Genomic DNA, 96,125 nt, shown 5'->3' on the forward strand with positions numbered 1-96,125 from the left:
ACCGGCCTCATGCGCGGCATCCGGATAGGTGCCTTCGGGAAAAGAAACGATCATGTGGCGGGTGTAACCGTAGTTGGTTTTCCCGTTGAAATCCTCGGCCCAGGTCTCGATCAGATCACTGACCTGATCCGCATCGAGCGGGGTCACGCCATTGTCCCGGATGTCCAACACGCCCTCTGCTCGGACGGTCAGATAGTTGATCTGGCGGCGCAGCTCATGGGCGTTTTTCACCCCGCCTTTGCGGACGTGCTTCACAACCGCCTCGGGCTTTCCAACCACGGCACCCAGCCGTGCCTTGATGGATGAGGCCCGGGAGATCATGAACTTCATACGCTTGGCGGTTTGCAGCTGCTGGCTGATCTGCTTGGACCGATCGACACCCTTTTGCGCTTCGCGGAAGGCAAGCTCAAGGAAATCCCCTGCTGTCAGATTGCGGGCTGCGGCGTTCATTCTTCAGGTGTCCAATCGTCGTCGCGCAAGATCCGGCGAATGGCGGATTCAGGCTCTCGGTTTCGGCGAGCAGCAGTGATGATCGCCTTCAAGTCTTGCCGGTGCTGGATGATCGCACGATGGAGATTTTCGACGTCGCACCGGTCGTCATCCGTCCAGATCACCGAGCCGCGCTTGGCCGATTTCGCCAGTTGATTGAGGTTGGTGTATCCACCCTGGACCTGGCGCAGATGCTGCTGCCAGAGATCTACAACAGCGGGGTCAGGATCGAGATAGCCGATCAGACGATAGATTAGTCGCTGGATGATCTGGTTGCGGCTCTTAGCACCAAGCGCACCCACGGCCTCCTCCAATCGCTCCAACGCATCTGACGGCAATCGAACAGAGAAGACTGTGGTGTCGGAGGGCTTGCTCAATCTATACCTCTGGTTGTATTTTGATTTTGTAACACAACTACCTTATCCTGTCATACACTCCAAGAGGAAACCGGGGGTGATTTTGGAAATCCGTATTTTCTCAAATTGCTCCCGGAACAGTTTTGCTCTTGGAGGCAATCTCCACGCCGGGAAAAGGGTCCCGCCCCTTTTCCAGCCAGCAGGCGTGGGTGCCGGTGGACCGGCGCAGGGCAATCATGTTTTGCATGAGCTGCCCGAACAGCGCCCGTCACATTCCGGCACGTTCAAGGTCAGTATGGCATTTTCCGCGCGCCTCAGCGCGCTCAATGTTCCGCCGCTTTCGCGGCGGGTGTGGCAGGGTTGTCTGCTGCCGCATTGGGGCAGGTCGACACCCCTGCCCGGTCTTAGAACCGCGCGCCATCTGTGGCGCATATGTGGTCCGGCCTGCGGCCGGAGCAGAAGAAAGGGCGGCTTGCGCCGCCCTGCCCTCCTGTCATTCGGTGACGGGATCGTCATCGATCCGCTTCGGGAAAGCCACCATCTCGACGCCGGGAAACATGCTGTGCTTGACCTGGATCGAGGTGATATTGCCACCCTCATCGGTATGGACGAAGAGCACCCCGCATCGGTCCCAGAATGTCTTGCCTTCTTTTTCACCGGTCTTGACGTTCAGTTTCAGAGTTTGAGTTGCCATTGTTTGATCCTCGCTATGGCGTGTTTCGATGAACATGGCTGAAGCTGGCTCAAAGGGGATGTCAGCAGGTAATTTGGCCCGCGCGGAATGCGCCGCAGGCGCAGGGGAAATTCCCTGTTGAAGCGCGGCGCCCGGTCCGGGCACCGCGCGTCTTTCCCGACTGCCCGCTTATGTTCATCCCTTCAGAAACACGGGCCAGTGAGGATCTTCTCCGGCAACGGGTTTGAAACTGTCAGGCCAAATGAAAGGCAAGGCATTCTAGGATCGCTGCACGCGAGGCATCTGAACGAAGCGATCAGACAAGTGACGGCAAAATCACCTCGGTCCATCACAGGCGCAATGCGCAATTCGGAGTGCGAGTGGCCTTTCCGGATCGGTATGACCTCCATGGCATAGAAGGTAGGATCACCTGAGGCAAAAGTTGCGCTTTCCAACAGGCGGAGGCCAAAGACCGGACGGTCCGGCCCTGGACCGCGCTTGCGCGGATCAGGTGATCAGTCGGACTCAATTTGGCGAGGTGGAATCTGACCAAATAACCGCCGCTAAATCTCTAAGTTGAACTTTGCTGCCCGAGCCATACCAAAGGTCAGGTAGTTGGGCGCAATGGTTGTTCACTCATCCAAACATAAGATCAGACTGTATTTCGAATCCCCGCTCCAATCAGAACAGGCATGACTTGCTCATCAGATTTGAACTCGAATATCCGTTCGACGCGAAGTGAACCAAGCCTTGCCGCCTCCAACGCGGCCTTCATTTGATTCAGCGTCAATCCGAAACCGCCATCATCTGACGCTTGCCAATCCCACTGAACGAAATGCCCGCCTTTGTTGAGCAAACCCGCCAGCACTGCCACAGCTCCACTGTAATCTGGGAGAAAGGCGCAAACGGAAGACGCGCAGATCAAATCGAAACCTGAAAACCCATTCTCTACTTCCGGAACATCTCCAGCCAGAATATCTCCATGAACTGCTCTAACATTGTGCAGCTGCTTTTCCTGCAGGACCGCAATCATATTCTCCGAAGTATCAACCGCGACAACTTCTTCCACATGCGATGCAATCTGCTCCGTCAGCAATCCGGTGCCACATCCAAAGTCGAGCACGCGTTTTGATCGCCAATCCTTCCCACGGAAACTCAAGTGGTCGTCGAGCGAGGCAAAAGCGCGACGCGCATAGCGTCTGACGTCGCCATTGTCATCCCAACCATCGGCATAGTCGTTCCAGTCATCAGTCATGTTGCTTGCGTTTCCTTGTGGGTTTGCATCGACCCCAACACATCTGCGCTGACGCAGACGCATCGATACGAACGCGCGACATTGGCTAGGTTGGCGACAACAGTCAACATGGGATTGGAACGGCATATGGAGGGAATAGAGGCGACCTCGGCAAGCCTCTGCCGACGATCTTGCACACAAGAAAGAGGCCCACCGAAGCGGGCCACAAGTTTAACCGAAGGAAAGTCTTGAGGTATGAATCTCAGGCTAACGCTTGCGCGCGCGATCGACAACACCGTCGGCTGTGATCGTGGCAATCCGGTCCTCGGTGCGCCGGGTCATTTCCACCCCGTCACCTGTCATATGCGCCTCGGCAAATTCGATGAACTTGAAGATGCTGCCATCGGCCTCAACATGCGTTTCATCCTCTGCCGAGCGGCGTTTCACCGACCCGTCATGCCGGATTTCGATGATGGTGTTGTCCGCCATTCGAACTGTCACGGTTTGCTCATCCACGGCCACACCTTGCCACCAGATATCCGCATCGCGGCGCACAACAATACGGTTTGGGTGTAGCTTGATCTGTACGTCCTGCGCGGCTTCCGGATCAGCCGCTTTGACAACAACAATGGCCTCTTGCGCGCTGGGGTCGCTATGAATCGACGCACTCCCGTTCTTTGGCGGCCAAAGCTTCGGCTGTTCGCGCGGCTTGCCTTTCTGATCCGTATGAAACCCGACAAACATCTGCGCGGATTTCCAAACGCGGCGGGCGGCTTTTTCGAGCTTGTTCGATGCGGTGTCCATGGGTCTATCTAAATCCGTTTCTGCGAAGTTCTTGCCTTTGAAAATGTGCTAGGCGACCGGCCTTTGATGGATAGTCTCGACGGGTTGTTCGCGCAATGCCACTTTGAGTTTTCATCACTGAGGCTGACACAGCCAGAGATTGATAGGCAGGGCGCTATGCGCCCTGCCCTGCTGGTTCAGAAGCACTCAGGCACCCATGCGTCGATCCGGGCTTTCTGGTCGGTGGTCACGCCCAATGCCTGCTGGTGTTCAGGGTCGTTGAACAGCTTGTGCAGCGCCTCGTTCTTCGCGCCTTTCTTGGATTTCGCGAAGGCTTTGAACATGTCGGTGTCACCATGCAGGTCCAGCAGGTCCTTGTAGAGATCATCCAGCTGCCAGCCCTTCAGGCGTTTGAAGCAATTCTCAGCCGAAGGCGTCCAGATCGCACGGATGTCAGCCCCGATCTCAGTCTCTATCTCCGCCATGAACTGCGGGCGTTGGGTCAGGAACCGCCGGGCCAGAAAAGCTGTGATCTCTCCATTGCGGGTCTTCTTGCCCAGATCGCGAAACGCTTTGAACGCCTCCACGCTGCCTTGTGCGGCCATCTCCTGGAACTGGTCATAGGCTGCCTCTGCCGCCGCATCCTGTTCCCCGCCAAGGCGGGGGTCGAGGATGAACTGGTCATCGACCTCGGGCGTATTCCGTTCAGCGCCACCATAGCCAAACCCAAACAGGTTGCAGGTCAGACCGGAGGCCGGGGTGGCATAGAAGGCAAACAGGCTCAACAGATAGTCAGGCTTGTCCAGCAGGGCCGTTTGCACTGCTGCCAGCCGGATCGCCACCATGTCGTCGATGAACTTCTGTGAATAGGCCGGCTTTGGTGTCTCCTTAATCTCGGGCTCTTTGACCGGAGCCAGAACACCGGCCTCGATGGCGGCCTGCACATGTTCCGCCGCGACATAGGCCGAGGATGTTTTGATGGCGCCATTGTTGCCGACATAGACAAACACGCCGGACAGCTTGCGTTGCTCGTCAGAATAAAACGGCGCGGCATAGTTCTCGAGCGCTGCAAGCTCCTTTTCACCCGCCGCGTCCAGAGCCTCAGCCTCATAGAGTTCGGCAAGTTCGTCATACCGCTCGGCCTGTTCTTCGGTGAACTCCCGGCTCACCATCTCAAGACGGTGCATGCCATCGGTCCCCGAGAACCCATAGGGAATGTAGCTTTCATCATGGGTGTCCACCCAGTCCCAGCCTTCCGCTTCACGCAGCTTTGCTGCTTCCGACGTCAGTTTCTCGGCAAACAGACGATCCAGTATCTCTCCTTCGTTGAACAGGGTTTCATCGGCAAAGAGATCGGCGGTGACGGTGCCGCCCGCTTTGACATAAGCTTCCTGTCCCACAAACACTGCCTTTCGATTGGTGCTGTTGACCGCTTCGGACGTGAGGGCCTGTTTGACATCGTGCTCACTGAACCACCGACAGTCTTTGGCCCGTTCCAGAACTTCCAGGATTTTCTCTTCCTCGGTGCTGACGGTCATGGCCTTGGCCAGTCCCATGCTGATCTCACCGGCTTTGAGCGCGTCCAGAACGGCGGCGGGCAGACTGGCAAGCGCGAGGCGGCGGCGCACATGGGCTTCGGTCACGCCAAACGCATTGCTGATCTTGGCAACAGACAGGGATTTTGCAGCCATTTTCCCATAGGCGCGGACCTCGTCCACCGGGTCCAGTTCCTCACGCGCGGTGTTTTCTGCATTGGCCCATTGCTCAGCCACAAACGGGTTGTCGGTGATCTTCACGGGAACCTGAACCAGATCAGCGCGTTCGGTCACGGCGATATTCAAAGCCCGCAGACGACGGCCACCGGCAACGATAGCAACCTTTCCATCCGCATCACGCAACCCGCTCAGGTTCTGGATCAGGCCGCACATGACCAGACTGTCGGCGAGCAGGGCGATGCCCTCTTCGGCAACATCCTGTCGTGGGTTCAAGTCGGACAGGTAGAGATCGGACAGCGGGATGGTTTCGATGGTTTCCGGTGCGGTGAATGTTTCAAGTTTGCTCATGGGGCAAATCCTTGTTTCAGAGTTTGAGATCGTGGTAAGGGTGCCCTACCCCTTCCGGGGTAGAGCGGAGCCGTTTAGATGGCTGCGTGTTGGATCAGGAAGCGGCGCGCGATGTGGAAATTGTCGCCCTTCCTGATTAGCGCCCACGCTTCTGCGATACGTTGCTGCAAGATTTCATTGCTCATGGTGTTCACCTCCTTTCTGGTTGGCAATTGAGATCAGTATTCGCTGGGGCACATGATGGTCAGGACGCGGCGCGTCACTGCCGGATCAAACGGGCAGTCAGACCCGTATGTGTAATCCGCGTCATAGAGATCGATCTTCCAGAACAGCTTCTGGTCACGGACCGTCACCGTTCCAAAAGCGTGATCGCCAAAGGGGTCATTGCCCTCGTCAAACTGGTCATCCGACGCAACCGCCACCAATGCCGCGGTCTGAAATTCCGACCCCTCACCCGACACGCCGGGCGTGACAAAAACCTGACCCTGAATGCCTTTGGACTGCATCTCAATGGCCGCAGTCGGATCGATCAGAGCTTTCCGAAACAGGTCATTCTGGGCTGCAATCTCTGCCGCCTGAAGGCTCGTGTCATTCTCGATGTCTTTTGTCGTCTCAAGGTTCAAAACCGTCTTTCCTTTCATGGTGCGCCCTCTGGGGTTGATCCCCGTTTGGTGCTGGTTTTGAGCAAAGCCCTGAAAGGGCGTCGTCTCTAAAACCTGCCCCGTGGCGAACGCGGAGAGGGGCGAGACAGGACAAATCGACAAGAGTGGTGCGGCCCGCAGCGCAGGCGCGCGAGGACACGGTCTTGTCTATTTGTCTTGTCCGAGGGGGGAGGCTGCGCCTTCCCCCTGACGTCGGGTGGCGTTTGGCTTGTCCAAATCCCGCCTGACCCACAAAAGAAGCCAAAGGATCTTCGATCCTGCGGGAGCGCAAAAGGGATCGTCACCCGAACGGGCAGATCACCACGGCATGAACCGACCATGACCCAAAGCCCCTGCCCCGGCTCGCAAAAGACGGTTCAGGGGCTATTGCGTCAGGGAGATCATGCTGGGGTGTTCTGGGTGGAAGCCGGCATGCCGGCTGGAACCTAGAGCCCGGTCACGAGACGACAGGCTCGGGATTTGCAACAGAAACTGATTGCAACCTGAAGTCACTCACCGACCGGAACATACCCTCGCCGGCGTTTTTGCTTTTCGAGATTTTGGAGCGCTTCATTGGCCTGGGCTTCGTCATCATACGTCACCATCATGGCTTGCCCGTTTGTTCCAATACGTCCCCAGGTACGAAGGACGGAAACGTCCCCAAATAGCGTCGGCTGCAACTCGATGCCATAGAACCGCGCCATGTTGACGTCTGGGTCAACATGGATCAGGTGGACAGGTGTGGTGTCTGTCAGCTCCATGTTCCGATTGTCGGTCAATTCAGACCGTCTGTCCAATGACATTGCTGGATCAATCAATTGGCAAGGATTCGGAACCGTGATGAAAACATTCGACAACTCAATCTGTCTGATGCTTGCCTCGTACCCATCCAGGTACAGGGGCTCATATTGGCACCATTCCACATTCCGCTGCTGGAACCGTTGTGACCACTGCCCAGAGTAGGTACGGTTTTCTCATAACTTGCAAAACGAAATAGAAGGATGAAAGGAACGTGGCTGAGATCTTGGAAGGCGGGTGCTTTTGCGGTGAAGTCCGATACCAGGTTACCGGCGAAGCGGTGATGCAACTCATGTGTTTTTGCAGAGATTGCCTATCGATGACCGGTACAGATGGCTACGCCGGGTATATGGTAAAGTCGGGAAATCTGCAGCTACTGAAAGGCAAACCACGGACCTTTGAAAAGACCTCAAAGGAAGGTCGACCTGTTATCAAGCATTTCTGCGGTACCTGCGGGTCAGGCTTGTGGGGTGTGACAGCCTTCGGATTAACGAGCATTGCAGCTGGGACATTGGATGAACCAAACAACTTCAGCCCAACGAACAAGGTTTTTGTGAAAGATGCACCCAACTGGGCCAGGATCCCCGAACATCTAGAAGAAATATAGCGTTTGAAGCTTTGGTATCACCTACATTTCTGTCTTGGAGTTGTTCCTCTTGGTGATCCGAGTTGCTACGATTGTCGTTGAGGCAATAAGCAGGACATCGCGATGCGCAATGCAATCTTTTTACCCCTAATGGCTTTGTTCCTGGGGGTCGTCGTGGACGTTAAACCGGCGGCGGCCGCGTCACTCGGAACATATGAGGTTTTTGGCGTCGAAGACGGTGACATGCTAAAAATGCGCAGTGGGCCTGGAACAGGGTTCAATGTGATCGTTGGTCTTCCAAATGGAACCGCACTACGAGTTCACAGCTGCGAGCAGACCGGTGGCACCCGTTGGTGCCGCGTCTCTTTGGAGCGTGCGCGTAAACTAAAGGGGTATGTCTCTTGGGCATACTTGCGGAAAATCTAATACGACGATGATCAGCGCTGCCATCTTACAGTAATTATAGAATGCCGGCAGAAAAGGCGTAGCGAAGCTTTCTTGTTGCCGGTGATGGGATCAAGCGGGAATCCACGATCGGGTTTCCGGACCACAAGAGACATTCGCCGGGTCACCTCACGCTGCGATGCGGCTTCACCGAAGCAGACATTGACCCTCAAGTTCAGCATTTCAGGTTTGGAAATGGTATGGTCGTGGACAAGCCTGCCTCTTGCTCGTGTGTCGCAAAAACCGGATTGGACCCGAGCACCTGCAGCGCGCAGCTCCCCGCAACTCAACAGATTAGCCGGAGCGGTCGTTCAGCTTGGCATATCGCGACGATCCGGAAATTGCGTTCGCTGCGGTCGGGCTGGGCGAGCTAAATGCAGGACCTTTTTACCATTCGGCTTTCACACTTGACCGGCTGGATTCTTCTCGGTCCCGTCTCACCGGGTTTGGGACCTCAGATTGCACCTCTCGGGGGATATCACCGGCTTATTCCGGGGGCCTCGCCCAATCCTCGGGCAAGCAGGTCGAACACGATCCTGATCCGCGGGCTGGTTTGCAGTTCTCGGTGAGTCACCAACCAGATCGGAAACTCCAGCGACGGGAAGTTCTCAAGAACTTTCTCAACACCCGCCTCGGCCTCTCCCAAGATTTCAGGTTGCATCGAAACACCATAGCCGGCCTTCATAAGTTCCCAGGCCACTATGCCATTCTCGGACGACATCACGAAGCTCTCGGCGCGAACCGGGATTCCCATATTGTGCAAAGGAGCCATGAGACGAACTGGGTCCGCATTTCCCACGAATAGATGATCAGCTACATCGCGTGGTGTGTTTGGCCGGCCCGCCTGGTCGAGATACTTGCTTGACGCGTACAGGCTCGCGCGGAAGTCCCCGACATGGCGCGCGATCAGGTCTGGCTGTTCAGGGCGGGCGTGCCGGATGGCGATATCGGCCTCACGCTGCATCAGGTTTTGTAAATCGTTCGAGGCTACGATGCGCACCCGGATGCCTGGCGCGCTCTCGCGCAACGGCCTGAGCAATTCCGGCAAGTGCATGGCAGACAAAAGGTCTGTCGCCGTGATCTTGACTTCGCCCGTCACCTCCTGCGACTGGCGGTCGGCGGTCATCGAGATCAGCGTTGCCGCGTCACCCATCATGCGCACATGGTCCAAAAGGTCGTGGCCGGCCTGTGTGAGCGTCTGACCCTTCACACTGCGTTCGACGAGCGTGACCCCCAGCGAGACCTCAAGCGCTGCAATTTGCCGCCCGATTGTAGGTTGGGTTGAATTCAGCGCCCGCGCCGCGCCGCTATACGACCCTTCCTCGGCCGTCGCCAGAAACGCCCGCACCTGGTTCCAATCGAAGGACATTGCCTGCCAGTTCATGCGTAGGCGTATAGCAGTTGCACGAATTTCGGCAATCGATCCTTTATTCGTGCATGGCGATATCTCTCCCCGAAACGAACCATCGCGACGTCGATCCCTAAACCAGACCAGCGATGGAATGCGGTTGTGCAATGGCACCGCAATGTGCTTCGGCGCGGGCCTAGCGAGCGAAAACTGGAGAAGATGATGCTTAGGAAGGTCGATCAACCCACCCTCGTGATCTGTCTGATCGCCATGCTGAACGCGATGGGTCTTGGTCTCATCATACCGGTCATGCCCGAATTGCTGTCGGGATTCGGGGACGGCTCGATGGCGAACGCGGCGGCCGTGGGCGGCTATCTGTCCTTGGTCTTCGCCGCGATGCAGTTCGTCTTCAGCCCGATCCTTGGCGCACTTTCCGACCGGTACGGCCGCCGTCCTGTCCTAATCGGGTCACTCGCGCTCGCCGCCGCCGATTACCTCCTGATGGCACTGGCGCCGCACCTCTGGATGATCTTCGTCGGCCGAATGCTCTCAGGCGCCAGTTCCGCCACCTTCTCGGTCGCGAACGCCTATCTCGCCGACCGCTCGTCCGGGCAAGACCGCAGCAAGGTCTTCGGGATCGTTGGGGCAGCCGCGGGTATCGGTTTTGTAACGGGTCCGTTCGTCGGTGGGTTGCTGGGCGCATTGGGTCCGCGAGCACCGTTCTTCGCTGCCTCGGCCCTGTCCTTCGTGGCACTGGTAGGTACGTTGATCGTCGTGAAAGAGTCACTGTCCCCGGATAATCGGCGTCCGATCTCGTGGCGAATTGTCAATCCGCTCTCACCTCTGCTGCGGCGCGTAGCAGGAACATCGACACTTCTTTTCGCCGTTTTCTTCCTCGACGCGTTGGCCGGCTTCGTCTTCCCGGCGGTCTGGGCCTATTTCGGAGCCGTTCGGTTTGGCTGGGACAGCACGATGATCGGCACGTCCTTCGGGGTGATGGGGGCTTGTTTTGCCCTGTCTCAGGCGGTCGTACTGGGTCCTGTTACGCGCCGGATTGGCAATCTCAACGCCGCCAGGCTCGCGGTCTTCGCTGGCACGATTGGGTTTCTCGCGCTGGTCTGGCTGCAATCCGGTTGGCTCGCCCTAGCCCTGTTGCCGATATTCGCCTTCCGGTCGCTCGCGGGCACGGCCATCATCGGCGAGAGTTCGATGCATGTCGACCAGGCACATCGGGGCGAATTGCAGGGCACGTTCTCTAGCCTCATGGCACTCGCTTCCATGGTCTCTTACCCGGTCATGACGCAGCTCTTCGCTGTCCAGCTTTCCGGCGCCCCGGCTGAGACTTGGCGTTCCGGGGCGCCGTTCCTGCTTGCCGCGTCCCTTTCGGCGCTGGCCCTGGTGCTATTGGTGCTTGGTGTTTTGAAACGAAAGCGTTCACCGAACCCAGCCGGCGCACTGGCCGTCGCGGTCCGAAGATAGCCGAAGCCCTGGGCGATCTCGGCCAGGGCTCATACGACCCAACACCCCTCCGCCGCCTTACAGCCCATGCATGGGCGTATAGCAGGTGGACGCATTTGGGCAATCGAATGTCTGTCGCTGTTTGGCGATATCACCTGAGCAACAAGAAAGGCACATCATGCGAACCACAGTTGACACCCAGCCCGCACAATCGTTCTGGGACAAGATCGCCCCGAAATACGCCGCCAAGCCCGTCGCTGATCCGTCAGCATACGAGGCTAAGCTGACACGGCTGCGCGCCCTTCTGCGCACCACCGACCATGTTCTGGAAATCGGCTGCGGCACCGACAGCACGGCGCTCCACCTCGCACCCAGTGTCACCCATTACACCGCAACAGACGTGTCAAGCGGCATGATCGAGATCGCAAACGCCAAGCTCAAGGCCGATGCCCCGGCGAATGTGGCGTTTTGCCAGGCAGAAGCAGGCGACCTGGGCGAGGGTCATCCTTTCGAGGCCATCTTCGCTTTCAGCCTGCTGCATCTCGTCGAGGACGTGCCGCAGGTCATCGACCGGGCCTATGATCACCTCAAGCCGGGCGGACTGTTCGTCTCAAAGACGGTGTGCTTGAAGGAAGCGTCAATGCCGATCCGCTTTTTGGTCCGTGTACTCACGGCGCTGAAGATCGCCCCTCAGGTTAAGGTTCTGAGCCGGGCCGCTCTCGTTCGGCACATGAAGCGCGCGGGCTTTGAGATCGAGCACATCACCTACTTCGGCAAAAAGCGCATGAACCCATTCATCGTGGCGCGCAAGCCCGCCTGAAGCAAACCGAGACGTTTCCCCGAAAGTACGAACCATGCAGTTTATCAGCCGTCGAGAATGGGCGTTCCTTGTCCTCGTGTTCTTCTACTCCTTCATCCCGGCTGTGATCGGGCTGATCCGGATTCCGGAGCTTCTTGGTGGCCCGATGATCGTACCGCCAAACCCGCGTGCGGTGATCGATCCCCTGCCGATCACCCTGCACATCCTCGGTAGTTCGGTGTTCTGCCTATTGGGGGCCGTTCAGTTTCTGCCAAATCTGAGGGCCTATCGCCCGGCCCTGCACCGGACTCTCGGGCGAGTGGTGGCGGCAGCAGGATGCGTCAGCGCGCTCACAGGGCTCTGGATGACCGTGTCGTACGCATTTCCGGAAGCCCTACAGGGACCACTACTTTATGGGGCAAGAGTCACGCTCAGCCTTTCGATGGCCGCCCTCATCTGCTGGGCCATCGTTGCGATCCGGTCGCGAGATGTCACCGGACACCGCGCCGCAATGATCCGCGCCTATGCCATCGGCCAAGGAGCCTCGACGCAGACCGCGCTCTTTTTGGTCGCGATGGCCGTCTTTGACACCGAGCCGTTGGGGCTTTCCCGTGATCTCCTGATGGTCGGGGCTTGGGTGATCAACCTCTCGGTTGCGGAACTCATAATCCGCCGCGCCATTGCTGCGCGCGCATCCGGTGTCGTGATCTGATCCCGCCCTGATGTCTGCAAACTCCCGAAATGAAGAAAGAAGACACTGAAATGAGACGGCTCGCCCCCCCACTTACATGGAAGACGCCTACCACCTCGTCATCGAGCCCGCGGCCATTGCTGAGGTTCTTTGAACGACATGGATGTGGCCCGATGAGCAATGCGCCGTCGCGTACGCGGGCGATCACCCTTTGTGTTGTGCAAGACTAGGACCAACCCAATGTTTGCGCAGATGCCCATTCGCGATGGTGTCGATCGATACGACCGGCTTGCACCGCATTATGACAAACTTCATCACCGCTGGCTGCGTCATGCAGGCGGCGAGGCGCAGGCCGCCTTGGAAGGTTTGGTGCGCGCGCTTGCCACGCCAGGTTCGAAGTTTTTGGATGCTGGCTGCGGCACCGGCAATCTGGCACGTGCATTGATCGGCGAGGGCATGTCGCCAGCCCTGATGACTTTACTTGATCCCTCTGCAGCCATGCTTGGGCGCTGCGCTGACATTCCTGTCCCAAAGATAAATGGACGATTGGAGTCGTTGCCGTTCGAGGACGGCGAATTTGATCTCGTCACTTGCGTTTGGGCATTGGAAACCGTCCCCGATCCTTTTCTTGCTCTGAATGAACTTTGCAGGGTCGTTCGACCCGGCGGCGCACTCTGTCTCGCGTTTTGCGCGGATGCGCCTGCTCGTGGATTGGCCGACCGTTTGATGCGCCAGGCGCTTTTGTATCGCGGAACCGGACGCTTCTTGTCTCGCTCACGATTGATGCAAGCAATTGAGAACTTCGAAGACTTTGAGGTGCGTGCAATTCCGAGCCACGGTCCGGCCTCGACCTTGCTTGCAAGGCGGTCTGGCTCAGCACCACAGGCGTCTTGGTAGCCGAGCGTCGAGTTGAAAATAACAACGACCGCAACATGGAGAACAAGCATGATCGGATATGTTACCCTCGGAACAAACAACTTCGAGGCAGCGCTGAAATTCTACGACGCCTTGTTTTCAAGCGTGAGCGCAAAGCGCCTTTGGAAACACGACAAGATGGCCGCATGGGGCCACTCAAGGGCCGAGCCTGCGTTATGCCTTGCTTGTCCATTCAATGAGGAACCGCCAAGCGTTGAAAATGGAACGATGATCGCTCTGAAGATGACTGACAAAATGAGTGTAGATGCGATGCACGCCAAGTGCCTCAAACTTGGCGGGTCAGATGAGGGACGTCCCGGCCCACGCGGAGGCCATGGTTTCTACGGGGGGTATCTCCGGGATCTAGATGGCAACAAATTGAATGCGTATATCCCAGCGTGACTGTAAGCAAAGAACTGGCTTGGAAGACGCGGTCCGCGAACGAAGAGCGACGAAAACATCGAAAGACGCCACAATGAAATCTGAAATAGAATTTGTGCGATTGTCGGAAGTCGACCCGGCCAAGATATTGGCTCACATGTCCGACCCGCGTGTGGCGGAGCATATGCCGCTTTTGAGAATGGCCTGGGATGCCTCGACCGTGGCGCGGTTTGTCGCCAAGAAGGAAGAATGCTGGGTACGTGACGGACTTGGACACTGGGCATTTTTGTCCGATGACCGATATGTCGGCTGGGGTGGCTTTCAAAAAGAAGGCGCCGAGTGGGACTTTGGACTGGTCTTGCGGCCTGACACGTTTGGCCTCGGACCGCGCATCTCGCGGAAGGCGATCGATTTTGCGATTTCCGATGAACGCATCCCGTATGTGACCTTCCTCTTGCCACCCTCTCGAACGCATTTGCGGGCACTCGAAAGACTTGGTGCGCGGCAGGTCGGCGAAGTCGATTATGATGGCGCGACCTTCCTCAAATTTCGACTTATGACCGACTGACAGAATTGCCCAATATGCGGCTAGCCGACTACTTCAGAGTGCGCCGTAGCTCGCGGCCCACAGTCGTCATCCATCGATTGGTTTGGTTGCTGCGGATGCAGCCCGCTTAGCGGTCATTCGCGGCGCTGCCAAAACATTAGTTAGCTCTGACTCATAGTCTGCCGCGGGTCCAGGTTTTTCCGACCTAGTGTTTACAAAACAGTTCAATGCTGCCGCTAATACCTCTGATTGTCTGGTTCGGAAACGCTGTGGTGTCGCGCAGCAATGCGTGGTCAACTCCGGACTCAGCAATGACCTGCTGGCGAACGGCATCCGTAAACAGAATCTGTGCCTCTAATTCCCGGGTCTTGGCCTCGACGCGACTGGCGATGTTGACGGTTTCGCCAACAACTGCAAATTCGAGTTGTTCGGCTGTTCCAATGTCACCGAGCATACAAATACCGTAGTGAACACCAATTCCGATTTTGATTTCCTCATCGCCCCGCGCAATCCGAGCGTGGTTCCACTTCCGGATTGACTCGACCATGGCACAGGCGCAGGCCAGAGCATTTGTCGCGTCTTTTGGTGATGTGGTCGGCGTTCCGAATGTCGCCATCAAACCGTCTCCAAGCAGCTTGTCCAACGTTCCGCGGTAGTTAAATATCTCAGTCGCCATATGCCTGTGGAAAGCGCGTAAAAGATCTAGGGTTTCAGCAGGGTCTTTTCTGTTGGCATAGGTCGTGAAACCAACGATGTCGACAAAGAGTACCGCAACATTCTGTTGCCTGCTTTCCTTGAAAGGTTCGTCGTTCTTAGACAGCTCTTCGACGATGCTCGGCGAGAAATAGCGCGACAGATTGATGCGTTCACGTTCCACAGATGTGTGCGTGAGCAATAGATCACTATACCGCCTGACCGTGATTGACAGGATGAATGTAACAAGGGAAAAGACGACAATTTCCTGCAACCGCATATCCGGCCGCAATGAGCCCGGATCAATGGCGCTTAGAACGTAGGGATAATCGACAAGAGCATACTGGACGAGCGCCGCACTGGGATGGTCTGCAGACAGAAGCCAGACGAGAAAGGCGCCGCCCGCCCAAATCATCGCCGCCAGACCCGCATAGGCGCGCAAGGACCGCCAGGAATAGGCGAGCGTGCCCAAAGCCAGAAAGATGAACAAAGTCGTGTGACCACCGAACCGATACTGCAGCTCGACCGGGATATCCGGATTTATCAGCGGGTTGGGAACGACAATCAGCCACGTCAGCAGCACCAGTTCGGCGGCCATCAATGATAGTTCCCGCAGTTTCCGATCTGGGCCAATAAACTTCAGTTGCGCCAGGCCGATCAGGGCGAATGCGACACCAAATGCCATCCAGTAAACGACCTCGGGACGGGGGTAGAGAACTGGCATCAGAACGAGCATGACTCCGATTGCGATGAACCTTGCGCGCACGGCGAGGTGTTTGCCGCGCTGCACATGCGCGTCGAGCGCGGCTTGTGTCGTTGATGTGAGAGAGGGCTGCGACCTTCCATGCCGCAGTACGTCCGATGTCATTAGTGCCAATGCAAAATCCTTCGGCGATGCACAGCTACGTGTTTTCGATGACTAGTCTTTGGTAGGTCATTGATATCTCTGAACGCGACAAACGAGCCGGCGCTTATTGAACTGACCCGCCTATGAACAGAGGCCGTTGGAAAAGCTTAGTTCAAGATCCTTGAATGCAATGAGTGGACCAACCATAACCCTATTCAGACCGTCAATCATGTATTTACGACAAACGAGCCTTGCTGGAGAACGAAACGTGTTTACCAAGCGGAAGCTCGCGGATGCGTTGCCCGGTCGCTGCAAAGATCGCATTGGCTAATGCGGCAGCTACGGGGGGTGTGCCGGGTTCGCCCGCGCCGCCGATCTGGTGGCCGCTGTTGATAATGTGCGTTTCGATCAACGGCGCAGCGGATATGCGCAGCGCCTCGTAGTCGTGGAAGTTGCTCTGTTCGGTTGCACCGTTGACAATCGTGATTTCGCCATACATCGCAGCGGTCAGACCATAGATGATGCCGGACTCGATCTGCGCCGTAACGCCGTCGGGTGTAACCGCAAGGCCAGGGTCAATGGCGGCGACGAAGCGGTCTACCGAAACTTCGCCATCCAAGGCAGATACCTCGACGACTTGCGCCACGATGGAACCGAAAGACTCTTTCAAGGCGATCCCTCGCGCGCGGCCCGCCCCCATCGGGCTACCCCACCCGACCTCCCGCGCTGCCTTCTTGAGCACTGCAAGGTGACGCGGGTTATCGGCCAGAAGCGCGGCGCGATAGGCAAACGGATCGGCCCCCGCGGCGGCGGCGCATTCGTCAATGAAGCTTTCTATGAAGAACCCGTGTTGCGATTCATCGACGCTCCGCCAGGCACCGGTCGGTACATGGCTAGGGCTGCGAAGGTAGCCGATGTTTTGGGCGGGTACACTATACGGGATCAAGGCCGCTTCAGGGGGTTCTAGCTTTTCGACGTACGTGTTCTGCCACCCCAGCAAAGAGCCGTCATTCCCAAGTGCCGCGCGGAACCTGCTGGTGGCTGCCGGTCTGTAGAAATCCTGGCGGACGTCTTCTTCGCGTGACCAGATCAACTGGACAGGCTTGCCAACCGCTTGCGCGACACGAACGGTCTGCAATGCCCAATCGGCCCGCGACTTTCGCCCAAAACCGCCACCCATGAACTGGTTGTGCAGCGTGACATTTTCTTCGTCTAAATCGAGCGCCTCTGCCACCGCGCGCCGGAATCCAAGCGGGTTCTGGCAACCAATCCAGATATCGCATTGACCGTCCCTGACATGCGCAGTAGCGTTCATCGGCTCCATGCAGGTGTGCGCCAGGAAGGGAACGCGGTAATCCGCGCCTATCACCTGTTCCGCTTCTGCAAGAGTGGCATCGATATCACCGGTTTCACGATCGCTCTCTCGACCATCACCGTTCGAGATTGCCCTGTCTTGCTGGGCATAAATGCTCTCCATGTTGACGTCGTCGTTTCCTCGGTTGTCCCAATCAATGTCCAGAACGCCGAGCGCTTGTTTCGCGGTCCAGTAACTGTCGGCGACCACCGCGACGGATTCGCCTGTTTCGGGATACCCGCCAATCCTTGCGTCATTTTCGCTTGGCGGCAGTCTGATGACATCTATAACGCCGTCCATGGCACGCGCTGCTTTGTCGTCAATCTGGGCGATACGTCCGCCAAAGACGGGCGACCTCTGAGTTGTCGCGTAGACCATATCGGGCAAGCGGACATCCAGCGCGAATTTGGCGGTGCCGTCGATCTTGGAGGGGATGTCGCGACGCGGAACCGAGCGGCCGATGATCTTGAAATCCTTGGGGTCCTTTAGCTCTGGCGTATAGGACGGCGTCATCTCTGCCGCGGCTGCTGCGAATTTCGAATAGGGCTCGCTCCGCGCACTTGCGCGGTGGTGGAGCATACTGTTTTCGGTCTCAATCTCCGAAACCGGAACACCCCATGCATCAGCCGCGGCGCGCTTAAGCATCTCTTTCGTCGCCGCACCGGCCACGCGCATGCCAAATTGACCGGTGGCCCGAATACTCAGGCTGCCGCCGGTGATCTGCATGTTCATGGAATTCGCCACGCGCATCATAACGCCGTCAAAGCTTGGCACCACAAAAGCCGGCAGGTCGATCCCACTCAGAATAAGGCCGCGGCCCAGTGTATATGTGCTGTATTCCGCCAAAGCAGGCGCTTCTTCAAAGTGAACGCGCTCCCAGTTGGCATCTAGTTCTTCGGCCAGCATTTGTGCCAATGCGGTATGCGCGCCCTGGCCCATTTCGCCATGCGGAACAATGGCGGTGACGACGTTGTCCTTGTCGATCTTGACGAAGGTATGCACCAATGTTTCGCCATCGCCTGCCACAATATCCTGTAGGTCATCTGCGAGGTTTCCCGGCCGCACAGCGAAACCAACCAGAATACCCCCGCCCGCAACGACACCTGCGGAAATGAAAGCACGTCGGGTCCACTTTTTCATTGTCTTATCCCTCCTGAGTAGCGGCGGATTTGATGGCTGCGCGGATGCGCCCATACATGCCGCACCGGCAGATGTTGCCCTCCATCGCGTCATTGATGTCGGCATCGGTGGGATTTGGATTGTCCTGAAGAAGGGCCGCGGCGGACATCAGTTGACCGGACTGGCAGTAGCCGCATTGCGGCACCTGATGCTCGATCCACGCCTCTTGCAGCGGGTGCAGAGTATCTTCGGTCGGCGCCAGCCCCTCGATGGTGAGGATCTCTGCACCCTCAGCCACGTCCACGGGGGTGACGCAGGACCGCGTGGCAACCCCGTCGATCATGACCGTGCAGGCCCCGCATTGCGCGATACCACAGCCAAACTTGGTGCCCGTCAGTTCCAATTGTTCGCGGATTACCCAGAGAAGTGGTTTTGCGGGGTCGACGTCCAGGGTGTGTCGAACGCCGTTTACGGTCAGTGTTGTCGTCACTTTGACGGTCCTCCAGTTTTTCGAGCCGGTGTGGCTTGGGTTTGAAAGGGTTGCGTGACCTCATCGCACAAGTCGTACAGCCGCTTGGCATCTTCCATGTTTTCAGCGGCCTTCGCGGGTTGGGTCACTTGGCAGTCGGCGTAGTAGGCGCCGTTTTCCAGGTCGGTGCCCGGTATGACTGCGCAGAGCGTTTGGGTACGCGCGCCTTCATCAGGCGTTACAATGCGCTGTCCACGTCCGGTCAGCATTGCCCCCAAGTACCTGACCATCAACCATTTCGACATGTGCCGCGACAGATTGGTGCGTACAACGCCGGGATGGACAGCACAGGTCTTTACGTGCGGATGCTCGATGGCGAACTGTTTGGCCAACAGGATAGCACCCAGTTTCGACTGTTGATAGCGGCGCCAGCTGTTGTAGGTGTCGGGATCCACGACCTTGACTGCATCAATATCGATACGCGGTGCTCTTGCAGGGTCATGGTTGCCGGGTGGATCGCCAATCAAAGAATGCCCACTGGACGACAACCAAACCTGCCGTTCGGTCCGATCCACCAGCAAACGGGCGAGCAGATGATGTCCGATGACGTTGGTGCCGAACTGGATTTCAAAGCCGTCCCCGGTTCTGCCCGGCGGCGTGTTCATGATGCCGGCATTGTTGATGAGGCAGTCGATCCGATTGTAGCGTGAGCGAAGGCTGCGGGCGAAAGTCGCAACCGATGCCAGATCAGCAAGATCGACGACCTCTTCTGCATCCACCAAAGCGCTCGGCCACGCCTCCTCAACTTCAACTGCAATACTTGTTTGGCTCTCCTTGTTCCGACCGGCCACAACGACGGTTGCTCCCGTGGCGGCCAGCGCCTTGCTGGTGGCTGCCCCAAGACCCGAATACCCGCCCGTAACTACAAAGACCTTGCCAGCAAGGTCTAGGCCCGCGGCAGCTTCGGTCGCAGTGGCGGGCAGCGTTTGCTTCGGCGAGGGTTTCATCGAGTACCTCTTGATCAGATATCAGAATCAAAATTCTGATTATGTTTTGACATGAAGGGCTGACTGTGTCAACAAACCGAATATGAATTCTGGTTCGGGAGACTTAAGTGACCAAAGACCGGTGGATATCCGAACTGCACTGGCGCCGCGACAGCAAACAGACCCGAAGCGAGAAGACTCAGGCGGCACTCTTGGATGCGGCTGAAGAACTGATCGTTGAAAAGGGAGTGGACGGCGCTTCGGTTACCGAGATTGCGAAACGCGCCGGCGCTTCTGTTGGGGCCGTCTATCACCATTTTAAAGACAAGACGGCACTTCGCAACGCCGTTTTTCATCGGATGACATCGCAAATTGCCGACATGAACAAACAGGCTGCGGACCCGGCCCGCTGGGAAGACGCAAGCGTACGCGAGATGATTGAGGCGTTTATCACTTTTCGGCTGCATCAAACTAAAGCAGGCGGCATGTCAAAACGTGCCACCGCCCTGGTGATGGCGGACGATCCTGATCTTAAAGCACATATGGCCGAGATCAAAAGCGAAGGAAATTTGCGTCTCTTACAACTCCTCCTTTCACGGAGAGAAGAAATCACACACCCTGATCCTGAATTCGCAGCCGCGTTTGTGATTGATCAACTGAGCGCCATGTTCTACGCCCGGACTGACCCCTACCAAAAAGCCTCGGCCTTGGCAGAATGCAGTGATGATGTGTTCAAGGCCGAAGCGCTCAGGTGGGCGACAGTTGTTCTCGGTTTGAAAGAATAACTGCCATAGTGGCTTGGCTCATGTCACCGACACCGGCCAAGATAGAGATTGCACTGTCTTATGAGCAACCCTGGTGCTGAAGTCGTAAAATTCGTGGCAGCCGGTCCGTCTTCTCAGGCGCCTGATAGTTGAAATCGGAGGGGGCGTTGTTTCACCATCCCACCTGCAGGTGAACTTTGGCAAGGACGGCCCATACCTGCCTTTGGCCGATAGATAGTTATGATGCGGTGCGGCCCGCCGAACCAGCCATTCGCTGCACGTGCAAAAGTAGTGGCCAATCAAATTCACACTATGCGGACAAAACCCGCCTTTTGCTCACGCGGCTATTGCTGATGCAGCATCCGCTTGCAAGCGCCGCACTTTGATCATTGCGATTCAGCACAAGTCAGCAGTAATTGGACGGCGCTGAGAATGCCGGTCACCCAATCGGCAAACAAAAATGAGCGCCTCTGCCAATCAATCAAAAGCCGCTTATGCGTTCAATTAGCCAGTACATCGACACTGAACCGATGCCATATGCGGCAATCACTGTTGCACGTTGGCCGATCGGGCGTGCCATCAGCCGCCAGATTGCAGGGAACAGAGCCAATGCACCAATAAAACTCAATTGTCCGGCTTCAACGCCAAGGTTAAATGCAAGCAAAGCAGCTGGAATATCGTTCGCGGGCAGGCCAATGTCAGCCAAGGCTCCTGCGAAGCCAAGGCCATGCAATAGCCCAAATCCAAAACAAACGATCCAAGGCTTTTGATTTGATAGCCGGTTCCGACCTTCTTCACCCTTTACAATCTCCATGGCCAGAAAAACGATGGACAATGCGATGACGGCCTCGACCGGCGGGCCGGGAACACTCAAGATACCAAAAGTTGCCAGCGCCAGAGTGATGGAGTGCGCGAGTGTGAAGGCCGTCACAGCACCGACCAATCTCCAGGGCTCGCGGACCAGAATGAACAGCGCAAAAACGAACAGAAGGTGATCCCAGCCTTCCAGTATGTGCTCAAAACCCAATAGGGCATAAGCGGTAAAAACTGACCATGTCGTCTGCTCAGAAGGTATGGTTTGGTCGGCTGTCTCAGGCGTTAAACGCAGCGTGGTCGGCTCAGTCTCGAGAGGGTGTAGACGGACCAATACGTCATTCTTTTGAGCCTCTAGCCCGTCGATCGCGATCGGCCGCCCTGCGATATCCGTGTGGCACTCAACGACCCAAGATGAAACCCATGCTCGACCGTCGTAGATTGGAGAGGGGCCGCGCATGGGCGTACATCCTTCCGGCAACACAGCGTCAATCGCCATTGGCTGGCCATTCACATCAGGCTTTCGCCAGTGGACGCTCCAGGTATCAGAGGAGATTTGACGTACCTCCAGATATCCAGGATCAAGTGCGTGGGCATTGGCCTTGGCTGCGGGCCACGCGCAAAGCACAAAAACCAAAAGGCAGATCAGCCATCTCATTCGGCTGAACCTGAGAGATCGGGGCCTACGATCTCGTAATTTTGAACCAAGCTATCGTATTGCGCCTGGGCCAGATCTTCGCTCGCGGCGCGACGCCAGTCGCGCAAAACATCACTGTGAATTTCGGACAAGGGCGGTGTACGGCTAGGTTCAAATGCGTGCACTTTAACAAGATGCACACCGTAGCCCGACTGGACCGGTCCTTCCCAAGGACCTATTTCAACCTCTATGAGTCTTTTTGAAAAGCCAGTGCCAAAGACCGAGTCAATTACTCTGGTCGCGGTTAACGGCATTGAAGCAGGTAACAGTGTTGAAGCGCCAGAAACGAGAGGCTCTTGCCCTCCTCTCAGTGCCGACAGGGCTACCGCAATCTGTACCTCGCTTGGTGCTTCACCCAAAAATATCTGACTAAACGCCACCCTGTCAGGCGTTGCGTACCGTGCGGGGTTTTGATTGAGAAACGCCTCTAGCTCTTCGTCCTCCGGAACCACTGACGCGGCTATTGCTTCTGTCAGAAAGTCCATCTTCTGGCTTAACCGAGACCTGATCACGGTATCTCCGCGATCCAGGCCAAGTTTTCTTGCTTCTCTGACCAGAACCTCTTCACGAATTGACGCGTCGACCAAGGCTATTAGTTCGGCATCGCTTGGTCGACGGTTCCACCTGGCTTCAAACTGATCTGCCAAACGAGCGACGTCGTCCTCGTCTATCGTTATGACTTCCAAATTCTCGACCGTCTCGGTCGTCGGCGCAACAATATGGAACCAAATGAAAATAGCCGCCCCAATCAAAAAGAAATGGAACAGAGGTTCTTTCAATATTCCCATTGGAGCTCCTGCAAGACCCGAGCTTGAGCTCTCATTTCAATTGTTTTTGCAAAGGATCCCACGCCACGCAAGCTTCATGCCTAAGGTGAATACGCCAAGGGGCGTTAACCGTCTCGCTGTCTAAATCCATGTCTAAATCATGCTACTCCGCCGGGGTGTACCAAATCGGTGAGGAATACGCACGCTCCTGGTGAGTTAAAACTGCATCTTGGGGCAACTCTGCACCGAACCTCAGCTTGTCATAGAGAATCCAACGAGGAGTTGGGATTTCGATTGCCCGAACGTAATAAAACGCCCTTGCATTGGGGTCGAAATCCGGGTCGGACCAAACCTTCACCAACTCGGCGGTACCGATTGTGTTGGTCCAACTTGCTGTCTCCAAGTCTACGGTGTTTCCTACAGCTGGAAGCTTACCATTTTCGTCAGCCACGCGGTCATCTGACCACGCGACATCGTAAACTTTTTCTTGCAAGCTACCGTCCGAGTCGAGCCATCCCTTTACAACCTGAACGCGGTCAAGATTTGCACCAACCGGGTCGCGCAGGGCAGCTATCAGGAAGGACGGTGCCCCATCACCTTCGCGGGGGCGCAAATCCGACCCCATGGGAACACCTTTGGTATAGCCAACATCTGCAAGGAACCGGGTCTCTACGTCAGCATCGCTAAAGTCCCATCCGCCAAAGAATCTTAACCCGATCCGAGGTCCGGTTGTGGCGTAGGTTTCGCGCCGCTTGAATGCGTCGAAGATCGCCGCGCGAGTGTTCTCGGTCGCCCAAACAGCTGTATAACCTGACGCAACCAGAAGATCACCGGGTATTTCACCTAGATCGTTGGCGATGAATGGGTGATTGATACGAGAAGCCGATGGCTCAACGCTGACCGACTTGCCAAAGAAGTTGTCCTCTTCAGCCGTCGCTAACGATGTATGGCTGTCCGTAGCGCCACCCATGCCGAACTTGTAGGGATTAACGCCGAATTTCTCTTCCAACATCAAACCGCGCTTCAGCGCTTCTCGAGCGTATTCTCCGGCCAGCATATCTTCTGTCTTAAGTTCGGTGATATCGAGATTGCCGACGTCCCAGTTTTCATAGTCTGCAAATTCATCATCCGGGCTCAGGAATGGGTGCGCTTCTCCGTCGCCCTTTATCTGCGTAACTTCATAGTGCGGTTCCCATTTAGCGCGCGCAGCTACGTATTCTTCGTCTACCTTACCGCCGTGGTATGTGTCTTCGGTCGGAAACAGCCATCCATTTGACAAGTTTCCGTTATGGGCAAAGGCAACAGCACGCCCCCCGGTCTTTTCCTGATATTCTTCCAGCCAGGCATACAGCGATTTTGGGTCTGTGTCGCCGTAAGGCGGTTGCGTGACTGGGGGAACCATCTGGAGCGCTCTGATCGGCCCGTCCCGCAACATTACGTTCCGGTGAAGGTTGAATCCTTTCGGGACAGAGGTCCATTCGAACCCAATAAAAGCTGTAAAATTCCCGGGGTCGTTGTGCCGTTCGGCTGCGAGAACAATGTGTTCCCAGGTAAACGCAAAGGCGTCCGCACCAGGGCTGTAGGACTCAAGCAGGATTTCCGGCAAGGTCATTTGAGAGAAATTTGTAATGATATCAAAGGCGGTTTTCCCGGCCTCTTCACCGCCAGCTTTATACCCTTCGTACCACTCAAGACCTTTTGGGTCGGAAATAACGCCCGGCTTGCCTGCTTGCAGATCCGGAGCGAACCCCATCAGATCAGTGTGATCCGTCAAGACCATCCAGTCCAATGGTCGCCCCAGTCTGACGGGTTGGCCTGTCGAGGAGATGACCTGTTCACCCTTGGCAAAGCGCCAAGCATCGTCTGGCAGCAGCGTGTTTCCAAAAGCGCCCGCGTCCAGAGAAAGCCCTGTGTGAAGATGGGTATCACCCCATAACGGCCGCTCTGGGAAACTACGTTGTGCATAAGGGGAGTAGGGTTGTTTCAGGAACAAGCCTTCAGCGGCCTCTTCGCTTGGAACAGCGTCAGAGACAGCGGAAGCTGGCGACAGCACCAGCGCTAAGACAAAAGCGGAAACCCGGTACATATTGACCTCCCAAATCAACAACACGGTTCGAAACAGGGCTCTTGTTGGCCCGCTAATATTCGATTTTGTTTATATCATAAGGTGTCAATTTCAGTTAAATAATTTTCTCCCACGATGTTCATTGAGCCATCATAGGATGCAATTCCTTTCCACACGAGCTTTTCAGCGGCCAATTCCAGGCCTCGGCACAATCATGGCCGATGACTAATCGTATGGGCGAGAGGTCGCAAAACAAGGCCTGCCAATTGGAAAGTGCCCTTGCAAAACATGTTCAAACTCGACTTATTCGGGTGCGATTTCGTCCTGTAGAACCATGTTTAGAAAAAACTGCGTAGCGGGGTCCGTTTCTTCATGCACAACCAAGGCCTCAAACTTTTGGTGCAGCGCAGTTTCGCCCCAATTTCGGGTTGCAACAGCGATCTGCAGGATCAATTCTGGATCTCTATCCAGAACAACTGCAAAAATCCGTATGATCTCATCCTGAAACTGCGTTTGCGAGGAACCAGCTTCGGACAATGCCCGAACCAGAGCCTTCTTGTCATCCCGCGTCTTTCTGCGGTCCTTGAGCGCGAGACCAATTGCGTTGATCGCAAGTAGCCTGTCTGCCTCTATGCCAGCCAGCGCCCAGCCATGAGAATGCAAACCACCGGATCTCAAAGATTTGGCAAAGCGCGAGCGGACAATCGAACGCGCCTGTGGATCGGTTTGTAGTCCCAATAGCCGAATTGCAACGGGCCAGTAGGCCAAGCGGTTCAAGTCATTCAACTCTTCCATAATCTGGACGGTTGAAACCCTGCCGCCAACCGGGCGCAAAATTGCATAATCTACCCGTCCGATTTCCACCATGGCCATGTTGTGCAGAACTTGATCTCGGTGCCACAAATAGTCAAAAAAGAATGAAACGCGTGCAGCGTCGTTGGTCTCTCCTAAACGCCAAAGCCCACCATTGGCTTTAAGTTTTTCAAGAAACTCGCTTCTTTCTGAATTCATCACAAAGATGCGTCGCCAAGCCCGCGAAAAATTGCGCCCAGCCCTGTCGTTGAATTCTGGTCCATAGGTCAGCAGAACCGTTGTCGTTGGATCAGCCCGGAATGCCCGCCGTGTAACGCTGTCTATGAGAAATGGAATATTGGGCGCGTTACTAAGCTTTTCGTCGCTCCCCTTAAAGACGCGTCGAATCGAATACTGGAATGGATTTTCTGGTGCTGGACCTGCAAATACAACTACTTCTGCAGCCAGTATTTGATCAGAAATTGATGCCTCCGGCAGTTCAGCACAAACCACGCAAGCATGCACAGTAAGCGGTGCCGTAAACCCGAGTATACATATGAAAGCTGCAAAAGTCCTTCGCATCGTTGGCTCACAGACCCAAAATTCAATTCGTAAGCGTTACAGGAGCCTTATAAGTACCAAAAATACACCGCTTTGCGAAACCGCGTTGATACTTGAAGGTCTCTCTTCGATCCTAAGGCTTTGAACGACAGCCTGAAAATGAGAAGAACACTCAATGTACACGCTACCAATTCTTTACACCTTATGGCTTGAAGAATGAAGAAGGTAATGCGACGCACTCGTCGCTTATCGACCAGTTGCAAACTCGATTGAACGTCCACCGTGCCCGCGACCTGTGAATTGCCCAGCCCAGCTTCGCTGTGCCAAACATCTATGAACAGTTTGCCCGTCGTACAGCAGCGCCCGCAACTTCGCAAATGCAGCATCTTTCATGCGGCGAGCGCGCGCAGCGAAATATAGCAATGACCGCCTTGGGCTCAGATCAGACCTCTGAGCCAATGCAGCATCGAGCAAATCAACTGTCCTTTCTTACACACGGCGGCCCAAACCGGTCACTCAACTATAGTCTGGAATGCTGCAGTCGCAGCCTGCTTTCCGGACATTCGCTGTACCAACAAAATCGTCGGAACAGTGAACCAACCGTGTGCGGACAACTCAGCCGCAAAAATGGGTGAGCGAAAGACGGTCGTTGTGAAAGCAGACAACGACACCTAAGCGCGACGATAAATCGACATCGATACTCCGTTCTTCAGTGCTGCGGATCTAACCAACGTCACTTCTAGTTGCTTGTTATTGTTCTCGACCAGCCGTTTCCCGGACCCCAGAATTACAGGAAACGTCCAAAGGCGGTACTCATCAATGAGATCGTGCGCCAGAAGGGATTGGACAAGATCGGCGCTCCCGTGAACTTGAAGCAATGGACCCTCTTCTTCCTTTAGAGCAGCTATCTCAGACGCGATGTCGCCCGAAAGTTGTTTCGAGTTTGCCCATTCCAGCTTTGGCGTGCCTCTGGAAGCCACATACTTGCGGGCGGTATTCATCATGTCCGCAGCAGGGTCGCCTTGCACATTGGGCCAATGCGCCGCGAAGGCATCATAGGTCTTACGACCAAAGACGATGTCATAAGGCTGGGACATCGCTTCACGTCCGACGTGATTTATCGCCCCTGACCAGTATGGGGCGGCCCATCCACCATGTTGGAATCCGCCGGACGGGTCTTCGTCTGGCATCATCGGTGATTGAACGATACCATCGATGGACTGAAACATAAGAATTGCGAGCTCTCTCATAAGCTTCCTTTCAATGCGACTGACAGACCCGGTCCAGGGCTTTCCAGTGGGCGAATCGTATGTTACTAATTAGTAAAGTAACCGATAGGTAAATTACTTTGTCAACTGACCAACTGAGCGTTACCTTGTCCGCGTTAGCCCACCCGGTAAGGCGAGATATCTTGGCGAACCTGATGTCGGGTGAGCGCACCGTGACCGAGCTGGCAGACCCGTTTGACATGACGGGTCCGGCCATAACCAAGCATCTGAAGGTGCTTGAACGCGCGGGCCTCATTGAACGCTCGCGCGACGCTCAGCGGCGCCCGTGCAAGTTACGCGCGGATCCACTCAAGGAAATTCAGTCACTGCTGAAAGTATATCAACCGTTCTGGGACGAGAGTTTTGATCGGTTGGACATCTTTCTCGCCGAAGAGGGCCAACGAGTTGAAGAGTGACATTCCACGTGTTGGTGCCAGTACGACGCCGGAATTGGTATTCGAGCGCTTATTCAACGCGCCCGCCAAGCCGTGTTTCGGGCATGGACCGATCCAACGCGTCTGGTCCAGTGGTGGGGACCGCACGGGTTTCACATGACGATCGAAAGCATGGACGTTCGCGTTGGCGGGACCTGGTCCTATGTCTTACACGGGCCTGACGGGGTCCAGTATCCTAACACGGCAGTCTTTGAAGTCTTTGAGCCGCCGCATCGGCTCGTTTTCCGCAACACGGGAGGGCACGTCGACGACAAGCATCTTACATGCCGGATGGTCGTGACATTTGCGGAGACGCACGGGCAAACGCAAGTCACGTTGCGTATGCAGTTCCAGTCCTCAGACAAACTGCGACGCGCCAAGAAGCGAGGTGCAGTTGAGGGTGGTGAACAGTCGTTTGAAAAGCTCGAAACTGTGCTGCTGGAGTCCCAAGGTTCCTAGCCTATCCAGGGAGCATCGTTCTGTTTCTGCGATCGTAGCCAGCTTTCCGGACATTCGTTTCGACAACGAGCCTGGCGGGTGATCGAAGTAATCAGGTCGCGGTCTTTGCTACCAAGCGCAACCTTGTGATAGCTACTGCGCATGAGCCTTCTGCACCTATCTATCAGCGCCGACGCTCCAGAGGATGTGGCGGTTTTTCTCGCTCATGTCATGGGTGGCGAAGCCCTGCCCTTTCCGCCATTTCCTAACTGCTGGATCGCCTTCTCAAAGCAGGACGACGGCACTGCGATTGAAGTCTACCCCACAACACATGTTCTGAAGGCGGGTCCAGAATCAGTATTCTGTGAAATAGAAGCGCGGGACACGAAACCGACGTTTGCACACATAGCATTATGCGCAACACTCAATCGTTCGGAGATCATCTCTTCCGCCGAAGAACGCGGGTGGTGCGCACGTATCTGCAATCGCGGTCCGTTCGAATGCGTGGAGGTCTGGCTCGAAAACAGACTGTTAGTCGAACTGCTCGACACCGAAATGCAGCAGGACTATCGCAATGGAATGACCCTTGAGAATTGGACGGCAATGTTTGGTTTGGCTCAGAAATCTTAGTCGAACCTTCATCTAGTCAGTACAGGCTAATATCTTGCTGCGGACGGCTCCAAGCAGACATCCAGCATTTGCTTCCATTGCCGCAGCAAAAACCTAAGTCGCAGGCGCACCGATCCAATTTCGCGCGCAATCGTGCTTCTCAATAGACCATCCCGATCACAAATGCGGGGCGCATAACACGCCCCGCACCAGTCTCTAACGCCCCTTGGCTTTGCCGGGAATGTCCATTCGTTTAGCCGCACGCGGTGGTGACTTCATACGCAGATCGTGCGGTGGTTTGGCTTTGCCTCTCACTAATTTGGCGGATTTTGGGGTGTCCTCCACAGCAGGAAGGGTCCGACCGAAGGTGGTTTTTGGTGGTTTGAAGGGCATGGTGCACCTCATGACAAGAGAAAGCTGAAGTCGCGCAGATGCACGACTGCGAACGCCCGCTAGGGGCTAGCGTCGTTTGTCCATTGTCAGAATCCTCCGCAGGAGTGTTTCAGTGCGCATTCTGTCAATCGAGGGCAGAGCGCGGCGGGATCAGAAAGTATACTGGTCCATTGTTAGATCCTCCTTTGCGAATGGCAGGAAGGTCTCAAACTACGGAGCATCTGTCAAACGTGCTCAAAGAACGGGTTCAACAATTTATCAGACAATCGGCTGCCGACCGAGGCTGTGTGAATACTCTGAAAGGTCGGCGAAATACGCCGAAAACACCCTTTACGTGCATTCTCTCGTGCTTCTGAGAGAGCTCGTAGGCCGGAGTTTTCACACAGCCTCAGCCCTTGCCGTCCATCTTGTCCGGCCCATAGCTGCCGTCGAAACCTTTTCCTGAAGCTGCAGTCGCAGGCCGCAATCCGGACATTCACGATGAGCGAAGAATTCATTGCCAGGCGGTGATCAGGAGCGCGGACAAATCCGCAATTCGCCCAGCAATCGCACCAATCTCGAATCCTCACATGTTGAGGCGCTCTAAGATTCCGTTGGTTTCAGGTGCCCGTCCTCAGTGAGGTCACTTTCCCTGTAGCCCACCTCCAGCATCATGCGCCGCCGCGCCTTTGGTAGAATATCTCCGTTCGGCATCAGGTCTTCGGGGTCATACCCTAAGTCGACGACCATCTTGCGCCGCGCCGTCGGTAGGGGCATGCCGTCGGGCGTCCAATGAGGACCGGGGCCGTCCAGCTTAGCGTCGATACAGGCCCGGTGTGGGGTCGCACCCAACACACCACCGCCATCATCATACTCAAAAGCCAGGCCATCGCGCTCTGTCACCGCCTCGTAGCAAACATAGCAATGCCCAATATAGTCGTCGGGCCTTTCCGGGTTCGACTCGGGTGGCGTGTAGGGCGCCGAAGGGGTCAGACGTATCAACAGTGCGTCCAGCGCCTCGTGCCACTCCTCCGCATCATCGTCCCACAACTCTGCCAACTCCGACTCGGTGCGCACATGCTTTACCAAGGCAGTGGCCTGGTCCAGCGTATCCTGTGACACTGCGTGCAACCTGATACCCGGCAACTCTGGCAAGTCGGCAGGCGCTCGCCCCAATCCAGCCGCTAACAGGTCGCAGGCCGCTAGCGCCACGCAGGCGTCCCCGGCCTCCAGCCCGGCCGGCTTGGCCGAGAAGGCAGCAACCGTCTCAATCACGGCATCGAAACTCGAGAGGCCATTCACATAATCAAGGGCGTCGTCGTTGCCAAAGCTGCCCGCGCTCCAAGCTCCCATCCGCTTCCTCACCGCATTGTCTCGCCACAGACTGCCCAAGAATTCCGGCGCTTTTATGTCTCCTTGCGGCTGGCCAGCATCGGTGAATGCGGCGGTCGCGCCCGTATTGCTGCCATTCGCTGCGAGAGTAAAATCAAGGTTCTAGCGAACTCACAGATCGCGGAAAAAGCCGTCGTTAGTACATGCGTTTGCTCGGGAATTTCTTGTCAAGAAAGCCTGTTGCTAATCTCAACAAGATTACCGTCTGGATCCCGGAAATAGACCGACATCAGGTCGCCGACAGCACCAAGCTTTTTAGTAGGCCCTTCGACAGTTTCGACATCGTTTGCGCGGAGTGCCCGTACAACTTCCTCAATCGGCGTTTCGGTCACGACGCAGAAGTTTCCACTACCCGGCACCGTTTTTTTGGCAAGAGCAGGCGCGGTCCTGGCATCCTGAAGGCTGATTTTGTTCGAGCCGAAGTGGAGCGACCATTTACCCGCCCGCTCTTCACGTGCCGTCATTCCTAGAACGCGCTGATAGAATTCCAGAGTGAGATCGACGTCGCCGACACAGAGGACAATGTGATCGAAACCGTAGATTTTCATGCCCAGACCATACAGGTGTTGGCCTCGAAGGGCAAAGCTGTAGGGCCACGCCTATTGGTGCTTCACACAGGCGGCGAAATGGTGCGGCAATTGTAAATTTGTGCTCTTAGCGGCCATCGGAGAGAATGCAGCATCTCGGGCGGGTAAACGCCACGTGCTCCTGGGGACGGCCCTCAGCTAACATCCAACTCGCCGGCACGATGCTACGACCGAAGCCCGTATTGCCGCCATTCACTGCAGGCGCAAGTTCTTTGCTCGAGCAAACACTCCAACTGCGTTGCATTCGCACCAGACTTACATACCTTGGTTAGAATTTTGATAGGTTTTTGGGAGAATTGAATGCCGAGACCATTTCGTATTGGCACGTATAACGTAGAGAATCTTTTTGACCGTTTTGACGATCCCTACTCAATTGGGGATGATCTCTACGGGCAATTCCGAACGAGCCCAAAATCTCGCGCGCATTCGTTTGATGTTGCAGAGCGCATTAGGGAAAGTGGTGTCGGCAACAATTCGATCGACATTGTCGGTTTGCAGGAGATCGAGAATTTTGGTGCGCTACTCGACTTCGTGCAGGGAAGCGTCGGACCAGACTACGGCCCCAAGACCGGTGTGGTCTCGATCCCGTCCAATGATCCACGAGGCATCGATCTTGGACTGATTTGTACCAAGAATTTCAAAATCGGACGAATAGTCAGCCATCGCTACAAGAAGTTCAGACGCTCCGATGGCAAACTCTATCAGTTTGGCCGCGATTGCTTGCAGGTCGAAATCATGGACAAGGACCAAGGCGGCGTCATTCTCACAGTGTTCGTCTGCCATCTGAAATCGAAGTACACGGGTATTGACCAGTTCGAAGAGTCTGATCGCTACGCTGAGGCCCAAGCTCTCAACACGATCAAGCGCAAGGCCGAAGCGGAACAAATCGTCCGCATCGTCACCGAGGAGGTCGATATTGAAAACGATCTCTTCGTTGTCCTTGGTGACTTGAACGACACGCCAGACAGCGAAGCCCTTGCGCCTCTTTTGGCCGAAGGAAATCCCCTTGGTCTAACCAATGCGATGACGCTGATCGAACAAGATGACCATGCACCGCATTCGGAAACGCGGCGCCCCAGAGACACCCACGTCTGGAACAGGCCTTTAGAAGATGGCAGCCGCCAACCGGAATGGGCGCAAATTGATTTCATCTTGCCGTCGAAAACCCTCTGGTCGCTTCGGACTGGGACTGCCGATGTTATCAACTCGCCAAAGGATCAGGGATCTGATCATTTTCTTTCCTTTGTCGAGTTCAATTTGCCTGATTGAGTGCATTGAAACAATAAAATGTTCGAGCAAGCGAAGGGGCAAATCATGTCCGAAGACGTAGACCTTATCCTATCGGAATGCCTACGACTTGAGTCGCATGATCACGTCGACCCAAGTGATGATGACGGCTGTATAGTGGTTCACCTTCATCAAAATAGTGATGGGCGGTATTTCCGATAAATCGAAGCCAGTGGTTTTAACACGGGTCACGGAGGTGCTGGCCACTTCATTGAGTGGCTGGGAGACACTAACGACGATAGTTGGAAGGAGCCTTAGGTACCAGTTGACCCAGCACAATGTTCAAATCCCTACAAAGCAGACATTCGCAATTATTTCTCACAAGTGAGCCAGCGCTACTTTTTGAAGCGCTTCAAACCATTTAAGGCCCGGAGTAGGAACGTCCTGCGTCGTCAATAGATTATTTGGCCGCATTCTCTGATGATACGAAATCGTCCCGGACGCCTAGTTTACTCCAAACACAGTCATGATCCGATAGCGGAATCCCGGAAGCCGAGATTGAGGTCAAAATGCCTGACTCGACTGGCTCTAGACCACGACCCGCCAGCCAATCCAGTTTCATATTTCTCTTCGGATGAGGCGTTATCAGACTGGGGCGCGTGGTATGGCCCTCAGGAGTGAAATCCCAAGAATACCTTTGTTCTTTGGCCAGATCGAACAGGGTTTCGTGGCGCCAGTCGAAATCTGGCGGGATGTGGTTGCCCGTATTGAGGTCGCCGCCGATCAGAACCGGCATGTCGGGAGCAAAATCGTCGATGGCTTTTAGCAACAGGTCGAACTGTGCGTGCCGGTGTGCAGCATCCGCGTTGCTTTCCAGATGGGTGGAAACGACGCAGACCGGCCCCTTGGCAGTTGGTGTCACGGCGGCGATTGCCATCCGACCACCAACGCGGGGTTGACCGGGATCTGTCGCACCGGCCTCGGGCACAAACCAATGGCCGTGGTCGTCCAGACGGATCAGGGCGGTACGCTCGAACGGGGCCGAGGACAGGATGGCGTTTCCATGCCAGCCAAATGCGTTGAAATCATCGGTGCAAAAGGCGCGCTCGGTTTCACCACCCAGATCAAGTTCGTGGAATTCAACACCAAATGCATAGGCCATGCCCAACGCGTACGCCATGTCCTGTGTCGTGTGGCGTTGCGCAGTGCGGGCCATGCCATGATCAACCTCGGACAGCAGAACGACGTCCGGGGCGATCTGGCTCAGATGGGCGGCGGTGTCCAGGGGAAACAAGCAGCGTTCCACGTTCCATGCGGCCACAGTGAATTGGGCAGGCAGTTGAGTGGCCGAGGGCGCTCCCCCAAGTTGCAGGGCGTTCATCGCCGGAAGCATGGCAAGGAGGCCTCGATGCGCCTCGGCCGTGCGCGGGGCGGACAGGATCGCCTTTCGCTGCTCCGGTGTGACAGCGGGCAAGGTGTTCAAGACATCAGTGATCACAGGGTTCTTCCTGTTTCCGCATCGAACAGCCGCAGGGCCTCGGGCCTGAGGGTTACGCGGGTTTCACCGGTCTGGACGTGCTGATCCTTGCCGACCATCACCGTAAAGGCTTGATCCGCGATTGCCCCGTGCAGCAGGCGGTGCGCCCCCAGTTCTTCCAGAATGTCGATGCGGAAGGGGATTTTGCCCTGCTCGTCCAGCGCGACATCTTCCGGGCGGATGCCCATGGTTACCGGACCAATGTACGAACCGGGCGCGGGCATCAGCCCTTCATAACCGTTGATCCGAACCTGCGCGTCGTCCACCTGTGCCTCGATCAGGTTCATCGGCGGTGCCCCCATGAACGAGGCGACAAAGGTCGAAGCCGGATTGTGGTAGATCTCGGACGGTGTGCCAATCTGCTCAATCCGGCCTGCGTTCAGAACGATAATGCGGTCGGCCATTGTCATCGCCTCGACCTGATCATGCGTGACGTAGACGGCGGTGGTGCCAAGGCGGCGTTGCAGAGCCTTGATCTCAATCCGCATCTGGTTGCGCAGCTTGGCGTCAAGGTTCGACAGCGGTTCGTCAAAAAGGAACAGCGCCGGGTCACGCACAACCGCGCGGCCCATGGCAACGCGCTGTCGCTGACCGCCGGACAGTTGCGCCGGTTTGCGGTCCAGATACTCGGTCAGGTTCAGCATTCTGGCCGCGTCCTGAACCTTAGCGTCAATCTCGGAAACAGGCGTGCCGCGGTTCTTCAGCCCGTAACCGATATTCTTGCGAACGGTCATGTGCGGATAGAGCGCGTAGTTCTGAAACACCATCGCGATGTCCCGATCGGCCGGGTCCACGTCATTGACGACCCGGTCACCGATATTCAGCGCACCTTCGGTAATGTCCTCCAGCCCTGCAATCATTCGCAGCAACGTGGATTTGCCGCAGCCGGACGGGCCGACCAGCACGACAAACTCTCCGTCCTGAATGACAAAACTGGTGGCCTCAACGGCCCGAAACCCGTTGGGATAGACTTTGCGGATGCCGTCTAAAGAGACCTGAGCCATGCGCGTGTTCCTTATTTGTCGGATTCTGTAAGGCCCTTGACGAACCAATTCTGGAAAAAGATGACAATGGCCACCGGGGGGATCATCGCAACGATGGCTAGCGCCAGGGCCTGCCCGTGTTCGGGGATCTGACTGTCGGTATAGGTCAGCACGATCTGCTTGATGCCCCGGACCAGCGTGAAAAAGCTTTCATCCGTGGTGATCAGCGTCGGCCACAGATACTGGTTCCAACCGAAGACGAACATAATGATGAAGATTGCCGCAATCATCGTCCGGCTGAGCGGAACGAGAATATCGACGAAGAACTTCCACGGTCCGGCGCCGTCGATCCGCGCAGCTTCGGCCAGTTCTTCCGGCACGGACATAAAGAACTGGCGGAAAAAGAAGGTGCCCGTGGCCGAGGCGATCAGCGGCACAATCAGCCCGGTATAGGTGTTGGTCAGGCCAAGCTTCTGGATCGCTTCGTAGGAGGGCAGGATACGCACCTCTAGCGGCAGCAACAGCGTTGTAAATATGACCCAGAAGGCCAAAGTGGCAAATCGCAGCCGGAAATACACGATGGCATAGGCCGCCATCATCGAGATGATGATCTTGCCGACAGCAAACCCGATGCCCAGAATGAACGAGTTGATCAGCATCAGCGTGCCATCGACCGTCTGGGTAAACCCGCCTTTTTCAAACATCGCGGCGTGGAAGTTCTTGCCCAGATCATCCCCGAGCGTGAGTTGCAGACCTTCGCGGTGAATGGTCACCGCGTCGTGGCTGGCCGTGGTCAGCGCCAGCAGCGGCGGCAGGATCATCAATAATGAACCCAGAAGCAGGACAGCGTGATCCCCGATTGCCTCCCACCGGATTCTGCGGGGGCGTTTGGTCAGTGCAGGTGTTTCAAGGGTTGTTTCTGCCATTATTCTGCCCCTTCACGTATAGTGGATCCGGCGTTCAACCAGCCGGAACTGAAAGACTGTCAGGATCAAAACCAGCACCATCAGGATAACAGACTGCGCCGACGATCCGCCCAGATCATTGCCGCGGAAGCCGTCCAGATAGACCTTGTAAACCAGCGTCATCGGGTTGTTGCCTGGCTCACCCTTCATCAGCGCGTCGATGATGCCGAACGTGTCGAACAGTGCGTAGGTAATATTGATGATCAGCAGAAAGAACGCGGTCGGCGCCAGCAGGGGGAAGGTCACTTGCCAGAACCGCCCTGTGGCCGAGCGGTTATCGATCATCGCCGCCTCGCGTACGGAACGCGGGATGGATTGCAAGCCCGAGAGGAAAAAGATGAAGTTCACCGGGATTTGCTTCCAGACCGCCACGATGATCATCGCGGTGGCCGTGGCGTTGTAGTCAACGCCCAGCTTGAAATCCCATCCGAATGCCTGAAAGAATTTCGTCATTGGTCCGGTACTCTGATCGAAAAACAGGATGCCCAGAAAGCCCGCGACGGGCGGTGCAATTGCATAGACCCACATCAACAGGGTGCGATAGGTCCGGGCGCCCCGGATGACCTTGTCGGCCTTCACGGCCAGCAACAGCGCGATGGCCAGCGAAAAGAAGGTGACCAGAACCGAGTAGATGATGGTGAACCCGGCGACGCGTTTGTACTGATCATTGCCCAACAGAGACGTGTAATTTTCGGTCCCGACGAAAGTCGAACCGAAGCCGAACGGATCCTGCAAAAAGAAAGATGACTGCAGCGCCCATCCTGCGGGCCAATAGAAGAAAATGGCGATGATCATTAATTGTGGCAGCAGCAGCGCCACCGGCAGCCAGGTGTTGTCGAAGCCCGCGCGTTTCATGGTCCGTCCAGTGCGAAAACAGTGGAATGGCCGCGCCATTGCGGCGCGACCAACCTGGGGGTGATCCCGGGGCTTAGCCCTGGGTCTTGGCGAAGCGGGCCAGCAGTTCGTTGGCTTCCGCTTCGATGGTTTGGAACGCGGTCTCCACGTCGGTCTCACCGGTCAGGATACGCCCGTATTCGCGGTTCATGATGTCGCGGATCTGGACATAGAAGCCCATGCGATAGCCCTTGGTGTTGTCACCTGCCTTGTCGGTCAGCTGGCTGATACCAACTTCAGCCGCGGGAAAGCGGTCATAGTGGCCGTCTTTCTTGGCAACTTCATAAGCGGCTTCGGTGATCGGGACGTAACCGGTTTCCTGATGCCAGAAATACTGAGTTTCAGGTGCGGTCAGGAAGTTGAAGAATTCGGCGGTTGCCTTGTTTTCCTCTTCCGACTGACCCGCCATTGCGAACAGGGCGGCACCGCCGATGAAGGTTTGGGTCGGCTCGGCAGCAACGGCTTCCCAATAGGGCAGTTCCACGGCGCTGAACTCGAACGGCAGGTCTTTCTGCAAGAGGCCGCCGAACGAGCCCGACGAACCCAGCCACATCGCAACCTTGCCTTCTTCAAAAGGCTTGGCATTGTCACCCCAGCCAGTGCCGTACCATTCGAACAGGCCGTCGTTTTTCCATTCGGTCAGAGCAGTGAAATGCGCCTTGATCGCGTCATTGTTGACCAGAATCTGGGTGTCGTTGCCGTCGTAGCCGTTGTTGTTGGTCGCAAACGGCAGGTTGTGGCGCGACATGAAATTCTCGGTGAAGATCCAGGGCAGGTGCGACTGGCTCAGCGGGATATAGCCTGCCTCTTTCAGCGCCGGAGCGGTGGTCGACTGGAATTCTTCCCAGGTTGCCGGCGGTGTGACGCCGGCTGCTTCCAGCGCATTGACGTTGAAATACATGATGGGGGTAGACGAGTTGAACGGCATGCCGATCATTTTGCCGTCGCTGTCGGCATAGAAGTAGCGCACGCCAGCGATGTAGTCGTTGATGTCAAAGTCGACGCCATTGTCGGCCAGCAGGTCCTGAACCGGAATGGTCGCGCCCTTGGCACCGATAACGGTGGCGGCACCGGCGTCGAATACCTGCATGATGTTGGGTTGCTCGCCCGCGCGGAAGGCGGCGATACCGGCGGTCAGGGTCTCTTCATAGCTGCCTTTATAGACCGGAGTGATCTTGTATTCGTCCTGCGAGGCATTGAAGTCCTCGGCGATCTGGTTGACGGTTTCTCCCAGCTGGCCGCCCATCGCGTGCCACCATGTGATTTCGGTTTCGGCAAAAGCTGCGGTCGCAGAAAAGGCGACGGCTGCAGCGGTTGCGCAGAACTTCAGATTGGTCATTTCTAAACTCCGGTTCGGCAGCGGCCCTGTTGGCAGGCAGGTGCGTCAGGTTGCGGGGCACAGGCCCCTTGCAGCAATAAAATCGGCGCATACAGGTTTGATCCCGGATGCGATGCACGGGATGTGCACACGTGCCCACCTACGCGGATCGTGTGACAGTTCGGTGAAAGATTTTTATCAATATTGACAAATTAATCGGAAACAGAGGACAGCTTGAGGGTGGTTGATGACAGTAGAATATCTGCCGAAAGGCCCCGCCGTGTCACGGCGCAAGCCGTAGCCGACGCGGCCGGCGTATCGCGGTCCGCCGTGTCGCGCGCTTTTACGTCAGGCGCCTATCTGGACGCAGAAAAACGCAAAAAGATAGAAGAGGTGGCCGCGCGCATGGGGTACCAACCCAATGCCTTGGCAGCGGGATTGAAAGGTGGCCGCTCGCACCTGGTTGCGGTTTTCGTGGGAAATATGCGGAGCACTTACGATTCCGAATTTGTAAACCGGTTGGTGGGTCAGTTGAATGCGCTGAACAAGTGGCCGATTCTGATTGATGGAGGCGATGAAGGTGCCGAAACGGCCTTGGACCATGTGCTGCGCTACCCGTTGGATGCATTGGTTCTCCGCGGGGGCAGCATGCCCGAGGCGCTAGTGGAGCAGTGCAGCAAGTTCGGTGTTCCAATGATATCGTCTGGTCGCATCGTGGATGCGCCGAGAGTGGACAACGTGTGCTGTAAGAATGCCAAAGGTACGCGGATAGCCACTGAAATTCTACTTAGTAACGGTCGCAAACGGTTCGGCTTTGTCTCGGGCGCACCGAGTTTCGCGTCCTCTGCTGATCGCAGGTCGGGAATGTTCGACACGTTAAAAAGGGCCGGCCTTTCTTTGATCGCAGAAGCGGCTGGAGAGTTCACAGTCGACGCAGGGTATCGGGCGTCGGTGAAACTGTTGGGCGAGCACAGGCTGGACGCGCTTGTTTGCGCCAATGACGCCAGCGCGATCGGCGCGTTGACGGCGGCGCGCGATCTGGGTGTGGATGTCCCGGGCGAGATGTCGATTATCGGTTTTGATGATATAGAAATGGCCAGGTGGCCAACATTCAATCTAAGCACTGTCAATAACCCGATAGATCTATCGGTCGAGCATGTTATCAATCTGCTCGAACGACGTTTGGCTGAACCAAACAAGGACGGCGAAACTCATTTGATTGACCCGTTTTTTGTACCGCGCGGCACGCATTGATACCAAATTTGCCCTGCGAAATTGGACTGAGTAATTCCTTCGACTTGCGATGAACTGCTATTATGATCCCACAGTTTCAGGTCAACTTGTCACATAGAAGGTTTAAACGGTGGTGAGCAGCATCTATTGATTTGACTTGCGCTGAATTTGTCCTCGGCTTCAATCTCGAACTTCAATGTACTTTGAGGCGGTCCGCAAAATTAACATCAGACGCTCTGCCATGTCTGAATTGGACCATGAACTCATACCGATAGAGGATTTTTTTATATCCCTGACCAAGATTTCATCAGCTGGCGTGGCAAGTTAGATAGAAAGTTAGCTAAATTTGCTGCCGAACACTGCAAGGCTCGCGTTGCCTAGCTTGGCAGCCGTCGCTAAGGCCCCGTATTACAAATGTGCTGAACGGCAGCTCTGAAGGAACTGAGAAACAGCAGTGGAACTAAATGGCCGACGGCGGGGCTGGGTCATACTTAAATCAACCAACGGCTGCTGCACACAGTTCGGACTCGTTCATGCATCGCGCAGCATTGATCGAACTGGGCTCAACTCGGTCATCGGATGCAACGCAGCATACGCTTAGCTGTGCGATTGCGCCATCTTCGAGGACGGCCCTTAGCGGACACCGGAAGTGTTCGACCTATGACAAACCATTTCCGCTCAAGTCGGACATTCACCGCGCATGGAGAACAGGGTAGCTGTTTTCGTGCCTGCCATTTCTCCTCAGCCAGAAAAATGGCGGGTCTAGTGTCAGAACCAGTTTGAAACCGAAACTCAGAGACCGGTAGACGGTTCAAAGCTGTGCAGCTCGAAAGTTCTCTTTCCGTCGGCACTGAACTTCTGGACCGAGTCCCCGACACGTAGAACTGTCATACAGCGATAGCGCCCCTTGTCGGCCGCCATGGAAACGCAAACCTTATCTGTATCGGTGATGGCAAATGCGCCGACACCGTTCCATCCACCGTTCGTAAGTTCTCCGCTCACGATATTGTTGGGGTCATAGAAAAAGCGAAATCTCTTCTCTCCGGAGGTGGCTGTGACAGTATTTCCGATCAGAAGCTCTGCGATCTGATCGGCATTGAGGCGCTCGGCACCGTTATCCAACGCCGCCTCAAGATCCGTTTCAGCCAATGCAGTGCTCCCCGCCAGAGCGACCGCAGCCGCGATGCAAAGTGTTTTCAGTTGGGCCATATCCAATCTCCTTTTTATTTTGAGTAATGCTACGGAACGCTAACCCCCGGACACGTTACTCTGGGCGAATACGCCGGGCTTGATCGGAATCTGATTTTTTCTGACATTCATCTAACAATCCGCAAACTTCGTTGAGCCAAGGACATGGCGGAGTGTAGGTTTCAGTATGTACCGTTTTTTAGAGTTCCAACTTGATCCGACACAGGGATTGAAACGCTGTGGCGAACAGGTTGCTCTGGAACCTCAGGCCCTGCAATTGCTGGAGTTTCTCGTCAGGAACCGAGACAGGATTGTCAGCAAGCAAGAGATCATTGACGAGATTTGGGGCGGCTCGGCGATCACGGACGCGGCGCTGAACACGCGCATCCGGTCCGTTCGCAAGGCCTTGGGCGACACTGCGGCAAGCTCAGACTACATCAAAACCTTTCCAAAGCGCGGGTTCCAATTTGTGGCCCCGGTTGCATCGGATGAACCGCCTGGGCGCGTTGCCCAAGCGCCCAAACGCGGCGTTCTTGTTGCGGGTGTTCTGTCGGCCTTGGCAATCGCCATGCTGTCGTTCTCCATATTTGCCGACCGGCAACGATTGCCGGACACCGGAAAACCCTCTTTGGCCGTTGTGCAGTTTGACAATATTGGGGACGAAAGAACGGGTCAGTATTTCGTCGATGGTCTCACCGACGACCTGATCGCGCATTTGTCGCGCAACCGGGAACTGTTCGTTGTGTCCAGCGCAACGATGTTCTCTTACGCGAAGGATCAGGTAACCCCGATCGAAATAGCTCGCGACCTCGGGGTTGGCTATGTTGTCCGCGGCAGCGTCCGCCGCGCCGATGGTCAGATGCGCATCAGCGGAGAACTTATTGATGTCGACAGCGCCGAAACCATCTGGGCCGAGGTATTTGATCGTCAGGTAACGGATGTCTTTGATGTTCAAGACGAGATCAGCCGGGCCATCGCCGGCCAGTTGTTGCCTGAGATATATCAGTCCGGCGAAGCACGGTTGCAGGAAAAACCGACCGAAGACATGGGTGCATGGGATCTGTATTTGCGCGGCCGGGCGCGGCAGGCAGTATTTTCACAAGAGGCCCAGCAGGACGCGGTGACTTTTGCACAGTACGCCATCGCAGCCGATCCGGAATTCGCGGCAGCACACAGCCTATTGGCCCGCGCGCTGGGAACGACATTCTTCTTTCAGTGGTCGGATACCCCTCAGGACACGTTGATTGCCGCGACTGAGGCCGCCAAGCGAGCAATTGAACTGGACGATCAGGACGCGCAAGCACATGCGGCCCTTGGCTATATCTACCGCTTTACCGGAAAGGCCGATCCAGCCATCGCAAATCTCGAACGCGCTGTCGTCCTCAACCCCAATGATGCGCGTATACGGCTGGAATTGGCGCATACCTATGACTGGTTCCGCATGCAGGACCTCGCCCTGCCCGAGATAGAGATGGCAATCAGGCTAAGTCCACGCGATCCGATGTTGCAAAACATGTACTTCTACCAGGGTCATATCCTTTTTCACCTGGAGCGCTACGAAGAGGCGTTGGACGCTGCCCGGCAGTTGGGCACGGTGGCAACAAGCAATACTTGGCGGCTGTTTCATCACTTGTTGAGCGCAGCCACTCTTGCCGAGATGGGTAGGGAAGACGATGCCCAAGAGGCCGTCAAAGATGCGCTTGAGATCAACCCCAAACTGTCAATCTCAGCGATGCGGAGGCAATTTGCAGGATCGAAGAACCACCCCGAAAACCGACGGATCTGGCTGGCAAGCCTGCAAAGAGCGGGCGTGCCCGAATAAGAACCGGTGCCAGACTTGGCACCACACTATGCCTTACCGCCCCCTTGTCAGTTAACCTGCGCTATCCCCCTTAAGCGGGGCAAACCGTCCCTCGGGCATGTCCACTGCTCTGTATGCTTCCACGAAAGGCAGTATGTGTTCATCCGGGCGTGCAAAGCGCCGATACATCCAGACAATGTCAGCAATTTTTATCCCCGGACGAATTTTGTTCAGCCTGTCCCGCGCGGAAATGGCGGCCTCGTGCGGACCCAGTTCAGCCAGAATTGCAACCTCGATGGACACCGACCACCAAATATCCGGCTGTGCCCCCTTGCGATAGGTGCTCAGCGCCGTTTCATAATCTCCGTTCAGGAAATGATACTCGGCGAGCGCCTGATACCAGTTCGGGTCTGCCGCATTTGGGTCAAGCGCAATTGCATTCTCAACAAGAGCGGCGCCCAATTCCAGACGCCCGGACCAAATGAACTCATAGCCGATCTGCCCTTGCAGATACCGATCTGTCCCCAATGCAAGCGCTGTTTCGGCGGATGAGAAGAACCCGTCGAGATCGCGCTGAATCTGAAGCACCAGCGCCAGAAGGAAATGAGCGCGCGCAGAATACGGGTTCAGCGACACCGCGTTCCGCGCCGCCTCTTCCGCGCGTTGGATTTTCTCATCCTGCGTCCCCGGATACAGCCCGGTAAATAGCTTCACATCCGTCAGCAGTGCCTCGGCCAATTGCGCCCACCCGCGCCAATACTCGGGTTCGTCTTCGACAACCCGCAGGATACAGCCGCGGACACGCTCTTGCATATCCCGTCGGTTCAGAAAACCAACGCGCAGCAGGGAACATTCATAAGAAGAGAGATGTTCCGGCGGTTTCGCACGCGCATGACCTGCGTGAATGCGTTTTATCGCCCCACCCGCGTCACCCACAGCCGAGGCAACTTTTTCAGTAATGTTCAGTTGAACGTCCAGAATATTTAAAGTCGTGAGGCTTTCGTCATACGCCCCCGACCAGACTTGAAGCTCCGAAGCTGTGTCTATCAGTCGTGCTGTCACACGCAGCCGATCTGCAACCTGCCGGACTGAGCCCTCCAGCACATAGTCCGCGCCGAATTTCTGCCGGATACTGCGCGGGTCACTTTCGTTTGGTCCAACGGAATGGGTGGATTGGCGGGACAGTACATTGAGGTCCTGGTAGCTCCCCAGCTCAACAATGATGTCTTCGCCAATACCAACAGCCAATAAATCGCGGACGTCCGTATTGCTAAGGCTCTGAAACGGCAGAACCGCAACGGTCGGACCTCTTGGCTCTGTCAACAGAGCGGCTTCATCAAAGGTCATGGCCTCGGGCGGCTCGTGATCATAGCCGATCCACCACGTCAACAAGCTTACAACGCCCAGACCAACCAGCACCGATGCACCGGTCATCAGTCGCAGCTTGTTTGATCGCTGTTCAGAAGCGGGCACTCTGTCAAGCAGGACGCGGAAAACCCGAACCGGTTCAGCGATGTTCTTCAGGTTTTTCAAACCGAGATCGTCAAATTCGGCATCTACCTTGCCCATTGCCTGCTGCGCGACACTGTCAGACACCGCGACACCACCTGGGTCCGCCAGACCTTCAATGCGGGAGGCAACATTCACCCCGTCACCATAGAGGTCCCCATCAGCGATCATGACATCACCGAGGTTTATCCCAATCCGAAGTTGTAGCCGCGACCCGTTGGCAAGGGCTGGAGCAGCCTCAGCCATTGCCCGCTGGATCTCGACGCCACAGGTAACGGCATCGACAACCGAAGCGAATTCGACAAGAGCACCATCCCCCATCAACTTGACGAGGCGCCCGTGATGTCTTGCGATTGCGGGATCAAAAATCTCAGAACGCAGCGTTTTGAGGGCGGACAATACCCCTGCCTCGTCGCTGCCCATCAACGACGAATACCCAACGACATCGGCAGCCATGATTGCGGCGAGTCGGCGCTGCATAGGACCCTCCTGTTCACAGTCTAACGGATGTCACGAAATCTCGACAATGCATGCCCTTCTGGTAATCCAACTAATTTGGCTGTCATGACACAGACTAAATGTCGGCTTCGCCACGACGACTCATACTATTTGCAGATGCAGGGAAAGTCTGCTTTCCGCCCCCCTGCAGAGAGATGGCTGTTTGGCGTAAGCTCTAGAGTCTTGGCAGTCGCGACGTATATATGTTAGAAAACCTCGGACTGAATGCGAAGTTGTCCGAGGTTACCCATCAGTGCCACGCGATCCGACACAGAGGCAGCGCCTCCTTGAATATCTGGAGTCCCATGCGCCGGCGCGCGCAAGGGATCTTGAGGGTGTGGGCGTCTCAGCGGCGACGATCTCTCGAGCGGTGCGTTCAGGCGAGATCCTTCGTCTTGGCCGGGGGCTTTATGGCCTGCCCGACAGCACCCCTGATACGCATGAAACTCTCATCGAAGTCGCCAAGCGCAGCCCCAAGGCCGTCATCTGCCTCACATCGGTACTGGCATTCCACGGCCTGACCGATCAACTTCCGCGTCGTGTCTGGATCGCCATTGGTGCCAAGGACTGGGAACCAAAGATCACCTATCCGAAGATCCGAACCGTCCGGTTCCGCGAACCCTATTTCTCCAGCGGTGTCGAGGAGCACCAGATGGGCGGGGCGACGATCAGAATGTACTCGATACCCAAGACGCTGGCCGACACGTTCCGGAACCGACGTCTCGTGGATCGATCGGTCGCTATCGAGGCGCTCAAGGCCGTGGTCGAGCAGCGCAAGGCGACGCCGTCAGCTATTGCCGAGGCAGCCCAGACCTACGGTGCCTGGAACCAGATGCGTCCCTACCTTGAGGCCGTGACGTCAGATGGCTGACATGCCCAAGAACATCGCTGCATCCGTGCGAGCGAGACTGCTGAACCTCGCGCGGACGGAGGAACAAGCCTTTGACGTCGTCCTGGTCGCGTTCGGACTGGAACGGCTCATCTACCGACTTTCGGTGTCGGCGCACCGCGATCGCTTCGTCTTGAAGGGAGGCATGCTCGTGACTCTCTGGACGAAGGACAGAGGCCGGTTTACCCGAGACATCGACTTCCTGTCGTTCGGCGCAGAGGATAAGGCGATCCTGAAGAAGACCATCGCGGAAATCCTCGAAATCGACGCTGGCGACGGACTGGTTTTTGATGGTGCCAGTCTCACGGCGGCCCCGATCCGAGAAGATCAGGTCTACGGCGGCATGCGCCTCAAGACAGTCGCCTACCTCGAAAAGACGCGGATCCCGATCACGATCGATGTCGGATTCGGAGACGCGCTTGGAAACCCCGACTACACGCTCGACTACGGTTCTCTGCTCGACTTTCCCTCGGCATCGGTGCGGGCCTACTCCCCGGAGACCGTCATTGCGGAGAAGTTCCAGGCGGTCGTCGCGCTTGGTGTCATCAATGGTCGGATGAAGGATTACTACGACCTTTGGGCGCTGCCGAGGGCTGTCAATCTCGATCTAGAGGACTTGCTGGCCAGCATCGAGAAAACCTTTGAGCGGCGTAAGTCAGAAGTCCCGAAGGAGCGACCGCCAGGACTTTCCGAGGAGTTCGCTACCGATCCAGCAAAGTCCGCGCAGTGGCGCGCCTATTCCGAGGCAACCGAGATCGAAGGTATGAGCCTTGCGCAGGTCGTCGAAGACATCTGGGCGATGCTTGAGCCTGTCTGCGCGCACGCCGGCACCGCGAAATAGTGTAGGCGGCCCGCAGGGAACGAACGCAGAGAGGGCCCGAGGACACGGGAGTGGCTGGAGCAGCGCAGCTGTTAAGTGATTTTACCGAATGAGGTTCTCTGCCACGTCCCATCCCTCAAGAAACACGTGCAGCCAAGGAGAGGGCCTTGATCAGGCGCTACAATTTCTCAATCTGCTTTTCAGCATCGGCTTCGTAGAAACGTGACCTGAGTCTGGCAGATGAGACGGCCGTGAAGGAATGACGTTGTCACGGAAGATACGATCAATGAAGCCCGGAACGCACCCTCGGATAGAAGTGTTCATACCTGGAAAGGTTGCTTTGACACGGATTGGACAAGGCGCGAGCAAAAATCCTAAATGTCAGCATAGTACTTGCAAGGCGAATACCGCGTAAGCCCCGTCTTTTACACAAAAGGACTTTGTAATGGATCACATTGAAGCATCAGAGGACAGTTTCGCGCGGGCCAACAATTACTACATTCTCATGTGGGTGGTCACAGCGCTGGTCGTGGTCACGGCCTTCCTGGATTTTCGCACGCACAGAATTGAAGAAACCACCAATCAGCAGATCATCGATTTCTATGGTCCCATGGAAGGAGATGCAGCGCGGTTGGCGCAAGAGTTGCGCTCGTTTGCCTATTTGGCTCCGGGGTTTGAAACCGAACGCGAGGCCATCGACACGATCCGCCGGCAACGAAGCCAGTTGCTTGCCAAGATCAGGGGAATTTCGGATCTCATGCTTTCGAAACGAGAGCTCTCCGCCGATCAACGTGTTGCCATAAATACCCCGATGAATCAGATAGGCGCCTTATTGCTGCTCAATGACGGGACCGATCAAACAGGTGAATTTCCGCATATTACCGATACCGAGCAATTGCTTCTGGCCGAACATTCGGCCGGATCATATTTGTTGGCAGATACGATTCCTGCCCTGAGGGTTGAGGATGCTGTGCGCTATCACTGGCTTGCAACATTGGGTTTACCTTCCTGGTTGGAGGCTTTTGATGAACTTGAAACAGCCTTGCAGGCGGACGACGATCTGACGGATCATGTTGCTGCTCTGAACGCGCTGCAGTCCAGAACCATGAGCAAGGATTTCCGAGATGTTAGAGCGTTTTCCGAAAAGGTCTGGACGGCGTGGATTACGTCGCCCCAAGACGCAAACACCGAGGAAGAAGAGCGTCGTCGTAAGCGCCTGACATTGCTGCAAACGAGCCAATTTCTGGAGCAGGCTCAGGAGAAAAAGGTACAATTGGCGCTCCGCGCAACCGGTCAGACCAGCACGGTGACGATCCCGGTGATTGCGATCCCGCTTCAACTGCGGGACGCCATCCTAGCAGCGCCATTGATCCTCATGTTTTGCGCCCTGGCGATTGCGACCTACACGCTGCGCGCCTTGCGTTACGCCCCAGAGAATAAGGTTTCCGATAAGGTGATCGGTAATCTGCCGGGATATTACGCTTTTTATGGCATGAATCCCTACATCGGCGTTGGCGTGGCCGTTTTACTGCTGCTCGCTCCCTTGGGTATTTTGAGCTTCGTCTTGCCAGCTTTCATCCCGGTCATCCTGGATGGGTGGGATTGGAAGGCTGTGGTCTATTTCATGAGTTGCTGTATTGCGCTCATTTTTCTCGCTGTCCCGCTATATCAGATCCCGCGCGTGATCGATCTTATGAAAAGAGGCATCGCGATCAAGGCGCGTCCCGCGTTAAACTTCCCGCATTTCGACATCCAACAAGGACAAGCGGGCCTTCGGGGCTTTGCGACAAAAAGCGCAACGGCGATCGTTCCTCCGCAGTTTGTTGGGTGCTGGAAAATCCAGACAACTGACCCAAGGAAATACTATCTGCGCATTGAGGCAGATGGGCGGTACTTCATCTCAGATGGGAAGCGCCCCTTTGCGGTCACTGCCAATGGCGCAACGCTCGACTGGGATAGCTCGATCTGGACGCGCGTTCAGGGCACCGGACTGACGATTGAGGGGGTTTGGGATCAGTCACCTGACACATTGACCGTCGGTTCTGATCTATCCACGAACATGACGATACCGGGGTTCACATTGCCAGGATTGATGGACACATATGGCAACAACGCCGGCGGCGATCTTTTATACTTTGAGCAGCGCGCATCGATCGTTTCGGTTGCGGATTTTGGAGACGGAACCTATGAGGCGACGATCCAGGCCATTTTCGGTGGCGTCACTACCTTTGAGATGGAGCACAAAAACGGTGTGATGACCTTTACCATGCCAAGTGGAGAGGACTTCAAATTTGACGACGTCAACTGCAATACGTTGACCTAAGACGTCAAAGATCCAGCCAAACGCATCGTCTTTCTTTTTTGGCGTTCGCCTTACAAATCGTGACAGATCAACCCTTCGATCTTTGCAACCAACGCCACCATCGAGGCGGCCACCACCAGGGTTTGGAGAACCAGCGTGTCGGATTTTCGTCAAGCAGTAGGAAGCCACCGCCCCGGCCCTTTACGAACCAGGCGATGCCGAAAAGTGCAAGTCCTGCCCATTCGCCAAAAAAGGTTAGGTTGTTTCTGTCCCAGAACGCAGGATCACAGCTGTCGGAAAATTTGAAGATGCCAAGGTCTTTGCTGAACGCATCGCAATTGGTGCCGCCGAGAGTCAGCCCGAAGGCCAGGGTCGCGATGGTGACAATCATCAACCAGCCACAGACCTTATAGATTGTGTTGCGCCGGCGCTTGTTCGGATTGTCCTGCTTCGTTTGATACTCGTTCGTCTTGTCTGTGGCTGTGAAGATAAACAGGTTGAAAATAGCCAGCACAATGAAGAGCGCCACGGCGAACCCGAGATGAAACCTCCCTCGAGGGGTGTCCACCGGAAAGGCCGTCTTTAGTAGATCGTCCTCGTGGGTGTCCAAAAGGATCCGCGATTGGGCAAACATGTCGTCACAACCCGACCCGTTTGTGGGGTTCATGGCCACCATGATGGCGCAAAGACCACCAAAAACGGCGAGGTATCGCTCGGGTCTGCTCTGGCCACGATAGAACATCAAAAAGAGGCCGACAGAGCAGGTTGTGGCCACGAACACATCACCCCAAAACGGCAAGTAGTACGAGTGCGAAATCGAGTCCCGGAAACACTCCGCTCTCATGTGTCCGTAGAAGAGAACAAGCGGCAACAGGAAGGCCAGGATGCCGATCCAGAGCGCCTGGATCTGGCGCTGTCGCTTGAACTGGATAAGATCCTTGAGCGGCCAGTCCTCCTGCGGCTCAAAGAAGTCCTGAATCGTCTTCCAAACTGCCATGATCCCGCTCCCGATCAGGCCACGAGCTGATGGTCATAGGCATACCATGGCGTGGGATTGAGGACGTCGCCGGGGGTCATGGGATCGCCGATCATCGAGAACATCGAACTGTTGATACGGTGGCCCGCAGGGCCTCGATTGGCGCGGGGCGCGTAAGTCCGGCCGTGCTCTCCCATCCAGCGCTCCCAGAGACGGTCCACATTGACGTGGTTGAGAAAGAAGACCGGATCATTGGGCGAGGTCCCGGGCGCCATGTCACCACCTACCCAGACATGGACGCGGTTATGGAGCTGCGGGGCTGCGACCCATCCCTCAAGAATGTTACGGTGGGATCGAACATCGAAATCCCAGTCCGCGACGTCATATTCGGTCTGATCGAGCGCGATCTGTTCTTGGGCTTTGGTAGGCAGGTTCGGAGCGGCGGTGTCCATGCCGGCAAACCGCTCGATCGGGCGGGGATCGAGCGATTGAAGCACACCCGTGATCGGATGCTGATGGATGCGAACACGCATTTCAGAGAGCCGCCCGGTACGGAGCCTGCCACGGGCTTCCCCCAGATAATTGGGCGACCAGAGATCGGTGCGCCATTGATCGCTATCATCAAGTTCACCGTCCTCGGCCCAATCCCAATAAGGCAGTCCGAAATCCGGTTTTCCAAGAACCTGTTGGCACATCTGTTCGAGCCGGATCATGTACATGCGGTGCCAAGGCAAAAAGATCGGACCGCTATGGGCTGCGTTGCCGGGCGGCAGGTCCATCGCCATTGCGACGACGTGCCAGAAGACGAAGATGTCGTAGCGCGAGACCTCCTGATTGCGACCTGCCATGCGCAAGGGGAGGTTATTGGAACGGATGTAGTTCAGAAGATCGGCGGTGGTGATGCCGGTATTGACTTCATCGAGCGCAGTCATCGCATCGAAGAAATCGTCCCGAACCTGGGGGCTGACGAGGATGTTTTCACGAATACCGGCCATCAGTGATGCTCCCCATGTCCATCATGATCGTTACCGTGGCCACCGTGATCGTGGTCGCTATGGCCATCATGATCACCGAGCTCGTCTTCAACAATTGGGATATGTCGCGCGGCATCAATGATGGCTTTGGCCATATCGATCGCTGACGAGAAGGCGTAGTTTGGCAGGCCGTGGTAGTGCACCTTGCCATCGTCTGTGACGACGGTATGGAGGGAGAGTGGCTCGCCATCGATTTCGATACGGTAGGTGGTTTTGATCTTGATTTTGCGGCCGTGGTACTCGGCTGTGCGGGTCGACGTGAAGCTCTTTTGATGTCCATGATGACCAGAACCCGGTTTGTATCCCGTCGGCGGCGTAAAGCTTTTTGGGTCGAGGGTGATTGTAAGATCGGAGTCTGTCGATTTGGCCATAAGGTCCTCCCTTTGAATAATTTGGATGCGACCGGGCCGCGGATGAGACGGTGGCAGCTAATATTCGAGTGTATATCATAAGTTGTGTCTTCGATCCTGCCTCAAGGGCTTTCAGTCAAAAGGCATTTGAGGGTGCGCAGGCCCGACTGTGCAAGGAATCGTGTCCTTTTGGGGCGAGCCACCGAACCGACGGCAGCTTGACTGGCAGAGTCTTGTGCAAGAACACGACATGGATCGCTGGCGTGAAGTATGGTTTACTATAACAATAAGTTGGAGAATTTCATCTGATAATTGAAAGAAGAGAATAGTTATGCTGCGTGTTCTTTTACCATTTCTGGGTGCTGTGCTTGTTTCGGCATCTGCCGCCGCCGAAGACTATATCAAGGTCGCAAGTTGGAATATCGAAAATCTGGGCAGCAGCGGATCCCGGCAGTCGCCGGCTGCTCTGGCACAACACATTCAGCTGCTCGCGCCGGATGTGATCGCCTTGCAGGAGATTTATGACACGGACGAAAACTCCGCAACGCGGACCAACGAACAATTGGATCGCGCCTTTGCGTTGGTGTCTGAATTGACAGGGCAAGACTGGACGTATGTTCTGTTTGAAAAGAAGGACCCGACCGAGACGCATCAACACACGGGTGTCGCCTGGAATATGGAACGTCTCAGCCAAATCGGCGATGTCTACCGGATTGATATTGTCGATAACCCGGCTGATGACTTCGATACATGGAAGCGTCATCCCCACGCCATCAAGCTGTCGGCGGGCGTAGGGAAAACCGATCTTGTTCTGGTCTCTCTCCATATGAAGGCCAACACGGATTGTCGCGCAAATGATAACTGCGACGAGTGGCGGCAAGCGGAGGCCGACATGCTTGTCGATCAACTTCCGGCAATTCGCACAGCATTTTCGGGCGAAGAAGACATCGTCCTCATCGGCGATTCAAACATGCGTGGAACCTGGGAGGCCGGGCATCAGCTCTTCGAAGCCGCGGGTTTCAACGATCTCAATAGCGAAGACTCCCCGACCTATGCGGGGAGCAGAGCCCCATTTGATCGCATCTTCGTGCCGCGCGGCCAATCTGAGTTTCGCTGGTCTCGTCAATACATCCTGTCTTCCGGTCGACCGGGTAACCATGAGAACGCGCTCTCCGATCATCACATGATCGCAGCCATGGTCAGAATTCTGGATGACGACGACTAATGCGGCAGATCTCGCCTGGAGGCAACATGATGGGATACAACCCGGACTTCATTGAAGGATTTAAGGTGCCGCTGCCGACACCCAGCTCGCGTGTTCTGGCATCGTCCTTCGACAATAGGTTTATTCATCACACGCGCCACTCGCTGCTGTTCAACCGCGATCGCGGATTGGCGGCAGTGACGGCTCACAATATCGACGGAACAACGCTGCCCGGAGAGCAATATACGAGGAGAGACTTTGACTTCGACCCTGAGATCGACGATGCGCTTCAGATCGGAAACGAGCAGGGGTACGCCGACAGTCCTGATCACTATCAGCGCGGGCACCTGACACGCCGCGCCAGCATGTCCTGGGGCAGTTCCAAGGAAGAGATCGAGGCGGCAAAACGGTCCGAGCTGGAGAGCGATTTCTACTCGAACATTGCCCCTCAGGAACGTCGCATGCATGTTGCTTGGGGCCGTGTCGAGGACTGGATGCTGGAGTTAACGGAATCCGGATCCACAGCCCGGCGGGCCTGCGTGTTTCAGGGGCCGGTGTTTACCGACGAAGATCCAGAAGTGACAATTACAGAAGGGTACGATCCGGTAACAATACCGGCCGGCTATTGGAAGGTCATGGCGATTAAGCGTGATGGCGAATTGCGCGCTGCAGGGTTTCTCATCTGGCAGAGGGACTATGCCACGCCGGAGCCTTTGAAGTTTGCGCCCGTTTTGGAACAGGTTCGACTGACAACAATTGAGGTTCTGACCGGGTTGGCCTTTCCGGACCTCCGAAACACGGATGCGATGATATTTGCCATAGAACGTGAAGGATTGGCCGAGTTCCAGCCGATGGCGCGTCGTGCCCCCACAGACATTCTGGGTCGGGTCAGGGACACGACCATGGTCACAATCCCAAGCTGGACGAAGTCGCTTTTCCGTGGAGCGCCCGCCCCTAAACCGAACATCGTGTCCGGTCCGCAGGACATTATCATCTAGCACCTCCCGTATTTCGCTTCTTGCTGAAATTGGGTCTGCACACGCGGGCGAAGCAGGATTAGCAGCAGCGAATATGATATCTCATAGATTGTTCAATTCCGACATCAAACAGCGTTAAAACCTAAACTGTGAACGACGCCAGAAGCCAAAACAGCGCCACTTTGAGTTGCCATCATCAGAGGCTTGAGGACTCTTTAGACTTGGTGGTGGTCTGCGGTCTTCGCCCGGGATCTACGGGTGCTTTTTTGCCTCGCCAACGGACAAGCGCTCCACGAAGCTCTTACGGCAATACACGCGCATCCAAGATGTCGGCTGCCGGCTTCCGATGTCAGGAGGATTATAACGGCGCTACTAGAGTAGAAACAGAAACACATACGAGGAGGCTGCTATGTCAAATTTACGAAAATTCACATTCTCATATGACAAAGGCAAAGATGACTGGGCTCTTACTGAGCAGGGAGCCAGCCGCGCGACAAAGCGCTTCAAGACAAAGACGGAAGCGACCAAAAGGGGAGTACTTAGCGACGCACCGGGCAAAAAGGGTGGTTCGGTTCGTATCAAGAAGCAGGACGGCAAGATCCAGGAGGAGCGGACCTTTCCTCGAAGCCGTGATCCGAAGAAGACACCCGGATAACCTTATGCAGTAGGAACTCTTCTAAGATAGATGCTAAAATCTGCACGCCAAATATCTCTCACCATCATTGTGCTAACGGGGATTGCCGTTCAGCTAGGGTGGTTCGAACGCGAACGGATCGAGCGTCACGCGGTCTATTCCTACATCGAAAAAGTCCTTGCCCTCTCTGAGACGTTCCAATCGGGACTAAACTCTGCCGAGATCGGGCGGGTTTCGCTGACAGCGCAAACTCCGCCGATACTCAATCTGACGGCGGGGACAGACAATCCTGCGGCCATCTTTGTTCGCTCCATGTCCGATGAGAACTTTTCTGAAGTCTCATTTGGTGCCAATTTTGACCAACTGAAGACACTCGGCGATCCAGGTGGCGATTGCACGGTTCGCGTTTTTCGGGGCAATGGGAGCGGTGTCCATGGCATCGAGAAGATCAATGCGTTGAGCACTCAGCAACGGTTCAGCGAGGTCAAGACACCCCGCAACGCAAATACCTATCTCGTTTTGTTTGGACGCGCCTGCCTTTATGTGATGGGCGATGTGGAGCCGGTCGTTCTCATCTACGATCCAAACGACCCCGAGCTAGCAGTTCCAAGCATGATTTTTTCCGAACGCGTCGCGAGATCGGCAGGTCTTCCCCTCGACAACGACTCTGACTTCGAGAACGAACGGTTCTTGTTTGCAGACACATACCCGAAAGAGGTTTTGGCCGAGTTAGAAGATATCGTAGAATTAACCCGGCCCGCCTATACGGAATCTGTTTTGCGCGCCGCGGTCGCCCGCGAGGCCATGAGCATTGGCGGATCACCCTTCAAACTCGAGGATTGGCGCGATGCGATCTCCAAGATCTATGAACGTTCGGCCCGGGCTCCGAGCATATTTGGCTTTAACTTGCCGTCTGAAGTTGCGGCTTTCTTCCTTCCACTCATTTTAACGGCCGTGGTCTTCTCTTTCATTTTTCGCGCCCGCCGGATTGAGAACCTGGACGGCGATGAAGTCTGGATTTTGACGCACTCGAATAGCTATTTCGAACATCTTGGCGCCGGTGCTTGGTATGTTGTTCTTCTCACTGCGCCTGCGGCGACGATGTGGGGGCTGTCGGCCTACGCGCCCGACCAGGTCGCCCAGATGTTCTCATCGCTTAAAGTGGCGGCATTTCTGCTCGATCCAGCTGGAACCGAGACCCGGTGGGATCAAGCAGTTTCGGTCTTCGTCGCGCCCGCTTTCTGGGCTTTCATCGCCACAATTTTCTCAACAGCGATGATGATTTGGTCGATCGTTATGTTGCTGAACCTGCGCCGCGTCGCGGCACGCCGATCTGCACTGACCCAGCGTCGCCGCGTATCGATCTATTCGGTGCGGCGTCGAAAGAAGAAGCGGTGACGCAACGTGTTTGATTGAACGCTATGCCCACCCCGTTGCTCGTTTGGTCGTCACTACCAGCGGAAACCGAGCATTGGAGATTTGCGCTGCGATTGCCCGTTCCGAGCCCTCAAGTGACAACGAAAGGTTGGACCGTCCGCAACTTGCCAGTCTGGCGACGCCAAGAATGGTAAGCCGAAAACCAGCGCTCCTAGGTATCTCACCTGCAGATTTCGTGTGATTTCTTCTATCCTGAAGGTCTGCTTTTCGTGCGACAGACTAAACCGTTCGCAGGTGCAGCTAATGTCTCCTTGCCGCCCGATTCTATGAAAAAACAGTATGTTGCAAACGCAGAAAGAAGCTCAAATCGGATTAGCTTCAGCGTACTTCCGGAAATATGCGAGAAATGCACGGTCGGGGTCTTTGGGTGGTTCCATTTTCGCTGACCATTCACGCCATTGGCCTTCAATATAATAGATATCATATCCTGGATGGCGCAGACGTGCGGTCTCATAGGTTTCGGTCTTTAAAGCATCACCACTCTTTTCTAGCCAGGCCGGACGGGGCTTGATGGTGGGAGCAGCAGGCACTTGAACAATTTCTTCCTGCCCTTGAGCCTTAGCCTTACGTCCTACGGACGAAAACTTTAGAGCACGTTCCGCAGCCCCCTGCCCTTCGCCGTCCTTTTTCCACCATCGCAATTCGACGTGGGTTACTCGGCGCCCGGTCTTAATTGGATCAATCGCTACCATGTAATCCGAAAGCGCATTGACCTCAGCAATTGCTGGCTCTATCGCGCGCAATTTCAAGTTGCTCCAATTGGTCAGTTTGCCTTTTGGTACACCAAGAATTCCACGCAGATCATCGACGGAGAACTTTTCGGAAGAGCGCCAGCGCAGATTGCCGCGTTTCTGCACGATCTCATACAGGGTCAGCGCATATTTCGAACTCAGCGCAAACATAATCTCGCGCTGTAAACGAGCAAAAACTGTGGAATTAGAGATAATTTTGCGCAACCGAGCTGGGATCTCATATTCGATAAGGCCGTCGCTACGCATTGTCTCAATATTGCCGCCCAACAACTGAACCCGCTCGACCGCGGGTTCGCCATCCCATACGACTTCCACTTTCACAATGGCGGACATCAGGCGCTCAATCAACTCCCCTACCCGGTCGTTCGAGTTATGCGACCCACGCAGCATGGATTTTTGGATCACATGACTGACAGGTTTGTCGATCGCATCCCAAGCGTTTTCCAGCAATTGATTGTAAATTCGTCGGTCGTTCAGCGTCAGCGGAGTGACTTCAATCACATCTACCAGTTCACCAGGTTTAACCAGGCTGTCTGAGTTTGGCCGAGCGTCCAAAGTACGATATGGTTTTTTTGACATGTTCTGCCCAACACCTAATTCTTACTTTTGTATGGCGTATGATGTAAGTATATCCATCGCTCCTATTCCGGTCCAGCACCCAATATGTATTTTTACGAATCGGCGTCGAGTCTTGAGTGATTCGAAGGAGCTCTCAAAAACCCCAATAAAACAAGGGTTTTTCGATTCACCTCTCCCGTCCCCAAAAGTAGGATTTAGACCCGTCCCGAAATGTAAGCTTTAGCCATCCGATATGTAAGGCAAAGCACCCCAATCCGTAAGGTTTTGCGCCCGATATGTAAGAGATACAACGCGCAACTTATTGATTTTATTCAGTATACACCCGTATGAACACTTGAATCCCAGAATCCTGAACAAGTCTGTTTTTTATATTTGGATTTTGGGAGATAAGCACCTGTTGGCAACGTCAGACATCAATTTCATCCGTATTTCCCATTCTGTGCTAGATTAATGACAACAACAGCTTTTGTTCGACCCAGATTTCCACTCCTGTAGCCCTCAACTTCAAATTTCCCATTTTTTTTGCAATCGGCCTCAAAAACCGCACTTGAGCCGATTCACCAATCCGGGCATGATTCAGAGAAGGCAGATTTCTACAGGACAAAAACCATGACCACCTCCCCTTTGCCCGCTGTTGGGTTGGATGAGATTGAGCAGCTATCTGATCGTGCCAGTACCGTGATGGAGCGACTGCGTGACCGAGTATTCTCCCCTGACACTGAAAAGACGCTAAACTTGAATTTCAATGTTCGCTCGGCCGCCGAAATGGTAGGCCGATCGGAAAAATTGATCCGGGATGCTGAAGCGGACGGCCGCTTGCCCGAACCAGAAAAAGACCCCGTGACAGGGAGAAGAACTGGGTACTCCCTATCTGACATAAATCGTATGCGGGAAGTATTCGGTACCCTACCCTATCGCGCGACAGATGACCCGACACTGGTTTTATCAGTTCAGTCATTCAAAGGCGGCGTTGGAAAGTCGACAGTAACAACCCATCTTGCCCAATTCCTTGCCCTCAAAGGCTACAGAGTTTGCGTTATCGATTGTGACAGCCAGGCTTCAACGACTTCGATCTTTGGCCTTAACCCTGACATTGACGTGGATGAGACCGAAGATACGCTTTACCCATTCTTTCAGCATGGCGGCCCGCAGACACTTCACTATGCACTGCGCGCTACTTATTGGCCTGGTATCGCGCTGATCCCTGCAAACCTTGGCCTCTACGACGCTGAGTATGAGTTTGCAGCGCGGATGGCCAGGGATCAGGTTTTCGTGCTGGATCGATTGCGCGATGGCATCAACACCATTGCCGATCAATTTGACGTTATTCTTCTGGACCCGCCACCAGCGCTGGGGATGATTTCGCTTTCAGTGCTTCGGGCAGCGAATGCGATGGTGATCCCTGCCCCGCCGAACAACATCGACTTCGGATCTACAGCCCATTTTCTTAAGATGATGGGCGCCACGTTGAGCGAGTTGGCTCAACATGGCGGAGCTCGTGACTATGCTTTCGTCAAAATTCTCGCCACCAAGATGAATGACAATAAGTCTGCCCATGCAGCGATCAAACGAATGATGGATGCGGTGTTTCCACAGGACATGTTGGCAAGTGTTCTAAAGGACAGCGCCGAGATTGATAACGCTACGGCGAACTTAGGCACGGTGTACGAGATCACGGGACCTGCGGCGCGCACGGAAACTCACAAACGCTGCCGGGCATATCTTGACGCGGTGGGACGCGAGGTTGAAATCTTAATGCGCAAGACTTGGCCCAGCCACCATGCAGCGCTGCGCAAGGAGGGCGTGCTATGAGCAAAAAACATGACGCAATTTTTGATGACGTGCTAAACGGCCTCGATAGCGGTCCTGCTCCCAAAGCAGAACGCGCCGGTGCTCGATTTCTAAACCGTTCAAACAGGGTGGCCGAACGGATGTCGGGAGATGTCGAGGAGAAGTCTCTGAGATGGGTCGATCCCGAAGAATGCCGTATGTGGAAACGACATAACCGCGCCTATGAGTTGCTGACCGAGGATAATTGCCGGGATTTAATCGACGGTATCCGTAGCCAGGGCCGACAAGAGTTTCCAGCTATCGTACGCAAGACAGGCGATCCGGATCAGCCGTACGAGGTAATCTGCGGTGCTCGGCGGCATTTCGCGATCAAATGGCTACGTGCCAATAACTATCCCCAGTTTCGATATCTGGTAGATGTAAGAGAACTGACGGATGAAGAAGCTTTCCGGCTTGGTGATATAGAAAACCGGGATCGGGAGGATATCTCTGACTATGAACGTGCCAGAGACTATTCGGACGCTGTGACTCGATATTATGGCGGCAAGCAAAAAGCGATGGCAGCAAGACTGGAGGTCAGTGAAACCTGGCTCTCACGTTATCTGCAATTGGCAAAACTACCAGACGAAATCGTTGCAGCATTCCCATCAATCCGAGAGATCAAGGAATTGCACGCCCGTACCCTAAAACCTTTTCTGGGTCGGCCCGAAGACCGCGAGAAGTTGTTGGAAACAGCAAAGCAGATGGCAGCGGATGGGGTCAGCCGCGATGGCGTGCAGGTCATGAATGTGTTCAAGGCAGCATTGAAGCCCCCGGTTCCGAAGAAAGAGGGCCCGGTGGTTTTCCGATCGTCTCCCGAAAAGCCTGGGCTGACCTGTAAGAAAAAAGGAAAAAAGATCGTGCTTGAGTTTCCGGCGGACGCTAGCCATGACGATCTGCATGAGGCTTTTTCTGCCTTCATGCTGAGTCATTTTGCTTTGAAAAACGACTGATTTTCGCGGATGACTCTGGAAATTGCCAATTGGCAATTTCCGGCCAAAGTTGACCAGGTTGAAAAATTGCCAATTGGCAATTTTTTTGAAACTGGTGACCAAGGTGCCGCTTCAAACACCTGTGCTGGTTCTATCTCTTCGATCCATCCGGTACGAATTTCTGTTGCCAACATAGGTTTATGAGCCTCGGTTGTCGGAAAGTCCTTTATCCGCCATTGACCGTACAATCGTCCGTATCGATCTAAACCATGCCTTGCGCACTCTTTCAGATTGATAGGGCCCTCAATCGTTGAACAGGTTCCCTCGTTGGCATATATTGCTAATCAGGAGGCTTATGCCATGGTAACCCGCAATGTTGTACTTACAGAATTGCAGGATCAGCTGGTGCAGGATCTGATTGCATCCGGTCGCTATCAGAACGCCAGTGAAGCGTTGCGCGCCGGCCTTCGGCTTTTGGAGCGGGAAGAAGCGGGGCTGGAGTCTCTCAAACAAGGCCTGCAGGAAGGTGTGGCGCAGGCTCAGGCCGGAGATTTGGCAGAAGGCAGCGGTTCGGATGCGATCCGTCGTGCCTTTGCAAGGGCACGAGCCAAGGCGTGACCAGACCCTTTCGACTGACACGCCGCGCTGAAGCCAGCCTGGTGGAAATTGCGCGATGGACCATCGAAAAATTTGGGCCGCATCAAGCCGATCTTTATGAACATGAGCTGATAGCGCGCTGCCAGGCCATCACAGAGGGCAGGGTGGCCAGCCGCAGTTGTTCTATATTGGTTGAGGAGGCGGCGGATCTCAGATATGTGCGCGCAGGAGAGCATTTTCTAGTCTACCTAGATCAGCCGGACGTGGTGATCATTGTTGATATCCTGCATTCCCGTTGTGATCTGCCGCGACATGTTTCCGCGCTGGCCACGTTAACAGATGCGACAGGAAACAAGACATAGGCACAGCAGCCGGAGTTTCCCTCAAGCGGGGATTATCAAACAGTCAGTAACTACTCACCCCAGTAGATCAGTCGCCGGGTTATCCGCGATGTCCACATCGTCGTAATATTTCTGCGCCTGAGCCATGGATCGGTGCAGCGACAGGCGCATGGCGGCCTGGATTGGCGCACCATCCAGCGCGGCCTGGGTTAGAAAACCCGAGCGCAGCCCGTGGGGGGAGGCAAAATCCTCCGGCAATCCGGCCAGCCTCAGTCGGTGTTTGACGATCTGATACACCGCATCCGGGCTGAGGCGTCGCCTAAGAACGCGATCGGCTTTGGAGACGGGACGGAATAGCGGCCCATCCTTGATCTGCCCAACCTCGATCCAATGCACCAGCGCTTGAGCTGCGCGGCCCTTCAGCACCAGCCGCGGGGTCTCGCCCTTGCCTGTGGTCTTGGTCTCCAGCATCGACAGCCAGGCGACGCCGGATGTGTCGAACTCCTTCAGCGAGACATCCTCGCGCATCAACGCGGTGATCTCGGAGCGTCTTCGCCCACCGCTGGCCCAGCCCAGCATCAGGATTGCCCGGTCGCGGCAATCCCGGCGCGATCCGCGGCAGGTGGCCAGCAGCTGCTCCAGCACATCGCGGGTGATCGGGTGTTGCGATTTCGGGGCAGGGGGGCGGGCGGCGGCGCGGCGGGCTTTCGACCGAGCCTGTTCGACTTGCGGTGTACCAAACGGGCTGGCGAGGTTCTTCATGCGGTGGAAGGCGAGCCAGGAGGCGATGCGCCGGTCCAGAGTGGAAGGGGCAGGGCAGGCCAGCGACTTGCGGAGCCCCTGCGCGATGAGTGCGTCAGCGGTCTGACGGGCGCTGTCTTCGGGCGGGGCGTCTCCGAGATTGCGGGCGTGATCCAGGATGAAGGCTAGCACGGTGGCCTCGGCCTCAGGCCAGTCCAGAGCGGCGTCGAACCGCGCCGCTTTCCACGCCGTCACATAGAGCAGATCGCGCTGATAGGCCCTGAGCGTATTGGCGGGCGTACCGCGGACATAGAGATCGGTCAGCGCCGCCTGGTCTTTAGCGGAAAGGGCAGGTGAGGGGACAGGAAGATAGGGCGCAGGAGGTTTCATGAGCATTATATTGTGCCGGATTACCGGAGAAATCAATTATACATGATAAGGGATACTTATCAAGTGTGATAGTGAATCTAGGGTAACGTGAAAGTAACGATCAAAAAGCCCCAATTATGCGCGTAAATCAGTTGGAGGGTTAGCTATATAACAGAAATCACGCAGGCAGGGGAGCCAGTCGACGCGAAAATTGCAACCGAGCCCGGGAGATCGAAGCATTTCACCTCGTTAAGTTAGCCTCGGCGTTAAAACATCTGGACAAACTAAACATCAGATGTTTAGTATCGCCTCATGAGTGAACTTCTGTACTACGATCTGAAAGATTCCGCGGGCGTGGCGCCCGGTCTTGCAACGCAGGTATGCCGCGAGGTTGGGCGGCGTATCGTAGCCGGGCATTTCCCGGAAGGCAGTTTGATCGATGACGAAAACAAGCTGTGTACCCGTTTCGGAGTCAGCAAATCCGTTGTGCGCGAGGCAATCAAGCTGCTGGTTGGCAAGGGGCTGCTTGAAGTGCGCCGCGGCAGTGGAACACGGGTGCGGCGGCGCGCAAGCTGGAACCTTCTGGATGATGATGTGCTGGCTTGGCATCAGGGCATCGAGCCAAAGCCCGAGTTTCTGCGCCAATTGATGGATGTCAGGCAAATGGTGGAGCCCAATGCTGCGGGTTGGGCGGCTGAAACGGCAACGCCAGAACAGATCGAAGACATACGCAAAGCACAGCACGACATGGAGCAGGCGACCTCGATCCAGGATTTTGTGGTTGCCGATGCACTGTTTCACCGCTCTGTCCTGCGCGCCGCGAATAATGAAGTGCTTATTGCTTTGGAGGGCGTGATCTTTTCGGCGCTGCTGAGCTCAATCAAAGTGACAAACAGTGATCCCCGCGAAAACAAAAGCTCATTGCCATTGCACCGGCAAGTTTTGAAGGCAATCGAAGCTCACGACAGTGAGGCGGCCTCATCTGCAATGCGAGAGCATCTAGCCGATACTTGTGAACGCCTTTCGGGGGCTCTGCCGGATTTCAGCGCAAAACGTGGTGCAAAAGAACAAAAGGGATGAGATGTCCACTGTCCGGGAAGGTGGCCGGGCTAGTGGTGACGACACGAGACATGCTTCTACCCAGCCTCGCGTCGTCAGGTTGGCCCGATAACTCGGGAGAACTCCACCAGATAATCCGGCGCAATGCGCCCGAAACATCGACGAGGAGGATATGATGTTTTCAAAGCTTTCGAAAGGCCTGCTGGCCGGATCTGTTGCGACGTCTGCGTTGCTGGCAGCCGGAACGGCATCGGCGGAAGACATGGTTGCACTGTTGCTGCCAGAAAACGTGAATCCGCGCTGGGAACAGCAGGATGCAGCGGCATTTGTGCGCACCATGGGTGAGCTTGCGCCCGACGTGAAAGTTGAGGTGTTCAATGCCAATAACGATACAGCCACGCAGCAGAGACAGGCGGAACAGGCGCTGACACAAGGGGCAAAGGTTCTTGTTGTCATTCCCATCGATGGGGAAAGCTCGGCCATCATTGCAGATACGGCGGCAGAAGAAGGCATTCCAACAATCGCATATGACCGGATGATCAACTCGTCCAACACCACGTTCTGGGTGCAGGCCGATCTGGAAGGCATGGGGTTCGATCAGGCGACCCACGTGATCGAGAACACCAAGGATGGCGATACACTTGTAATGCTCAAGGGCTCGCCGACCGATCCGAATGCGGCCGTCATCCACAATGGTCAGCTGCGTGCGTTGACGCCGCTGTTTGAAAGCGGCGCACGGGTCATGGGCTATGAAAACTGGACGCAGGGCTGGGATCCCGCCATCGCGCGTCGTTCGATGGATCAGGCGCTGACACAGCTGGATAACAACGTTCAGGGTGTCGTGTCTTCTAACGACGGGAACGCTGGTGCCGCCATCGCAGCGATGGAAGAACAGGGGATGGCCGGAACCGTCCCGGTATCCGGTTTGGACTGCACGGTGCAGGCGCAACAATTGATGCTGCTGGGCAAGCAGACCCAATGTGGATGGCGTCCGCTTGAAGATATGGCCGCAGCGGCTGCTCAGGTCACAGTGCGCTTGGTCAATGGCGAAGACTTCTCGGATCTCGCACCACAATCCGTCACCAACGGTGTCGGAGCAGAAGTGGCTTATGTGCCGGTTGGGTCTTACTCGGCCATCGGTGCCGAAGGTGTTGCCTATGTGATCGAAAACGATGCCTCGATCACCAAGGACATGGTCTGCCAGGGCGAAGCCGCCGCAACCGATTTCTGCAAGTAACAAGGTCCGGCTATGACGTCTGAAAACAAAATGGAGGGGCAAGCTGCCCCTCCAGCGCACCTCGCTGTGCGTGGAATCCAGAAACGGTTTGGTGGCGTGCATGCCCTGCGCGGCGTTGATTTTGAGGTCGCGCGCGGCGAGGTGATGGCTCTTGTCGGCGACAACGGCGCAGGCAAATCCACACTGATGAAAGTACTCGCTGGTGCACATCTCGCGGATGACGGCGCGTTTATGCTGGACGGTAAGCCGGTCGAAGTGACCTCACCCAACGATGCAACCGAGCTGGGCATTCAGATCGTCTATCAGGACCTCGCTTTGTGCGAAAACCTGGACGTTGCAGCTAATCTGTCTTTGGGGGCAGAACCCATTAAGCCAGGCTGGAGTTTTCTGCCGCGTCTCCTGCGCCCGCTGGACGACCTGGAAATGGAAGTGAAGGCCAAGAAGGCCATCGACCGGCTAGAGGTCCGCACCCTGCAATCGGTTCGCGCCAAGGTGGGCGGCCTTTCAGGCGGTCAACGTCAAGCCATCGCGATTGCCCGCGCCGTCGGAACTGAAAGCTCGGTTGTTATGCTGGATGAACCCACTGCGGCACTGGGTGTCGCACAGACCCGTCAGGTGCTGGAGGTTGTCAAACGCCTGCGCGAAACGAACCATGCGGTCGTCTATATCTCGCATAACATGCGCGACATTTTTGAAGTATCCGACCGGATCACGGTCCTGCGCCACGGCACCAATGTCGCGACCTATGAAACCACAGACACAAACCCGGACGAAATCGTTGTTGCAATGACCCGCGGCCTGGACACGGAGAGCGGTAATGCAGCCTGAGGCTAAGATGACGTTTCTCGACCGGTTCAGCGCTCTGCGTGAAACGCAATTCGGGGCTTTTGTTCCCGTCCTCCTGGCACTGGCTGCAATCTGGGGATATTTCGGGCTTGTATTACCTCTGTTTGACTTGATGAGCGGCGAAGCAGACAGCTTTCGCGCGATCTTTCTAAGCCCGCGCAACATCTACAACCTGTTTATGCAATCTGCGGTGATTGCGACGTTGGCGGTTGGGATAACAATCGTATTGCTGCTGGGCGACATTGACCTGTCCGCAGCCGCGACCGCAGGCGTATGCGCCGCCCTTCTGGGTGTGCTGGTGCTGAGCGGTGTGCCTGGCTGGCTGGCCTGTATCATCGTGATTTTCGTGGGCATCATCATGGGCGCCGCACAAGGCCTGCTGGTTGCTTATGTCGGCATCCCCTCATTTGTCGTCACGCTGGCCGGGCTTTTGGGGTACCAAGGCCTGATGCAGAAGATCCTGCCGACGGGAAACCTGAACGTCGGTGACCCGTTTGTGCGCGGAATAGCCCGGGTTCTGATCCCGGACCTGTGGGGGATGGTGTTGGGACTGGCTGTTGTCGGCCTGTTTGCATACGCCAACCTGCGTAAGCAGAGCCGGCGCAAGGCGCTTGGTCTGGAACAGGACAGCGCGTTGGCCCTTTGGGGTCAGGTAATCGCCTTTGCCGTTATCGTCGTGGCCGTGGTGTTGACGCTGAACGCTTACCGGTCCCTGCCTTTGTTGTTGGTGCTGCTTGTCGCGATCACCGCACTGTTGGGCTGGATCACAACCAGCACGCCCTATGGTCGATCCCTGTTTGCTGTTGGCGGCAATGCCGAAAGCGCGCGGCGCGTGGGGATGAAGGTCAAACGCATTCGGGTGTCCGCTTTCGCGCTGGTCGGGCTCATGGCTGCCATCGGCGGAATATTCGGAGCATCCCGCTACGGGTCAGTATCTTATACGGCCTTTGCCGGTGGCTCGCTGCTGCTTGAGGCGATCGGGGCGGCAGTGATTGGCGGCACCTCGCTTTTTGGTGGGCGCGGGTCGGTCTGGAATGCGATCCTAGGCGCTTTGGTCATCGGATCGCTTGGAAACGGGCTGGACCTGACCGGGGCAAGTGCGGCGGACAAGCTGATGGTGTCGGGTGCAATCCTGCTGTTGGCCGTGGCGATTGATGCCTTGTCGCGCCCGGGCAACGGAAGTGGAAGATAGGAGGCGGCGATGTCAGAGCATAGAAACACCAATCCGCAGTCGCCACTCGACGAGATCCTCGATGTCCTCATTCCGGCCAACCGCGACCGCGGCATCCCGGCGGCGGGTGAGCTGGGCGTGGCGGCATTTGTCACCGAGGCGGCTGCGCGGGATCGCGCTTTCAACAGCGCGCTTGACGCCTTGCTGTCCCGCGCCGGCGACCTGGCGGACGGTATTACTCCCCATACCGTTCGCCAGCTGGAAACTGAGCTGCCCGAGGCATTCGAGATGCTTTTGGTGGAAACCTACAAAGGCTATTACAGCGGCCCGGACATCCGCGCCAAGGTTGGGGTCGGGGCGCATCCTGTGCATCCGACAGGGTATGAGGTCGAACGTGAAAGCCCCGCGCTTTTGGACGAGCTGACCGCGCCTGTGCGCGCCCGTGGCCCGGTGTTTCGCGATCCGACCGGAGGTCAGGCATGAGCACCGATCCCGTTGACGTTCTGATCATTGGCGCCGGGGCATCGGGCGCGGCCATCGCCTGGTCTCTGTTGGAAACACGGATGCGTATCCTGTGCCTGGAACAGGGTGACCATCTGTCGGATAAGGATTTCCCGTCGCGTCGCGAGGATTATGAACTTGCCCGTTATGGAGAATTCTCCTGTGATCCGAATGTGCGGGGGTTAAAGCAGGATTACCCGATCAACGCCGATGACAGCTGCATCACCCCAGTGAACTGGAACGGTGTTGGCGGATCCACGATCAACTTCCTCGGCCACTGGCCACGTATGCGTCCGTCGGATTTTAGGACAAAATCTCTGGATGGCGTGGGCGCGGATTGGCCGGTCGACTATCACGACCTCGCGCCGTTCTATGACATGAATGACCGCAACATCGGGGCCTCGGGTCTGGGCGGAAACCCGGCCTATCCCGACTATACGCCGCCGCACCCGCCGATTCCGATGGGCAAGCTGGGGCAAACGCTGGCGCGTGGGTTCAACGAAAAGGGTTGGCATTGGTGGCCCTCGGACGTTGCGATCCTCAGCGAAGATGACGAAGGTCGCCAGAAATGCGTGAATGCCGGGACCTGCGATCTGGGCTGCGCAGCAGGAGCCAAAGGCGGCACCAATTTCACCTACTGGCCGATGCTGGAAAACGCAGGTGTCGAGCTGCGCACCAATGCGCGTGTCCGTGAGATTTTAGTGGACGAGGCCACGGGTTTTGCCACCGGAGTGCTCTATCATGGGGTCGACGGGCAGGTGCATGAACAAAAGGCCGAAATGGTGATCGTGGCCTGCAACGGGGTCGGCACACCGCGTCTGCTGCTGAATTCCAATTCCAAACTCTTCCCCGAAGGCCTGGCCAACCGGTCCGGCAAGGTCGGGAAGAACCTGATGTTCCATCCACTCACGGGGGTTGCGGGCGTTTTCGAAGAACCGATGAAAGGGCACGAGGGGCCGATGGCCTGTTCGATCCTGTCTCAGGAGTTCTATGAAAATGACCCCACCCGTGGTTTTAAGCGCGGCTATGGGCTGCATTCGGGGCGGTCGACGACGCCGATGACCTATGCGTTGGGCGGATACGGGATCGACAGTCCCATCCCGTGGGGCGCAGAACACCGTGAGATCATGGATAACGTCTATCCCTATCTCGCCGGCCTGACCGTGGTGACCGAGGACCTGCCGGAAGAACACAATTGCGTCACGCTCGATCCGTATCTGACCGACAGTGATGGCATCCCGGCGCCCAAGATCACCTATCGGCTGGGCGAAAACACTCGGGCGATGCTGAAACATGGCGAGGCCCGCGCCGAGGAGGTTCTTCTGGCCGCCGGGGCCAAGCGTATCTTGCCCAAGGGCGACAAGGTCTGGTGGCGGGCGGGCTGGCACCAGATGGGCACCTGCCGGATGGGCCATGACCCCGAGACGTCTGTGGTGAACGGATGGGGGCGCAGCCATGACGTTAAAAACCTGTTCATCGTAGATGGGTCGATCTTTGTGACGGCTGGGGCGGTCAACCCGACCTCAACCATCCAGGCGCTGGCGCTCTATATCGGCGACCAGATCAAAACCAACATCGCAACGCTGTTTGATTGAGGTGGCCATGGAGTTTCCAACGCAGATCTACATTGATGGCGCATTGACAGATGGCAGCGGGCACAAAGAGGTCATCAATCCCGCTACTGAAAATCACATCGTTACGGTCACCACGGCCGGATTCGAAGATGCCGAGCGCGCGCTACAGGCCGCGAAATCTGCGTTTCCCCGGTGGGCTGCGACATCCATCGCAGATAGGCAAGTGTGGATGCGACGGCTGCGCGATGAAGTGATTGCCCACGAGGAATTCCTACGCGACTGCGTGCATCAGGAAATGGGCAAACCATGGGCTCAAACCCATGAGGATTGGGACAGGCTAGTAGTTTCTCTGGATTTCTATGCCGAGGAAATTGCCCGCGTTCAGGACTATGGCCTTACCGACCGGGCTGGAACCCATTCACATCGAATGACCTATGAACCCGCCGGTGTCGCAGTGGCCTATCTTGCGTGGAACTTCCCTTTGCTAAACCTGGCGTTCAAAATTGGCCCGGCCATGGCGGCGGGGTGCCCGATCATCATTCGCCCGTCCGAGGCGACGCCAATTTCGGCTTACGCAGTGGGATCGCTTTGCGAAAAAATCGGCTTGCCGAAAGGCGTGGTGCAAATTCTGTGTACGGATGGGTATGACGTCGCCGATACTTTGACCGCCTCGACCATCCCACAAGTCGTGACCCTCATCGGCTCGACCCGGACCGGGCAGCATATCATGCGCACCGGTGCCACATCGATCAAACGCTATTCGATGGAACTGGGCGGCAACGCTCCGGTTATCGTGTTTGATGATGCCGACCTTGACTTGGCCGCTGATATCGTGACCGGGGTAAAGTTCTCCAATGCCGGGCAGATTTGCGTCTCACCCAACCGTGTCTTTGTGGCCGAGGCCGTGCGTGAGGCGTTTGCCGAAAAGGTGGTCGCCCGGGCACAGGCGGCGACAGTGGGGTTTGACAAGACGGTCGACATTACAACCGGGCCAGTGATTGACGATCGCGCAAGGGCGCGCATCAAGGGTTTGATTAACGATGCAATTGCAGATGGCGCAACGCTGCTTGCGGGTGGGGATCGACCCCCGCACCTGAACAAGGGTCATTACATCGCGCCAACCGTTTTGGGCAACGTGACCGAAACGATGGGGGTTTACCGGCAGGAAACCTTTGGCCCCATCGTCAGCCTGATCCCCTTCGCGGAGGAAGTCAGGCTGCTGGAAAGGGCCAATGATTGCGAGGAAGGTGGGTTAACGGCCTATTTGTTTACGCGTGATCTAGGTCGGGCCGAATATTATGCCGCGCATCTGCGCTATGGCGAAATTCAAATCAACGGGGTGAAGTACGATATCGACCTGCCGCATGGCGGGATCGGTCAGTCGGGGATCGGGCATGATTGCTCAAGCCTCGCTCTGCACGATTATCTTGTACAAAAGCGGATTACGCGCGCCCTCGATACCACTGGATTTGGAGGGTTGAACCCATGAAAATCACCCGTGTCTCCAGCCATGTTCTCAGCTACGATCTGCCCGAGCCGCTAGGGTATTCTCAGCAATATTATCACAAACGCTCGGCCCATCTGGTTGAGGTGGAAACCGACGAAGGTATCACGGGCTGGGGTGAATGTTTCGGGGCGGGCAATATCGCCCTGGCCAACAAGGGGATCGTCGAGCAGGTGATCCAGCCCATGGTTCTGGGTATGGACCCGCTGGATCGCGATGTGATCTGGCACAAGGTCTATAATTTGATGCGCGATCACGGCCAGAAAGGAATGCCACTGCAGTCGCTTTCCGGGGTCGACATCGCACTATGGGATATCGCAGGAAAAGTGGCAGGCTTACCTCTGCATAAACTCATCGGGGGCACCCATCGCGACCGCATTCAGGTCTACGGCTACGGCATGATGCTCCGCCCGGAGAGTGTGAACAATCTGGTCGCCCGCTTCGCAGACGAAGCCGCGGCTATCAAGGATATGGGATTCAGCGCGACAAAGATGAAAGTGGGGCTTGGTCCGAAAGACGACGTGCGCCTGATCGAAGCAGTGCGTAAGGGCGTCGGCGATGACTATCGCTTTATGATCGATGCGAACCACGGCTACACGACGCATGACGCATTTTACGTCGGTCGCGCGATGGAAGAGTTCGCCCCCTACTGGTTCGAAGAACCCGTCGCCCCGGAAGATCTGGATGGATATCGCGAACTACGTACCGGATTGAACGTCAACATTTCCGGGGGTGAGGCTGAATTCAACCGATGGGGCTGGCGCGCCTTGTTGGAAAGCCGGGGTTTGGATATCGCGCAGCCGGAGGTCTGTGCACTCGGAGGTATCACCGAATACCTGCGCGTTCTGGCTCTGTGCCATGCGCACTTTACCCCGGTTGTGAATCACGTATGGGGGTCAGCCGTCGCTGTAGTCACCAACATGCACCTTCTCGCGGCTATGCCGCCCCTGCCGGGCGGTTTATTCCCGTGGGAACCGATGCTCGAATTTGATACCACCGACAATAAGTTCCGGGATGAACTGCTTGAGGACCCGCTGAATATTCAACCCCAAGTCGCATCGACCGGTGGCTTTGTCGATGTTCCAAACGGGCCTGGACTGGGTGTGAAACCAGACCGGGACTTCATCAACCGATACGATATTTTCAGTTGAAGCGCGCTATGTCTGACCCTTCATTGATTGCTGTCGACTGGGGAACATCTGGTTTTCGGCTATGGGTGCTGGACTCTTGCGGAAACACCCTCGCCTCGATCGATGGCCCTTTTGGCATGTCAAATCTTGAACCCAGTGACTTTGGTCGCGTACTTGAAGAATGCTTGAATGAACTGGGCATAGGTCAGGATGTTCCAGCCATTATCTGTGGCATGGCGGGCGCCGCGCAAGGTTGGTGCGAGGCCCCATACCTATCGGCGCCAACGCGTCTTGATGAGCTTGGGGCGGGCGCAATCAGAGTCAGTCACGCTTCGCGTGAGGTACGCATACTTCCAGGGGTAAAACAGCAGTCACCAGCCAATGTCATGCGCGGGGAAGAAACTCAGATTGCCGGTTTGCTTCATCTTGTACCGGATTTCCACGGCATTGTTTGCTTGCCAGGAACTCACACAAAATGGGTCCGGGCCACGGATGGCGCCATAATCGAATTCGAAACTTGTATGACCGGCGAGCAGTTCGCGTTCTTTTCCAGAACATCCGTCTTGTCACACTCGATGGCTGATGATGGGTGGAGCGATCGCGCCTTTAAGGCCGCGATTCTCTTGGCAGCAGATGATCCTGCCGCTGTGCCACGTCGCCTTTTTGCAATTCGCGCGGATATGCTGGTTGGACAGCAAACCAGCGGGCAAGCCCGTGCCACTCTTTCGGGGCTACTGATCGGCCAGGAATTGATGGCAGTAAGGCAGTACTGGCGGGATCAAACGGTGACTTTGATTGGTGCGTCAACGCTGTGCGAACTTTATCTGACTGCTTTGGGTTTCATGGGCGCCAGTGGGAGGGTCACGGAGGTCTCAGAAATGACTTTGAGAGGGCTCACGGCAGCTTATCAGCACCGAAGAAAGTGTGTAAGTTTTTAGTAACCACGCTCTGGAGCAAACCCTCTGCTTTCGGAGGGTATTCGAGAAGTGCACAAAATCCTTAATCGGTTCTATTGCCCGGCAAAAATTCAGACAGTAGGTCGAAGTATCTGAATAACTTGATCGAGCAGGATCATCGGTTTATCAAGCGTCGCGTGCGGCACATATGCGGGTTCAAATCGTTCAGTTCCGCATCGGCTACTCTGGACGGCATTGAGGCTGCTAACATGATCCGAATGCAGCAATTCCCCAGCATTGCGACATCTGGCTTTCACCTGCTTGCCGAGATCGCAGGGTGAGTGGTCCGGCAAGTCGCTAGTTGGCCATTCCAAAAGTTTGCGACAGAACTAGTCAACGCTAATCATTCTCTGACGTTTCTCCATTGAACATGTGTTCCGCGCGGCTTGTTGCCTGGTTTATGTGCGAGATCATAAGCGATACCGATAATTCAACATCACGTGCAGTTACTGCATCAAGTAGCGCACGATGCTCCTCGGAATGTGCGTATGCCAACTCTGGGTTTCGTGCGAGATAGTTCACAAGACGATAATGAACGATACGAGCCATGCCAGTGTATTGCTTCGTAATGAAGTGGATCGTTCTTTGGAACCTAGATGGACCTAGTAGCGCGAGGTGGAACCTCTTGTTCAGCTCAGCTTTGGCCCACAGTTCTGTGCATCTAGCGTCCTCAGCCAGAATGTCTTCGCAATTTGAAAGTGTTTCGCTGGTATGTCGGGGAATTGAATCGCGTAGCACTTCGCATTCTAGCGCCTGTCTGATCATGTTTATTTCGTAGAGATCGTTCTGATCGATACCAGCGATAATTGGGCTGCGACGCGGACGTAATTCGATCAGGTCTTCTGCTGCCAACATTCGTATGGCTTCGCGAACGGACACACTGCTGACACCCAATTCCTCCGCCAGCGGCATGATTTTGAGCTCGGATTCCGCTTCGAGCTCGCCCGAAAGTATCCGGAGTTTGAGTGTTTCGAAAATCGCGGTAGGTCCGTCACCGTAGTTAATAAGTGTTTGTTCCATATGAATTATCCTCCGCGAGAATTTGACATCTTGCTCCGTCGATGGGTGTCGCAAGAGCCAGACCCTGACTTCTTAGACAGTATACTAATAAAAAAAGCGAGTTGCCATAAAATAAATAATTTATTATTGTGACCCAAGACTCAGTAAATGGCCGCGTGCCGCTCAAGGGAGGACAATATGTCATTGAACAAACTCAGCAGGCGTAGTCTGCTAAAATCTACCGGCGCGGCAGGTCTGGTGCTGGCAGCACCAAGCTTTGCTCGCGCGCAGGCCGGTAAAGAGTTGAACATTATTCTCATTACTAACCCGTTTTCCTTCACTATCCGCGACACGCTCGCGCCGATGTTCGAAGATAAGACCGGGATAAAAGTAAATGTAGAAATCACCGACTACGGGACACTTCACCAAAAGGCGATGCTCGACGCGACAACCGGGACTAAGCTCTATGACATCTACGGTCTCGACATCACATTCATCGGTCGGTTTGCCGTGGCTGGTGCGCTACATCAGATCAATGATCCGGATGACAACTGGCTCGCGCACGACGGGGCCGAGTTTGGCGCTGATGGCATGATACAGGCAGGAATTTACAACATTTGTGGTGTGAACGACAAAGTGTACGGGCTGCCATCATCGGCATATAACATCCTGGCGCATTACCGTCGTGACCTATTCGAAAAGGAAGGCATAGCCTATCCGACAAACTGGGATGACCATAAGGAAGTCATCAAGCATTTCAGCCGTGCGCATAACCCCGGTTCACCGACCGAGCATGGTGTGGCATTTATGGGCAAGCGTGGTACGCCAATCATTCACGAGGAAATGGCCTATCACTGGGGCTTTGGCGGTTCGATCTTCGGCAACGACCCGATGATGTTCCCGAACTTTGACAGTGAAGAGGGCATTGCCGCCGCGCGTTACTATGCATCGATGAAGGAATTTGCGCCCGCTGGTGTGGAATCCTATGAATGGGGCGACAAGACCAACTCCTTCATGCAAGGCGTCGTCCCTGTCATGATGGCCTGGTCAGCTTGGGGTCCTGACCTCGAAGATCCGGAAAAAAGTCAGGGAGCAGGCAACATTGAGTACCTGCCGGTGCCAACGCAGGACGGGATCAGTTTCACACCGTTCGGTGGATGGGCTCAGTGCATTAGCGCAAAAACCGACAACAAGGCAGAAGCCTGGGAATGGCTAAAGTGGCTGAATAGCTTTGATACGCAGATGGTCTTTGCAAACGAAGGTACCGGCGGCCCAACGCGTTGGGACGTTCTCGAAGACGGTGATCTTCAGACTAAATACCCTTGGTTCAAGGCGTTGGCAAAAAATGCCAAGACAGCTGAACAGGCGCCTGATTGGTACATCGAGGACTACTGGCACTTCCGAACCAGAGATGAGTACTACCCGGACTTCGAAGACATCGTTGGTCTTGCATTGAACCAAATCGTGACCGGAGATGTGGATGCTGAAGAGGGCCTGAAGCAAGCCAAGGTAGACTACTACAAGAAGCTTGTGCGCGGTGGCTTCTACGAAGCACGTGGTCTTGAGGTTCCGGTAGATCCGGCGAGCCTCTGACGCTCCCATCAGTGGCTCTTGCAAATCTGGTACGCGCCGTTGTGCGCGTGCCAGACAAATTAATCGCTGGAGATCTCTATGGCTGACTCTTCAAGCCGATCCAGAATTGCTGGTTTGCCGTTCATAGCACCAGCTTTTTTGTACTTACTGGCCATTACAATAATTCCGACTGTCATGCTGGCGCGCTATGCCTTCAGCGATTGGCAGATCGGAGATTTTGGCGGAATTCAATTTGTTGGCTTTGAGACCTTTGGACTGGTTCTGGAAAACCCAATAACGGCAGACAATTTTCGAGCAACAGTTGTCTATGTCGTGTCCGCGGTCGTCGTCGAGCTTGTGTTGGGTCTGCTCATTGCCCTCGTCCTGGTGCGCAGCTTTCGAGGAGCCGGATTGATCCGCACGCTGTTGATCGCACCGGTGATCATGGTGCCGATCGGGGCAGGCTTTGTGTGGCGCTATATTCTCAGCCCGGACCTTGGTGTGGTGAATTGGGCGATGGAAGAGTTGGGGTTGCCCTATGTTCAATGGTTCGGGTCAAAACCCTGGGCCATGTGGAGTATCGTCATCGCAGATGTCTGGCAGTGGACACCATTCGTGATGTTGATCCTTCTGGCCGGACTCGTGGCGATCCCGCAATCCCTTTACGAAGCCGCTGAGATGGATGGCGCTACGTCAGTGCAGAAGTTCTTTCATGTCACACTGCCTCTCTTGTGGCCCACCATCGCAGTCGCAACGGTCCTTCGGTTCATTTGGGCGATGAAAAGTTTTGACACGATTTTTGCCATGACCCGAGGTGGACCAGGCACCTATACGTCAATCCTCAATTTCGAGATCTACAAAGAGGCGTTCCAGAAATTCAATACCTCCTATGCCGCTGCCATGGGCGTATTGCTTTTGATCTTCACCATCGTGATCACCCGCCTGATCCTGAGATTTGTGAAGGATTGAGCCATTGACCCGGACATTCGGACGCATCGGGATCTTAGGCTTCATGGCTCTTGTCTTATTTTTCTTCCTGTTCCCGCTCTTCTGGATGACCCTCATGGGATTCAAGAACCAGGCTCAGGCATTCTCGGATCCTCCCTTGTTCCTTTTCAAACCCACGATGGAGAATTTCATTTTCGGGTTTGAGACTCTGGGTTGGGGCAGGAACGTCATAAACAGCTTGATCGTGGCCACGCTGGCGACCGCCATCTCTCTCGTTCTAGGTATTCCCTGCGCCTACGGATTTGCGCGGTTCACCATTGTCGGTGACAAGCACCTCAGGTTCTGGATTCTCTCTATTGTCATGATGCCGCCTGTGGTGGCCGCGATCCCGATTTTTGCAATCTGGGCCAAATTAGGGTTGATCGACACCCATCTGGGGCTGGCTTTGGCGCACACTATTTTCAACCTGCCGCTGGTGATCTGGCTGATGATTGGGTTCTTCCGGGACGTGCCCAAGGAAATTGAAGAAGCTGCCGAAATCGACGGCTGCAATGCATTGCAGACAATGCTGCTGGTGACAATCCCGGTTGCGAAATCCGGTTTGGCGACTGTGACGACGCTTTCGTTCATCCTGAGCTGGAACGAATTGCTGTTCGCCAACATTCTGACGCAGCGAAATGCTCAAACTTTACCGCCTGCAATCGGCGCGCTCTGGAAAGATTTTGGTCTGCTTTGGGGGCAGATCGGCGCGATTACGATTGTGGCAACGCTGCCGGTTCTGATCATCGGCTTCTTTTTGCAGAAACATCTGGTGCGTGGCCTGACGCTGGGCGCCGTCAAGGAATGAACGGAAAATCGGAATGGCGACGGTTCAACTCAAACAAATAAGGAAAAGCTATGGCGCCGTTCAGGTTGTCCACGGGGTCGACTTAGATGTTGGCGACGGAGAATTCATTGTGTTGTTGGGACCATCGGGCTGCGGGAAATCCACGACGCTTCGAATGGTTGCAGGTCTTGAGGATGTCACCGAAGGCACGATTGAGATCGGCGCCCGCGACGTTACGCATATCCGCGCGAAGGACCGCGGTGTTGCGATGGTTTTTCAGAATTACGCCCTTTATCCACACAAGACCGTGCGCCAGAATATGGCATTCGGTCTAAAGCTGGCCAAGACCCCCAAGTTTGAAATTGAACGCAAAGTTGCCGAAGTTGCCGAAGTTCTGGAACTCGGGCCGTTGCTCGACCGCAAGCCTGGACAGCTTTCGGGAGGACAGCGTCAACGCGTTGCCATGGGCCGTGCCATGGTGCGGACCCCTGATGTGTTCCTGTTCGATGAACCCCTGTCAAATTTAGATGCCAAACTGCGCGCGCATATGCGCCTGGAACTGCGTCAGCTCCACCAACAGTTGCGCACGACGACCATATACGTAACTCATGATCAGGTAGAGGCAATGACGCTCGCCGACCGGATCGTCATCATGAAAGACGGTTTGATTGAACAGGTGGGTGCGCCACGCGATGTTTTTGCGCGGCCGAACAGCGTCTTTGTTGCAGGCTTCATAGGAAGCCCTTCGATGAACCTGATCCGAACCACGGCCATATCTGAAGGCGCGCGCGTTGGTGGATTCTCCTTGCCGATTGCCCAAGATACAGGGGTTGCTTCCGGTCAGGATCTTGTGGTCGGCATACGTCCCAGCGATCTCGTGTTGGATGATGATGGCCCAATTTCTGCAGAAATTCAGGTCGTAGAACTTCTGGGCACCAATGCCATCGTCGCGTTGAAAGCGGGTGATCAGGAACTGATCGCCGAAGTGGACGGCGCAATGCCGTTGGAGGCAGGCCAGATCGTCCGCCTTTCTGTGAATCCGGCGGCACTGCACCTGTTCGACGCTAAAACAGAACGGAGGATCAATTGACCCCCGAAAGCTTCCGAGTCGTGCTGAACACCCTCGTACCGCCCAACCCCGTGCGCGGCATCCCCGGCGCTGGAGATGCTGGCACCGCTGGCTACATTGCCGAGCAACTTGCAAAGGATGAGGCGTTGCAGAAGGTTTTCGACAACGGACTGGGTCAGCTCTCGGAACTTGCCCACGATCCATTCGAAACCCTGCCTGAAAGCGCGCGGATTGCAGCTTTGCGGGACATAGAAACCAGGTCACCTGCCTTCTTTGGCCAGCTGATCCGCTTGACTTACATGGGCTATTACAGTCGTCCCGACATTCGCGGTTTACTCGGGCTCTCGCCCGAGCCTGTTCACCCAGCAGGCTATGACGTGAAGTCTGAGAGCCCCGATCTGATGTCGGAAATGACTGCACCAGTGGTCAATCGGGGAAAGGTGTATCGCGATGACAAATGACTCTGTCGACGTTCTGATCATCGGAGCCGGCGCATCGGGAGCGGCAATCGCCTGGTCTCTTTTGGAAACCCGAATGCACATCCTGTGCCTTGAACAGGGTGACCATCTTTCTGACAAGGATTTTCCGTCCAGACGGGCGGACTACGAGCTCGCACGCTATAGCGAATTCTCGTGCGACCCCAATGTGCGGCGGCTGGAACAAGATTACCCGATCAACTCCGAAGATAGCTGCATCACGCCGACCAACTGGAACGGTGTGGGTGGCTCGACAATTAATTTCACAGGCCACTGGCCGCGCATGAAGCCTGGCGATTTCCGCACCAGAACACTGGACGGCGTCGCGGAAGACTGGCCCATCGACTACCACACTCTAGCACCATTCTATGACATGAATGACCGCAATACCGGCGTATCCGGGCTTGGTGGCAACCCAGCATACCCCGATTACAGCCCCGAGTTACCGCCGATTCCAATTGGCAAGCTTGGCCAGACTTTGGCAAAGGGCTTTAACAACAAGGGCTGGCATTGGTGGCCCTCAGATGTCGCAATTTTGAGCCAGGATCACGATGGGCGTCAGAAATGCGTCAATGCAGGCACATGTGATCTAGGGTGCGCTGCGGGTGCGAAGGGTGGCACCAATTTCACCTACTGGCCGATTTTGGAGAATGCTGGCGTCGAGCTTCGCACCAATTCTCGAGTGCGGGAAATCCTGGTCGATGAAGAAAGTGGTTTTGCAACCGGGGTTCTCTACCATGGCCCAGATGGGCAGGTGCATGAACAAAAGGCTGAACTTGTTATCATGGCCTGCAACGGGATTGGCACACCGCGTATGCTGCTCCACTCAAAATCGAAACTGTTCCCCGATGGCCTGGCAAACCGGTCTGGGCTGGTTGGCAAGAACCTGATGTTTCACCCTCTCACCGGGGTTTCAGGCGTGTTCGACGAGCCGATGAAAGGGCATGAAGGGCCGATGGCCTGCTCGATCCTCAGCCACGAATTTTATGAGACCGATCCTGAACGCGATTTCGTTCGCGGCTATGGGCTTTATTCCGGGCGCGGGACCACGCCGATGACATATGCGCTTGGCGGTTTCGGTATCGACAATCCAATCCCCTGGGGGGCCGAACACCGTGACATGATCGATAATGTCTACCCTTACTTGGCCGGTCTGACGGTGGTCACTGAGGACCTGCCAGAAGAGGTGAACTGCGTCACGCTCGATTCAGAGCTGACCGACAGCGATGGGATACCGGCCCCAAAAATCAGCTATCGTCTGGGCGAGAACACCAGACACATGCTCAAGCATGGCGAGGATCGTGCCGCGGAACTGCTGAATGCTGCCGGTGCAAAAAAGGTATTGCGCAAAGGCGATGGCAAAGTCTGGTGGCGTGCGGGCTGGCACCAGATGGGCACTTGCCGGATGGGTGATGATCCCGCCACTTCGGTGGTGAACGGGTGGGGTCGCAGCCATGATGTAAAGAACCTGTTCATCGTTGACGGGTCGATTTTCGTTACCGCGGGCGCTGTGAACCCGACTTCGACCATTCAGGCGCTGGCGCTCTATATCGGCGACCAGATCAAGAACAACATCGAAACATTGTTTGATTGAGGTGATCATGGAATTTCCAAGTAAAATCTACGTTAATGGCCAGTTGATTGACGGTGAATCCAGTATCGACGTTTTCAATCCGGCGACCGAAGAACTGGTCGCAACAGTTTCTGTCGGGGGCATGGGTGACGTTCAACGGGCGTTGGAGTCTGCACGCGATGCGTTTCCAAAATGGGCGGCGACCTCTATTGCCGAACGTCAGGATTGGATGCGCAAACTGTGTGATGAGGTTATCGCCAACGAAGAACTCATCCGCACCTGTGTTCACTACGAAATGGGCAAGCCGTGGGAACAGACACGCGAAGACTGGGACCGGCTTGTGGCATCGCTGGTTTTTTATGCTGACGAAATTGCCCGTCTGCACGACTTTGGCATGCCTGACAGGGACGGGACCCACACCCATCGAATGGTGTATGAGCCGGCTGGTGTGGTCGTCGCCTTTCTGGCCTGGAATTTTCCTGTATTGAACATTGGATTTAAGCTGGGGCCGGCAATTGCCGCAGGTTGCCCGATCATCATCCGCCCGTCGGGAGAGACTCCTATTTCCGCCTATGCGGTGGCGCAGCTGTGTCACAAGGTGGGCATACCAAGAGGTGTGATCCAAATTCTGGGGACAGATAGTTTTGAGACTGCCGATGCTTTGTCAGCCTCTGAGATTCCAGCCGTTCTGACGCTCATCGGCTCAACCGAGACTGGTAAACATGTCATCCGCGAAGGGGCGACCTCGATCAAGAAATATGCCCTGGAACTTGGTGGCAACGCCCCCGTTTTGGTCTTTGACGATGCTGATCTGGACGCGGCGGTCGATGTGGTAGCGGGTATCAAGTTCAGCAACGCGGGGCAGATCTGCGTTTCGCCTAATCGTGTCTTTGTCCACAATTCAGTCATGCAGAGATTTACCGAAAAAGTTGTTGCCAAAGCTGAAGAAAAGAAACCCGGTTGGGGTCGCAACGGCAATTTCGACCATGGGCCAATGATAAATGCGCGCGCGTTTGAGCGCCTCAAAGGGTTGATCAGCGATGCCGTCAGAAAAGGGGCGACCTTACACACAGGTGGGGATCGCCCGGCACTTTTGAACAGGGGGCACTATCTGGCGCCAACCGTGCTCGGGGATGTCACCGAAGAGATGGAGGTTTATAAAACCGAGACCTTCGGCCCGATTATCAGCATTGTCCCCTTTGATAATGAAGCTGACCTGCTTGAGCGCGCTAACGACTGCGGTGTAGGTGGACTGACGGCCTATTTGTTCACGGATGATCTGGCGCGGGCTGAAAGATACGCGGCAGGTTTGCGTTATGGTGAAATTCAGATCAACGGGGTCAAGTATGATATCGATCTGCCACATCTGGGGATGGGATATGCCGGAGTTGGCTGCGATTGCTCGGCGCTTGCCCTGCACGACTACCTCGTTTTGAAGCGCGTCAGCCGCGCGCTTGATACCTCGGCATTTGCGGGGCTGAACGCATGAAAATCGAAAGCGTACACATCCACGTCCTTGAGGCCCCTTTGTCTCGTACATTCTATTGGGCTTTCGACGAAACAGACAGCCGTAGCTCGTGCATCGTGGAGATACTCACAGATACCGGGCTGCAAGGGTGGGGCGAGTGTTTTGGCCCAGCTCATCTGAATGCTTCGATCGTCCGGCACCTGGCGAAACGTCTCATTGGGAAAAACCCACTTGCGACGGACCCGATCTGGCAATCTCTTTACGCGGGCACGCGCGATCAAGGTCGTAAGGGCCTGATGATGACGGCTCTTTCAGGGATCGACATTGCTTTATGGGACATAAAAGGGAAACACTTCAATTGTCCCGCACATGTTTTGTTGGGCGGGGCCCTACGTGACAAGGTTCGCGCTTACGCAACTGGAACATATAGATATGGCGATGCTCCTGCCGCTGATTACATCCTGCCCGAGGTCGAAGGATATGCGCGAGAAGGTTTCTCCGGGATCAAGTTGAAGATCGGGTTTGGCGTCAATGAGGATGCTCAACTGGTCAAAGATGTTCGGGAATTTGTCGGTGACAGCGTTTCGTTAATGATTGACGCCAATCATAGCTATGACGTGTCCGAAGCGATTGCCCTTGGTCGCGCTGTTGCGGATGAACGCATTGATTGGTTCGAAGAACCGGTTCCTCCAGAGGACGTTCACCGTTATGCCGAGCTCCGCCGTCAGCAACCGATTCCAGTTTCGGGTGGCGAATGCGAGTATACGCGCTGGGGATTTCGTGATCTCTTTTTGCGCGATGCAGTTGATATCGCCCAACCGGATGTCGGAGTTTCCGGCGGGTTGAGTGAGTGCAAGAAAATTGTCGATATGGCGGCGGCCTTTGGGGTGCGATCTGTCCCTCACGTCTGGGGAACGGCGATCAGTATGGCCGCGTCTTTGCAGCTATTGGCCGTCATTCCGAACAATCCACATCGAAACAGACCGATCGAGCCTTGGTTGGAATTTGATCGTTCCGAACATCCATTTCGTGAGGCGATCGCTACAACACGTTTCGACCCGACCGATGGATTTGTCGATGTTCCAGCGGAACCCGGTCTCGGGGTCACTATCGATGAAGCGAAGCTCAGAGACTTTCGAACAGATCTTCACGAAATTTGACTTCATCAAACACCAATCATCCTGAGGATGCTCAAAAATGGCTGACTTTGATTTCGTTGGCGTCGACTGGGGTACCAGTTCTTTTCGCGCCTGGAATTGTGGGGCAGGTAGAACACCTTCTCCACTCATCAGGAGCGAAATGGGCATGTCAAAGCTCTCGCAGCGTGGTTTTGCATCTTATCTCGAAAAGACTTTGTGCGAAAGACAAGTATCGGGAACCATGCCGGTTCTTATCTGTGGTATGGCAGGCGCGCGAGGTGGATGGCAAGAGGTCCCCTATGTGAAGGCACCCACAGCGCGCGCCGGGGTCGCCGACAAGGCCGTGGCCGTAAGTGCGGGTCGCTACACTTGCCGGATTCTGCCGGGGGTGAGTTTTTCCGATGGGGAGCGTTTCGATGTGATGCGGGGCGAAGAGACACTCTTGTTTGGGGCTATTGCCTGCGGAGCAAGCGATGGAGTGTTTTGCCTCCCGGGAACCCACTCAAAGTGGTGCAGAGTTGAGAGTGGTCGCTTGGTCGACTGGCAAACAGTAATGACGGGTGAGCTATTTGCACTTCTCTCGACGCAGTCGACACTTTCCGGTTTTTGTAGAGATGGTTCGTCGGAGTTTCACAAAAAACAGGAGTTCGCCGATGCGGTACGCGAGGTACTGAATGGCCAGCGGTCAGCCTTCCACGACCTTTTTGCGATCCGGGCGCGCGCCCTACTTGACCCGAGAGCACACTTGCTCGATTTCGGGGCCCGGCTTTCTGGACTCTTAATTGGGCAGGAGATTATCGGGTCTGATTTGAACGACGTCACTGAAATCACTTTGGTATCAAGCGGAGCAGTTGGTGGTGCCTACCGCGAAGCTCTTGGCATCGCCGGAAAGAAGGTCACGACCCTAAATGCTGAAGACGCCGTATGTGCAGGGTTCGGCCTATTTGCAGAAGAGTTGTGGGAAAATGGCGGTTTTACAGAGACTATCGGATGAGCCATTCTGTCTACGCTTGTATGAAACAGAAGATCGTAGCGATTCGTCGGATGGAAGCGTGGCAAACTTTTGGAACGTCCAGAGGCGGCGACTTACTAGACACATCTATCCTGCGATCTCAGCAGACATCCGAAATCCGCTAAGCTAGTGAAGGCCAAAGCCAAGCCGCAGCGCGATCTGCGTGTGAAGACACCACCGCGTGTGGCCAAACGGATGAACATGCCCGGAAAAGCGGGCAGTCGTTAGAGACTGGTGCGGGGCGTGTCGTGTGCCCCGCGCTTCTAATCAGGATAGTCCAAAGGCGCCCAATACTCTCCACGCTTCGCCGAACGCCGGCACGAACTGTTTTTCAGACATAGTCATCCCTTCATAGAGCGACATTCGAGTCGCTTGATGAAGTCGCTTGCTTTGCGACGGCAGTGCTCTCAAGAATTTCGCAAGACCCGGGGCCTCGAAGGTTATCCGCACCAGACATCAGACCAGCGGTAATCGAACCCAGGTACCCAAGCGACAGAATTGTAACCGCCACCCATACAATCCTGCCCTCTACCGGATCAGTCCCCATATATCCAAGCCGAATGTGATGTTTCTGTTTCCGGGCTTTACTCAGCTTGAAAATTCCAAAATCACCAACTGGCCGAGATATACTGAGTTTCCATGAATTCCAGCATACCCTCGTGGCCGCCTTCGCGTCCGAGGCCTGATTGTTTAACACCGCCAAACGGTGCTGCCGGATCGCTTACCAGTCCTCGATTCAGGCCAACCATGCCGTATTCCAGTCGTTCACACACCTGTAATGCGCGTTTGAAGTCATCCGAGAACACATAGGCCACAAGGCCGTATTCCGTGTTGTTTGCCCGGCGGATCACATCCTCTTGGTCAGTGAAGGTCTGTATGGCGGCGACTGGCCCGAAAATCTCATCATGCACGCAATCGGCGCTTTCCGGCACGTTGGAGAGGACGGTCGGCGGGTAAAAGAACCCGGTCCCGTCAGGCGTGGCACCACCACATTCAACACGAGCCCCTTTTGCGACCGCATCGGCGACAAACCCGGCCACCTTGTCACGCGTGTCAGAGTTGACCAATGGGCCGACATCGACGGAAGGGTCGGTGCCATCGCCGACTTTCAAGGCGGACATTTCATCAGATAGGCGCTTCGTAAACTCCTCGGCGCGGGAGACGTGGACATAAATGCGGTTGGCGGCCGTGCATGCCTCACCCAGATTGCGCATCTTGGCCAACATCGTGCCTTCGATTGCAGTTTCCATGTCGGCATCTTCCAGAACGATGACCGGGGCGTTGCCGCCAAGCTCCATCGCGGGTTTCAGCACCTGATCTGCCGCGCCTTTCAAAAGCTTTCGGCCCACACCAGTAGAGCCGGTAAAACTCACAACGCGCACGCGCGGATCATGCATCATGTGATCCACCAAGGCGCCAGTGCGCCGTGATGGTAGCACATTGACCAAACCGGGTGGAACGCCGGCCTCTTCCAACAAAGGCATCAATGCCAGCATGGTCAGCGGGGTTTCCGAGGCGGGTTTGATAGTGACGGCACAACCGGCCGCTAGGGCCGGGGCGATCTTGCGCGTGCCCATGGCGGCGGGATAATTCCAGGGCGTCACCAACACAGCCAAGCCTGCGGGCTTATGCTGCACCATGATCCGCGCACCTGAACTGGGCGCGTGGGTGATCATGCCGTCTGCCCGCACCGCTTCTTCGGCAAACCAACGAAAGAATTCTGCGGCATAGGTTGCCTCACCAATTGCGTCCGACCGGGCTTTACCGTTTTCCAAAGTGATCAGATGTGCAAACTCTTCCAGGCGATCCGTCATCAACTCCCAAGCTTTGCGCAATACCTCAGAGCGTGCGCGCGGGGTGCGCGCGGCCCAATCTGCCATAGCCGCTTCGGCGGCATCTAACGCAGTGTCTGCATCCGCGATTTCGGCTGACGCGACCGATGCAATCACCTCTTCGGTTGCTGGGTTGACTACGTCAAATCGGTGACCTGCTGCACCTGCTTGCCACTGGCCATTGATATAAAGATCGGTGTTTTTCATGGTGAGTCCGTTCAAGTCAGAGCAAATAGTGCAAAGGATCGGCCAGTCGTTCGGCAAAGCCTGAAATCAGAGAAATTGCGGCCGTGTCCTCCAACTGGTCCGACGTGAATTCAAGGCTGAGACGCAGCATGTCCCTTTCGTTTGCGACGCTCAGAACCGGAGTGTCAGGGGGACCTAGTCGCAACCCGGTGATGGGGCTGTCTGTCATGTCTCTCAATACCAGATCCGGGTGGTTATCCGGCACTTCGATCTGATAGAGCAGGCGCGTTTTGTCTGGGTTCTTTAGAACTGTGGTTACGCCGGTCAGATTCGAAAGTGCGATTACCAGATCCACTGTGTCTGGCATCGCAGAACGCAGTGCTCCCGAGGCGAAACTGGCCCACAGCGCAGTTGGTGCAATGGTTATTCCGCCGTCTTCCAGCATCCAGTTGAGGAAGTCATCCGTGCCGGTTCGTGGCACACATGCTGTGATCTGAGAAAGATGGGCCGAAGTGGCTGCGTTGCTGCCGGTTTTGGGTAACGTTCGAAGCACCTCGATGTCGGCGACATGATAGGGTTGTGGATGCCCGGCCAATACCAGCCGGTTCAGGTCCAACCCAGCTTCGTGGGCAAGGCGGCGCGCTTTGGGCGAGGCGAGAATGCGTTCGTTCTCTGCGACCGGTGCGACGGCGATGTTTGTGTTTTGACGCGACCCAACGGGTGGATCAGCGACCTTGTATGTTGGGATTGCGGCCGCTGGTTCTGTGTCGACCTTTTCCGCGACTTGGGTGTCAACGAAGTCGCTGGGGTCCTGCGTAAGCCCTTCACCCTCGGCAGTATCCGAAATCAGGGCGATGATCTGACCCACTGGTACTTCTGCACCTGCTTCGGCTTTCAAATCGGTCAAAAACCCATCGGCAGGTGCCTCTACTTCCATAGTCGATTTGTCGGTTTCCACTTCAAAGAGCGGATCACCCAAGCGCACGGCCTCCCCCGGTGCTTTCAGCCAATTGACCAAAAGACCTGTGTCCTGCGCCATGCCAAGGGCTGGCATGATCACCTCATGCGGCATGAACCATGTCCCCCGCCATAAGCCTGCGGGCGTTTACAGCAACACCTTCCGGAGTTGGAACCGTCATGTCCTCCAATGCGGGCGAGAACGGGATGGGCACGTCCATGGCCCCCATCCTCAGCACCGGTGCGTCAAGGTGGTAGAACGCCTTTTCATTAATGCGGCTGGCTATTTCACCCGTCACACCATAGCTCTGGTGCCCTTCATCCACGACAATCACCCGGCTCGTTTTACGGGCAGAGGTGAGCAGCGTTTCTTCGTCCAGCGGAACAATTGTACGAGGGTCTATCACCTCGGCCGAAATCCCTTCGGCTGATAGAACCTCAGCAGCCTTCTCACAAACCTGAACCATCGAAGATGTGCCGATCAACGTAATGTCTGTGCCATGGCGTTTGACATTGGCCTCACCAAAGGGAATGAGGAACTCTTCCTCAGGGACCGGTGCCTTGTCGTTGTACATCAGCTTGTCTTCGAAAATCACAACCGGGTTTTCGTCGCGGATTGCGGTCTTTAGCAGTCCCTTGGCCTCGTAGGCCGAAGAAGGTAACGCCACTTTCAAACCCGGAATGTGGGCCACAAGCGCATGCAAGGATTGGGAGTGTTGCGCAGCGGATCGTCGAGTCGCGCCCAGATTTGTGCGCAGGACCAACGGCGCGTTCATTTTACCGCCAGACATGTAGTGGATCTTGGCCGCCTGATTGCAGAGCTGGTCCATGACCAGAAAGATGAAATCGCCAAACATCAGATCAACGATCGGACGGGTGCCGGTCATGGAGGCACCGACCGCAAGCCCCATGAACCCTGGTTCCGCAATTGGGGTGTCGACCACGCGATCGGTGCCGAATTCTTCGACCAGTCCGGAAAGGATCTTAAAAGGTGTTCCTGCTTCGGCCACATCCTCACCGATGATGAATGTACTGGGATCGCGACGCATTTCTTCGGCAAGCGCTTCGTTGACGGCCTGAGACAGAGTAATTTCTCGCATATTTCGCTCCTCAGGCCAGCGCGTGTTTGACGTCGGTGAACACATGCATGTCGACTTCGGCGGCGTCTGGATAATCTGCGTTCAGGGCGTATTCAACGGCGGCGGTAGCTTCGGATTTGATGTCAGCGTTCATGGCCTCAATCTCGTCCTCCGATGCAATACCTTCTGCAACAAGCCAGGATCGGAACCGCGTGATCGGATCGCGGTTATCCTTCCAGTGCTTTTCTTCTTCTTTCGACCGGTAATATTCGCGATTGATATCGCCGACGTGGTGGCCGTGGTAGCGATAAGTCATCAGTTCGATGAAGAACGGACCTTCGCCCTTGCGAGCGCGTGCGACCAACTTCTCGGTCAGTTCATTCACGGCCAGCACATCTTGTCCGTCGACCTGGTGAGCCTCAATGCCAAAGGCTTCGGCGCGTGCAGTGATGATGCCTGCCGCGATTTCGTCCGTGCGGGTGTATTCTGAATACCCGTTGTTTTCGCAGGCATAAATCACCGGCAACTTCCACAAGGCGGCCATGTTCATGACCTCGTACATCAGCCCCTGAGCGGTGGCCCCATCGCCAAAGAAACAGACGGTGACGTCATCCTTGCCTAACAGTTTGGCAGAAAAGGCAGCCCCTGTTGCGATACCCATCGACCCGCCAACAATCGCGTTTGCACCAAGGTTGCCATTGGACTGATCCGCGATATGCATCGACCCGCCTTTGCCACGGCAATAGCCTTCTTCCTTGCCCAGCAACTCGCAGAACATTTCCTTGAAATCGGCGCCTTTGGCTACGCAATGGCCGTGGCCACGGTGGGTCGAGGTAATTTTGTCGGTGACCCGCAAAGCTTCGCAAATACCAACTGCCACGGCCTCTTCACCGGAATACATATGGGTCAGCCCCGGCATCTTGGCCGACAGGTACAACTGGTTTGCGTTGTCTTCGAATGTTCGGATGCGAACCATCTGGGTGTACATCCGCAGATAGTCCTGAGTGTTGGTTTTTGCGGCGCTCATGGCAAACTTTCCTAAGGAGTGAACGCCGACCCCTTGGGGGCCGGTTGGATAGGCGTCAGTAGCGGTTGGCGATTGGCAGGTCCTCAGCCGGGAAAAGGCTGATCACTTCGCAACCGGTTTCGGTGACCACGACCTCTTCCTCGATCCTCGCGGCAGAGTAGCCGTCGGTCGCCGGGCAATAGGTTTCTAGCGCGAAGACCATTCCCGTCTTGATCTCCATTGGATGATCAAGGCTGACAGCGCGGCTGATGATCGGCCGTTCATGCAACGCCAGACCCAGCCCGTGACCAAATTGAAGGCCAAAGGCAGACGCTTCGTCGGGAAAGCCGAACTCCTCTGCTTTTGGCCAAACTTCCGCCACCTTGTCGGTGCTGACCCCCGGTTTGATCATCGAAATCGATGCATCGATCCATTCGCGCGCCTTCACATAGGCGTCGTTCTGGGACGGCGTGGACCGGCCTATGTTAAAGGTCCGATAGTAACAGGTGCGATACCCCTGATAGGATTGCAGAATATCGAAGAATGCCTGATCACCGGGTCGGAACAGCCTGTCGGTGAAGTTGTGCGGGTGCGGGTTGCAGCGTTCGCCGGAAATGGCGTTGATCGCCTCGACATCGTCGCTGCCCATCTCATAAAGCATCTTGTTGGACAGCGCCACGATGTCGTTTTCACGCACGCCCGGTTTCAGCTCTTCATAAATCATGTGATAAACACCATCGACCATCGAGGCGGCTTGCGTCAGCAACTGGATTTCATCCCAGTTCTTGATTTCGCGTGCTGCCAACATGATTTGTTGGCCGTCGACGACATTGATGGCCTCAGCCTTGAGCGCTTCGAACATCGCCGTTTCTGCATAGTCCACTCCAACCGGCATATCCCCCATTCCTGCGTCGCGGATTAGTCCGGCGATTTCTTTGGCGTATTTGCGCATCAATCCAAATTCGGGCGGGATGGTGCCCCGCATGCCGACTACACCTGCACGGCAATGATCCGGCACCAGCCAATCCGAATATATTTTGTGATGCATCGCAGCGGACCCGAAATCCCAGACATAGGGCGCATCGTCGCCCGTCAGCAGGCAGAACCGGCACATCTTGTCGCGTTCCCATTCACCGATTTTGGTGGCCGAAACGTAGCGAATATTGTTCACATCAAACAGGAGGAGAGTACCAGCGTTCGACGCTTTCAAAGCCTGACGCGTGCGTGCCAGACGATAGCGGCGCAGACGGTCATGATCAATTCGACGCTCAAAGTCGACGGATGTATGACCCCACGCCGGCAATCGCCCTTCCCATTTCCAGTTGGGTTCAAGATCCTGAGGGGTAAGCAGGTTGGGCATTAATGCTCTGGACATGACGGCTCCTTCGGGTGGTTGCACCACCGGTGTGTTGTGTGGGGTCAGCGAAGTGTTGCAGCGTTACTGAATGCACCAGCCGCCATCGATGTGGATCATCTGGCCGGTCATATAGTCGCTGTCATCGCTGGCCAGGAACGACGCGGTACCGACGATGTCATTGGGGTAGGAGACCCGTTTGACCTGAAGTGCATCACGCACGATGTCTTCATACGCTTGCCCTTCGCGTTCCTTGAAACCGATATCGACCAGATCCTTGTCGAGTTGCTCCCAGAGTGGGGTTACAACGACGCCTGGCGCATATCCGTTGACCGTGATGTTGTGCTCGGACAGCGCAACGGCGCCGCAATGGGTCAGGGCCAGACAGCCATATTTTGAGGTGCAGTAAACGGTCACATCCACAAGCGGTTTGCGCGAAGCGATTGAACCGACGTTGATGATCTTATAGGGATGTCCCTCCATCGGGCCTTGCTTGATCATCTGACGTGCAGTTTCCTGCATCCCCAACCACATCGCCTTGGTGTTGACGTTCATGATCATGTCCCAGTTGTCTTCATCGATATCCATGAAGAACCGGGGTTTGTTCAGGCCCGCGTTGAACAGACCCACGTTGATACTGCCAAAGGCTTCGACGGTTGCCGCAACGGCACCCGCATTGTCTTCGCGCTTGGTCACGTCCATTTTTACCGCGATTGCGCTGCCGTTACCGTTGGCATTGATGCCATCCGCAACTTTCTGCGCCTCTGCGTGATCAATGTCTCCAATGCAGATGTTTGCACCCTGAGACGCAAAGCACTCGGCGTTCGCCTGTCCCATGCCGCGAGCGGCACCAGTAATCAGAATATTCTTACCTTTCAGGCGATTGGGGTCCATGATCTTCTCCTTGGGGTTCTATCTTCGGCGCTTGCCACTTAGCGTTTCGTCAGCACGATCCTGCGCACGGCGCAGAGCTTCTTTTGGGGGTATGATCCCGCGCAGCATGTCGTGGAGTTCCTCTCCACAGATGCGAATGACATCGCTGATCTCAGGTACGGGTGGGCGTGGCCAGAATTGCAGCTCATCTCGCCAGGACATGGCGTCAACTGCTTCGAAAATCGGCGACGATCGTCGTACTTCGGGGTCGGCACCAACCGAATAACGCGGGTTGGTCCGGCTGCCGTTCTGGACGTACAGCTTTTGAGCCTCTGGAGACGTGAAGACCCGTAACGCTTCTGCTGCTGCGGCACGACGCTCGACCGGCAGGTTGGAAGGGATGCCCATAACATACCCCCCGACCGGTGCTACCTGAGTGGCGCCACGTCCTGCAGGATGTGGAAGGAAACCGGTCTGCCCGTGTGCGGGCGAAGACGGATCGCTTTCGAAATAAGGCGCCAACAGCGTGTAGCCGTATGCCATCGCGACCTTGCCTGCGGCAAAGGGACGGATACGTTCGTACCACGACATAGACAAAATGTCGGGCGGTGAGTACTTGAGCAGCTCCATCAGATACTCGGCAGCACTTAGCCCCACGGCCGTGTCGATAGTGAATTGATAGGCATCTTGATGCAGGTCTTCGGTGTCAAAACCGCCGGCGATCTCTTTTAGATCAACGATCGGCTGCCCGAAATCTGAAAGCGTCGTCAGGAATGTATGTCCGAGCGCTGTCCCACGTGCCGCGTTCCAAGCTATGCCATATCGCCCGTGCTGCGGATCGTGGAAAGCCTTTGCCGCAGTCAGAAGTTCATCCGTCGTTGCAGGTGGTTCCAGCCCCGCATCGGCAAACTGATCGCGCCGATAGAACAAAAGCTCTGGTGTGGTTTGCGCCGGGACACCATAGGCCTTCCCGCCCCAATGTGCTGCTTTCCAGCCTGCGGTATGGAAATCGGCCGGATCCAGCACGGCCAAATCCATCACGCCCTCTAACGGCAGCAACACGCCTTTTTCGACAAACTCACCGATCCAGGGAAGATCGACTGCGATAATGTCATATCGGCTGGTTGGGCGTTCCGCGTTTTTGAGCGCTTCTTCCCGCAAGCGATCAATTGAAAAGGCGCGTTGCTGGATCTGTGATCCGATCACTTGTTCAAATTGCCGCTTGAGCGTTTCCATCACCATGAAGGTCGGGTCACCATGCACCAGAACGCGAACCCCACCAGCCAGTTTCAGGGGTTCACCCAGAACTTGCAGCGGTGGTATCGACTTGGTCGCCATGTAAGATCCGCCAAAATAATAGTCGGTGGACTCTGCCCGCTCTTCGCTTGTTCCAAATTCGATTTCGGCCAGGCGCCGGATGCGGGTGGACAGCTGCATCCATCCCTCAAGAAGATGTTCGCTGGGATGAAGCGAGAAGCTTTTGCCGGAACTGGTGCGCGGGCGCTGTTCGATCAGGCCTGTTTCGATCATTTCCTTCACGCGGCGCGACGCAGTGGCATATGGAATGTGCGACGCCGATATGAGAGACGTCGGGGTGACGGTTTTACCCTCAATGTGATTTCGGATCAGGAAAAGGGACATCAGGAAAAACGGGTTCGGGGCAAAGACCTCGATCACATCTTCCAGCTCTTCGCAAAAGCTTTCCAGAAACGAAACAACCTGAAGCATTTCGGTCCTGTCCTGATAAAAACCCTGCTGAAATGTCGAAGCTGAGCCGTCCATGGGTTTGTACCGCTTTGCACCCTGATCATGAGTTTGGGCCGAGTCTGGCGCTGGATTGTTCGATTTGGACAAATTCGATTCGCTCATATTGCCCTCCCTCTCAAAATGTTCAGAATGATCTTGGTGCAGTATCGCTTAGATATCCGTTCTGGATACCACGATTCTCAATTTGGATATTTTCGGGGGGTCTTAGCGCGGAAGTTTTCGCGAACCTGTCAGGGCTAATCCGATCTACGGATGATGATTCCCGCGGAGGAAAGACGGGAGTTGGCAAGACCAAGAATTTACCCGGGAGGAAACCGAATGAATATCCGCAAAACTCTTGTGGCGACTACCGCTCTGGCCCTGACGGCTTTCGGTGGGGCAGCTATGGCTGATACAATGACTATTGGCATTACACAGAACAATGTCGGCGTCGACAGCTACCAGACGACTTATGAGAAAGCCTTTATCGCAGCCGCTGAGGCGAACAACGATGTCGATGTTGTCGTTCTGGATGCAGGTGGCGACGTAGCTCGTCAGATTGCCCAGATGGAGGACCTGATCCAACAGGAAGTGGATGCCATCATCATCTGGCCAACCAATGGCGAGGCTGTGATCCCAGCGGTACGCAAGGCGCACAAGGCCGGTATCCCCGTTATTGTCACCAACTCAAACATCGCCGAAGCAGGCTTCCCGTTCGTCGCGTCCTTCTCTGGCCCCGACAACATCACACAAGGTTCACGTTCAGCGGAAATCATGTGCGATAAGTTCAAGGACATGGGCATCGAAAATGAAGCACGCGTCGTCCAGATCTCGGGACAGCCGGGGTACACCACGGCCATCGAACGCCAAAAGGGTTTTGATGATCGCCTGCCGGAAGTTTGCCCCAACGTGACGCTGGTTGAAACCCAACCTGGCGACTGGAACCGTGAAAAGTCCCAGAAGGTCATGGAAGCTTTCCTTGTGAAGTATGATGACATTGATGGTGTCTATTCCGGCGATGACAATATGGGCGTGGGCGCATTGAACGCCGCAAAAGCCGCTGGTCGTGAAGGCATTATCTTTGTGGGTGCCACAAACTTCGCTGTTGGCTACGAAGCAATGGAGCGTGGTGAATACTGGGGATCGATCTACCAGTCACCTGTTGACGATGCCGAGGCTGCATTGAAAACAGCGATCGAAACGCTGGAAGGTAAGGAACTGCCGTTCCTGAACTACTTCGACACACCGAAGATCACGCAGGACAACCAAGGCGAGTTTACCAAGCCGGTTTTCTAAACCTCTCCCCAGATGCGCGGAGCCCACTGGGCTCTGCGCTGCTTCTTCAATTCAATTGAACAGGGAGAAACCCATGGGGCGAGTCTCTGGACGTTCCTGTATTGTCACAGGGGCAGCTCAAGGTATCGGCCGCGCCATTGGCGAGGCGCTGTTAGAACAAGGCGCGGATGTCTGTTTTGCCGACATAAACGGCGACAAGGTGGCAACGGTCGCCGCCGAAAACAGACAGAGAGCCAACAGCCATGGCGGTCAAGTTACCCATGCATCCGTCGACGTGACCAATCGCCAACAGGTCCGTGCGATGATCGAACATACGGTGAGCCTGTTTGGAAAACTGGATGTGAAATTCAACAATGCCGGTGTGAACAAGCCGATGAATTTCCTGGATGTGACAGATGAGAACTGGCATTTCATCATGGGCGTCAATGGGTTGGGATGCATGATAGGCATGCAGGAGGCCGCACGTCAGATGATTGCTCAGGGAACTGGCGGCAAAATCATCAACACCGCATCAATTGCCAGCCGACAGGGCTTCGACAACGTCGCACCTTATTGCGCCTCGAAATGGGCTGTTGTTTCGCTGACCCAGTCGGGTGCGCGGGATTTGGCAAAGCATGATATCACGGTGACGGGCTTCGCCCCCGGCGTGGTCGCGACGGAAATGTGGGAAGAGGTCGACCGCGACCTGATGGAGATCGGTGCCGCCGAGCGCCCCGGACAGGCGATGGAGGAGTTTTCGGCTGAAATATTGCGGGGACGTGTTGCTCAGCCTGAGGACATCACTGGTACGACAACGTTCCTTGCATCACACGATAGCGACTACATGACCGGTCAGATCGTGATGATTGATGGCGGCATGACGCTGGTATGAACACGCTGCGCCCGGTGAGCGCACGAATAAGATAGGTGCTCCGGCTTGTCGGAGACGGGGAGAACGGGATGGCGCAACTGAAGAAATCCGACATTGGAGGCATACTGGCCCGGCAAGGTATTCTTGTTGCTTTTGTCGTGTTCATCATCGGATTTACGTTGGCGAACCCCAGATTTCTGGATCCGGACAACATTATGGGCGTGATCCGCTCATCTGCTATTCTAGGTGTCATGGCGCTGGGGGTGACCTTTGTTGTGATCAGCGGCAATCTTGATCTGTCTGTCGGCTCAATGATGTCCTTTTCAACCATTGTTGTTCTGGACCTTCATGACAAGATCGGGCCAACGCTGGCGATCCCTTCGATGTTTGCCATGACAATGTGTCTTGGCGCCTTGATCGGGTTTCTTGTTGGATACCTGAAACTCAACTCGCTGATTGTGACGCTTGGAATGTTGTCGGCCATCCACGGGCTAACGCTGACCTATTCCGGCGGCAAGAACATGGATATCGCCGACAAGGAAAGCACCTGGTTCAGCGTTTTCGGCCAGGGCGATGCGTTAGGAATTCCCGTTCCGATTTTGTTGTTTGTTCTGCTGGCCGCCTTTCTGGGCATTGTGCTGGCTAAAACCCCGTTTGGCCGCAAGGTCTATGCCGTGGGGGGCAATGGAGTTGCTGCAACCTTCTCGGGCATTCGGCGTGCGCGCGTTGTTTTCACCTGCTATCTTGCGTCATCCTTTTGTGTCGCAACTGCTGGTCTAGTTCAGGCGAGCCGTTCGATGGGCAGCCAGAACACGGTGGGCCAAGGTCTGGAGCTGGAAGTGCTGGCGGCGGTAATTCTCGGAGGCGCGTCTTTGCTGGGCGGATCCGGAACAATCTTCAAGACGGTGATTGGCGTCCTGATGCTTGGGTTCATCCAAAACGGGCTATTGCTGGTGGGCCTTCAATTCTACGTCCAATACGTCGTGACCTGGGTGATCATTATCCTGGCGGTATGGCTCGATATCGCGGCCAAGCGCGGCAAGCTTTGGTCACCGATCGCGTAAGGGAAACGGATACATGCAAGCTGGTACTCTGAGCACTTTCCTGAAGCGAGGCGCCATCTGGGGTTTCATCGTTTTCGAGCTGATCTTTTTCAGCGTTGCGGGTGAATATTTGTCGCTCAGCGACAAGGCCTTCATGGATCTCGACAACATGCTGCTGTTGTTCAAACAGTCCGCGCCGATCGGGATCATCGCGATGGGGATGACCATCGTCATGATCAATGGCAACATTGACCTCAGTGTCGGGGCGACGTTCGCGCTCTGCGCTATCGTCCTGCTGGACAGCCTGACCTGGCCTGCTTTCGCGGGTCTTGGGGATTGGGTCATTCCGGTTTCGTGGAGCCTTGCCTTGCTAACCGGCGTCGTACTGGGCGCAATCAACGGATTGATCGTCTGGAAAACAGGGGTCGATGCATTCATTGTGACGCTTGGTTCGATGCTTGGCTATCGTGGTCTGGTGTTCATGTACAATGGCGAGCAACCGACAAGCCATCTGAACTGGACATTGGTTGATTTCGCTGAGGCTCAGTTTCTTGGCCTGCACACTGCCACCTGGTTCCTTCTGGCGGTGACCGTGGTGATCTGGTTCGTGATGAACCGCACCATCCACGGACGCAATGCCTATGCCATTGGCGACAACCGCGAGGCGGCGGTGAATGCGGGTATCAGGGTCGGCCCACACATGATGCTCAATTTCATGATCATCGGGTTTCTGGCGGCCCTATCGGCCGTGGTGTTTTATTCGGAAAGTGGATCCGTCAACCCAAACGATGGCGAGCTCTACGAGTTGTGGATCATCACAGCGGTGGTTCTGGGTGGCACCAAGCTGACCGGTGGGGCTGGCTCGGTGATCTCGACCTTTGGGGGCGTGCTGGCGATCCAGCTTTTGCGCAAGGGCTTGGGGCATATCGGCGCGGACACCTCAACCGTCAATCTGGTGATCGGTCTGATCCTGATTGCCGTGCTCTACCTCGACAAGCAACTGAACCGCAAAGGTGCTGAGGAGTTGAAGACATGACCGAACCCACACCCGCCCTGCGCCTTGAGGGGATCGTAAAGACATTTCCCGGCGTTCGCGCACTGGATGGCGTGTCCTTTGCGGTCATGCCCGGCGAAGTGCATGCGTTGATGGGCGAAAACGGCGCCGGGAAATCAACATTGATGAAGGTTCTGGGGGGGATTTATCAACCTGAAGAAGGCCAGATCCTGATCGAAGAGTCTCCGACGGCCATGACGTCACCTCTGGAAGCCAAGGCCAAGGGTGTTGTGTTCATTCACCAAGAGCTTAGCCTTGCAGACGAATTGTCCGTGGCCGAGAATGTCTATCTTGGTGAGCTGCCGCGCAAGTCTTTCGGGCGGGTCGATTGGGACAAGCTGTATGCCGACACGGCAAACATTCTGAATCGGCTGAAGGTTGGCTTTACGCCCAAGACCCTTGTCGGGGATCTGTCCATCGCCAATAAGCAAATGGTCGAGATCGCCCGCGCCCTCACCGTAGACGCCAAAGCGGTGATTTTTGACGAACCCACCGCATCACTGACGGACACGGAAAAAGATGTTCTGTTCGACGTGATCGCCGATCTGAAAGCGCGGGATGTGGGCATCATCTATATTTCGCACCGGATGGAAGAGATCTTTCGCATCACCGACCGGGTCAGTGTGTTACGTGACGGGC

The 96,125-nt window shown here is 55.6% G+C and carries 91 protein-coding genes and 1 pseudogene (1 of these 92 only partly in view); 52 read left to right on the forward strand and 40 right to left on the reverse strand.

The window, feature by feature from the left end:
- The 8 genes from ACXAC3_RS19175 to ACXAC3_RS19210 all read right to left on the reverse strand — a co-directional run.
- Nucleotides 1-450, reverse strand: the 5' end (the start) of a protein-coding gene (locus ACXAC3_RS19175; RefSeq protein ID WP_475163821.1) for a relaxase/mobilization nuclease domain-containing protein. Its footprint begins 1,380 nt before the window's first position; only the first 450 of its 1,830 coding nucleotides appear in the window; its start codon is at nt 448-450; its stop codon lies beyond the left edge, outside the window.
- Nucleotides 447-866, reverse strand: a complete 420-nt coding sequence (locus ACXAC3_RS19180; RefSeq protein ID WP_475163824.1) for a ribbon-helix-helix protein, CopG family — start codon at nt 864-866, stop codon at nt 447-449. Before ACXAC3_RS19180 ends, ACXAC3_RS19175 begins: the two co-directional genes overlap by 4 nt.
- 472 nt (nt 867-1,338) lie before the next feature.
- Nucleotides 1,339-1,539 carry a hypothetical protein gene (locus ACXAC3_RS19185; RefSeq protein ID WP_475163825.1) on the reverse strand — a complete coding sequence of 67 codons (201 nt, stop codon included), beginning with the start codon at nt 1,537-1,539 and terminating at the stop codon, nt 1,339-1,341.
- Between the two features lie 631 nt (nt 1,540-2,170).
- A complete protein-coding gene (locus ACXAC3_RS19190) occupies nt 2,171-2,773 on the reverse strand; it encodes a class I SAM-dependent DNA methyltransferase (RefSeq protein WP_475163827.1) in 603 nt (200 codons plus the stop codon).
- A gap of 246 nt (nt 2,774-3,019) precedes the next feature.
- Nucleotides 3,020-3,556: a hypothetical protein gene (locus ACXAC3_RS19195; protein WP_475163828.1), complete on the reverse strand. Its 537-nt coding sequence runs from the start codon at nt 3,554-3,556 to the stop codon at nt 3,020-3,022.
- A 176-nt stretch (nt 3,557-3,732) separates the two neighbouring features.
- Complete coding sequence (locus tag ACXAC3_RS19200) at nt 3,733-5,598, reverse strand: ParB/RepB/Spo0J family partition protein (RefSeq protein ID WP_475163831.1); 1,866 nt, start codon at nt 5,596-5,598, stop codon at nt 3,733-3,735.
- 218 nt (nt 5,599-5,816) lie between these two features.
- The gene (locus ACXAC3_RS19205) at nt 5,817-6,239 is read right to left on the reverse strand and encodes a DUF3768 domain-containing protein (RefSeq protein ID WP_475163832.1); all 423 of its coding nucleotides are present in this window, start codon (nt 6,237-6,239) and stop codon (nt 5,817-5,819) included.
- Between the two features lie 509 nt (nt 6,240-6,748).
- On the reverse strand, nt 6,749-7,000 hold the full coding sequence (locus tag ACXAC3_RS19210; protein WP_475163835.1) for a WGR domain-containing protein: 252 nt from the start codon (nt 6,998-7,000) through the stop codon (nt 6,749-6,751).
- 251 nt (nt 7,001-7,251) lie between these two features.
- Between ACXAC3_RS19210 and ACXAC3_RS19215 the strand changes: the two genes are divergently transcribed.
- Both ACXAC3_RS19215 and ACXAC3_RS19220 read left to right on the forward strand, forming a co-directional pair.
- Nucleotides 7,252-7,644 (forward strand): GFA family protein, encoded by a 393-nt coding sequence (locus tag ACXAC3_RS19215; protein WP_475163837.1) that lies wholly within the window; start codon nt 7,252-7,254, stop codon nt 7,642-7,644.
- A 129-nt stretch (nt 7,645-7,773) separates the two neighbouring features.
- Nucleotides 7,774-8,049 (forward strand): SH3 domain-containing protein, encoded by a 276-nt coding sequence (locus ACXAC3_RS19220; protein WP_475163972.1) that lies wholly within the window; start codon nt 7,774-7,776, stop codon nt 8,047-8,049.
- Between the two features lie 496 nt (nt 8,050-8,545).
- Here ACXAC3_RS19220 and ACXAC3_RS19225 read toward each other — a convergent pair whose 3' ends face one another.
- Nucleotides 8,546-9,451: a LysR family transcriptional regulator gene (locus ACXAC3_RS19225; RefSeq protein ID WP_475163839.1), complete on the reverse strand. Its 906-nt coding sequence runs from the start codon at nt 9,449-9,451 to the stop codon at nt 8,546-8,548.
- 186 nt (nt 9,452-9,637) lie between these two features.
- On the opposite strand from ACXAC3_RS19225, the gene ACXAC3_RS19230 reads away from it, so the two are divergent.
- The 6 genes from ACXAC3_RS19230 (at nt 9,638) to ACXAC3_RS19255 (ending at nt 14,227) form a co-directional block, all read left to right on the forward strand.
- Complete coding sequence (locus tag ACXAC3_RS19230) at nt 9,638-10,894, forward strand: MFS transporter (RefSeq protein ID WP_475163840.1); 1,257 nt, start codon at nt 9,638-9,640, stop codon at nt 10,892-10,894.
- Between the two features lie 157 nt (nt 10,895-11,051).
- On the forward strand, nt 11,052-11,693 hold the full coding sequence (locus ACXAC3_RS19235; RefSeq protein ID WP_475163842.1) for a class I SAM-dependent methyltransferase: 642 nt from the start codon (nt 11,052-11,054) through the stop codon (nt 11,691-11,693).
- Nucleotides 11,694-11,727: 34 nt separating this feature from the next.
- Nucleotides 11,728-12,384 carry a DUF2306 domain-containing protein gene (locus ACXAC3_RS19240; protein ID WP_475163844.1) on the forward strand — a complete coding sequence of 219 codons (657 nt, stop codon included), beginning with the start codon at nt 11,728-11,730 and terminating at the stop codon, nt 12,382-12,384.
- Nucleotides 12,385-12,603: 219 nt separating this feature from the next.
- Nucleotides 12,604-13,260, forward strand: a complete 657-nt coding sequence (locus ACXAC3_RS19245; RefSeq protein WP_475163845.1) for a methyltransferase domain-containing protein — start codon at nt 12,604-12,606, stop codon at nt 13,258-13,260.
- A gap of 48 nt (nt 13,261-13,308) precedes the next feature.
- The gene (locus ACXAC3_RS19250) at nt 13,309-13,680 is read left to right on the forward strand and encodes a VOC family protein (protein ID WP_475163846.1); all 372 of its coding nucleotides are present in this window, start codon (nt 13,309-13,311) and stop codon (nt 13,678-13,680) included.
- Nucleotides 13,681-13,753: 73 nt separating this feature from the next.
- Nucleotides 13,754-14,227, forward strand: coding sequence for a GNAT family N-acetyltransferase (locus ACXAC3_RS19255; protein WP_475163973.1), 474 nt, complete (start codon nt 13,754-13,756; stop codon nt 14,225-14,227).
- Between the two features lie 184 nt (nt 14,228-14,411).
- On the opposite strand, the gene ACXAC3_RS19260 is transcribed toward ACXAC3_RS19255, so the two are convergent.
- From ACXAC3_RS19260 to ACXAC3_RS19275, 4 genes are all read right to left on the reverse strand, one after another.
- Nucleotides 14,412-15,767, reverse strand: coding sequence for an adenylate/guanylate cyclase domain-containing protein (locus tag ACXAC3_RS19260; protein ID WP_475163976.1), 1,356 nt, complete (start codon nt 15,765-15,767; stop codon nt 14,412-14,414).
- A 214-nt stretch (nt 15,768-15,981) separates the two neighbouring features.
- Nucleotides 15,982-18,240 (reverse strand): xanthine dehydrogenase family protein molybdopterin-binding subunit, encoded by a 2,259-nt coding sequence (locus ACXAC3_RS19265; RefSeq protein ID WP_475163847.1) that lies wholly within the window; start codon nt 18,238-18,240, stop codon nt 15,982-15,984.
- A 4-nt stretch (nt 18,241-18,244) separates the two neighbouring features.
- Nucleotides 18,245-18,709, reverse strand: a complete 465-nt coding sequence (locus tag ACXAC3_RS19270; protein ID WP_475163849.1) for a (2Fe-2S)-binding protein — start codon at nt 18,707-18,709, stop codon at nt 18,245-18,247.
- Nucleotides 18,706-19,695: an SDR family NAD(P)-dependent oxidoreductase gene (locus tag ACXAC3_RS19275; RefSeq protein WP_475163851.1), complete on the reverse strand. Its 990-nt coding sequence runs from the start codon at nt 19,693-19,695 to the stop codon at nt 18,706-18,708. Before ACXAC3_RS19275 ends, ACXAC3_RS19270 begins: the two co-directional genes overlap by 4 nt.
- A gap of 107 nt (nt 19,696-19,802) precedes the next feature.
- Here ACXAC3_RS19275 and ACXAC3_RS19280 point away from each other — a divergent pair, with 107 nt between their 5' ends.
- On the forward strand, nt 19,803-20,459 hold the full coding sequence (locus ACXAC3_RS19280) for a TetR/AcrR family transcriptional regulator (RefSeq protein WP_475163854.1): 657 nt from the start codon (nt 19,803-19,805) through the stop codon (nt 20,457-20,459).
- A complete protein-coding gene (locus ACXAC3_RS19285; RefSeq protein ID WP_475163855.1) occupies nt 20,426-20,539 on the forward strand; it encodes a DUF4044 domain-containing protein in 114 nt (37 codons plus the stop codon). The genes ACXAC3_RS19280 and ACXAC3_RS19285 overlap by 34 nt, the downstream gene beginning before the upstream one ends.
- Nucleotides 20,540-20,919: 380 nt before the next feature.
- Here the strand turns inward: ACXAC3_RS19285 and ACXAC3_RS19290 are convergent, their stop codons facing one another.
- The 5 genes from ACXAC3_RS19290 to ACXAC3_RS19310 form a co-directional block, all read right to left on the reverse strand.
- Nucleotides 20,920-21,909: a HupE/UreJ family protein gene (locus ACXAC3_RS19290; RefSeq protein ID WP_475163857.1), complete on the reverse strand. Its 990-nt coding sequence runs from the start codon at nt 21,907-21,909 to the stop codon at nt 20,920-20,922.
- A complete protein-coding gene (locus ACXAC3_RS19295; RefSeq protein WP_475163859.1) occupies nt 21,906-22,736 on the reverse strand; it encodes a peptidylprolyl isomerase in 831 nt (276 codons plus the stop codon). The genes ACXAC3_RS19290 and ACXAC3_RS19295 overlap by 4 nt, the downstream gene beginning before the upstream one ends.
- 142 nt (nt 22,737-22,878) lie before the next feature.
- Nucleotides 22,879-24,801 (reverse strand): DUF3604 domain-containing protein, encoded by a 1,923-nt coding sequence (locus ACXAC3_RS19300; protein WP_475163861.1) that lies wholly within the window; start codon nt 24,799-24,801, stop codon nt 22,879-22,881.
- A 282-nt stretch (nt 24,802-25,083) separates the two neighbouring features.
- Nucleotides 25,084-26,154 carry a hypothetical protein gene (locus tag ACXAC3_RS19305; RefSeq protein ID WP_475163862.1) on the reverse strand — a complete coding sequence of 357 codons (1,071 nt, stop codon included), beginning with the start codon at nt 26,152-26,154 and terminating at the stop codon, nt 25,084-25,086.
- Nucleotides 26,155-26,804: 650 nt separating this feature from the next.
- Nucleotides 26,805-27,362, reverse strand: coding sequence for a dihydrofolate reductase family protein (locus ACXAC3_RS19310; protein ID WP_475163864.1), 558 nt, complete (start codon nt 27,360-27,362; stop codon nt 26,805-26,807).
- Between the two features lie 146 nt (nt 27,363-27,508).
- Here ACXAC3_RS19310 and ACXAC3_RS19315 point away from each other — a divergent pair, with 146 nt between their 5' ends.
- The 3 genes from ACXAC3_RS19315 to ACXAC3_RS19325 all read left to right on the forward strand — a co-directional run bounded on the left by ACXAC3_RS19315 (nt 27,509) and on the right by ACXAC3_RS19325 (nt 28,903).
- Nucleotides 27,509-27,817, forward strand: a complete 309-nt coding sequence (locus ACXAC3_RS19315; RefSeq protein WP_475163977.1) for an ArsR/SmtB family transcription factor — start codon at nt 27,509-27,511, stop codon at nt 27,815-27,817.
- Between the two features lie 72 nt (nt 27,818-27,889).
- Nucleotides 27,890-28,294: an SRPBCC domain-containing protein gene (locus ACXAC3_RS19320; RefSeq protein ID WP_475163865.1), complete on the forward strand. Its 405-nt coding sequence runs from the start codon at nt 27,890-27,892 to the stop codon at nt 28,292-28,294.
- 141 nt (nt 28,295-28,435) lie between these two features.
- Nucleotides 28,436-28,903 (forward strand): hypothetical protein, encoded by a 468-nt coding sequence (locus ACXAC3_RS19325; RefSeq protein WP_475158152.1) that lies wholly within the window; start codon nt 28,436-28,438, stop codon nt 28,901-28,903.
- A 954-nt stretch (nt 28,904-29,857) separates the two neighbouring features.
- Here the strand turns inward: ACXAC3_RS19325 and ACXAC3_RS19330 are convergent.
- Nucleotides 29,858-30,607: a DUF4259 domain-containing protein gene (locus ACXAC3_RS19330; RefSeq protein ID WP_475163867.1), complete on the reverse strand. Its 750-nt coding sequence runs from the start codon at nt 30,605-30,607 to the stop codon at nt 29,858-29,860.
- Between the two features lie 206 nt (nt 30,608-30,813).
- A complete protein-coding gene (locus tag ACXAC3_RS19335) occupies nt 30,814-31,194 on the reverse strand; it encodes a VOC family protein (RefSeq protein WP_475163869.1) in 381 nt (126 codons plus the stop codon).
- A 339-nt stretch (nt 31,195-31,533) separates the two neighbouring features.
- Here ACXAC3_RS19335 and ACXAC3_RS19340 point away from each other — a divergent pair, with 339 nt between their 5' ends.
- Entirely contained in the window at nt 31,534-32,502 is a 969-nt protein-coding gene (locus tag ACXAC3_RS19340) for an endonuclease/exonuclease/phosphatase family protein (RefSeq protein WP_475163871.1), read from the forward strand.
- 418 nt (nt 32,503-32,920) lie between these two features.
- Here the strand turns inward: ACXAC3_RS19340 and ACXAC3_RS19345 are convergent, their stop codons facing one another.
- The 5 genes from ACXAC3_RS19345 to ACXAC3_RS19365 form a co-directional block, all read right to left on the reverse strand.
- Nucleotides 32,921-33,958 carry an endonuclease/exonuclease/phosphatase family protein gene (locus ACXAC3_RS19345; protein ID WP_475163873.1) on the reverse strand — a complete coding sequence of 346 codons (1,038 nt, stop codon included), beginning with the start codon at nt 33,956-33,958 and terminating at the stop codon, nt 32,921-32,923.
- Nucleotides 33,955-35,001, reverse strand: coding sequence for an ABC transporter ATP-binding protein (locus tag ACXAC3_RS19350; protein ID WP_475163876.1), 1,047 nt, complete (start codon nt 34,999-35,001; stop codon nt 33,955-33,957). Before ACXAC3_RS19350 ends, ACXAC3_RS19345 begins: the two co-directional genes overlap by 4 nt.
- An 11-nt stretch (nt 35,002-35,012) precedes the next feature.
- A complete protein-coding gene (locus tag ACXAC3_RS19355; RefSeq protein WP_475163877.1) occupies nt 35,013-35,906 on the reverse strand; it encodes an ABC transporter permease subunit in 894 nt (297 codons plus the stop codon).
- A 12-nt stretch (nt 35,907-35,918) separates the two neighbouring features.
- The gene (locus ACXAC3_RS19360; protein WP_475163879.1) at nt 35,919-36,800 is read right to left on the reverse strand and encodes an ABC transporter permease subunit; all 882 of its coding nucleotides are present in this window, start codon (nt 36,798-36,800) and stop codon (nt 35,919-35,921) included.
- Between the two features lie 73 nt (nt 36,801-36,873).
- Nucleotides 36,874-38,178 (reverse strand): extracellular solute-binding protein, encoded by a 1,305-nt coding sequence (locus tag ACXAC3_RS19365; protein WP_475163881.1) that lies wholly within the window; start codon nt 38,176-38,178, stop codon nt 36,874-36,876.
- Nucleotides 38,179-38,397: 219 nt separating this feature from the next.
- Here ACXAC3_RS19365 and ACXAC3_RS19370 point away from each other — a divergent pair, with 219 nt between their 5' ends.
- The gene (locus ACXAC3_RS19370; RefSeq protein WP_475163882.1) at nt 38,398-39,411 is read left to right on the forward strand and encodes a LacI family DNA-binding transcriptional regulator; all 1,014 of its coding nucleotides are present in this window, start codon (nt 38,398-38,400) and stop codon (nt 39,409-39,411) included.
- Nucleotides 39,412-40,182: 771 nt separating this feature from the next.
- On the opposite strand, the gene ACXAC3_RS19375 is transcribed toward ACXAC3_RS19370, so the two are convergent.
- The gene (locus ACXAC3_RS19375) at nt 40,183-40,599 is read right to left on the reverse strand and encodes a hypothetical protein (protein ID WP_475163884.1); all 417 of its coding nucleotides are present in this window, start codon (nt 40,597-40,599) and stop codon (nt 40,183-40,185) included.
- Between the two features lie 166 nt (nt 40,600-40,765).
- Here ACXAC3_RS19375 and ACXAC3_RS19380 point away from each other — a divergent pair, with 166 nt between their 5' ends.
- Nucleotides 40,766-42,400, forward strand: coding sequence for a winged helix-turn-helix domain-containing tetratricopeptide repeat protein (locus ACXAC3_RS19380; RefSeq protein ID WP_475163885.1), 1,635 nt, complete (start codon nt 40,766-40,768; stop codon nt 42,398-42,400).
- A gap of 51 nt (nt 42,401-42,451) precedes the next feature.
- Here the strand turns inward: ACXAC3_RS19380 and ACXAC3_RS19385 are convergent, their stop codons facing one another.
- The gene (locus tag ACXAC3_RS19385) at nt 42,452-44,368 is read right to left on the reverse strand and encodes an adenylate/guanylate cyclase domain-containing protein (RefSeq protein ID WP_475163888.1); all 1,917 of its coding nucleotides are present in this window, start codon (nt 44,366-44,368) and stop codon (nt 42,452-42,454) included.
- Nucleotides 44,369-44,639: 271 nt separating this feature from the next.
- On the opposite strand from ACXAC3_RS19385, the gene ACXAC3_RS19390 reads away from it, so the two are divergent.
- From ACXAC3_RS19390 to ACXAC3_RS19400, 3 genes are all read left to right on the forward strand, one after another.
- Nucleotides 44,640-45,257, forward strand: a complete 618-nt coding sequence (locus ACXAC3_RS19390; protein WP_475163890.1) for a type IV toxin-antitoxin system AbiEi family antitoxin domain-containing protein — start codon at nt 44,640-44,642, stop codon at nt 45,255-45,257.
- A gap of 1 nt (nt 45,258) precedes the next feature.
- Nucleotides 45,259-46,116, forward strand: coding sequence for a nucleotidyl transferase AbiEii/AbiGii toxin family protein (locus ACXAC3_RS19395; protein WP_475163893.1), 858 nt, complete (start codon nt 45,259-45,261; stop codon nt 46,114-46,116).
- 424 nt (nt 46,117-46,540) lie between these two features.
- Complete coding sequence (locus ACXAC3_RS19400) at nt 46,541-48,418, forward strand: hypothetical protein (protein ID WP_475163895.1); 1,878 nt, start codon at nt 46,541-46,543, stop codon at nt 48,416-48,418.
- 67 nt (nt 48,419-48,485) lie between these two features.
- Here ACXAC3_RS19400 and ACXAC3_RS19405 read toward each other — a convergent pair whose 3' ends face one another.
- Genes ACXAC3_RS19405 through ACXAC3_RS19415 form a run of 3 tightly spaced genes read right to left on the reverse strand, consistent with a single transcriptional unit; the run spans nt 48,486 to nt 50,778 of the window.
- Nucleotides 48,486-49,394, reverse strand: a complete 909-nt coding sequence (locus ACXAC3_RS19405; protein ID WP_475163897.1) for a hypothetical protein — start codon at nt 49,392-49,394, stop codon at nt 48,486-48,488.
- 14 nt (nt 49,395-49,408) lie between these two features.
- Nucleotides 49,409-50,368 carry a tyrosinase family protein gene (locus ACXAC3_RS19410; protein ID WP_475163899.1) on the reverse strand — a complete coding sequence of 320 codons (960 nt, stop codon included), beginning with the start codon at nt 50,366-50,368 and terminating at the stop codon, nt 49,409-49,411.
- Nucleotides 50,368-50,778 carry a hypothetical protein gene (locus ACXAC3_RS19415; RefSeq protein ID WP_475163901.1) on the reverse strand — a complete coding sequence of 137 codons (411 nt, stop codon included), beginning with the start codon at nt 50,776-50,778 and terminating at the stop codon, nt 50,368-50,370. Before ACXAC3_RS19415 ends, ACXAC3_RS19410 begins: the two co-directional genes overlap by 1 nt.
- A 310-nt stretch (nt 50,779-51,088) precedes the next feature.
- On the opposite strand from ACXAC3_RS19415, the gene ACXAC3_RS19420 reads away from it, so the two are divergent.
- The 4 genes from ACXAC3_RS19420 (at nt 51,089) to ACXAC3_RS19435 (ending at nt 54,970) form a co-directional block, all read left to right on the forward strand.
- The gene (locus ACXAC3_RS19420) at nt 51,089-51,982 is read left to right on the forward strand and encodes an endonuclease/exonuclease/phosphatase family protein (RefSeq protein WP_475163902.1); all 894 of its coding nucleotides are present in this window, start codon (nt 51,089-51,091) and stop codon (nt 51,980-51,982) included.
- Nucleotides 51,983-52,008: 26 nt separating this feature from the next.
- Nucleotides 52,009-52,959 (forward strand): DNA/RNA non-specific endonuclease, encoded by a 951-nt coding sequence (locus tag ACXAC3_RS19425; protein ID WP_475163904.1) that lies wholly within the window; start codon nt 52,009-52,011, stop codon nt 52,957-52,959.
- Nucleotides 52,960-53,347: 388 nt separating this feature from the next.
- A complete protein-coding gene (locus tag ACXAC3_RS19430) occupies nt 53,348-53,593 on the forward strand; it encodes a DUF2188 domain-containing protein (RefSeq protein ID WP_475163907.1) in 246 nt (81 codons plus the stop codon).
- 30 nt (nt 53,594-53,623) lie between these two features.
- Nucleotides 53,624-54,970, forward strand: a complete 1,347-nt coding sequence (locus ACXAC3_RS19435) for a hypothetical protein (RefSeq protein ID WP_475163909.1) — start codon at nt 53,624-53,626, stop codon at nt 54,968-54,970.
- A 341-nt stretch (nt 54,971-55,311) separates the two neighbouring features.
- Here ACXAC3_RS19435 and ACXAC3_RS19440 read toward each other — a convergent pair whose 3' ends face one another.
- Nucleotides 55,312-56,340 (reverse strand): RepB family plasmid replication initiator protein, encoded by a 1,029-nt coding sequence (locus ACXAC3_RS19440; RefSeq protein ID WP_475163911.1) that lies wholly within the window; start codon nt 56,338-56,340, stop codon nt 55,312-55,314.
- Nucleotides 56,341-56,949: 609 nt separating this feature from the next.
- Here ACXAC3_RS19440 and ACXAC3_RS19445 point away from each other — a divergent pair.
- The 5 genes from ACXAC3_RS19445 to ACXAC3_RS19465 all read left to right on the forward strand — a co-directional run bounded on the left by ACXAC3_RS19445 (nt 56,950) and on the right by ACXAC3_RS19465 (nt 60,061).
- Nucleotides 56,950-58,152 carry an AAA family ATPase gene (locus ACXAC3_RS19445; RefSeq protein ID WP_475163913.1) on the forward strand — a complete coding sequence of 401 codons (1,203 nt, stop codon included), beginning with the start codon at nt 56,950-56,952 and terminating at the stop codon, nt 58,150-58,152.
- The gene (locus tag ACXAC3_RS19450) at nt 58,149-59,123 is read left to right on the forward strand and encodes a ParB/RepB/Spo0J family partition protein (RefSeq protein ID WP_475163914.1); all 975 of its coding nucleotides are present in this window, start codon (nt 58,149-58,151) and stop codon (nt 59,121-59,123) included. The genes ACXAC3_RS19445 and ACXAC3_RS19450 overlap by 4 nt, the downstream gene beginning before the upstream one ends.
- A 9-nt stretch (nt 59,124-59,132) precedes the next feature.
- Nucleotides 59,133-59,306, forward strand: a complete 174-nt coding sequence (locus ACXAC3_RS19455; RefSeq protein ID WP_475163917.1) for a hypothetical protein — start codon at nt 59,133-59,135, stop codon at nt 59,304-59,306.
- A gap of 156 nt (nt 59,307-59,462) precedes the next feature.
- Complete coding sequence (locus ACXAC3_RS19460; RefSeq protein ID WP_475163918.1) at nt 59,463-59,720, forward strand: type II toxin-antitoxin system ParD family antitoxin; 258 nt, start codon at nt 59,463-59,465, stop codon at nt 59,718-59,720.
- Nucleotides 59,717-60,061 (forward strand): type II toxin-antitoxin system RelE/ParE family toxin, encoded by a 345-nt coding sequence (locus tag ACXAC3_RS19465; protein ID WP_475163919.1) that lies wholly within the window; start codon nt 59,717-59,719, stop codon nt 60,059-60,061. Before ACXAC3_RS19460 ends, ACXAC3_RS19465 begins: the two co-directional genes overlap by 4 nt.
- Before the next feature lie 54 nt (nt 60,062-60,115).
- On the opposite strand, the gene ACXAC3_RS19470 is transcribed toward ACXAC3_RS19465, so the two are convergent.
- The gene (locus ACXAC3_RS19470) at nt 60,116-61,177 is read right to left on the reverse strand and encodes a tyrosine-type recombinase/integrase (RefSeq protein ID WP_475163920.1); all 1,062 of its coding nucleotides are present in this window, start codon (nt 61,175-61,177) and stop codon (nt 60,116-60,118) included.
- A gap of 285 nt (nt 61,178-61,462) precedes the next feature.
- Here ACXAC3_RS19470 and ACXAC3_RS19475 point away from each other — a divergent pair, with 285 nt between their 5' ends.
- From ACXAC3_RS19475 to ACXAC3_RS19520, 10 genes and pseudogenes are all read left to right on the forward strand, one after another.
- The gene (locus tag ACXAC3_RS19475) at nt 61,463-62,230 is read left to right on the forward strand and encodes a FadR/GntR family transcriptional regulator (RefSeq protein WP_170782093.1); all 768 of its coding nucleotides are present in this window, start codon (nt 61,463-61,465) and stop codon (nt 62,228-62,230) included.
- A 154-nt stretch (nt 62,231-62,384) separates the two neighbouring features.
- A complete protein-coding gene (locus ACXAC3_RS19480) occupies nt 62,385-63,446 on the forward strand; it encodes an ABC transporter substrate-binding protein (protein ID WP_475163921.1) in 1,062 nt (353 codons plus the stop codon).
- 12 nt (nt 63,447-63,458) lie between these two features.
- Nucleotides 63,459-64,274 (forward strand): ATP-binding cassette domain-containing protein, encoded by an 816-nt coding sequence (locus ACXAC3_RS19485; RefSeq protein ID WP_475163923.1) that lies wholly within the window; start codon nt 63,459-63,461, stop codon nt 64,272-64,274.
- A complete protein-coding gene (locus ACXAC3_RS19490; RefSeq protein WP_475163925.1) occupies nt 64,264-65,484 on the forward strand; it encodes a sugar ABC transporter permease in 1,221 nt (406 codons plus the stop codon). The genes ACXAC3_RS19485 and ACXAC3_RS19490 overlap by 11 nt, the downstream gene beginning before the upstream one ends.
- Before the next feature lie 9 nt (nt 65,485-65,493).
- Entirely contained in the window at nt 65,494-65,946 is a 453-nt protein-coding gene (locus ACXAC3_RS19495) for a hypothetical protein (protein WP_475163926.1), read from the forward strand.
- Complete coding sequence (locus ACXAC3_RS19500) at nt 65,943-67,559, forward strand: GMC family oxidoreductase (protein WP_475163927.1); 1,617 nt, start codon at nt 65,943-65,945, stop codon at nt 67,557-67,559. The genes ACXAC3_RS19495 and ACXAC3_RS19500 overlap by 4 nt, the downstream gene beginning before the upstream one ends.
- 7 nt (nt 67,560-67,566) lie before the next feature.
- Complete coding sequence (locus ACXAC3_RS19505; RefSeq protein ID WP_475163930.1) at nt 67,567-69,027, forward strand: aldehyde dehydrogenase family protein; 1,461 nt, start codon at nt 67,567-67,569, stop codon at nt 69,025-69,027.
- Nucleotides 69,024-70,193 (forward strand): mandelate racemase/muconate lactonizing enzyme family protein, encoded by a 1,170-nt coding sequence (locus tag ACXAC3_RS19510; RefSeq protein WP_475163931.1) that lies wholly within the window; start codon nt 69,024-69,026, stop codon nt 70,191-70,193. The genes ACXAC3_RS19505 and ACXAC3_RS19510 overlap by 4 nt, the downstream gene beginning before the upstream one ends.
- An 8-nt stretch (nt 70,194-70,201) precedes the next feature.
- On the forward strand, nt 70,202-71,110 hold the full coding sequence (locus ACXAC3_RS19515) for a 2-dehydro-3-deoxygalactonokinase (protein ID WP_475163933.1): 909 nt from the start codon (nt 70,202-70,204) through the stop codon (nt 71,108-71,110).
- Nucleotides 71,111-71,208: 98 nt separating this feature from the next.
- Nucleotides 71,209-71,409, forward strand: a pseudogene (locus ACXAC3_RS19520) (DDE-type integrase/transposase/recombinase); the annotation flags it as partial.
- 58 nt (nt 71,410-71,467) lie between these two features.
- Here the strand turns inward: ACXAC3_RS19520 and ACXAC3_RS19525 are convergent.
- Nucleotides 71,468-72,148, reverse strand: a complete 681-nt coding sequence (locus ACXAC3_RS19525) for a GntR family transcriptional regulator (protein ID WP_475163935.1) — start codon at nt 72,146-72,148, stop codon at nt 71,468-71,470.
- A gap of 177 nt (nt 72,149-72,325) precedes the next feature.
- On the opposite strand from ACXAC3_RS19525, the gene ACXAC3_RS19530 reads away from it, so the two are divergent.
- From ACXAC3_RS19530 to ACXAC3_RS19570, 9 genes are all read left to right on the forward strand, one after another.
- Nucleotides 72,326-73,720 carry a substrate-binding domain-containing protein gene (locus tag ACXAC3_RS19530; protein ID WP_475163936.1) on the forward strand — a complete coding sequence of 465 codons (1,395 nt, stop codon included), beginning with the start codon at nt 72,326-72,328 and terminating at the stop codon, nt 73,718-73,720.
- A gap of 78 nt (nt 73,721-73,798) precedes the next feature.
- Complete coding sequence (locus ACXAC3_RS19535) at nt 73,799-74,668, forward strand: carbohydrate ABC transporter permease (RefSeq protein ID WP_475163937.1); 870 nt, start codon at nt 73,799-73,801, stop codon at nt 74,666-74,668.
- Between the two features lie 94 nt (nt 74,669-74,762).
- Nucleotides 74,763-75,494 carry a carbohydrate ABC transporter permease gene (locus ACXAC3_RS19540; protein WP_475163939.1) on the forward strand — a complete coding sequence of 244 codons (732 nt, stop codon included), beginning with the start codon at nt 74,763-74,765 and terminating at the stop codon, nt 75,492-75,494.
- Nucleotides 75,495-75,507: 13 nt separating this feature from the next.
- Nucleotides 75,508-76,563 carry an ABC transporter ATP-binding protein gene (locus ACXAC3_RS19545; RefSeq protein WP_475163942.1) on the forward strand — a complete coding sequence of 352 codons (1,056 nt, stop codon included), beginning with the start codon at nt 75,508-75,510 and terminating at the stop codon, nt 76,561-76,563.
- The gene (locus ACXAC3_RS19550) at nt 76,560-77,003 is read left to right on the forward strand and encodes a gluconate 2-dehydrogenase subunit 3 family protein (RefSeq protein ID WP_475163943.1); all 444 of its coding nucleotides are present in this window, start codon (nt 76,560-76,562) and stop codon (nt 77,001-77,003) included. Before ACXAC3_RS19545 ends, ACXAC3_RS19550 begins: the two co-directional genes overlap by 4 nt.
- Entirely contained in the window at nt 76,993-78,612 is a 1,620-nt protein-coding gene (locus tag ACXAC3_RS19555) for a GMC family oxidoreductase (RefSeq protein WP_475163944.1), read from the forward strand. The genes ACXAC3_RS19550 and ACXAC3_RS19555 overlap by 11 nt, the downstream gene beginning before the upstream one ends.
- Before the next feature lies 1 nt (nt 78,613).
- Entirely contained in the window at nt 78,614-80,080 is a 1,467-nt protein-coding gene (locus ACXAC3_RS19560) for an aldehyde dehydrogenase family protein (RefSeq protein ID WP_475163980.1), read from the forward strand.
- Complete coding sequence (locus tag ACXAC3_RS19565; RefSeq protein WP_475163947.1) at nt 80,077-81,219, forward strand: mandelate racemase/muconate lactonizing enzyme family protein; 1,143 nt, start codon at nt 80,077-80,079, stop codon at nt 81,217-81,219. Before ACXAC3_RS19560 ends, ACXAC3_RS19565 begins: the two co-directional genes overlap by 4 nt.
- 37 nt (nt 81,220-81,256) lie before the next feature.
- Nucleotides 81,257-82,192 (forward strand): 2-dehydro-3-deoxygalactonokinase, encoded by a 936-nt coding sequence (locus ACXAC3_RS19570; protein WP_475163948.1) that lies wholly within the window; start codon nt 81,257-81,259, stop codon nt 82,190-82,192.
- Nucleotides 82,193-82,818: 626 nt separating this feature from the next.
- On the opposite strand, the gene ACXAC3_RS19575 is transcribed toward ACXAC3_RS19570, so the two are convergent.
- The 7 genes from ACXAC3_RS19575 to ACXAC3_RS19605 all read right to left on the reverse strand — a co-directional run bounded on the left by ACXAC3_RS19575 (nt 82,819) and on the right by ACXAC3_RS19605 (nt 91,366).
- Nucleotides 82,819-84,249, reverse strand: coding sequence for an NAD-dependent succinate-semialdehyde dehydrogenase (locus ACXAC3_RS19575; RefSeq protein ID WP_475163950.1), 1,431 nt, complete (start codon nt 84,247-84,249; stop codon nt 82,819-82,821).
- Nucleotides 84,250-84,265: 16 nt separating this feature from the next.
- Complete coding sequence (locus ACXAC3_RS19580) at nt 84,266-85,300, reverse strand: biotin/lipoyl-containing protein (RefSeq protein WP_475163951.1); 1,035 nt, start codon at nt 85,298-85,300, stop codon at nt 84,266-84,268.
- Nucleotides 85,290-86,285 carry an alpha-ketoacid dehydrogenase subunit beta gene (locus ACXAC3_RS19585; protein ID WP_475163952.1) on the reverse strand — a complete coding sequence of 332 codons (996 nt, stop codon included), beginning with the start codon at nt 86,283-86,285 and terminating at the stop codon, nt 85,290-85,292. The genes ACXAC3_RS19580 and ACXAC3_RS19585 overlap by 11 nt, the downstream gene beginning before the upstream one ends.
- A 10-nt stretch (nt 86,286-86,295) precedes the next feature.
- Nucleotides 86,296-87,291: a thiamine pyrophosphate-dependent dehydrogenase E1 component subunit alpha gene (locus ACXAC3_RS19590; protein WP_475163953.1), complete on the reverse strand. Its 996-nt coding sequence runs from the start codon at nt 87,289-87,291 to the stop codon at nt 86,296-86,298.
- 55 nt (nt 87,292-87,346) lie between these two features.
- On the reverse strand, nt 87,347-88,645 hold the full coding sequence (locus ACXAC3_RS19595; protein ID WP_475163954.1) for a M24 family metallopeptidase: 1,299 nt from the start codon (nt 88,643-88,645) through the stop codon (nt 87,347-87,349).
- A gap of 63 nt (nt 88,646-88,708) precedes the next feature.
- A complete protein-coding gene (locus tag ACXAC3_RS19600; RefSeq protein ID WP_475163955.1) occupies nt 88,709-89,518 on the reverse strand; it encodes an SDR family NAD(P)-dependent oxidoreductase in 810 nt (269 codons plus the stop codon).
- A gap of 18 nt (nt 89,519-89,536) precedes the next feature.
- Entirely contained in the window at nt 89,537-91,366 is a 1,830-nt protein-coding gene (locus ACXAC3_RS19605; protein ID WP_475163956.1) for an extracellular solute-binding protein, read from the reverse strand.
- Between the two features lie 216 nt (nt 91,367-91,582).
- Between ACXAC3_RS19605 and ACXAC3_RS19610 the strand changes: the two genes are divergently transcribed.
- The 5 genes from ACXAC3_RS19610 to ACXAC3_RS19630 all read left to right on the forward strand — a co-directional run.
- On the forward strand, nt 91,583-92,539 hold the full coding sequence (locus ACXAC3_RS19610; RefSeq protein WP_475163957.1) for a sugar ABC transporter substrate-binding protein: 957 nt from the start codon (nt 91,583-91,585) through the stop codon (nt 92,537-92,539).
- A gap of 73 nt (nt 92,540-92,612) precedes the next feature.
- The gene (locus ACXAC3_RS19615) at nt 92,613-93,410 is read left to right on the forward strand and encodes an SDR family oxidoreductase (protein WP_475163982.1); all 798 of its coding nucleotides are present in this window, start codon (nt 92,613-92,615) and stop codon (nt 93,408-93,410) included.
- Nucleotides 93,411-93,478: 68 nt separating this feature from the next.
- A complete protein-coding gene (locus ACXAC3_RS19620) occupies nt 93,479-94,453 on the forward strand; it encodes an ABC transporter permease (RefSeq protein ID WP_475163959.1) in 975 nt (324 codons plus the stop codon).
- Nucleotides 94,454-94,466: 13 nt separating this feature from the next.
- A complete protein-coding gene (locus ACXAC3_RS19625) occupies nt 94,467-95,468 on the forward strand; it encodes an ABC transporter permease (protein ID WP_475163961.1) in 1,002 nt (333 codons plus the stop codon).
- A partial coding sequence (locus ACXAC3_RS19630; protein ID WP_475163962.1) for an ATP-binding cassette domain-containing protein occupies nt 95,465-96,125 on the forward strand: 661 nt, incomplete at its 3' end. The genes ACXAC3_RS19625 and ACXAC3_RS19630, both read left to right, overlap by 4 nt.

It is taken from the genome of Ruegeria sp. ABV4_181, from assembly GCF_056158465.1.

Coding starts and splice junctions, on each gene's coding strand:
- ACXAC3_RS19485 (WP_475163923.1), top strand. CDS start 63,459: ATGACGTCTGAAAACAAAATGGAGGGGCAAGCTGCCCCTCCAGCGCAC.
- ACXAC3_RS19415 (WP_475163901.1), bottom strand. CDS start 50,778: ATGGCCAAATCGACAGACTCCGATCTTACAATCACCCTCGACCCAAAA.
- ACXAC3_RS19355 (WP_475163877.1), bottom strand. CDS start 35,906: ATGGCAGAAACAACCCTTGAAACACCTGCACTGACCAAACGCCCCCGC.
- ACXAC3_RS19480 (WP_475163921.1), top strand. CDS start 62,385: ATGTTTTCAAAGCTTTCGAAAGGCCTGCTGGCCGGATCTGTTGCGACG.
- ACXAC3_RS19500 (WP_475163927.1), top strand. CDS start 65,943: ATGAGCACCGATCCCGTTGACGTTCTGATCATTGGCGCCGGGGCATCG.
- ACXAC3_RS19445 (WP_475163913.1), top strand. CDS start 56,950: ATGACCACCTCCCCTTTGCCCGCTGTTGGGTTGGATGAGATTGAGCAG.
- ACXAC3_RS19405 (WP_475163897.1), bottom strand. CDS start 49,394: ATGGCAGTTTGGAAGACGATTCAGGACTTCTTTGAGCCGCAGGAGGAC.
- ACXAC3_RS19495 (WP_475163926.1), top strand. CDS start 65,494: ATGTCAGAGCATAGAAACACCAATCCGCAGTCGCCACTCGACGAGATC.
- ACXAC3_RS19230 (WP_475163840.1), top strand. CDS start 9,638: ATGCTTAGGAAGGTCGATCAACCCACCCTCGTGATCTGTCTGATCGCC.
- ACXAC3_RS19195 (WP_475163828.1), bottom strand. CDS start 3,556: ATGGACACCGCATCGAACAAGCTCGAAAAAGCCGCCCGCCGCGTTTGG.
- ACXAC3_RS19600 (WP_475163955.1), bottom strand. CDS start 89,518: ATGGACCCCAATCGCCTGAAAGGTAAGAATATTCTGATTACTGGTGCC.
- ACXAC3_RS19205 (WP_475163832.1), bottom strand. CDS start 6,239: ATGAAAGGAAAGACGGTTTTGAACCTTGAGACGACAAAAGACATCGAG.
- ACXAC3_RS19595 (WP_475163954.1), bottom strand. CDS start 88,645: ATGTCCAGAGCATTAATGCCCAACCTGCTTACCCCTCAGGATCTTGAA.
- ACXAC3_RS19365 (WP_475163881.1), bottom strand. CDS start 38,178: ATGACCAATCTGAAGTTCTGCGCAACCGCTGCAGCCGTCGCCTTTTCT.
- ACXAC3_RS19590 (WP_475163953.1), bottom strand. CDS start 87,291: ATGAGCGCCGCAAAAACCAACACTCAGGACTATCTGCGGATGTACACC.
- ACXAC3_RS19330 (WP_475163867.1), bottom strand. CDS start 30,607: ATGGGAGCTTGGAGCGCGGGCAGCTTTGGCAACGACGACGCCCTTGAT.
- ACXAC3_RS19545 (WP_475163942.1), top strand. CDS start 75,508: ATGGCGACGGTTCAACTCAAACAAATAAGGAAAAGCTATGGCGCCGTT.
- ACXAC3_RS19555 (WP_475163944.1), top strand. CDS start 76,993: ATGACAAATGACTCTGTCGACGTTCTGATCATCGGAGCCGGCGCATCG.
- ACXAC3_RS19505 (WP_475163930.1), top strand. CDS start 67,567: ATGGAGTTTCCAACGCAGATCTACATTGATGGCGCATTGACAGATGGC.
- ACXAC3_RS19305 (WP_475163862.1), bottom strand. CDS start 26,154: ATGCGAAGGACTTTTGCAGCTTTCATATGTATACTCGGGTTTACGGCA.
- ACXAC3_RS19435 (WP_475163909.1), top strand. CDS start 53,624: ATGCTAAAATCTGCACGCCAAATATCTCTCACCATCATTGTGCTAACG.
- ACXAC3_RS19185 (WP_475163825.1), bottom strand. CDS start 1,539: ATGGCAACTCAAACTCTGAAACTGAACGTCAAGACCGGTGAAAAAGAA.
- ACXAC3_RS19625 (WP_475163961.1), top strand. CDS start 94,467: ATGCAAGCTGGTACTCTGAGCACTTTCCTGAAGCGAGGCGCCATCTGG.
- ACXAC3_RS19295 (WP_475163859.1), bottom strand. CDS start 22,736: ATGGGAATATTGAAAGAACCTCTGTTCCATTTCTTTTTGATTGGGGCG.
- ACXAC3_RS19310 (WP_475163864.1), bottom strand. CDS start 27,362: ATGTTTCAGTCCATCGATGGTATCGTTCAATCACCGATGATGCCAGAC.
- ACXAC3_RS19255 (WP_475163973.1), top strand. CDS start 13,754: ATGAAATCTGAAATAGAATTTGTGCGATTGTCGGAAGTCGACCCGGCC.
- ACXAC3_RS19335 (WP_475163869.1), bottom strand. CDS start 31,194: ATGAAAATCTACGGTTTCGATCACATTGTCCTCTGTGTCGGCGACGTC.
- ACXAC3_RS19325 (WP_475158152.1), top strand. CDS start 28,436: ATGAGCCTTCTGCACCTATCTATCAGCGCCGACGCTCCAGAGGATGTG.
- ACXAC3_RS19420 (WP_475163902.1), top strand. CDS start 51,089: ATGCTGCGTGTTCTTTTACCATTTCTGGGTGCTGTGCTTGTTTCGGCA.
- ACXAC3_RS19395 (WP_475163893.1), top strand. CDS start 45,259: ATGCCCAAGAACATCGCTGCATCCGTGCGAGCGAGACTGCTGAACCTC.
- ACXAC3_RS19565 (WP_475163947.1), top strand. CDS start 80,077: ATGAAAATCGAAAGCGTACACATCCACGTCCTTGAGGCCCCTTTGTCT.
- ACXAC3_RS19200 (WP_475163831.1), bottom strand. CDS start 5,598: ATGAGCAAACTTGAAACATTCACCGCACCGGAAACCATCGAAACCATC.
- ACXAC3_RS19455 (WP_475163917.1), top strand. CDS start 59,133: ATGACTCTGGAAATTGCCAATTGGCAATTTCCGGCCAAAGTTGACCAG.
- ACXAC3_RS19450 (WP_475163914.1), top strand. CDS start 58,149: ATGAGCAAAAAACATGACGCAATTTTTGATGACGTGCTAAACGGCCTC.
- ACXAC3_RS19605 (WP_475163956.1), bottom strand. CDS start 91,366: ATGAGCGAATCGAATTTGTCCAAATCGAACAATCCAGCGCCAGACTCG.
- ACXAC3_RS19510 (WP_475163931.1), top strand. CDS start 69,024: ATGAAAATCACCCGTGTCTCCAGCCATGTTCTCAGCTACGATCTGCCC.
- ACXAC3_RS19615 (WP_475163982.1), top strand. CDS start 92,613: ATGGGGCGAGTCTCTGGACGTTCCTGTATTGTCACAGGGGCAGCTCAA.
- ACXAC3_RS19540 (WP_475163939.1), top strand. CDS start 74,763: ATGGGATTCAAGAACCAGGCTCAGGCATTCTCGGATCCTCCCTTGTTC.
- ACXAC3_RS19235 (WP_475163842.1), top strand. CDS start 11,052: ATGCGAACCACAGTTGACACCCAGCCCGCACAATCGTTCTGGGACAAG.
- ACXAC3_RS19250 (WP_475163846.1), top strand. CDS start 13,309: ATGATCGGATATGTTACCCTCGGAACAAACAACTTCGAGGCAGCGCTG.
- ACXAC3_RS19440 (WP_475163911.1), bottom strand. CDS start 56,340: ATGTCAAAAAAACCATATCGTACTTTGGACGCTCGGCCAAACTCAGAC.
- ACXAC3_RS19220 (WP_475163972.1), top strand. CDS start 7,774: ATGGCTTTGTTCCTGGGGGTCGTCGTGGACGTTAAACCGGCGGCGGCC.
- ACXAC3_RS19225 (WP_475163839.1), bottom strand. CDS start 9,451: ATGAACTGGCAGGCAATGTCCTTCGATTGGAACCAGGTGCGGGCGTTT.
- ACXAC3_RS19210 (WP_475163835.1), bottom strand. CDS start 7,000: ATGGAGCTGACAGACACCACACCTGTCCACCTGATCCATGTTGACCCA.
- ACXAC3_RS19380 (WP_475163885.1), top strand. CDS start 40,766: ATGTACCGTTTTTTAGAGTTCCAACTTGATCCGACACAGGGATTGAAA.
- ACXAC3_RS19240 (WP_475163844.1), top strand. CDS start 11,728: ATGCAGTTTATCAGCCGTCGAGAATGGGCGTTCCTTGTCCTCGTGTTC.
- ACXAC3_RS19190 (WP_475163827.1), bottom strand. CDS start 2,773: ATGACTGATGACTGGAACGACTATGCCGATGGTTGGGATGACAATGGC.
- ACXAC3_RS19475 (WP_170782093.1), top strand. CDS start 61,463: ATGAGTGAACTTCTGTACTACGATCTGAAAGATTCCGCGGGCGTGGCG.
- ACXAC3_RS19265 (WP_475163847.1), bottom strand. CDS start 18,240: ATGAAAAAGTGGACCCGACGTGCTTTCATTTCCGCAGGTGTCGTTGCG.
- ACXAC3_RS19570 (WP_475163948.1), top strand. CDS start 81,257: ATGGCTGACTTTGATTTCGTTGGCGTCGACTGGGGTACCAGTTCTTTT.
- ACXAC3_RS19530 (WP_475163936.1), top strand. CDS start 72,326: ATGTCATTGAACAAACTCAGCAGGCGTAGTCTGCTAAAATCTACCGGC.
- ACXAC3_RS19360 (WP_475163879.1), bottom strand. CDS start 36,800: ATGAAACGCGCGGGCTTCGACAACACCTGGCTGCCGGTGGCGCTGCTG.
- ACXAC3_RS19410 (WP_475163899.1), bottom strand. CDS start 50,368: ATGGCCGGTATTCGTGAAAACATCCTCGTCAGCCCCCAGGTTCGGGAC.
- ACXAC3_RS19385 (WP_475163888.1), bottom strand. CDS start 44,368: ATGCAGCGCCGACTCGCCGCAATCATGGCTGCCGATGTCGTTGGGTAT.
- ACXAC3_RS19535 (WP_475163937.1), top strand. CDS start 73,799: ATGGCTGACTCTTCAAGCCGATCCAGAATTGCTGGTTTGCCGTTCATA.
- ACXAC3_RS19585 (WP_475163952.1), bottom strand. CDS start 86,285: ATGCGAGAAATTACTCTGTCTCAGGCCGTCAACGAAGCGCTTGCCGAA.
- ACXAC3_RS19275 (WP_475163851.1), bottom strand. CDS start 19,695: ATGAAACCCTCGCCGAAGCAAACGCTGCCCGCCACTGCGACCGAAGCT.
- ACXAC3_RS19515 (WP_475163933.1), top strand. CDS start 70,202: ATGTCTGACCCTTCATTGATTGCTGTCGACTGGGGAACATCTGGTTTT.
- ACXAC3_RS19340 (WP_475163871.1), top strand. CDS start 31,534: ATGCCGAGACCATTTCGTATTGGCACGTATAACGTAGAGAATCTTTTT.
- ACXAC3_RS19490 (WP_475163925.1), top strand. CDS start 64,264: ATGCAGCCTGAGGCTAAGATGACGTTTCTCGACCGGTTCAGCGCTCTG.
- ACXAC3_RS19470 (WP_475163920.1), bottom strand. CDS start 61,177: ATGCTCATGAAACCTCCTGCGCCCTATCTTCCTGTCCCCTCACCTGCC.
- ACXAC3_RS19375 (WP_475163884.1), bottom strand. CDS start 40,599: ATGGCCCAACTGAAAACACTTTGCATCGCGGCTGCGGTCGCTCTGGCG.
- ACXAC3_RS19245 (WP_475163845.1), top strand. CDS start 12,604: ATGTTTGCGCAGATGCCCATTCGCGATGGTGTCGATCGATACGACCGG.
- ACXAC3_RS19580 (WP_475163951.1), bottom strand. CDS start 85,300: ATGCCGCATGAGGTGATCATGCCAGCCCTTGGCATGGCGCAGGACACA.
- ACXAC3_RS19300 (WP_475163861.1), bottom strand. CDS start 24,801: ATGTACCGGGTTTCCGCTTTTGTCTTAGCGCTGGTGCTGTCGCCAGCT.
- ACXAC3_RS19460 (WP_475163918.1), top strand. CDS start 59,463: ATGGTAACCCGCAATGTTGTACTTACAGAATTGCAGGATCAGCTGGTG.
- ACXAC3_RS19290 (WP_475163857.1), bottom strand. CDS start 21,909: ATGAGATGGCTGATCTGCCTTTTGGTTTTTGTGCTTTGCGCGTGGCCC.
- ACXAC3_RS19350 (WP_475163876.1), bottom strand. CDS start 35,001: ATGGCTCAGGTCTCTTTAGACGGCATCCGCAAAGTCTATCCCAACGGG.
- ACXAC3_RS19610 (WP_475163957.1), top strand. CDS start 91,583: ATGAATATCCGCAAAACTCTTGTGGCGACTACCGCTCTGGCCCTGACG.
- ACXAC3_RS19400 (WP_475163895.1), top strand. CDS start 46,541: ATGGATCACATTGAAGCATCAGAGGACAGTTTCGCGCGGGCCAACAAT.
- ACXAC3_RS19430 (WP_475163907.1), top strand. CDS start 53,348: ATGTCAAATTTACGAAAATTCACATTCTCATATGACAAAGGCAAAGAT.
- ACXAC3_RS19575 (WP_475163950.1), bottom strand. CDS start 84,249: ATGAAAAACACCGATCTTTATATCAATGGCCAGTGGCAAGCAGGTGCA.
- ACXAC3_RS19425 (WP_475163904.1), top strand. CDS start 52,009: ATGATGGGATACAACCCGGACTTCATTGAAGGATTTAAGGTGCCGCTG.
- ACXAC3_RS19525 (WP_475163935.1), bottom strand. CDS start 72,148: ATGGAACAAACACTTATTAACTACGGTGACGGACCTACCGCGATTTTC.
- ACXAC3_RS19620 (WP_475163959.1), top strand. CDS start 93,479: ATGGCGCAACTGAAGAAATCCGACATTGGAGGCATACTGGCCCGGCAA.
- ACXAC3_RS19260 (WP_475163976.1), bottom strand. CDS start 15,767: ATGACATCGGACGTACTGCGGCATGGAAGGTCGCAGCCCTCTCTCACA.